General features: G+C 68.2%; 101 protein-coding genes, 2 tRNA genes and 1 pseudogene (1 of these 104 only partly in view). 54 read left to right on the forward strand and 50 right to left on the reverse strand.

Annotated elements, in window-relative coordinates:
* The 3 genes in view from ACWGIC_RS00715 to ACWGIC_RS00725 are tightly spaced (each overlapping or abutting the next) and all read left to right on the forward strand, a layout consistent with a single transcriptional unit that may run on beyond the window.
* On the forward strand, positions 1-973 hold the 3' portion of the coding sequence (locus tag ACWGIC_RS00715) for a CbiQ family ECF transporter T component (protein WP_452073773.1). Its footprint begins 107 nt before the window's first position; 973 of the gene's 1,080 nt are visible here — the last part of the coding sequence; its start codon lies beyond the left edge, outside the window; its stop codon occupies positions 971-973.
* Positions 970-2,682: an ABC transporter ATP-binding protein gene (locus tag ACWGIC_RS00720; protein WP_452073774.1), complete on the forward strand. Its 1,713-nt coding sequence runs from the start codon at positions 970-972 to the stop codon at positions 2,680-2,682. Before ACWGIC_RS00715 ends, ACWGIC_RS00720 begins: the two co-directional genes overlap by 4 nt.
* Positions 2,679-3,464: an ECF transporter S component gene (locus ACWGIC_RS00725; protein WP_452073775.1), complete on the forward strand. Its 786-nt coding sequence runs from the start codon at positions 2,679-2,681 to the stop codon at positions 3,462-3,464. The genes ACWGIC_RS00720 and ACWGIC_RS00725 overlap by 4 nt, the downstream gene beginning before the upstream one ends.
* Here ACWGIC_RS00725 and ACWGIC_RS00730 read toward each other — a convergent pair.
* The 3 genes from ACWGIC_RS00730 to ACWGIC_RS00740 form a co-directional block, all read right to left on the reverse strand.
* Positions 3,457-4,290: an alpha/beta fold hydrolase gene (locus ACWGIC_RS00730; RefSeq protein ID WP_452073776.1), complete on the reverse strand. Its 834-nt coding sequence runs from the start codon at positions 4,288-4,290 to the stop codon at positions 3,457-3,459. The two genes, ACWGIC_RS00725 and ACWGIC_RS00730, sit on opposite strands and share 8 nt — an antisense overlap.
* A gap of 68 nt (positions 4,291-4,358) precedes the next feature.
* Positions 4,359-5,219, reverse strand: coding sequence for a 3-hydroxybutyryl-CoA dehydrogenase (locus tag ACWGIC_RS00735; RefSeq protein ID WP_452073777.1), 861 nt, complete (start codon positions 5,217-5,219; stop codon positions 4,359-4,361).
* A gap of 112 nt (positions 5,220-5,331) precedes the next feature.
* Positions 5,332-5,514 (reverse strand): DUF3073 domain-containing protein, encoded by a 183-nt coding sequence (locus ACWGIC_RS00740; protein WP_037716129.1) that lies wholly within the window; start codon positions 5,512-5,514, stop codon positions 5,332-5,334.
* A gap of 207 nt (positions 5,515-5,721) precedes the next feature.
* Between ACWGIC_RS00740 and ACWGIC_RS00745 the strand changes: the two genes are divergently transcribed.
* Complete coding sequence (locus ACWGIC_RS00745; RefSeq protein WP_452073778.1) at positions 5,722-6,618, forward strand: hypothetical protein; 897 nt, start codon at positions 5,722-5,724, stop codon at positions 6,616-6,618.
* On the opposite strand, the gene ACWGIC_RS00750 is transcribed toward ACWGIC_RS00745, so the two are convergent.
* Genes ACWGIC_RS00750 through ygfZ form a run of 3 tightly spaced genes read right to left on the reverse strand, consistent with a single transcriptional unit; the run spans position 6,599 to position 9,274 of the window.
* On the reverse strand, positions 6,599-7,540 hold the full coding sequence (locus tag ACWGIC_RS00750) for an asparaginase (protein WP_452073779.1): 942 nt from the start codon (positions 7,538-7,540) through the stop codon (positions 6,599-6,601). The genes ACWGIC_RS00745 and ACWGIC_RS00750 overlap by 20 nt on opposite strands.
* On the reverse strand, positions 7,537-8,103 hold the full coding sequence (locus ACWGIC_RS00755) for an RsiG family protein (RefSeq protein ID WP_452073780.1): 567 nt from the start codon (positions 8,101-8,103) through the stop codon (positions 7,537-7,539). The genes ACWGIC_RS00750 and ACWGIC_RS00755 overlap by 4 nt, the downstream gene beginning before the upstream one ends.
* 49 nt (positions 8,104-8,152) lie before the next feature.
* A complete protein-coding gene (gene ygfZ / locus ACWGIC_RS00760) occupies positions 8,153-9,274 on the reverse strand; it encodes a CAF17-like 4Fe-4S cluster assembly/insertion protein YgfZ (RefSeq protein ID WP_452073781.1) in 1,122 nt (373 codons plus the stop codon).
* Between the two features lie 31 nt (positions 9,275-9,305).
* Here ygfZ and ACWGIC_RS00765 point away from each other — a divergent pair, with 31 nt between their 5' ends.
* Positions 9,306-10,151 carry an aminodeoxychorismate lyase gene (locus ACWGIC_RS00765; protein WP_452073782.1) on the forward strand — a complete coding sequence of 282 codons (846 nt, stop codon included), beginning with the start codon at positions 9,306-9,308 and terminating at the stop codon, positions 10,149-10,151.
* Here the strand turns inward: ACWGIC_RS00765 and ACWGIC_RS00770 are convergent.
* The 11 genes from ACWGIC_RS00770 to ACWGIC_RS00820 form a co-directional block, all read right to left on the reverse strand.
* Positions 10,039-10,899, reverse strand: a complete 861-nt coding sequence (locus ACWGIC_RS00770) for an aminoglycoside phosphotransferase family protein (RefSeq protein ID WP_452073783.1) — start codon at positions 10,897-10,899, stop codon at positions 10,039-10,041. The two genes, ACWGIC_RS00765 and ACWGIC_RS00770, sit on opposite strands and share 113 nt — an antisense overlap.
* An 11-nt stretch (positions 10,900-10,910) precedes the next feature.
* Positions 10,911-11,330: a hypothetical protein gene (locus ACWGIC_RS00775; RefSeq protein ID WP_452073784.1), complete on the reverse strand. Its 420-nt coding sequence runs from the start codon at positions 11,328-11,330 to the stop codon at positions 10,911-10,913.
* A gap of 2 nt (positions 11,331-11,332) precedes the next feature.
* On the reverse strand, positions 11,333-12,193 hold the full coding sequence (locus tag ACWGIC_RS00780; protein ID WP_452073785.1) for a 5-oxoprolinase subunit C family protein: 861 nt from the start codon (positions 12,191-12,193) through the stop codon (positions 11,333-11,335).
* Positions 12,193-12,801 carry a 5-oxoprolinase subunit B family protein gene (locus tag ACWGIC_RS00785; protein ID WP_452073786.1) on the reverse strand — a complete coding sequence of 203 codons (609 nt, stop codon included), beginning with the start codon at positions 12,799-12,801 and terminating at the stop codon, positions 12,193-12,195. Before ACWGIC_RS00785 ends, ACWGIC_RS00780 begins: the two co-directional genes overlap by 1 nt.
* Positions 12,802-12,817: 16 nt before the next feature.
* Positions 12,818-13,429 carry an FABP family protein gene (locus tag ACWGIC_RS00790; protein WP_452073787.1) on the reverse strand — a complete coding sequence of 204 codons (612 nt, stop codon included), beginning with the start codon at positions 13,427-13,429 and terminating at the stop codon, positions 12,818-12,820.
* Positions 13,430-13,558: 129 nt separating this feature from the next.
* The gene (locus ACWGIC_RS00795; protein WP_452073788.1) at positions 13,559-14,893 is read right to left on the reverse strand and encodes an MFS transporter; all 1,335 of its coding nucleotides are present in this window, start codon (positions 14,891-14,893) and stop codon (positions 13,559-13,561) included.
* A gap of 105 nt (positions 14,894-14,998) precedes the next feature.
* Complete coding sequence (locus ACWGIC_RS00800; protein ID WP_452073789.1) at positions 14,999-15,304, reverse strand: DUF1416 domain-containing protein; 306 nt, start codon at positions 15,302-15,304, stop codon at positions 14,999-15,001.
* Complete coding sequence (locus tag ACWGIC_RS00805) at positions 15,304-16,140, reverse strand: sulfurtransferase (RefSeq protein ID WP_452073790.1); 837 nt, start codon at positions 16,138-16,140, stop codon at positions 15,304-15,306. The genes ACWGIC_RS00800 and ACWGIC_RS00805 overlap by 1 nt, the downstream gene beginning before the upstream one ends.
* 30 nt (positions 16,141-16,170) lie before the next feature.
* On the reverse strand, positions 16,171-16,605 hold the full coding sequence (locus ACWGIC_RS00810) for a DUF4395 domain-containing protein (RefSeq protein WP_452073791.1): 435 nt from the start codon (positions 16,603-16,605) through the stop codon (positions 16,171-16,173).
* Between the two features lie 615 nt (positions 16,606-17,220).
* Complete coding sequence (locus ACWGIC_RS00815; RefSeq protein ID WP_452073792.1) at positions 17,221-17,655, reverse strand: TlpA family protein disulfide reductase; 435 nt, start codon at positions 17,653-17,655, stop codon at positions 17,221-17,223.
* Between the two features lie 6 nt (positions 17,656-17,661).
* Complete coding sequence (locus ACWGIC_RS00820; protein ID WP_452073793.1) at positions 17,662-18,564, reverse strand: LmeA family phospholipid-binding protein; 903 nt, start codon at positions 18,562-18,564, stop codon at positions 17,662-17,664.
* Positions 18,565-18,738: 174 nt separating this feature from the next.
* Between ACWGIC_RS00820 and ACWGIC_RS00825 the strand changes: the two genes are divergently transcribed.
* From ACWGIC_RS00825 to pstB, 6 genes are all read left to right on the forward strand, one after another.
* The gene (locus tag ACWGIC_RS00825; RefSeq protein ID WP_452073794.1) at positions 18,739-19,470 is read left to right on the forward strand and encodes a winged helix-turn-helix transcriptional regulator; all 732 of its coding nucleotides are present in this window, start codon (positions 18,739-18,741) and stop codon (positions 19,468-19,470) included.
* Positions 19,471-19,498: 28 nt separating this feature from the next.
* Positions 19,499-20,392 (forward strand): mycothiol synthase, encoded by an 894-nt coding sequence (gene mshD / locus ACWGIC_RS00830; RefSeq protein WP_452073919.1) that lies wholly within the window; start codon positions 19,499-19,501, stop codon positions 20,390-20,392.
* 241 nt (positions 20,393-20,633) lie between these two features.
* Positions 20,634-21,764 carry a phosphate ABC transporter substrate-binding protein PstS gene (pstS, locus tag ACWGIC_RS00835; RefSeq protein WP_452073795.1) on the forward strand — a complete coding sequence of 377 codons (1,131 nt, stop codon included), beginning with the start codon at positions 20,634-20,636 and terminating at the stop codon, positions 21,762-21,764.
* Positions 21,765-21,952: 188 nt separating this feature from the next.
* A complete protein-coding gene (pstC, locus tag ACWGIC_RS00840; RefSeq protein WP_452073920.1) occupies positions 21,953-22,873 on the forward strand; it encodes a phosphate ABC transporter permease subunit PstC in 921 nt (306 codons plus the stop codon).
* Between the two features lie 2 nt (positions 22,874-22,875).
* Complete coding sequence (gene pstA / locus ACWGIC_RS00845) at positions 22,876-23,790, forward strand: phosphate ABC transporter permease PstA (protein ID WP_452073921.1); 915 nt, start codon at positions 22,876-22,878, stop codon at positions 23,788-23,790.
* A 3-nt stretch (positions 23,791-23,793) separates the two neighbouring features.
* The gene (gene pstB, locus ACWGIC_RS00850) at positions 23,794-24,570 is read left to right on the forward strand and encodes a phosphate ABC transporter ATP-binding protein PstB (protein WP_452073796.1); all 777 of its coding nucleotides are present in this window, start codon (positions 23,794-23,796) and stop codon (positions 24,568-24,570) included.
* Between the two features lie 113 nt (positions 24,571-24,683).
* Here the strand turns inward: pstB and phoU are convergent, their stop codons facing one another.
* From phoU to ACWGIC_RS00880, 6 genes are all read right to left on the reverse strand, one after another.
* Positions 24,684-25,358, reverse strand: a complete 675-nt coding sequence (phoU, locus tag ACWGIC_RS00855; RefSeq protein WP_452073797.1) for a phosphate signaling complex protein PhoU — start codon at positions 25,356-25,358, stop codon at positions 24,684-24,686.
* 83 nt (positions 25,359-25,441) lie between these two features.
* A complete protein-coding gene (locus tag ACWGIC_RS00860) occupies positions 25,442-27,544 on the reverse strand; it encodes an LCP family glycopolymer transferase (RefSeq protein WP_452073798.1) in 2,103 nt (700 codons plus the stop codon).
* A 1,088-nt stretch (positions 27,545-28,632) separates the two neighbouring features.
* A complete protein-coding gene (locus tag ACWGIC_RS00865; protein WP_452073799.1) occupies positions 28,633-28,950 on the reverse strand; it encodes a hypothetical protein in 318 nt (105 codons plus the stop codon).
* A gap of 1,111 nt (positions 28,951-30,061) precedes the next feature.
* Positions 30,062-30,721: a GGDEF domain-containing protein gene (locus ACWGIC_RS00870; RefSeq protein WP_452073800.1), complete on the reverse strand. Its 660-nt coding sequence runs from the start codon at positions 30,719-30,721 to the stop codon at positions 30,062-30,064.
* A 114-nt stretch (positions 30,722-30,835) separates the two neighbouring features.
* Entirely contained in the window at positions 30,836-31,399 is a 564-nt protein-coding gene (idi, locus tag ACWGIC_RS00875; protein ID WP_452073801.1) for an isopentenyl-diphosphate Delta-isomerase, read from the reverse strand.
* A gap of 136 nt (positions 31,400-31,535) precedes the next feature.
* On the reverse strand, positions 31,536-32,369 hold the full coding sequence (locus tag ACWGIC_RS00880; protein WP_452073802.1) for an alpha/beta fold hydrolase: 834 nt from the start codon (positions 32,367-32,369) through the stop codon (positions 31,536-31,538).
* Between the two features lie 164 nt (positions 32,370-32,533).
* On the opposite strand from ACWGIC_RS00880, the gene ACWGIC_RS00885 reads away from it, so the two are divergent.
* A complete protein-coding gene (locus ACWGIC_RS00885) occupies positions 32,534-32,953 on the forward strand; it encodes an Hsp20/alpha crystallin family protein (protein ID WP_452073803.1) in 420 nt (139 codons plus the stop codon).
* A 186-nt stretch (positions 32,954-33,139) separates the two neighbouring features.
* Here the strand turns inward: ACWGIC_RS00885 and dusB are convergent, their stop codons facing one another.
* Positions 33,140-34,276, reverse strand: coding sequence for a tRNA dihydrouridine synthase DusB (gene dusB, locus ACWGIC_RS00890; RefSeq protein WP_452073804.1), 1,137 nt, complete (start codon positions 34,274-34,276; stop codon positions 33,140-33,142).
* A 61-nt stretch (positions 34,277-34,337) separates the two neighbouring features.
* A complete protein-coding gene (locus ACWGIC_RS00895; RefSeq protein WP_452073805.1) occupies positions 34,338-34,922 on the reverse strand; it encodes a hypothetical protein in 585 nt (194 codons plus the stop codon).
* A gap of 243 nt (positions 34,923-35,165) precedes the next feature.
* On the opposite strand from ACWGIC_RS00895, the gene ACWGIC_RS00900 reads away from it, so the two are divergent.
* The 24 genes from ACWGIC_RS00900 to ACWGIC_RS01015 all read left to right on the forward strand — a co-directional run bounded on the left by ACWGIC_RS00900 (position 35,166) and on the right by ACWGIC_RS01015 (position 68,125).
* On the forward strand, positions 35,166-35,762 hold the full coding sequence (locus tag ACWGIC_RS00900; RefSeq protein WP_452073806.1) for a DUF4255 domain-containing protein: 597 nt from the start codon (positions 35,166-35,168) through the stop codon (positions 35,760-35,762).
* On the forward strand, positions 35,759-36,616 hold the full coding sequence (locus tag ACWGIC_RS00905) for a hypothetical protein (RefSeq protein ID WP_452073807.1): 858 nt from the start codon (positions 35,759-35,761) through the stop codon (positions 36,614-36,616). Before ACWGIC_RS00900 ends, ACWGIC_RS00905 begins: the two co-directional genes overlap by 4 nt.
* Positions 36,609-38,549: a phage tail sheath family protein gene (locus tag ACWGIC_RS00910; protein ID WP_452073808.1), complete on the forward strand. Its 1,941-nt coding sequence runs from the start codon at positions 36,609-36,611 to the stop codon at positions 38,547-38,549. Before ACWGIC_RS00905 ends, ACWGIC_RS00910 begins: the two co-directional genes overlap by 8 nt.
* Before the next feature lie 29 nt (positions 38,550-38,578).
* Positions 38,579-39,037 carry a phage tail protein gene (locus tag ACWGIC_RS00915; protein WP_452073809.1) on the forward strand — a complete coding sequence of 153 codons (459 nt, stop codon included), beginning with the start codon at positions 38,579-38,581 and terminating at the stop codon, positions 39,035-39,037.
* 4 nt (positions 39,038-39,041) lie between these two features.
* Positions 39,042-41,678, forward strand: a complete 2,637-nt coding sequence (locus tag ACWGIC_RS00920) for a hypothetical protein (RefSeq protein ID WP_452073810.1) — start codon at positions 39,042-39,044, stop codon at positions 41,676-41,678.
* Position 41,679: 1 nt separating this feature from the next.
* Positions 41,680-42,147 carry a phage tail protein gene (locus ACWGIC_RS00925; protein WP_452073811.1) on the forward strand — a complete coding sequence of 156 codons (468 nt, stop codon included), beginning with the start codon at positions 41,680-41,682 and terminating at the stop codon, positions 42,145-42,147.
* On the forward strand, positions 42,140-42,856 hold the full coding sequence (locus ACWGIC_RS00930; protein WP_452073812.1) for a CIS tube protein: 717 nt from the start codon (positions 42,140-42,142) through the stop codon (positions 42,854-42,856). The genes ACWGIC_RS00925 and ACWGIC_RS00930 overlap by 8 nt, the downstream gene beginning before the upstream one ends.
* 18 nt (positions 42,857-42,874) lie before the next feature.
* The gene (locus ACWGIC_RS00935; protein WP_452073813.1) at positions 42,875-43,036 is read left to right on the forward strand and encodes a hypothetical protein; all 162 of its coding nucleotides are present in this window, start codon (positions 42,875-42,877) and stop codon (positions 43,034-43,036) included.
* Between the two features lies 1 nt (position 43,037).
* Positions 43,038-44,117, forward strand: a complete 1,080-nt coding sequence (locus ACWGIC_RS00940; RefSeq protein ID WP_452073814.1) for a phage late control D family protein — start codon at positions 43,038-43,040, stop codon at positions 44,115-44,117.
* Positions 44,114-44,824, forward strand: coding sequence for a phage baseplate assembly protein V (locus tag ACWGIC_RS00945; RefSeq protein ID WP_452073815.1), 711 nt, complete (start codon positions 44,114-44,116; stop codon positions 44,822-44,824). Before ACWGIC_RS00940 ends, ACWGIC_RS00945 begins: the two co-directional genes overlap by 4 nt.
* A gap of 10 nt (positions 44,825-44,834) precedes the next feature.
* Entirely contained in the window at positions 44,835-46,451 is a 1,617-nt protein-coding gene (locus tag ACWGIC_RS00950) for a hypothetical protein (protein WP_452073816.1), read from the forward strand.
* On the forward strand, positions 46,448-46,840 hold the full coding sequence (locus ACWGIC_RS00955; protein WP_452073817.1) for a GPW/gp25 family protein: 393 nt from the start codon (positions 46,448-46,450) through the stop codon (positions 46,838-46,840). The genes ACWGIC_RS00950 and ACWGIC_RS00955 overlap by 4 nt, the downstream gene beginning before the upstream one ends.
* An 8-nt stretch (positions 46,841-46,848) precedes the next feature.
* Positions 46,849-49,122 carry a hypothetical protein gene (locus ACWGIC_RS00960; RefSeq protein WP_452073818.1) on the forward strand — a complete coding sequence of 758 codons (2,274 nt, stop codon included), beginning with the start codon at positions 46,849-46,851 and terminating at the stop codon, positions 49,120-49,122.
* Positions 49,122-51,815, forward strand: a complete 2,694-nt coding sequence (locus tag ACWGIC_RS00965; RefSeq protein WP_452073819.1) for a phage tail protein — start codon at positions 49,122-49,124, stop codon at positions 51,813-51,815. Before ACWGIC_RS00960 ends, ACWGIC_RS00965 begins: the two co-directional genes overlap by 1 nt.
* Before the next feature lie 15 nt (positions 51,816-51,830).
* Complete coding sequence (locus tag ACWGIC_RS00970; RefSeq protein WP_452073820.1) at positions 51,831-53,207, forward strand: hypothetical protein; 1,377 nt, start codon at positions 51,831-51,833, stop codon at positions 53,205-53,207.
* Positions 53,204-54,496: a hypothetical protein gene (locus tag ACWGIC_RS00975; RefSeq protein ID WP_452073821.1), complete on the forward strand. Its 1,293-nt coding sequence runs from the start codon at positions 53,204-53,206 to the stop codon at positions 54,494-54,496. Before ACWGIC_RS00970 ends, ACWGIC_RS00975 begins: the two co-directional genes overlap by 4 nt.
* A gap of 16 nt (positions 54,497-54,512) precedes the next feature.
* Positions 54,513-55,646, forward strand: coding sequence for a hypothetical protein (locus ACWGIC_RS00980; RefSeq protein ID WP_452073822.1), 1,134 nt, complete (start codon positions 54,513-54,515; stop codon positions 55,644-55,646).
* Positions 55,647-55,697: 51 nt separating this feature from the next.
* Positions 55,698-57,572 (forward strand): hypothetical protein, encoded by a 1,875-nt coding sequence (locus ACWGIC_RS00985; RefSeq protein WP_452073823.1) that lies wholly within the window; start codon positions 55,698-55,700, stop codon positions 57,570-57,572.
* The gene (locus ACWGIC_RS00990) at positions 57,565-59,355 is read left to right on the forward strand and encodes a hypothetical protein (protein ID WP_452073824.1); all 1,791 of its coding nucleotides are present in this window, start codon (positions 57,565-57,567) and stop codon (positions 59,353-59,355) included. Before ACWGIC_RS00985 ends, ACWGIC_RS00990 begins: the two co-directional genes overlap by 8 nt.
* A gap of 12 nt (positions 59,356-59,367) precedes the next feature.
* A complete protein-coding gene (locus ACWGIC_RS00995) occupies positions 59,368-61,398 on the forward strand; it encodes an ATP-binding protein (RefSeq protein WP_452073825.1) in 2,031 nt (676 codons plus the stop codon).
* Between the two features lie 97 nt (positions 61,399-61,495).
* On the forward strand, positions 61,496-64,276 hold the full coding sequence (locus ACWGIC_RS01000; RefSeq protein ID WP_452073826.1) for an eCIS core domain-containing protein: 2,781 nt from the start codon (positions 61,496-61,498) through the stop codon (positions 64,274-64,276).
* Entirely contained in the window at positions 64,273-64,959 is a 687-nt protein-coding gene (locus ACWGIC_RS01005; protein WP_452073827.1) for a glycosyltransferase family 2 protein, read from the forward strand. Before ACWGIC_RS01000 ends, ACWGIC_RS01005 begins: the two co-directional genes overlap by 4 nt.
* Positions 64,960-65,234: 275 nt before the next feature.
* Positions 65,235-67,532: a DUF2339 domain-containing protein gene (locus ACWGIC_RS01010; RefSeq protein WP_452073828.1), complete on the forward strand. Its 2,298-nt coding sequence runs from the start codon at positions 65,235-65,237 to the stop codon at positions 67,530-67,532.
* A 191-nt stretch (positions 67,533-67,723) separates the two neighbouring features.
* Positions 67,724-68,125, forward strand: coding sequence for a TIGR03667 family PPOX class F420-dependent oxidoreductase (locus tag ACWGIC_RS01015; protein WP_452073829.1), 402 nt, complete (start codon positions 67,724-67,726; stop codon positions 68,123-68,125).
* Between the two features lie 14 nt (positions 68,126-68,139).
* On the opposite strand, the gene ACWGIC_RS01020 is transcribed toward ACWGIC_RS01015, so the two are convergent.
* On the reverse strand, positions 68,140-68,727 hold the full coding sequence (locus ACWGIC_RS01020; protein ID WP_452073830.1) for a superoxide dismutase: 588 nt from the start codon (positions 68,725-68,727) through the stop codon (positions 68,140-68,142).
* Positions 68,728-69,708: 981 nt separating this feature from the next.
* Between ACWGIC_RS01020 and ACWGIC_RS01025 the strand changes: the two genes are divergently transcribed.
* Both ACWGIC_RS01025 and ACWGIC_RS01030 read left to right on the forward strand, forming a co-directional pair.
* Positions 69,709-70,248 carry a DUF6328 family protein gene (locus tag ACWGIC_RS01025; protein WP_452073922.1) on the forward strand — a complete coding sequence of 180 codons (540 nt, stop codon included), beginning with the start codon at positions 69,709-69,711 and terminating at the stop codon, positions 70,246-70,248.
* Positions 70,249-70,364: 116 nt separating this feature from the next.
* Positions 70,365-72,194 carry a LamG-like jellyroll fold domain-containing protein gene (locus ACWGIC_RS01030; protein ID WP_452073831.1) on the forward strand — a complete coding sequence of 610 codons (1,830 nt, stop codon included), beginning with the start codon at positions 70,365-70,367 and terminating at the stop codon, positions 72,192-72,194.
* A gap of 1,532 nt (positions 72,195-73,726) precedes the next feature.
* Here the strand turns inward: ACWGIC_RS01030 and ACWGIC_RS01035 are convergent.
* Entirely contained in the window at positions 73,727-74,224 is a 498-nt protein-coding gene (locus ACWGIC_RS01035; RefSeq protein WP_009084674.1) for an Lrp/AsnC family transcriptional regulator, read from the reverse strand.
* A 190-nt stretch (positions 74,225-74,414) separates the two neighbouring features.
* Here ACWGIC_RS01035 and ACWGIC_RS01040 point away from each other — a divergent pair, with 190 nt between their 5' ends.
* Positions 74,415-75,941, forward strand: a complete 1,527-nt coding sequence (locus tag ACWGIC_RS01040) for an APC family permease (RefSeq protein WP_452073832.1) — start codon at positions 74,415-74,417, stop codon at positions 75,939-75,941.
* Here the strand turns inward: ACWGIC_RS01040 and lysA are convergent.
* Positions 75,938-77,272, reverse strand: coding sequence for a diaminopimelate decarboxylase (gene lysA, locus ACWGIC_RS01045; RefSeq protein WP_452073833.1), 1,335 nt, complete (start codon positions 77,270-77,272; stop codon positions 75,938-75,940). The two genes, ACWGIC_RS01040 and lysA, sit on opposite strands and share 4 nt — an antisense overlap.
* 210 nt (positions 77,273-77,482) lie before the next feature.
* Here lysA and ACWGIC_RS01050 point away from each other — a divergent pair, with 210 nt between their 5' ends.
* A complete protein-coding gene (locus ACWGIC_RS01050) occupies positions 77,483-78,448 on the forward strand; it encodes an RNA polymerase subunit sigma-70 (protein ID WP_452073834.1) in 966 nt (321 codons plus the stop codon).
* Positions 78,449-78,452: 4 nt separating this feature from the next.
* On the opposite strand, the gene ACWGIC_RS01055 is transcribed toward ACWGIC_RS01050, so the two are convergent.
* Together ACWGIC_RS01055 and ACWGIC_RS01060 are read right to left on the reverse strand one after the other, a co-directional pair.
* Positions 78,453-79,355 (reverse strand): dihydrodipicolinate synthase family protein, encoded by a 903-nt coding sequence (locus tag ACWGIC_RS01055; protein WP_452073835.1) that lies wholly within the window; start codon positions 79,353-79,355, stop codon positions 78,453-78,455.
* Between the two features lie 150 nt (positions 79,356-79,505).
* Positions 79,506-80,735, reverse strand: a complete 1,230-nt coding sequence (locus tag ACWGIC_RS01060) for a M20 metallopeptidase family protein (protein ID WP_452073836.1) — start codon at positions 80,733-80,735, stop codon at positions 79,506-79,508.
* A 76-nt stretch (positions 80,736-80,811) separates the two neighbouring features.
* On the opposite strand from ACWGIC_RS01060, the gene ACWGIC_RS01065 reads away from it, so the two are divergent.
* The 4 genes from ACWGIC_RS01065 to ACWGIC_RS01080 all read left to right on the forward strand — a co-directional run bounded on the left by ACWGIC_RS01065 (position 80,812) and on the right by ACWGIC_RS01080 (position 82,753).
* On the forward strand, positions 80,812-81,294 hold the full coding sequence (locus ACWGIC_RS01065) for a tRNA adenosine deaminase-associated protein (RefSeq protein WP_037354362.1): 483 nt from the start codon (positions 80,812-80,814) through the stop codon (positions 81,292-81,294).
* Positions 81,295-81,317: 23 nt separating this feature from the next.
* Positions 81,318-81,758, forward strand: a complete 441-nt coding sequence (locus ACWGIC_RS01070; RefSeq protein ID WP_452073837.1) for a nucleoside deaminase — start codon at positions 81,318-81,320, stop codon at positions 81,756-81,758.
* Between the two features lie 43 nt (positions 81,759-81,801).
* Positions 81,802-81,891, forward strand: a tRNA-Ser gene (locus ACWGIC_RS01075).
* Between the two features lie 322 nt (positions 81,892-82,213).
* Complete coding sequence (locus ACWGIC_RS01080; protein ID WP_452073838.1) at positions 82,214-82,753, forward strand: hypothetical protein; 540 nt, start codon at positions 82,214-82,216, stop codon at positions 82,751-82,753.
* A gap of 36 nt (positions 82,754-82,789) precedes the next feature.
* On the opposite strand, the gene ACWGIC_RS01085 is transcribed toward ACWGIC_RS01080, so the two are convergent.
* From ACWGIC_RS01085 to ACWGIC_RS01095, 3 genes and pseudogenes are all read right to left on the reverse strand, one after another.
* Entirely contained in the window at positions 82,790-83,662 is an 873-nt protein-coding gene (locus tag ACWGIC_RS01085; protein ID WP_452073923.1) for an NYN domain-containing protein, read from the reverse strand.
* Positions 83,659-83,922: a DUF6308 family protein gene (locus ACWGIC_RS01090; protein WP_452073924.1), complete on the reverse strand. Its 264-nt coding sequence runs from the start codon at positions 83,920-83,922 to the stop codon at positions 83,659-83,661. The genes ACWGIC_RS01085 and ACWGIC_RS01090 overlap by 4 nt, the downstream gene beginning before the upstream one ends.
* 46 nt (positions 83,923-83,968) lie before the next feature.
* Positions 83,969-84,373: pseudogene (locus tag ACWGIC_RS01095) on the reverse strand (DUF6308 family protein); the annotation flags it as partial.
* A gap of 628 nt (positions 84,374-85,001) precedes the next feature.
* On the opposite strand from ACWGIC_RS01095, the gene ACWGIC_RS01100 reads away from it, so the two are divergent.
* Entirely contained in the window at positions 85,002-85,991 is a 990-nt protein-coding gene (locus ACWGIC_RS01100) for a DNA-methyltransferase (RefSeq protein ID WP_452073839.1), read from the forward strand.
* A 1-nt stretch (position 85,992) separates the two neighbouring features.
* On the opposite strand, the gene ACWGIC_RS01105 is transcribed toward ACWGIC_RS01100, so the two are convergent.
* Both ACWGIC_RS01105 and ACWGIC_RS01110 read right to left on the reverse strand, forming a co-directional pair.
* Complete coding sequence (locus ACWGIC_RS01105) at positions 85,993-86,919, reverse strand: hypothetical protein (RefSeq protein ID WP_452073840.1); 927 nt, start codon at positions 86,917-86,919, stop codon at positions 85,993-85,995.
* Between the two features lie 722 nt (positions 86,920-87,641).
* Positions 87,642-88,478, reverse strand: a complete 837-nt coding sequence (locus ACWGIC_RS01110) for a hypothetical protein (RefSeq protein ID WP_452073841.1) — start codon at positions 88,476-88,478, stop codon at positions 87,642-87,644.
* A gap of 551 nt (positions 88,479-89,029) precedes the next feature.
* Between ACWGIC_RS01110 and ACWGIC_RS01115 the strand changes: the two genes are divergently transcribed.
* Entirely contained in the window at positions 89,030-89,824 is a 795-nt protein-coding gene (locus ACWGIC_RS01115) for an SAM-dependent methyltransferase (protein ID WP_452073842.1), read from the forward strand.
* On the opposite strand, the gene ACWGIC_RS01120 is transcribed toward ACWGIC_RS01115, so the two are convergent.
* Both ACWGIC_RS01120 and ACWGIC_RS01125 read right to left on the reverse strand, forming a co-directional pair.
* The gene (locus ACWGIC_RS01120; RefSeq protein ID WP_452073843.1) at positions 89,821-90,390 is read right to left on the reverse strand and encodes a hypothetical protein; all 570 of its coding nucleotides are present in this window, start codon (positions 90,388-90,390) and stop codon (positions 89,821-89,823) included. The two genes, ACWGIC_RS01115 and ACWGIC_RS01120, sit on opposite strands and share 4 nt — an antisense overlap.
* On the reverse strand, positions 90,390-90,683 hold the full coding sequence (locus ACWGIC_RS01125) for a hypothetical protein (protein ID WP_200862671.1): 294 nt from the start codon (positions 90,681-90,683) through the stop codon (positions 90,390-90,392). Before ACWGIC_RS01125 ends, ACWGIC_RS01120 begins: the two co-directional genes overlap by 1 nt.
* Before the next feature lie 326 nt (positions 90,684-91,009).
* Here ACWGIC_RS01125 and ACWGIC_RS01130 point away from each other — a divergent pair, with 326 nt between their 5' ends.
* Complete coding sequence (locus ACWGIC_RS01130; RefSeq protein ID WP_452073844.1) at positions 91,010-91,936, forward strand: TauD/TfdA dioxygenase family protein; 927 nt, start codon at positions 91,010-91,012, stop codon at positions 91,934-91,936.
* A 40-nt stretch (positions 91,937-91,976) separates the two neighbouring features.
* Here ACWGIC_RS01130 and ACWGIC_RS01135 read toward each other — a convergent pair whose 3' ends face one another.
* Positions 91,977-92,540: a TetR/AcrR family transcriptional regulator gene (locus tag ACWGIC_RS01135; RefSeq protein WP_452073845.1), complete on the reverse strand. Its 564-nt coding sequence runs from the start codon at positions 92,538-92,540 to the stop codon at positions 91,977-91,979.
* A 106-nt stretch (positions 92,541-92,646) separates the two neighbouring features.
* Here ACWGIC_RS01135 and ACWGIC_RS01140 point away from each other — a divergent pair, with 106 nt between their 5' ends.
* Positions 92,647-93,351 (forward strand): alpha/beta fold hydrolase, encoded by a 705-nt coding sequence (locus tag ACWGIC_RS01140; protein ID WP_452073846.1) that lies wholly within the window; start codon positions 92,647-92,649, stop codon positions 93,349-93,351.
* Between the two features lie 407 nt (positions 93,352-93,758).
* On the opposite strand, the gene ACWGIC_RS01145 is transcribed toward ACWGIC_RS01140, so the two are convergent.
* The gene (locus ACWGIC_RS01145; protein WP_452073847.1) at positions 93,759-94,775 is read right to left on the reverse strand and encodes a CapA family protein; all 1,017 of its coding nucleotides are present in this window, start codon (positions 94,773-94,775) and stop codon (positions 93,759-93,761) included.
* A gap of 215 nt (positions 94,776-94,990) precedes the next feature.
* Between ACWGIC_RS01145 and ACWGIC_RS01150 the strand changes: the two genes are divergently transcribed.
* Entirely contained in the window at positions 94,991-97,402 is a 2,412-nt protein-coding gene (locus tag ACWGIC_RS01150) for an endonuclease/exonuclease/phosphatase family protein (RefSeq protein ID WP_452073848.1), read from the forward strand.
* A 90-nt stretch (positions 97,403-97,492) separates the two neighbouring features.
* Here the strand turns inward: ACWGIC_RS01150 and ACWGIC_RS01155 are convergent, their stop codons facing one another.
* The 6 genes from ACWGIC_RS01155 to ACWGIC_RS01180 all read right to left on the reverse strand — a co-directional run bounded on the left by ACWGIC_RS01155 (position 97,493) and on the right by ACWGIC_RS01180 (position 102,683).
* Positions 97,493-97,864 carry a hypothetical protein gene (locus ACWGIC_RS01155; protein ID WP_452073849.1) on the reverse strand — a complete coding sequence of 124 codons (372 nt, stop codon included), beginning with the start codon at positions 97,862-97,864 and terminating at the stop codon, positions 97,493-97,495.
* Positions 97,861-100,611, reverse strand: a complete 2,751-nt coding sequence (locus ACWGIC_RS01160) for an FtsK/SpoIIIE domain-containing protein (RefSeq protein WP_452073850.1) — start codon at positions 100,609-100,611, stop codon at positions 97,861-97,863. Before ACWGIC_RS01160 ends, ACWGIC_RS01155 begins: the two co-directional genes overlap by 4 nt.
* Positions 100,612-100,618: 7 nt before the next feature.
* Entirely contained in the window at positions 100,619-100,867 is a 249-nt protein-coding gene (locus ACWGIC_RS01165; RefSeq protein ID WP_009084637.1) for a hypothetical protein, read from the reverse strand.
* Positions 100,868-100,872: 5 nt separating this feature from the next.
* Positions 100,873-101,133, reverse strand: coding sequence for a hypothetical protein (locus tag ACWGIC_RS01170; protein WP_009084635.1), 261 nt, complete (start codon positions 101,131-101,133; stop codon positions 100,873-100,875).
* A gap of 371 nt (positions 101,134-101,504) precedes the next feature.
* Positions 101,505-101,882, reverse strand: coding sequence for a YybH family protein (locus ACWGIC_RS01175; RefSeq protein ID WP_452073851.1), 378 nt, complete (start codon positions 101,880-101,882; stop codon positions 101,505-101,507).
* Positions 101,883-101,924: 42 nt separating this feature from the next.
* Entirely contained in the window at positions 101,925-102,683 is a 759-nt protein-coding gene (locus ACWGIC_RS01180; protein WP_452073852.1) for a TetR/AcrR family transcriptional regulator, read from the reverse strand.
* Between the two features lie 128 nt (positions 102,684-102,811).
* Here ACWGIC_RS01180 and ACWGIC_RS01185 point away from each other — a divergent pair, with 128 nt between their 5' ends.
* A complete protein-coding gene (locus ACWGIC_RS01185) occupies positions 102,812-104,302 on the forward strand; it encodes an MFS transporter (protein ID WP_452073853.1) in 1,491 nt (496 codons plus the stop codon).
* Here ACWGIC_RS01185 and ACWGIC_RS01190 read toward each other — a convergent pair.
* From ACWGIC_RS01190 to ACWGIC_RS01200, 3 genes are all read right to left on the reverse strand, one after another.
* Positions 104,271-104,741, reverse strand: a complete 471-nt coding sequence (locus tag ACWGIC_RS01190; RefSeq protein WP_452073854.1) for a hypothetical protein — start codon at positions 104,739-104,741, stop codon at positions 104,271-104,273. The genes ACWGIC_RS01185 and ACWGIC_RS01190 overlap by 32 nt on opposite strands.
* A gap of 222 nt (positions 104,742-104,963) precedes the next feature.
* Positions 104,964-105,048 (reverse strand) — tRNA-Ser (locus tag ACWGIC_RS01195).
* 63 nt (positions 105,049-105,111) lie between these two features.
* Complete coding sequence (locus ACWGIC_RS01200; RefSeq protein WP_452073855.1) at positions 105,112-105,861, reverse strand: PP2C family protein-serine/threonine phosphatase; 750 nt, start codon at positions 105,859-105,861, stop codon at positions 105,112-105,114.
* 77 nt (positions 105,862-105,938) lie between these two features.
* Here ACWGIC_RS01200 and ACWGIC_RS01205 point away from each other — a divergent pair, with 77 nt between their 5' ends.
* Both ACWGIC_RS01205 and ACWGIC_RS01210 read left to right on the forward strand, forming a co-directional pair.
* Positions 105,939-107,681 (forward strand): HsdM family class I SAM-dependent methyltransferase, encoded by a 1,743-nt coding sequence (locus tag ACWGIC_RS01205; protein ID WP_452073856.1) that lies wholly within the window; start codon positions 105,939-105,941, stop codon positions 107,679-107,681.
* A 17-nt stretch (positions 107,682-107,698) separates the two neighbouring features.
* Entirely contained in the window at positions 107,699-108,592 is an 894-nt protein-coding gene (locus ACWGIC_RS01210) for a serine/threonine-protein kinase (protein WP_452073857.1), read from the forward strand.
* Here the strand turns inward: ACWGIC_RS01210 and ACWGIC_RS01215 are convergent.
* Positions 108,576-109,094: a hypothetical protein gene (locus ACWGIC_RS01215; RefSeq protein WP_452073858.1), complete on the reverse strand. Its 519-nt coding sequence runs from the start codon at positions 109,092-109,094 to the stop codon at positions 108,576-108,578. The two genes, ACWGIC_RS01210 and ACWGIC_RS01215, sit on opposite strands and share 17 nt — an antisense overlap.
* 202 nt (positions 109,095-109,296) lie before the next feature.
* Positions 109,297-109,671, reverse strand: coding sequence for a hypothetical protein (locus ACWGIC_RS01220; protein ID WP_452073859.1), 375 nt, complete (start codon positions 109,669-109,671; stop codon positions 109,297-109,299).
* Between ACWGIC_RS01220 and ACWGIC_RS01225 the strand changes: the two genes are divergently transcribed.
* Entirely contained in the window at positions 109,664-109,981 is a 318-nt protein-coding gene (locus tag ACWGIC_RS01225; RefSeq protein WP_452073860.1) for a L,D-transpeptidase, read from the forward strand. The two genes, ACWGIC_RS01220 and ACWGIC_RS01225, sit on opposite strands and share 8 nt — an antisense overlap.
* 93 nt (positions 109,982-110,074) lie before the next feature.
* On the forward strand, positions 110,075-112,906 hold the full coding sequence (locus ACWGIC_RS01230; protein ID WP_452073861.1) for a PQQ-dependent sugar dehydrogenase: 2,832 nt from the start codon (positions 110,075-110,077) through the stop codon (positions 112,904-112,906).
* The last annotated feature ends 451 nt before the right edge of the window (positions 112,907-113,357 follow it).

Genomic DNA, 113,357 nt, shown 5'->3' on the forward strand with positions numbered 1-113,357 from the left:
GGTGATCGCGGTGGCCGGGTTCGTCGTGGTGCTCCGCCGCGGCGACGCGCCGTGGGCGCTGGCGTTCCGGATGTACGCCTGGGTCGCCGGGGTGATCCTGGCCTCGCGCGTGCTGTTCCGGATCCTGATCGGCGGCGAGGACGGCGGCCACATCCTGTTCACGCTGCCGACCATCCCGCTGCCGAGCGTCGCGGCCGGCATTCAGCTCCTCGGCCCCACTTCGGCCGAGGAGCTGCTCGGCGGCCTGTACGACGGACTCCGGCTGGCGACGATCGTGCTCTGCGTCGGTGCCGCGAACGCGCTGGCGAACCCGAAACGCCTGCTCAAGGCAGTGCCTGGGGCGCTGTACGAGGTGGGGACGGCGGTGACTGTCGCGTTGTCCGTGGCACCGCAGCTGGTTGAGAGCGTGCAACGGGTGCGTCGCGCGCGTCGGCTGCGGGCTGGCAAGACGCGCGGCCTGCGGTTCGTGAAGGGGATTTTCGTGCCGGTACTGGCCGACGCCATGGACCGGTCACTGCAGCTCGCGGCGGCCATGGACTCCCGCGGCTACGGACGGCGCGGCTACCTCTCGCCGCGCGTCCGGATGCTGATCGCGACCTGTGTGCTGGCCGGGCTGGTCGGCGTCGCGGTGGGGGTTTACGGCGTGCTCGACGGGTCCGCGTCGTGGCTCGGCGTGCCGATGCTCGTCGCCGGCCTGGTGCTGGCCGCCGCCGGATTCGTGCTGGGCGGACGGCAGATCCGGCGCACGACCTACCGGCCCGATCCGTGGCGGCTGCCGGAGACGCTGGTCGCGCTGTGCGGCGTCGCGACCGCGGTGCTCGTGCTGATCGCCGACCCGGTTTCGCTCACCACCCCGGCCAGCCCGCCGACCTGGCCGGAGCTGCCGCTGCTGCCTGCCGTCGCGGTGCTGATCAGCGTGCTGCCCGCTTGGTTCGCGCCGCGTCCGGCGCTGGTGTCGGAGGTCGTCCGATGATCGAGTTCTCGCAGGTCAGCGTCACTTACGACGGGGCGGACCGGCCGGTGCTCCGGGACGTCGACGTGACGATCGAGGAGGGCGAACTCTGCCTCGTCGCCGGACGCACCGGTGTCGGCAAGTCGACATTGCTCGGCGCGATCAACGGTCTCGTCCCGCATTTCACCGGCGGCACGCTGGCCGGACGCGTCGAGGTCGCCGGGCTCGACACCGCCACTCATCCGCCGCGTGAACTGGCGTCGGTGGTCGGTGTGGTCGGACAGGATCCGCTGGCCGGATTCGTCACCGACACCGTCGAGGAGGAACTGGCTTACGCGATGGAGCAGCTCGCCGTCGCGCCGGACGTGATGCGCAAACGCGTCGAGGAAACCCTCGACCTGCTGGGCATCGCCGAACTCCGCGACCGTCCACTTCGGACTCTCTCCGGCGGGCAGCAGCAACGCGTCGCGATCGGCGCGGTGCTCACGGCGCACCCGAGCGTGCTGGTGCTGGACGAACCGACGTCGGCGCTCGACCCGACCGCGGCCGAGGAGGTGCTGGCCGCGATCACCCGGCTGGTGCACGACCTGGGCACGACGGTCGTCGTCGCCGAGCACCGGATGGAACGCGTCGCGCAGTACGCCGACCGCCTGCTCTACCTGCCCGGCGACGGCACCGTGGTCTCCGGCCCGCCAGCGGAAGTCTTCGCCGAGACCGACGTCGCCCCGCCGATCGTCGAGCTAGGGCGGCTCGCGGGCTGGTCACCGCTGCCGCTTTCGGTCCGCGACGCCCGCCGTCTCGCCCGCCCACTGCGAGAACGCCTGGCCGAGCGCCGCCCCAATGTGGCATTGGGTGCTCCACCGATGCCCCCGCCGCCGCCCTCAACGGAGGCGCTGCGCGCCACTGGCCCATTCAACGCACCGAACGCCACATTGGGTGCGTCGCATGCACCCAATGCCACATTGGGGCGCTCTGGCGAAGCGGTGCTCAAGGCGAGGGGCGTGCGGGTCCGGTACGGCGGCGTGAACGCGGTACGCGGCGTTGACCTGCGGCTGAACCGCGGCGAGGTGGTCGCGCTGATGGGCCGGAACGGCTCGGGCAAGTCCTCGCTGCTGTGGGCGTTGCAGGGCAGCGGACCCCGGTCCGACGGCACGGTCGACGTCCTCGGCGCGGACCCGAAGTCGCTCCGGACGCGGGCTGCTCGCACGCGGGTCGGGCTGGTCCCGCAGACCCCGTCCGACCTGCTGTACCTCGATTCCGTCGCGGCGGAACTGCGGCAGGCGGACGTCGAATCGGACGTCACGCCAGGCACCGCGCGGAAGCTGCTCGACCGGCTCGTGCCCGGCGTCGCCGACGACACGAACCCGCGTGACCTCTCCGAAGGCCAGCGACTCGCCTTGGTGCTGGCCGTGCAGCTCGCCGCCGCCCCGCCGGTCGTCCTGCACGACGAGCCGACCCGTGGCCTGGACTACCCGGCGAAACGGCACTTCGCGACGATCCTCGCCGACCTGGCCGCCGAGGGACACGCGGTGCTGCTGGCAACCCACGACGTCGAGTTCGTCGCCTCCGCCGCACACCGCGTCGTGGTCCTCGCCGAGGGCGAAGTGGTCGCGGACGGCCCGACCGCGGACGTCGTCGTAGCCTCGCCCGCCTTCGCGCCGCAGGTCGCGAAGATCCTCGCGCCGGAGCCGTGGCTGACCGTGGACGCGGTAGCGAAGGCGCTGGCGTGACCGATTTCCTGGGCCCCGCCGTCCGCATCCGGCTCCGCACGGCGCTGGTGCTGACGGCGGCCGTCGTGGTCGGGCTGGCGATGTTCTGCTGGCCGCTGCTCGCCCGCGGCACCGTCGGCGCCTCCGCGCACGTGACCGACGCGCCGTTCGTTTTCCTCGTGACGCTGCCGGTGCTGATCCTGATCGTGCTGGCCGAGCTGTCCAGCGGCGGACTCGACGCGAAGGCGCTCGCGCTGCTCGGCGTGCTGTCCGCGGTGAACGCCGCGCTGCGCCCGCTCGGCGCGGGCACCGGCGGGATCGAGCTGGTGTTCTTTCTTCTCGTGCTGGCCGGGCGGGTGTTCGGGCCGGGTTTCGGGTTCGTCCTCGGCTCGACGTCCCTGTTCGCGTCCGCGCTGCTCACCGGCGGGGTCGGGCCGTGGCTGCCATTCCAGATGCTGGCGTCGTCGCTGGTCGGCCTTGGCGCCGGGCTGTTGCCGCGCCGGGTGAAGGGCCGGTGGGAGATCGCGATGCTGGCGGTCTACGGCGTGGTCGCCGCCTACTTCTACGGCCTCGCGATGAGCCTGTTCACCTGGCCGTTCCTGGCGAATCACACAGCGCTGGACTTCGTCCCGGGCGGCCCGCTCGGCGACAACCTGCACCGGTTCCTGGTCTTCACCGTGCTGACGTCCACTTTGGGCTGGGACACCGGCCGCGCGCTCACGAACCTGGTCGCGATCGTCGTGCTGGGCCCGGCGATCCTGACGGTGCTGCGCCGGGCGGCGCGGCGAGCGGCGTTCAGCTGACCGACTGGCCGACCTTGTCCAAGACCTCGACGAACTGAGCCATCCCGGCCGCGTTCGGGAAGTGCGACGTGTCGAGGTCGTACACCTCGAACTGCGTGCCGGGAGTGTGCGCGTCGGCCTCGGCGATCATCCGGTCCTGCAGAGCGAGCGGCACGAGGCGGTCTTGGAGATGCCGGACGTAGAACCGCGGGACGCGCCCCCACCGCTGCGGCGTGCCGCGCGAGTCGGTCGCGCTGCGGCCGATGATGTCGTCCGGGGCCATCGCGTTGAGCAGGGCGTAGAACTCGCCGTCGGTCGCGTCCGGGCAGAGCGCCGCTTTCGCCGCCGTCAACGCCTCCGCCGAGGAAGACCGCCAGTTGAAGCGCATCGCCCCGATCGCCGCCGGATCGGCCGCGATGAACCCGAGCATCGCGCCGACCAGCGACGTCGCGGCCTCCGGCGTGGCCAGATACTCCTCCGGCGTCGGCAGTTCGACGCAACAGAACGCGGCGTCGTAGACCAGCGCCGACACCAGCTCCGGGACCTCTTCGGCGACGAGGGTGACCAGCGCGCCGCCGATGCTCGACCCGACCAGCACGACCGGACCCAGCGCCGCGGCCCGGCGGACGACGTCCACAGTGGCCGCGACCTGGTCGGCCACGGTCACGCCGGCCAGCGCCGAGGGTTCGGTGGCGAACGCGCCGAGATCCTGCGGAGCCTGATAAGACAGCCGGAACTGCTGCTCCGGCTGCGGCACGCCCACCCCGCGATACCCGCGCAGCACGAGTTCAGGCGGGGCGGCGGACACGCCGTTGGCACCGGCGGCGAAGACGAACGTCGAGGTCATGCCGCACAGTCAAGCGACCCGCCCGGCCCCGCACAGCGGGGAAAGGTTGCGGGACGCCGCAACTAAAGTCAGGAGTACGAGTAGAACCCTCGACCGGTCTTCTTGCCGAGCAGTCCGGCGTCGACCATGCGCAGCAGCAGCGGCGGCGACGAGTACAACGGCTCCTTGAACTCGGCGTACATCGAGTCCGCGATCGCCTTGATGGTGTCGAGGCCGATCAGGTCGGACAGCCGCAGCGGACCCATCGGATGCGCCGTGCCCAGCTCCATGCCGCGGTCGATGTCCTCGGCCGAGGCGAAGCCCGATTCGATCATCCGGATCGCCGACAGCAGATACGGCACCAGCAGCGAGTTCACGATGAACCCGGCACGGTCCTGCGACCGGATCACCGTCTTGCCCAGCGCGCCGGTGGCGTGCTCCTCGGCCCGGCGGGCGGTCTCCTCGCTGGTCAGCAGCGACGGGACCAGTTCGACCAGCGGCAGCACCGGCACCGGGTTGAAGAAGTGGATGCCGACGACCTGCTGCGGACGGCCGGTGGCCATGCCGAGCTTCATGATCGGGATCGACGAGGTGTTGGACGCGAACACCGCGTCCTCGCGCTCGACGATCTTGTCCAGCGTCCGGAACACGTCGACCTTGGCCTGCTCCTGTTCCAGGATGGCCTCGACGACGAGATCGCGGTCGGCGAACTCGGCGATGTCCGTGGTGAAGCGCAGCCGCCCGAGAGCCGCTTCGGCGTCCTCTTCGGCCAGCTTGCCGTTGCGGACGCCGCGTTGCAGCGACTTCTCGATGCGCGCCTTGCCCGCGTCGAGGGCGGGCTGGTTCACCTCGGTGACCAGCACGTCCAACCCGGACCTGGCGTGCACCTCGGCGATGCCGGAGCCCATCAGCCCGGCTCCGACCACACCTACTCGTGCGATGTCGCTCACCCGTTCAACTCCTTCGTCACCTCACCGGCGTGCAAGAAAACGGGCAGCACACGACGCGCGAGGGCGTCTCGGACCTACGTCCGATTCCGCCCTCGCGTGTCGTGTGCCTGCGTCAACGGCGGTACTCGTCGTACCCGTCGTCGTACGGGTCCTCGTACCGCTTGTCGTCCTCGTGGTTGTCCGAGGAACTACTCGACAGCTCGCGCTGCAAAGCATCGAAGTCGGTTTCGTGGGAGCTGTATTTGAGCTCGCGCGCCACCTTCGTCTGCTTGGCCTTAGCCCGGCCGCGCCCCATGGCTCGACCCCCTCGCACAGGGGCGGGGCGGCCGGGGGAATCGGCGGCCCCGCATCGTCTCGACAGTTCTTTCCTGCTGACACCGTACCGTGTCCCGGGGGGTGGATGCGACGTGGCACGGTGTGCTCGTCGCGACAGTGTCCGCCGGACGCCGGTTACCGGCACGTCGATGCGGATCGGCGCTGGTCGGCGTGCCACGATGCTCGGGTGCTCCGACCCTTCGTGGCCTATCTGCGGGTGTACGAACCTCTGCGCGCGCTGGGCGATCCTCCTGCGCAACAGCTGGTCGAGGCCGTTTCCGCGGGCGGGCTCAGCCGGGTCGGGATCGGCGAACGCGAACAGTGGATGTGGCTCAAGTCACAGGCGGCCGCACCGGCGCGGCTGCTGCCCGCGCAGCTGCGCGACGGACGGCCCTCGCCGAGCCTCGTCACCGACGTGCTCGTGCTCGACCCGGCCGACGTCCCCGCCGGCCACTCGGCCGAAGGCCCGTTCGCGTGCCCGCTCGAACTGCGTGCCCGCTCGGCCGCGGCGCTGAGCACCTTCCTCGCCGACTCCGAGCCGGCGTTGCGGATCGCGATCCTCGACGCGGGCGGTGTCACGGCGGATCGGGCCCGCGCTGAGACCAAGGCCGCGATGACCGACCTCACGGCCGCCGCCGCGCACACCCTGACCACCACGTGGACCGTCCCGCTGCCCTGGTTCTCGCTGGTCGACCCGGACGAACGCAAGCTCGTGCTCGGCAGCGGCCCGGACGATCCGGCGCGGGAGGCGTCCTGGCGGACGCCGATGTCGGCCGCGCTCCGCCGGGCCACCGAGGCGAGCGAGCTGATCGAGACGACCTTCGGCGACTCCGGCCCCGGCCGGGTGCTCTCGCAGACCCGGCAGTGGCTGGAGAGCTTCGACCCGGACTCGGTGGTCGAACTGGACTACGGCGGCCTCGTGCAGCTGTTCGCCGACTCGCTGCTGGACGCCGACTCCACCGCGGAGGAGGTCCACGACATTCTCGACGCGCTGCGCACCGGGAACGTCGAGGAGCTGGCCGAGCTGTTTTCGCAGCTGCGCGAGTTCTGGGGCGACCTCGCGGCTAAAGAGCACTCCAACTGACCCGAAGCTCGCCTTGCCGCTCTCCGCCGCCGAGCACGGCGGGGTTGACCAGGTCGGACAGCTCCGGGGCCTCGATGCCCAGGCGCGCGAGGACGGCCATGGCCAGCGGGGGCAACGCTCGCTTGTTGCCGTCCGAGATCTTGATCGCGCACGCGGTGCCGTCGCCTAGCGCGAACGCCAGGACGCCCTCGGCGCCGCTCTTCGACAGCAGCCCGGGCACAGCCTGCATCAGCCGGGTGTCCTCCCGCCCGGAGCCCGCGACCAGCCATGGGTGCGCGCGCATCGCGTCGGCCACCCGGCGTTCGTCGGTGCCCGGGTCAGCTTGGACGAGCCGGCCGAACGACCGGGCGAGACCAGTCGGCGAGAACGCGAAGAGCGGCGCGCTGCAACCGTCGACGCCGACCGCGGCGATGGCTTCGCCGGTCAGCTCCTCGACTGTCTTCGCGAGCTGGACCTGCAGCGGATGGTCCGGCTTCTGGTAGCCGTCGGTGTCCCAGCCGTTCGCGACGCAGGTGGCGAGCATCGCGGCGTGTTTGCCGGAGCAGTTCATCGTGATCTTCCGCGGCTCGTCGGCCGCGCGCCGGGCGTCCTCGCCGATCGGCAGCTCAGCCGGGCAGGCCAGCGCCGAGGGATCGAGCCCGGCGCCGGACAGCATCGCGGCGACACGTTCGACATGTCCGGTTTCGCCGGAATGCGAGGCGCACCCCAGCGCCAGGTCCGCGCCGTCGTAGCCGAGCCCGGCGCGGAGCATCCCTACGCCCTGCAGCGGCTTGTTCGCCGAGCGGGGGAAGAACGGGCTCGTCACGTCGCCTGCGGAGAACTGGACGGAGCCGTCCGGAGCGGTGACGACGAGACACCCGTGGTGCACGCTCTCGACGAACCCGTTCCGGACGACCTCGACGAGGATCGGTTGGCCGGTCATTCCTCGGCGCGCCCCAGTTCGCTGTCCAGCAGCTGGTCCACAGTGGCCGCTCCGCTGCTGTAGCGCGCGGCGATCTCGGCGTTGAGCGTGTCCATCACGCCTTGGACCTGGCGGCGAAAGGAGGACACGGACGCTTCCTCGGCCGCGTACGTGTCCAGCGCGGCGGCGAGCTTGTCGTCCGACAGGGAGCCGACGTCGGTGAGCCCGGTGTCGCCGATCAGCGCCTCCGCGTGTCTGCGGTGCTCGCCCGCGCGGGACGGTTCGAGCTGCTGATGACGGCCGGAACCGGCGGCCGGGCCGAGCGCGTTGTCGGCGAGGATCGACGCCAGCCGGTCGACGATGCTGCTTTCCCCGCCGGACGAACGGCGTTCCTGTTCGGCGCGCACGATGTCGATGCGGGCGTGCAGGAGCCGGCGCAGGTAGGACAGGTCTGTCTCCTCCTGCGCGGCCTCGTCGCGCCGCTCGCGCAGCACCGGGAGCGGCAAGTCGCCTAGTCCGGTGAGATATCCCGGGCCGAGGACGCGGTCGATCCGTCGTCGCCCGCCGGGACGCACTTCGATCACGGGCACATCCTGCTCCACATTCGGCGACGACGCTACCGTCGAGTTCACTTCAGCCCCGCAGTCTCTGCGCCGCTTCCCGCCCGGGCGCCGCGTGCTCGCCCGGCACCGAGTCCGGATCGACAGTGGCCTGGACCACTCGGTCCTCGTCGCCTGCCAGCAGTTCCGCCCCGCCCGGCACCGAGCGCTTGACCAGCGCCAGCGCGATCGGCCCGAGTTCGTGGTGCTGCGCGACCGTGCCGATCCGGCCGACCACGCGCTCGCCGAGTTTCACCGGGTCGCCGGTCTCCGGCGTGATCTCCGGCGAACCGTCGAGGTGCAGCAGCGCGAGATACCGCGGCGGACGGCCGACGTTGTGCACCTTCGAGACGGTCTCCTGGCCGCGGTAGCAGCCCTTCGAGACGTGCGCGGCCGAGCCGATCCAGCCGACCTCGTGCGGGATCGTCCGCTCGTCGGTGTCGACGCCGAGCCGCGGATGCCGTGCTTCCACGCGCAGCGCGTCGAAGGTCCACGAGCCGGCCGGACGCGCGCCGGCGTCGGTGAGCCGTTGCCACCATTGAGTGAGCTGGGCGCGCGGCACCACGAGATCCGCTCCGGCTCGCGACGGCCACGGCATCCGGCGGGCGAAACCGCCTTCGGGCAGCGCTGTCACCGAATACGGCTCGGCCCCGAGTTCGACGCCGAGCACGCTGTCAGTCTCCGGGCCGAGCACCGAAAGGACGGCCAGTTCCTCGGTCGCGTCGCGGATCTCGACCTTGGACCAGAACTTCATCGCTTCGAGGTAGTCGCGCAGAGTTTGCTTGCCGCCCTTGGGCAACGCGCTCGTGGCGACCGGGCCGGGGTCGCTGTCGAGGTACACCGTCCCGCCGGTGTGCGCGAGCACGACGTGGGTGTCGACGTGGCCTTGGCTGTCGAGGACGAGCGCTTCGGTGCCAGTGTTTTCGGCGAGTTCGGTGACGTGTTGCGAGATCACCAAATGCAGCCAGGACAAGCGTTCCTCACCGGTGACAGCGAGGATTTCTCGGTGCGAGCGGTCGATGACGACCACTCCTCGGGCGGCGGTGCGCTGCTCGGCGAACGGATCGCCCCAGTGCCACGGAACTCCGGCTTCCGGATGGCCCTCGGGCGCGGCGACCGCGCGGGGGATTGCGAGCAGCGGCGAGCTGTACGGCATAGCCCTAAGGGTAAGTGAGTACCTTGAGGGGATGCGCGTTCTCGCCTTCCTCGACGGTTCACTGGCCGACCCCGAAGCCGCTCACCTCCGGGTGGACGACCTCGGCCTGCTGCGCGGAGACGGGGTGTTCGAAACGATCCTCGTGGCAGTGAAAAAGCCGCGGGAAATGCGTCCGCACCTCGACCGGCTCGCCCGTTCCGCGGCGATGCTGGACCTCCCGGCCCCGGACTTGGACGGCTTCGCCCGAGCCGCGCAGGCGGTCGTCGACGCGTGGAAGGGCGGCCCGGAGATCGCACTGAAACTCGTGTACACGCGGGGTGTGGACGGCGATCCGGACGGCAAGCCGACGGCGTTCGCGATGGGCCTGGAGGTCGACGAGAAGGTGCTGCGGGCGCGCACCGAAGGGGTTTCCGTGGTGACCCTGGAGCGCGGTTTCGGCCCCGAACTCGCCGAACGCGCACCGTGGCTTTTGCTCGGTGCGAAAACGGTTTCGTACGCGATGAACATGGCCGCGTTGCGCGAGGCGGCCCGTCGCGGAGCCCAAGATGTGATCTTCACCGCTACCGACGATTCGGTGCTCGAAGGACCGACGTCGACGGTCGTGCTGGCGAAGGAGCGGACCCTCTACACGCCGCCGTCCACTGTTGGCATCCTGCCAGGAACGACGCAGTACGCGTTGTTCCGCGGCGCGGAGAAGGCAGGCTGGTCGGTCAAGGTGGAGCCGCTTTCGGTGGCCGACCTGCTGCGCGGGGACGGGGTTTTCCTCACGTCGTCGGTGCGGAAGGTGACTCGGGTGCACACGCTGAACGGGACGGTGCTGCCGGATTCGACGGCGCTGCACGGGGAACTGGTGGCGGCTTACGAGAGCGAGTACTGAGTGTCTCGGCGTTGGCTTCGATATACGCGACGTCCCGCAGATAGAGCCGATCGTGTCCGGCCGCGACGTGGCTCGCGAAGCCCTCGTGGCCGGACGCGGCTTGGGTGCGCATGAGGTGCACCAGGTCGCGCAGCCGGTCGGCGGCCGCTTCAACCACGGCTGTGCGGTCGGCTAATCCGTAGGCGTCGCAGAACAGTTTCGCGCGGGCTGCTTGGTCTTCGACCGAGCCGAAACCGTCCTCATTGGCCGGATCGGTCAGCGGCGCGAACCGGTAGACGGCGTAGCCGAGGTCGTGCAGGCGCGGTCCGGGGTGCGCGGTGTCGAAATCGATCAGGCCCACGACTTCTTCGCCGCGCAGCACGCAGTTGTACGGCGCGAAATCTCCATGACAGATGACCTCGGCGGGTTCCTGATCCGGCAACATCCACCCGCCCGGCATCGCGGTGGCGAGATCGGCAGTCGCATCGTGGTACGCGCGCAGCAGCTTCGCGGCGGAGAGCAACGCGGTGGTGCTGCGGGCCGGCGAGGTCAGCGGGTAGTTGCTGACCTCGCCGGGCAGGAACTCCAGCACGTCCGTGTCGCCCTCCGCGCGGAAGTACCGCGGAGCCTGCCGGAACCCGGCGGTTTCGAGGTGACGCAGCAACGCGGCGACCCGGTCGCTCCACGGCCGTCGCTCGCGCCGAACCGTCTCGCCGACCCGGACGACCGTGTTCAGCCCGCCGGCGAACACCTGCCGATCTTCGGTCATACCCCCGGAAGCTAGCCCGGATTCTCCGCCCGAGCAGCCGAAATAAGCACCACCGACGGCGTGACCCCTTCCGCCCGGTACGCGCTGATCTTGTGGTGCCCGTCGAGCAGAAACGGCCGCTGGCCAGACAAAACCACCGCTACCGGCCGGTGCCCGGAACGGATCGCCGCGCGGTAGTACGCGACCCGGGCGTCGTCGCCGTCCGGCCAAGGGTTCGCCGGGACGAGATCACGGTCCTCGAACCGCTCCGGGCCGCTGACGCGGTACTGGCCGTCGACGAGCAAGGCCAGCAGTTCGCGGAGGGTTTCCGCCAGCGGGAGGCGTACCTGACCGGTCGCGAGCGCGATGCGCAGCGACTGCGGCAGCTCCGCCCGTCCTCCGGTGTTCAGCTCCAGGAAACCCGTGCCGCCGGTGATCGTTACCCGTTCCACGCTCAGAAGGACGCGTGGAACCGCACCAAGGTTCCGGGGCGTGCTTGAGCGAGTGCTCCGAGTGACTCCCGTCTCACGACCGCGACCACGGGGTAACCGCCCGTGGTCGGATGATCGGCCAGGAACACCAGCGGCAATCCGTTCGGGGGAACCTGAATCGCGCCGGTGAGCACGCCCTCGCTGGGCAACTCCGAATTGGCCACAGTGGACACCCGGCGCAGCGGCGGCCCGTCAAGGCGGACTCCCACCCGGTTGGATTCCGCGGTGACTGTCCACTGTGCGTTGAGCGCGTTCACGGCATCGGCGAACCAGTCGTCGCGAGGGCCGAGCAGGACGGGCACTGCCAACTGCGCCGGTACCGGCGCAGCGGCGACCACGTCGGCACCGGACGGAACACCGGTCGCGGGGCCGAGCGGGACAACTGCGCCAGCGCTCAACGGAGACGGGCCGAGTCCGGATAGGACATCGGTCGACCGGCTGCCCAGCACCGGCGGTACGGCGATGCCGCCGGACACCGTCAGGTAGCAGCGCAGTCCGGAATCGGGTCGGCCGATCGTCAGTTTTTGGCCTGGCCGCAACGGAATCGGCGTGTGCGAGCCGGTCTCTTGTCCGTCGACCGACACTGCGACCGGCGGTCCGGTCACTGCGGCGGTGCACGAAGCGGCGGCCTGGACGGTCAGTCCGCCCAGCACGGTTTCGATCCCGGCGGCGTCCTCGGCATTGCCGACCAGCCGGTTGCCGAGCCGCAGCGCGGCGGTATCAAGTGCACCCGACGGTGGGACGCCCAGATGCGCGTAACCGGGGCGGCCGAGGTCCTGCACCAGAGCCAGCGAACCGGTCGAGACGATCTCCAGCGCGCGCATCAGACGCTCCGGAACCGCACGCGGAGACCGGGCGCGAACAACGCGGGCTGCGCGGCCTCGGGATCGAAGAGCGTCGCCTCGGTGTGCCCGATCAACCGCCAGCCGCCGGGGGATTCCCGCGGGTAGACGCCGGTGTACTCGTCCGCGATGGCCACCGAGCCAGCGGGGACGCGGGTGCGCGGGGAGGTCAGCCGCGGCTGCCGCAGTTCGGCGGGAAGCCCGGCGAGATAACCGAAACCGGGTGCGAACCCAGTGAACGCGACCGTGTAGACCGCGCTGGTGTGGAGGGTGACGACCTCGTCGACGCTGAGCCCCGCGTCCTCAGCGACCAGGGAGAGGTCTTCGCCGGAGTAATGCACGTCCAAAACGACTTCACGGACGTCCGCGACCCGCGGGTGCGCCAGATCGGCCGAGGCCAGCAACGACCGCGCGGCCTCCAGCGCACCTGAACCGGGCGTCGCGACTACCAGCAGGCTGCGGGCACCGGGAACGATCTCTTCGACGCCGTCGAGCGCGGCTTCGGTGAGCGTCGCCCGGGCCGCGCTCATCTCCTCGAGTGAGGCGCAGTCGAGCAGGGCGGCGTGTTCGCCGTACCGCCGCCAGCGCACGGCGTCTCCCGGAGCCTCAGCCCACCACGCGGCGCAGCAGCGCGGAAGCGTGCGGCTGCATTTCCTGACCGACCATCGCGCGCTCCTCGACGTACCCGAGGTCGCCGTTCACCAGGCCGTACAGCCGCTGCGCACCGGTGACCTCCTTGGCCGTCGCGGTGCGGATGACCGCGTCGGTGCCGAGCTCCCAGGACGTCTGGCTGCGCGGTTTCCCGTAGTACAGCTCGACGATGCCGGAGCTGTGCGTGAGCAGCAGCTCGATGGTGTCGTCCTCCTGCGGCCGCCAGAACCCGGTTTCGCGGGCGGCCGGCCGCAGCACGCTGCCGTCCTCGTTCAGCAGCCACGAGCGCGCCTCGTGGAACAGGAACGGGCGGCCGTCGTGGGAGACGGTCAGCTGCTGCGCGAACTTGATCGGCCCGTCGATCGTCGGGTAGTCGATCTCGCCCTCGCCGCGCCAGACGCCGACGAGGGGCAGCAGTGCCAGGCACGCGTCGTTCAGGTTCGGGCCCTCGCGCAGGTTCGCCGTGTCGTTCGGGATCGGCAGGTCGTCCCACAACGGCAGATTGCGGTCGCGCGTGCTGGCGGCCCGCTCGTCGGCTGCTGCGATGGCTTCGTCGCCACTCGTCATGCTGATCAGCGCTGGTCGGCGTACAGCCGGTAGACGACGTAGACCGCGAACCACACGGTGGCGATGCCCGCGATGATCAACAGGGTCGTAAACAAGGTCTCCACAGCGAGGACAATAGTCCGCCCCGGCTCATCCGGCCCTGCGCAGGGTCGCGGCGGTGAGGACGGTCACCGCCAGCAGCACCGCACCGGCCACCGCCATCGCGGTCCACAGGCCGGTCGTGAGCGTGCTGCCGTGATCGAGAAGCGCCCCGAGCGCGGCCACGCCGAGTGCCATTCCGACCTGCCGCGCGGCGTTCACCGTGCCCGCTGCGGTACCCGTGCGCCGCACCGGAAGCCCGGCGAGCCCGACGACGTTGACCGGGGTGATGCTCAGGCCGAGCCCGACGCCCGACAGCGTCAGCGGGACGCTGAGCAGCCAATACGGGCTCGCGGTGTCGATCAGCAGGAAGGCGAAACTGCCCGCCGCGGCGAGGGCGAGGCCCACCGGAAGCACGCGTCCCGCGGTGAAGCGGGCGGCGAACCGTCCGGAAAGGAACGCGAGAACAGCGTTGGCGACGACGTACGGCAGCATCTGCACCCCAGCCGTCGAGGCGGTGCTGCGCCACGCCTGCTGCAGGTACACCGCGATCAGCACCGGCAGCGGATAGCACGCGAAGCCGATGGCGAACGAGGTGAAGATCGAGGTGGAGAAGCGGAACTTGCCGAACAACCGGATCGGCAGCATCGGATGCGCGGCCCGCAGCTCCACGACGATGAACGCGATCAGCCCGAGCGCGCCGAGCACCGCGACCACGGGGTCGGAAGCGATCACGGCGTAGGTGAACGATCCGATCCACAACGCGCCGAGCAGCTGGCCCGGCAGGTCCAGCGCGCCGTGTGCCGGATCCGACGACTCGGCGAGACCACGGCGGCCGGCGAGTACGGCGAAAATCCCGATCGGCAGGTTGATCAAGAAGATCGTGGGCCAGCCGAGCGCGTCAGTGATCGGTCCTCCGATGAGCGGGCCGATGACCAGCGCGCATCCGGCCACCCCGCCCCACGCCCCCAGCATCCGGGCTCGTTCCCGGGGCTCTGGATACGCGTGCGCGAGGAGCGCGATGCCACCCGGGATCACCGCCGCGGCCGCGATGCCTTGCCCGGCACGCGCGACGATGAGCAGCTCGAGCGTCGGAGCGAGACCGCACACCAGCGAGGCGAGCGTGAACAGGGCGAGCCCGGCGAGGTAGATCCGCTTGCGGCCGTACCGGTCGCCGAGCGTGCCGCCGGTGAGGATCAGGGCAGCGAGCGCGACGGTGTAGCCGTCGACGATCCATTGCAGGTCAGTGAATTCGGCGTGCAGGTCGCGCTGGATGGTCGGCAGCGCGACACTCACCACGCTCGCGTCGAGCAACGCCATGAAGCTTCCGAGGAACACGGCGGCCGCCAGCAACGGATGCCGGACAACGGTTTTCGTCTGGGACACGCTCGTGAGCTTGGGTTCTCAAGTCGGCTTGAGGTCAAGTTTTCGTGCCCGGACACGAGGAAGGGCCCCTCGGAAACCGAGGGGCCCTTCCGTCGAAAAGTGTTGTCAGGCAACCGAAATGGCCAGCTGGTGCAGGCCCGGTCCCGCTGCGGTGACGTTGGCCTCGCCGTTGCCGGTGCGGTGCAGCGCGCGCACCGTCCAGGACCCTTCGGCGGCGTAGAAACGGAAGTCGCCGTCCGCCGAGGAGACGACCTCGCCGGCGAAGTCGCCGCCGCCGTCGAGCAGCCGGACGAACGCGCCGCCGACCGGTCCCTCGGTGCCGGTGACCTTGCCCGCCAACACGACCTGGCCGTTGGTGTCGAAGTCCGCCGGCGTCGCTTCCTGCGCCGGTGCGCTGCAGCCGTCTGCCATTACTTAGCTCCCAACTCGACCGGAACGCCGACCAGCGAACCGTATTCCGTCCACGAACCGTCGTAGTTCTTCACGTCCGCCTGGCCGAGCAGCTCGTGCAGGGCGAACCAGGCGATCGACGAACGCTCGCCGATACGGCAGTAGGCGATGGTCGGCTTGCTCTCGTCGTAGCCTGCCTCGGCGTAGAGGTCCTTGATCTCCTGCTCGGACTTGAAGGTGCCGTCCTCGTTGGCGACCTTCGCCCACGGCACGTTCAGCGCGCCCGGGATGTGGCCGGGCACCTGCGACTGCTCCTGCGGCAGGTGCGCCGGGGCGAGCAGCTTGCCGGAGAACTCGTCCGGCGAACGCACGTCGATGTAGTTCTTCGCGCCGATCGACTGGACGACCTCGTCGCGGAACGCACGCAGCGACAGGTCCTGTTCCTTGGCCTTGTAGGTGGTCGGCTCGCGCTTGACCTCGTCGGAGTTCAGCTCGCGGCCGTCGAGCTCCCACTTCTTGCGGCCGCCGTCGAGCAGCTGCACGTTCTCGTGGCCGTAGAGCTTGAAGTACCAGTACGCGTACGCGGCGAACCAGTTGTTGTTGCCGCCGTAGAGAATCACGCGGTCGTCGTTCGAGATGCCCTTCTCCGACAGGAGCTTCTCGAAGCCCTCCTTGTTGACGAAGTCGCGGCGGACGCCGTCCTGGAGGTCCTTGCGCCAGTCGAGCTTCACCGCGCCGCGGATGTGCCCGTTGTCGTAGGCGGTCGTGTCCTCGTCGACCTCGGCGAACACCACGCCCGGGGTGTCCAGGTTTTCCTCGGCCCACTGAGTGGTGACCAGGACGTCTTCTCGGCTCATGGAGGAGAACTCTCTTTCTGGGTTTGGGTTTTACGAGGACGCCCGCGCGGGGCTGAAACGCTTGATCAGCAGGTACACCTGGCACCCGAGGCAGTAGTTGAACGCCGCGTTGAGGAACGCGGCGAAAAGCGCGAACGCGGTCGCGACGACGCCGAGCGGCGTCACGCCGGTCGCGAAGCCGATGGTGCCGACGAGCGCGAACACGAACCCGACCGCCTGCGCGAACCGCAGCGGGGCGGCGTCCTCGCGTTCGGTCGGCGGCCCGAGCCGCGGCGCGACCACGAGCCGGTACAGCACCGAGTACGGCGCGGGCTTGAGCCCGATGAACGCACCGATCGCGAAGACCACGGTCTGCAGTGCGAGCAACGGCCACCACTGCGTGACGAGCACGACGGCGAGCACCACCGTGGTCACGATCGCGGCGAACCTGGGACCTCGCGGGTCTACGGCCGGTCCGGCGGACATGGATTCCTCCTGCTGAGTGCGAGGGGAAGGCGTGCGGACAGCACGCGGCGAAGACGAGTGCGGCTGCGGAACGGCGCGAGACGTGCTTCAGCGCCGACCGGACACAGGCAGACACAAGCTGCTGCGCACGCGGCAGAAATCGACCGCGCGGCGCTGCGTCAGGAGGGTGATGGGCAGCTCGTCCACAGGGGGGAGGGTACCCAGGCTCGCTCGCTCCCGGAACCATGTTCATTCCTTGGGACGAAGTCCGGATCCTGAGAATCAACCGCCGTGCTCAGCCCGGCGCGGCGCTGCCCCAATGCCACATTGGGTGCATCTGACGCACCGAACGCCACATTGGGTGCGTGGGGCGCACCGAACGCCACATTGGGTGCGTGGGGCGCACCGAACGCCACATTGGGTGCGTGGGGCGCACCGAACGCCACATTGGGTGCGTGGGAAGCCGCGAACGCCAGGTTGGAACGCGCCCCAATGCCACATTGGGTGCGTCAGATGCACCGAATGCCACATTGGGTGCGTGGGATGCACCCAATGTGGCATTGGGGCGGTTCGTCGAGGCTGAGCGCGGAGCCAGCGGAGCCAGCGGAGCCAGTGGAGCCAGCGGAGTCGGCGCAGTCAGCGCGACGCGGCGGCGAGATGCGGGCGGAGCGCTTCCAGCAGCTCCGGGCCCTTGGGCACGCCGCCCACGCGCAGCAGTTCCCGGCCTTCCGGGTCCAGCGCGAGCGTGGTCGGCGTGCTGAGCACCGACAATGCCTGCGCGACCTCGGGACGTTCGGTGACGTCGAGGTCGACGTGGTGCAGGCCGTCGGTCTTCTCCGCGAGCGACGACAGAATCGCCCGCGTGTGCCGGCACGGGGTGCAGAACGTGGTGGAGATCTGCACCAGGGTGACGGCGGAGTGCGGATCAAGGGCTTCGCTGACCGGAGCGGGGAGCGGGCGGGTCTGAGCAGCCGGTTTGGCCGCGCGGATCCGGCCGTTGCGGGCGCGCAGGAGCAGGCCCGCGGCCGTCGCCACGACCAGCGTCGCCAGCAGCACCCACACTCCGGTCACCGGGGATCAGCCTCCGTGGTTGGTGGACAGGTCGGCGAAGTTCACGTCGTGCGCCTCGCCCTTGATGGTCACCGAACCGCTGTCCACGCGGACCGCGGTCGGGGTGACCGACAGCGGCAGCCGGGTCGTCGAGATGCTCGCCCGGAAGTTCGGCAGCAGAGCTTTCTGCACAGCTTCCGGAACGATCGTGGTGCTCTGGTCATTCCCGAACTGCAGCCGGTAAGGCACGATCGAGATCGTCTTCTCCTTGAGCTGGATCAGCGCGAAGCAGAAGATCTCCACCTTCTGCCCGGCGACCTGGACCTCGCCGGAGATCCGCAAGCCCGCGCTCGTGCCGTCGGCCGGTTCGCCGTCGGCGTTGGTCGGCGTCGGGTCCGGCTGCTTGCCCTGTTCGGTGTCGCCGTACTTCACGTACGCCTGGGTCGACTGCTCGATCTTCAGGTTCTGGATCTTGTTCAGCGGCGAGACCCGGGCGAGGTCGGACGCCTTGATCGTCACCGCGCCGGTGAGCTTGCCGATCTTCACCGCCTTGGTGTTGCCGGACGTCAGGTCCGACAGCGGCGCGATGACGTCCTCCAGTTCGGCGCTCACGCGGAGGTCGCGAAGTTCGTTGCCGACCGGGACGCCGTCCGCGGAAACCGTGATGTGACTGTAGTCACCGGAGAGCGCCTGCACGGTGAACGGGAAGCCGTGGATGTTGACCGACGGGTCGTCGCTCAGCCCGAGCTGTGCGCGGGCTTTCTGCGAGATCGTGTGCTCGGCGAAGGCCGCCGCTCCGAAATCCGCACCGACCAGCAGGAGAACCAGTACTCCCAGCACGATGAGCCACCGGCGCACGCGCCTGCCGCGGCGTCCTCCGCCGGGGTTCGGGGCCGGTCGGTCGTCCCGGGTCACGGGCCTGCTCGCCATCGCCTCGGTTCTCCTGTTCGGGTGGATTTCGTCGTGGTGCGGGTCACGCCCGGACCGTTGGACCAGGTGTGATCGATCCAGCACGCGCTAGGTGCCGGGGTGTTCACCCGCTATTCTCACTTAGCACCGACCGACGCCACGTTCGAGGCGACGAATCTGAAGGCGGTGCGGATCATGAGCTTGGACCTGCTGGTGCTGACGGGGGAACTCGACGCTACCTCCGTACTACCTGCGCTGGACCTGCTGCCGCACACCGTACGCGTACGCGAGCCGGAAGTGACGGCCTTGCTCGACGCGGGCCACCGGGACGTCATCCTCCTCGACGCGCGCAGCGACCTCGCGTCCGCGAAGAGCCTGTGCCGCCTGCTCAAGGGCGCGGAGGACGAATCGGGCACACCGGTCATCGCGGTCGTCGGCGAAGGCGGTCTGGTCGCGGTCAACTCCGAATGGCGCACTGACGACATCCTGCTGCCCACTGCTGGTCCCGCTGAGGTTGACGCGCGGCTGCGGCTGGCCACCACTCGCGACGGCATCGGTCTGCAGGCGGACGCTGAACTGCGCGTCGGCGACCTTGTCATTGACGAAGCGACGTACACGGCGAAGCTGCGCCGTCGCACGCTAGAGCTGACGTACAAGGAGTTCGAGCTCCTTAAGTACCTCGCCCAGCACGCTGGCCGGGTGTTCACCCGCGCGCAGCTGCTGCAGGAAGTGTGGGGTTACGACTTCTTCGGCGGCACGCGCACGGTCGACGTCCACGTACGGCGGCTGCGCGCGAAGCTCGGTCCAGAGCACGAGCAGATGATCGGCACTGTGCGGAATGTCGGCTACAAGTTCGAGCGGCCGGCGAAGGGCGCGAAGCCGGTGGTCTCCGTTCCGTCCGACGCTTCGGAGCTGACCTCGCGCTGACTTTCGCCGGTAAGGTCGGTTTGTGGCTATCGACCTTGGCGACTGGACGACCGAACCCGACGACGCGGTGCGCGAAGTGCTGCTCGCGGCCAAAGCGACTGACGGGCGTCCCGAGGTCGACGCCACCGGGGCGTTGCCGCGCGAATTCGAGGGCGGACTGCATCTCCTCGCCCGCTTCGACGGCGCGCCCGCGGGATACGTTCACCTTGATACCGAAGGCGATTCCCACGGCCATCAGGTCGCGGAGCTCTTCGTGCACCCGGAGTTCCGGCGTCGTGGTGTCGGCACCGCACTCGCGCAGGCGCTGGTCGAGCGCGCCGACGCGGGTTTCCGGGCGTGGGCGCACGGCGATCACCCTGGTGCGGCGGCGATCGCCGCGAAACTCGGCCTCGGCCGACGACGCGAACTGCTGATCCTGCATGTCGACGTCGCGGGCGCGGACTGGCCGGAACCGGTGCTGCGCAACGGTTTCCGGCTGCGCACCTTCGTGCCCGGCCAGGATGAGGACGCGCTGGTCGCGGTCAACGCGCGCGCGTTCGACTGGCATCCGGAACAGGGCGCGCTGACCGCCGCCGAGGTCCGGGCCGAGGAACTGCAGGCCTGGTTCGACCCCGCGGGCTTCTTCCTCGCGGAGAACGAGAACGGCGACGTCGTCGGCTTCCACTGGACGAAGGTGCACGATCCGGTGCCTGGCCGGTTCGACGGCGACCCGGTCGGGGAGGTCTACGTGGTCGGCGTCGATCCTGCTACTCAGGGTAGTGGCCTCGGCAAGGCGCTGACGCTCGCCGGACTCCGCTACCTGCGTTCCCGGGGGCTACCGAGGGTGATCCTCTACGTCGAGGGGGACAACGCGTCAGCATTGGCCGTGTACAACAAGCTGGGGTTCCAGCGTTTCGAGACCGACGTCCAGTACGGTGAGTGATCACGACCGACGCTGCCGGTGACCCGGGTTACTTTCTGCGTACTAGCAGGTCACGACCAGGCCACGGCACCCATTCGGGGTAGTAGTCCTGCTCACAAACGGTGACTTGTTCACCTCCCGTTCATGCAACCAAGGACGACCGTCCACCGAGGCTGCCTAGTGTCCGGTTCCGGTGCGGCTCAACCCGCCCGCCGATCCCGACCGGATTCAAAAAGGCACATCTCCGAGTGGAGGAAATGCAGTGAAGATCATGCGGCCCCTGGGTGCCGTTGGCATCGTGGCGAGCGCCGCGCTCGCGCTCACCGCTTGTGGCTCCGACCCTTCGGCGTCGAACAGCGGCTCGGGCTCGAACTCCGCCGCTCCCGCCGCCACCGGAACCGCCCAGGTCGACTGCGGCGGCAAGAGCCCGCTGTCCGCTGAGGGCTCGAGCGCGCAGAAGAACGCCATCGAGGTGTTCAACCAGGCCTACGCCAAGAAGTGCTCCGGCCAGAAGGTGAACTACAACGGCACCGGTTCCGGCGCCGGCGTCAAGCAGTTCAACGCCAACCAGGTCGACTTCGGCGGTTCGGACTCGCCGGTCAAGGACGCAGACCTCGAGGCCGCCACCAAGCGCTGCGGTTCGCCCGCGCTGAACATCCCGCTGGTCGTCGGCCCGATCGCGGTCGGCTACCACCTGTCCGGCGTGGACAAGCTGACGCTGACCCCGCAGGTCATCGCCAAGATCTTCAACGGCGGCATCAAGAACTGGAACGACCCGGCCATCAAGGCGGTCAAGGGCAACGAGAGCCTGAACCTGCCGGACAAGCCGATCCAGGTCGTCTCCCGCTCCGAGGAGTCGGGCACCACCGACAACTTCCAGAAGTACCTCGGCGCGGCCGCGAAGGACGTCTGGACCCAGGGCGCCGGCAAGAAGTTCGCCGGCGGCGTCGGCAACGGTGCGCAGGGCTCGAACGGTGTCGCGAGCACCGTCAAGGGCGCCGACGGCTCGATCACCTACGTGGAGAGCGCGTTCGCCAAGGACGGCGTCACCCCGGCCCTGATCGACAGCGGCTCCGGCGGCGTCGAGCTGAACGCGCAGAACGTGGCCAAGTCGCTGGACGCCGCCAAGTTCTTCCACCCGGGCACCAACGACCTGGCGATGGACCTCAACGGCATCTACTCCAGCAACGTGCCGGGCGCCTACCCGCTGCTGCTGACCACGTACGAGATCGTGTGCACGAAGTACTCGAACCCGGACGTCGCGAAGGCCGTCAAGGCGTTCCTGACGGTGTCGGCCACCGACGGCCAGCAGCCGCTGTCGGCCAAGGGTTACGTGCCGATCCCGCAGAGCCTGCAGGACAAGGTGCTGAAGGCCGTCAAGGAAATTTCCTGAGCGACTACCTAGCTGGTACGAAAGCTGACTAGAGACTGTCGATGAGCGACCAATCCTCGACGCGAACGCCCACCGGCGACCCCGGTGGGCGTTCGTCGTCCGCCCGAGCGTTCCCGGAGGATCCGATTTCGGACAAGCCACCCGCGCCGGCGCCGGAGACGCCGCCCGCGCGGAAGAAGCCGACGAAGGTGCGCGCCGGTGACCGCATCTTCCAGAACTTGACCACCGGGGCCGGGATCTTCGTCGTCGCCCTGATCGCCTTGATCGGGATTTTCCTGGTCGTACAGGCGATTCCGGCGCTGAAGGCGGACAAGGTCAACTTCCTGTTCAACCACGGGTGGTCGACGAACGACCCGGCGAACATGGCGTTCGGCATCGCCGACCTCGCCGAGGTCACCGTGGCGACCTCGCTGGTGGCGCTGATCATCGCGATGCCGATCTCGCTGGGCATCGCGCTTTTTCTCACCCAGTACGCGCCGCCGAAACTGGCCCGGCCGTTCGCCTACATCGTGGATCTGCTCGCCGCGGTGCCGTCGATCATTTTCGGCCTGTGGGGCATTCTCGTGTTCGCGCCGACGATCGAACCGTTTTCCGCGTGGGTCAACAGCACCTTTTCGTGGATTCCGATCTTCGCGCCGGGCAATATCGCGCCGAACGTGCGCGGCACCATTTTCACCGCCGGGATCGTGCTGGCGGTGATGATCCTGCCGATCATCACGTCGCTCACCCGCGAGGTTTTCGAACGCACCCCGACCGCGCAGATCGAGGGCGCGCTCGCGCTCGGCGCCACGCGCTGGGAAGTCATCCGCACCACGGTGCTGCCGTTCGGCAAAGCCGGTTTCGTCGGCGCGTCGATGCTCGGCCTCGGCCGCGCGCTCGGTGAAACCATCGCGCTGGCGGTGATCCTGCTGATCCCGCAGGGCCGCAACTTCGACTGGAGCCTCTTCGACGGCGGCGCGACGTTCGCCTCGAAGATCGCCCAGAACTACAGCGAGTTCAACAACCCGACCTCGGCCGGCGCCTACATCGCGGCCGGTCTGGTGCTGTTCGTGCTGACGTTCCTGGTCAACTTCGCCGCCCGCTCGTTCGTCGGCAAGAAGGGGGAGTGACCGTGTCGACCACCCTCGAACGGCCCGCGACGACACCGGCTTTCCAGCAGGTGAGCGCGGCCCGCAAGGTCAAAAACGGCGTGGCCACCGTGCTGGTGTGGCTGTCCTTCCTAATCGCCGTGATCCCGCTGGTGTGGGTGCTCTACACGGTGATCGCCAACGGGGTCAAGCGGATCCCGTACAGCAACTGGTGGGGCCAGGACTTCGGTTCGGTGCTCGGCGACGAGGTCGGCGGCGGCGTGCTGCACGCGATCATCGGCACCCTGCTGCAGGGTCTGGTGTGCGCGGTCATCTCAGTGCCGATCGGCCTGCTGGTCGCGATTTACCTCGTCGAGTACGGCCGCGGCAAGCTCGCCAGGGCGACCACGTTCATGGTGGACATTCTTTCCGGTGTTCCGTCCATTGTGGCCGCTCTGTTCATTTACGCGCTGTGGGTCACCACGCTCGGCCTGCCGCGCAGCGGGTTCGCGGTGTCGCTCGCGCTGGTGCTGCTGATGATTCCGGTGGTCGTCCGCTCGGCGGAGGAAATGCTGCGGATCGTGCCGGACGACCTGCGCGAGGCTTCGTACGCGCTGGGCGTGCCGAAGTGGAAGACGATCATGAAGATCGTGCTTCCCACGGCGCTGTCGGGCATTCTCGGCGGCATCATGATGGCGCTCGCCCGCGTGATGGGCGAGACCGCGCCGCTGCTGGTGCTCGTCGGTTACACGTCTTACGTCAACTGGAACATCTTCAGCGGGGAGCAGGCGTCGCTGCCGTTGGTGATGAACAACGAACGCGCCACCAACTCGATGGACCCCGGCAGCGTCGGCTTCGACCGGATCTGGGGAGCCGCGCTCACCCTGGTTCTCATCATCGCCGTGATCAACCTGCTCGCCACGGTCCTTTCCCGCATCGTCGCCCCGAAGAAGAAGTGAGTCATGGCCAAGCGAATCGACGTCAAAGACCTGGACATCTACTACGGCAAGTTCCACGCCGTGGACAGCGTCACGCTGAACGTCCCGCCGCGGAACGTGACCGCGTTCATCGGACCGTCGGGTTGTGGCAAATCGACCGTGCTGCGCACGCTGAACCGGATGCACGAGGTCATTCCCGGCGCCCGCGTCGACGGTCAGGTGCTGCTCGACGGCGAGGACATCTACGCCTCGGCGGTGGACCCGGTGCAGGTGCGGCGCACCATCGGCATGGTGTTCCAGCGGCCGAACCCGTTCCCCACGATGTCCATTAAGGACAATGTGGTGGCCGGGCTCCGGCTCGGCGGGATGAAAAGCCGCAAGCAGCTCGACGAGATCGCCGAGCGCGCGCTGCGCGGTGCGAACCTGTGGAACGAGGTCAAGGACCGGCTGAACAAGCCGGGCGGCGGCCTTTCCGGCGGGCAGCAGCAGCGGCTCTGCATCGCGCGGGCGATCGCGGTGCAGCCGGACGTGCTGCTGATGGACGAGCCGTGTTCGGCGCTGGACCCGATCTCGACGCTCGCGATCGAGGATCTGATCGGCGAGCTGAAGAAGGAATACACGATCGTCATCGTGACGCACAACATGCAGCAGGCGGCGCGGGTTTCGGACCAGACCGCGTTCTTCAACCTGGCCGGCGTCGGCCAGCCCGGTCGGCTGATCGAGCTGAATGACACGGAGAAGATCTTCTCCAACCCGGACGAGAAGGCCACCGAGGACTACATCTCGGGCCGCTTCGGCTGATTCCACTGTGGACAGCCGCCCTGGTTTTCCTTGCCAGGGCGGCTGTTTTCTTTCCGGGCACTAAAAAACCGCCACCCGCGCTCGGCACGGGTGGCGGTTTCGGTTGCGGTCGCTCAGATGGTCAGGTCCTCGTCGTCGGTGCCGTAGCCGGGCATCCGGCCGGTGACCACGAAAATCATCCGCTTGGCGACGGACACCGCGTGGTCGGCGTAGCGCTCGTAGAAGCGGCCGAGCAGGGTGACGTCGACGGCGGACGCGACGCCGTGCGGCCATTCGCGGTCCATCAGCACGGTGAACAGGTGCCGGTGCAGGTCGTCGACCTGGTCGTCCTCGGCCTCGAGATCCTTGGCGGCGGACACGTCCTTGGTCTTGATGATCGCCTCGACCTGGCGGGCGAGCCCGACCGCGGCGCGGCCCATCTCGGAGAAGTACGGCTTGACCGCGTCCGGCAGCACCGGGTCGGGGTGGCGGCGTCGGGCGGCCTTGGCGACGTGCAGGGCGAGATCTCCCATGCGCTCCAGGCTTTCCGCCGCGTGGATGGCGGCGAGCACGGTGCGCAGATCGGTCGCGACCGGGGCCTGCAGCGCCAGCAGGGCGTACGCCTGCTCCTCGCATTCGGCGCGCGCGTCGTCGACCTTCGCGTCGTCGCTGATCACCTGCTCGGCGAGGCCGAGGTCGACCTCCAGCAGTGCCTTGGTGGCCCGCTCCATGGCGTCGGCAACCTGGACCGACATCGCGGCCAGGTTTTCGGCGAGCTGATCGAGTTCGACATGGTAGGCCTCACGCATGACCACACCCTACGACGTGGACTGACCGAATACCGCATCGCTGGGTGAACCGCGTATGAACCCCGCCTAACGAATCCGCGTGCTCAGCCGGGGTTGGTGTTCCCGGGGTCGGTGTTCTTGGGGGAATCGGCGTTGGCGGACGGCGCGTTGGCCGCGGTCCCGGCGGGCTGGTTGCCGGGCAGCGGAGTGTTGTCGCGCAACGCGTCGAAGAGGCTCTTGGTCTTTTCCAGGACCAGTACTTCGTTGCCGCGCTTGTTCGGCAGGCCGACGGTGGGCACGGTCAGGAAGTTGATGTTGGCCGGGTCGAGCCCGCGCATCGATTGCGCGAGCGTCATCATCTGCTGCACGCCGAGGTTGTCACCGAACGTAGCGTGCGCGAACGCGGTGATGAAACCGGACAGTTTCCCTGGATCCAGTACGACATCCGAAGACATGACCTTCTTGAGCAGTGCTCCGATGAACGCCTGCTGCCGCTTGATCCGGCCGTAGTCGGAGGTCTTGTCCCCGATGACGTGCCGGGCGCGCACGTAACTCAGCGCCTGGTCGCCGGAAATGGTCACGTCGCCGGTTTCGAGCAGCACTTTGCCGAGCGTGGTGTCGATGATCGGTTTCTCGTTGTGCACGGTCACCCCGTGCACAGAGTCGACCATTTCCTTGAACCCGTTGAAGTCGATGCCGACGAAGTGGTTGATCCGCAGGCCGGTGATTTTCTGGATCACCTTCGTCATGCATTGCGGCCCGCCGACCGCGTAGGCGGTGTTGAGCTTCGCGATCTTCTGCTCGCGCACGACCTCGTCGGTGGTCTGGGATTTGGCCGGATCCCACCGGTTGCAGTCCGGCCGGTCGATTTCGAGGTCGCGCGGGAACGAAACGACCACGACCCGTTTCCGGTCCGCGGGAATGTGCGCCACCATCACCGTGTCCGACCGCGCGCCGGGGATATTGGACGCGTCCCCGACATTCTCCTCGGCCGCAGCCCCGTCCCGGGAATCGGAGCCGACCATGAGGAAGTTCTCGTCGTTGGCCTGCGCGTCAGCGTTCTGAATGTCCGAGGAGTTCTCGTCCAGCGCGGAAACCTGAGCGAATTTGGCGTCGAACCACGTGACCGCGCCCCACGCGACCCCGGTGCCGATAAAGATGAGCACTACCACCACGATCAACGCGATCCGGCCGATCCGGACATTGCGCGCGGTATGCCGCTGCTTCTTTTCCTGCAGCCGGGTTTGCTCAGGTTTTTCGGCGGGCTGTTCCTCTTCTTCGTCTTCTTTGTCGAGCAGAACGACCCGCTGCAACGCGGTCCGGGTCTGCTCGAACAACGCCATCGACCGGGTGGTCAGCCGCTCCCGACGTTCCCGGCGCTTGGCCTCTTCAGCCGCCGCGTCGTCGTGCGCGGCCGAGAACCGGGCGAGACTGTGATCGATCTTGCGACGGTACTGAGTCGCCTCGTCGATCGCCTCCATCTCGTCGGTCATGGTGAGCGGATCCATGTCCGCACGAACCGCCGCGGCCGGCCGGGCCGGAGGACGCCGAGGACGCTTGCCGTTCGGCCCCTCGACAGCCGGGCTCAGCTGAGTGCGCTCGGGATCGGGTTCCGCCGCCGGACTGAGCTGAGTCTGCTCGGGGTCGGCGGCCGGGCTGAGCTGGGTGCGCTCCGGATCCGGCGCAGGGCTGAGCTTGCCCCGCTCCGGGCTCTTCGCACCGAGACCGATCCCCTTGACCGGCGTGAATTGCGTCCGGTCCGCGGCGGCACCGATCTGCTTGCCATCCAGGACCGGCCCGAGCTGGGTCTTCTCGGCTTCTGCCTCCGGCCGTGCGCCGTTCGGTGCGGGCCTGCGCCGCGGCCGCTCCAACGCCGGGCTGAGCTGAGTCCGTTCCGGATCCGGCGCGGGACCGCGCCGCGGACGTTTCCCGGCACCGCTCTCCGGGTCACCGTCGAGCGCCGGGCTGAGCTGGGTCTGCTCGAGCCCCGGAGCCGCGGCCAGGCCACGCACCGCGCCCGGCCCGTCCGGCGGGCTCACCCGGCCACGCCCCGGCCCTCTGGGCCCTCTCGGCCCCGGAGCCTGCCCGTTGCGCTGATCCGGGCGCGCGGCTCCTCGCTTGCCCCGCAACAGATCCGGCTCGAGCGCCGGGCTCAGCTGCGTCCGTTCAAGTTCGTCCTCGGGCTCCGCGCCGGGGACTCCGTCCATGCCACCAGCGGGACGTCCGGCCGGGCGAGGGCCTGCCACTCGGCGGCCAGGCGCGTTCGGGGGCACTCGGTGTCCGCCGGAGTCCTGCCCCGGCGCTCGCAGCCCGTCGGGGTCGAGGATCGGCCGGGCTGCTGGCTCGGGGGCAGGTGCGGGGGGCTCGGTGCGGTCGGGGATCGGTCGCGCTGCCGAGTCGGGAACTGCTGTCCGGTGTTCGTTGCGGTCGGGTCCGGCCGGCATCGGTCGTGCCGCCGAGCCGGGAACAGCTGTCCGGTGTTCGTTGCGGTCGGGTCCGCCCGGCATCGGGCGTGCTGCCGAATCGGGAGCTGCTGGCCGGGTTTCGGTGCCGCCAGGTCCGGCTGGCATCCGTGGGGCTGCCATGTCGGGGCCGACCGCGCGGTGTTCGTCGCGGCTGGGTCCGCCCGGCATCGGTCGTGCCGCCGAATCGGGAGTAGCAGGCCGGTTTTCGGTGCGGTCGACTCCGCCCGGCATCCGTGGCGCAGCCGAGCCGGGAGCGGCCATCGGCTGTCCGTCGGGACCGAGTCCACCCGGCATCGCCAGTGCGGCCGAGTCCGGACCGGGCATCGGCTGTCCCGAAGATTCCGGACCAGCCGCCCGTCGCCTAGCCGGGCCGGGCAGCCGATGCCCGCCCGATTCCGGCCCAGGCACGCGGTGTCCGCCGGAGTCCTGCTCCGGAGCGTTCTCGGCACCGTGCGGCCGCCGAGGCCCGGGCGGCTCCGGCGAAACCGGAACCCCGCCCTGCCGAGGCCGGGGCGGAAGCCCGTCGGCCCGCCGACGCCGAGGTCGCATCCCCGGTTCCGGAGAGCCCAAATCCTGCCCGGGGCTGCCCGGCAGCCCACCGTCGTCCGCAGCCAATCCCTGGTCAGCCCCGGACTCGCCGCTCCACTGGCGACGTCCCCGGGCTCCTCCCGGCCGCCCACCAGTCTCACCAGTCCCCGGCCGAACCCGACCGCCCGGTTCCGCCGCCGGAGCGTCGAGTCCGCCAGCGTCGACGGGCCCCATCGGAACCCCACGACGGCCACCGACCTCGCCAGGCCCCTCGGACAGCTCGGCCTCACCAGGTGCCCCGACTACGTCGCCAGCCCGGCCAACCCCAGCGGGCCGCTCGCCCAAGGCCCTCCGACGCCCACCAGATACGCCTGCTTCACCCGGCTCCACTGGATGCTCGTCGTCAAGCCCGGAATCCGGCGCGGCGTGCCGGGTCTGCCCGCGAACGTCGCCCGGCTGAGCCCGCCGGCCGTTCGGCGGGGCTGGGTAGCCGTCAGTCTCGCGACGCCGCGTGCCCTCGCCTGGTTCGGCGAGCTGAGCCTCTGGGTCAGGTACGACACCACCAAGAAGCGCACGCCCACCGACCCGCGCAGGCCCCGCGCCATCGATTTCCGAGGCACTACGCCGGTTCCCGTTCGCCCGCCGCCCGGCGGAAAGACCAGCGTCGTCTGCAGAACCGCTGTGCCGGTTGCCAGTGACCGCCTGAGTGTCAAACGCGGGGACGTCGTCCGCGGGCCCGCTGGCTCCGTTCCGGTGCTCGGAACCTTCGGCGACCTCTCGGCTGTGCCGATTGCCGACGCCATTGACCCGGCCATTTCCGCGGGGCTCGGCCGAGGCGGTACCCGTCCTGCCTGGGTTGCCGAGCCCGTTCGCCCGTCTGCCGGTCGAGTCGGCGTCGTCTAGGACTGGCTCGCCGTGTCGGCCGCTGACGTGCCCGTTCGCCTGAGCGGCGTTGTCTTCGGGCTCGCTGTGGCGACGGCCGACGCCGTTGGCCCGTCTGCCGGTCGAGCCGGTGTCGTCTCCGTCCGGTTCGCCGTGCCGACCGCCGACCCCGTTGACCTGTCCGTTCGCCCGGACACCGCCCAGAGCTGAGTCATCTCCCGGCTCAGCGTGGCGGCTTCCGACGCCGTTGGCATGCCCGTTCGCTCGCCGTCGGCCCGGTTCGGCGGGCGAACCGGCGTGACCGTTCGCCCCCAGATAGCCAGCGTCCGGCTCCGCCCGCCGTCGTCCCGGTTCGGGCTGTTCGGCGTCGGCCCGGCGTCGGCCCGGTTCTGCCCGGCGCGCACCGGGTTCCGCGAGCCGGCTCACCGGCTCCGAATGCCGTGTCCCGGGATCTTCGGTGAAGGCTGGCCGTTCTCCGGTATGCCGCGCGACCACGTCGGACACGCTGATGCCGCCGTGAGTGTCCATCGAACGGCGACGTCCGCCGCGGGGGCGTGCCGTGGTGTCGGAATGGCGACCGGTGCCGGGGGTGTTGCGCTCGTCGGGCACTCGGTCTCCTCTCGCACGTCAGGCGCCAGGCTGGGGCGGCTTACCTTTGAACACCCGGCGGCTTCGCCGGGTCTCCCAGGACTCGTCGTACCGGGGGAGCTTTTCGTTATCGTACGGATACCCGCCGTTCGTGACGACACCCTCCCGCGAATTTCTTCACCATGCGTCGCCCTAAGGCGCACTGAAGCGGACGAACAGGTGAAGATCGGGTTCAGTGAATGGAGTAATCGCAGAGCTGCGTTACTCAGAGTGCGTAATTACCTGCGCGGTCTCGCGGTCGTGGAAAGCGACCTTGTTGCGGCCGGCCCGCTTCGCGGCGTAAAGGAGATTGTCGGCCCGGTGGAGCTGGCGCGGTCCGGATCCGGTGCCGTGCGCGAGGCCGACGCTGATCGTGACGCGCAGGCCCGGCTGGAGTTCTGACCAGGGATGACGGGCGACCCGAAGGCGGGCGGCGTCGGCGATCCGGACGGCGCCCCGGTGATCGATTCCCGGCAGGACGAGAGCGAATTCCTCGCCGCCGTACCGTGCGCAGAACGCATCGGCGGGCAGCCCCTCCTGCAGGAGATCGGCGACCCGGCAGAGGACGCGGTCGCCGAGAAGGTGACCGTACGTATCGTTCACGGACTTGAACCGGTCCAGGTCGACCAGGGCGACGGCGACCGCGGCCGGCAGTTCGGGCAGCCGCTGATCGAGGTAGCGGCGGTTGTAGCTGGAGGTGAGCGGATCGCGCAGGCTGCCCGCTCGCGCGATGTCAAGCGCGGAGCGCAGATGCCGGTAGGCCCGCCGCCAATCGCCGCGCGTCGCGAACAGGTCCGCGATGGACTCGTGCAACGTGAGCAGGTCTGGCGTGGTCTCCCCCGTTCCGAGCTCGTCGTCCGCCGACACTCTGACCTCCGCCACTCCATCGTTTTCGTCGTAAAGGAGCGGTGGCTTGAGTGATCGGTACGTACGAAGGTGAATTTCGCTCAAGTGGACGACGGAGTTCCGCTGATGTCACGCAGCGGAGTTCTCCGCTCAGAGCGCGGAGAAGGGCTTTTTGTCCTTGAGCTGCGCGAATTGATCACGAGCCCAGTAACTCGCGTCAGTACCCGGATCTGTGATCCACTGTGTGTAATCGGCCCAGGAAATCCATCGCCAGCCGCCCACTTCTTCGGGATTCGGCCGCGGATCGACGTCCGTCCACGCGGCGAACACCGGACAGAACTCGTTCTCCACGATCCCCTGAAAGGGCGGCGTGCGGTAGCGGTACGTGGGCAGCACGCACTCGAGGTCGTCGAGCCCGGGCAGTCCGAGTTCGTACGAAGCCCGCCGGCGCACGGCGTTCTCCAGCGGCTCGGCGGGAGCCGGGTGACCGCACACGCTGTTGGTCCACACCCCCGGCCACACCTTCTTGTGCGGCGCGCGCTGGGTGATCAGCAGGGCGTTGTCCGAACGGCGCAGGACGTAGCAGGAGAACGCGAGGTGCAGCCGCGTCTCCGCGTGATGACTGGCGAGCTTCGGCCCGGTCTCCCCGGTGGGCACGCCGTCCTCGGTCACGAAGACGACGCGTTCGGTTTCGGCTTCAATGCTGGTGTCCACTCCGGATACTGAACACCACGCACCTGACGGCCGATACCGCGAGCCGGGTGGCCGGTTCGCCCGATTCGAGTGTCGGGTCTTCACTCAACGCTCGAAGCCCCAGCCCGTCGAACGCGCGGCCGAACGAGCTGGGGTGTCACCGGCTTCCGAGATGCTCGACGATCAGCGAGGTCAATGCCTCCGGCGCTTCCTCCGGGACCCAGTGCGACACCTCCTCCAGCATCTCGAACCGATACGGCCCGGTGCACCAGTTCGCCGTGTCGAGCGCGGCGGTGGAACCGAACGCGACGTCCTCTGTGGACCACACGTACATCGCCGGCACCGAGATCTTGCCGATCTTTCCGCCCGGACGTCCGGCTCGGTACCAGTTCAGCGCGGCGGTGAGCGCACCCGGTTCGGACAGCCGTTGCACGTACTCGTCGATCTTGCTCGGCGGGACGCGCCGGTCGAAGATGTCACGCAGCGCTTTGGCGTTGTCGGCCAGCATGCGCCGCTCCGTCACGGGGGTCTGCCGCCACTCCGTCATGTAGGCCGACCGCAGGTGCTGGTCCTCGTCCGTCCGCATCGCCTCGGCGAGCGCGCCGGGGTGCGGCGTGGACACCACGGTGAGGCTGCGCAGCCGCTCCGGATGCTCGTCGGCCGCCCACCACGCGACCGCGCCGCCCCAGTCGTGGCCGACCAGGTCGAACTTGCTCCAGCCGAGCGCGTCGGCCATGGCCACGACGTCCGCCACCAGCGTCGCGATGCCGTATTCGGCCGGGCGCTCGGGCCGCACGTCCGGCGAATAGCCGCGCTGGTCCGGCGCGACCGCGCGGTAGCCGAGCACGCCGAGCGTCGCCACCTGGTGTTCCCACTCCACGGCGGCCTGGGGAAAGCCGTGCAGCAGCAGTACCGGGCGGCCGTCTTCGGGGCCGGCGGCGATGGCGTCGAAGACGGCCGCGTCGGTCGGGATGGTCAGCTGGTCGATCACGAGACGCACTCTACGGACCGGCACCGACAGTTCTGGCCGGTCTCGCGCCGCCGCTGTGATCTGAGCGACACGGGAACAAATAAGTTGAGTCGCGCGTTGGCAACTTTGCAAGGCTTGGTCAGCGCCCCGAGGCTGGCCGCAGTTGTCCGAAAGGGGATTCGACAATGCTGATCCGCACCGACCCGTTCACCCAGTTCGACCGCCTGACCCAGCAGTTCTTCGGCGGTCAGGGCACCGCGCAGCGCTCCGTTCCGATGGACGCCTACCGCGCCGGCGACGAGTACGTCGTCCAGTTCGACCTCCCGGGAATCGCCCGCGACTCCATTGACGTGAGCGTCGAGCGCAACGTGCTGACCGTCCGCGCCGAGCGCACGCCGGTCGCGGTCGAGGACGCACAGGTCCAGGTCTCCGAGCGGCCGCGCGGCAAGTTCTCGCGCCAGCTCTTCCTCGGAGACACGCTCGACACCACGCGCATCGCCGCGGACTACGTCGACGGCGTGCTGACGCTGCGCATTCCGGTCGCCGAGAAGGCCCAGCCGCGCAAGATCACCGTCGGCGGCGCGCCGCAGGAGATCGACGCCTGAGGCCGTGCACCCCAAGTTGTCCCCAGGTTGTCCACAGTGGGTTGTGGATAACCTGGGGGCAAATGCTATCTGGGCAGGTCAGCTGTGGTTCATGGTCGGCTGCCGGGTGCGCTGGCCACGTAGCTCCGGCCAAGCACGCTAGGCAGTCATCGAGCGCGGGAACCTGACCTTGAGCCGCAGCCGCGGTCAGCCGCCGGAGTGCATGTCTTCGGCCTCGGGGACGCAGTCGTCGTCCGGGTCGTCCAGCCAGCCGTGCGGGAGCGTCACCTTGCCCGGCGAGCCCTGCCGTCCGCGCGGACCGGTCGCGGCGGTCGGGAACGGGGCGTCGTGGTCGAGCTGGGCGATCAGGTCGTCCAGCTGGTTTAGGCTCGTCACCATCGCGAAGCCGCGTCGGAGTTCGGAGCCGACCGGGAAGCCCATCAGGTACCAGGCCATGTGCTTGCGGATGTCACGCATGGCCTTGTCCGGACCGTCGTGCTCGATCAGCAGTTCCGTGTGCCGCCGCAGGACCCGCGCGACCTCGCCGAGGTTCGGTCCCACTGGTATCTCACGACCTTGGAATGCGGCTTCCAGCTCACCGAACAGCCACGGCCGCCCGAGGCAGCCGCGTCCGACGACCACGCCGTCGCAGCCGGTCTCGGCGACCATGCGGAGCGCGTCGTCCGCGCTGAAGATGTCGCCGTTGCCCAGCACCGGGATGCTGGTGACGGCCTCTTTCAGCGCCGCGATCTTCGTCCAGTCGGCCTGACCCGAGTAGCGCTGCGCGGCCGTGCGCGCGTGCAAGCTGACGGCCGCCGCGCCCTCGGCTTCGGCGATGCGTCCGGCGTCAAGGAACGTCTGGTGGTCGTCGTCGATCCCGACACGGAACTTCACAGTGAACGGAACGCCGCCCTCAGCCGCGGCTTTCGCCGACTCGCGCACGATGTCCGCGAACAGCCGCCGCTTGAACGGCAGCGCCGCACCGCCGCCCTTGCGCGTCACTTTCGCGACAGGACAACCGAAGTTGCTGTCCACGTGGTCGGCGAGGCCTTCGCCGACGATGATCCGCACGGCCTCGGCCATGGTCTTCGGGTCGACGCCGTAGAGCTGCATGGACCTGGGCTTTTCGTTCTCGCCGAAGGTCATCATGTGCATGGTGCCGGGGTGGCGTTCGACGACCGCGCGGGCGGTGATCATTTCGCAGACGTAGATGCCCGCGCCGTACTCCTGGCAGAGCTGCCGGAACGCCACGTTGGTGATGCCCGCCATCGGAGCGAGCACGACGGGGGGATCGACCTGGTAGGGGCCGATCTTCAACGTGGGCGCGGTCAAGGTGGCAGTCACGCTTCCATTGTCGCTCGTGGTGTCAGTCACGCCGAACCGGCCCGCTGGTGCCTTTAGCGGGTCATTTCTTCCAGACGGTTACTTGTGTGCGAAGCGTGTTACCCATCGACATCACGTTCAGGAGGAAGATGCGTCCTTCCGCACTGCGCCCGCACACTTGGTTGTCCTTCATGACACGGGTCTGGTTGGAGCCGTCGGCGTCGACAGCCGACGCGCACTCTTTCTTGCCGGGCTGTCCGCTCCGCTTCCAGGAGGTCAACTTGGTGTTGCCGTTGACGTAGAGGAGGCCATCGCCGAGGTACTGGATGTATTCACCGTCGGTGTAGTTCGGAGGGCTGATGTCAAAGTTGAACTTGCCCCATTCAAGTTCACCTGACCAGTAAGTCTCGTCGTCGAGCTTCGCCGACCCCGGGTTCGACGTGGGGGCGTCTGACGATCGAGCCGCGGGGGCCGCTGTCACGGTCACTGTCGCTGGCGTTGCCGTCGTTGTCACCGGAGATGACGGTTTCGCCTCTGGTGCGCTGCTCCGGCCAATGAAGAAGCCAGCACTGGCCAATGCTGTGACGAGTGCCGCGATGGCGGTGATCCACTTGTGCCCAAGTTCTCCCCAGCCGGTTTTCTTCGGCGTTTCACTACCCTCACTCATCGTGCCCCCCTCGGCCTGACGTGATCGGCCCAGCACTCTACGACGTCAGCTCTGGCGGTACGGGGGTGCACCGCCGTATTGCTCATTCTCCGGCAGGCCCACGGCTCTGAAGTCGGCAGATGCGGTCGCCACCGGCAGACCAGACCCCCCACCCAGCTTTTTGTGACGCCGGAGCCGACGCGCCGGTGACGCCTCCTCGGGACAGTCATCCCATCGCACGGATCGGGACCGGAGGTCAGGAAGATGGCGACTTTCGCTGGCATCGCCGCTGCGAGCAAGGCCGTGCTCGGCCTGCTTGAAAGCGCGGCCGCGACCGAGCCTGAATTCGCCACGGCGGCGTTCTCGCTGTATGGCTCCGGCGATCTGCAACGGCCGATCAGCGATCGGCTCACCGTGTCGCTCTACCTCTACCACGTGGGCGTCAACGGTTCGCGCCGCGCGGCGCCCGGCAGGGTGGACGCGAGCGGGATCCGGCACGGGCCGCCGCTCCCGCTCGACCTGCATTACCTGCTGACCGCCTGGTCGAAGGACGCCACTACCCAGCAGCGGCTCCTCGGCTGGTGCGTCCGGGTCCTGCACGACACCCCGACGCTCCCCGCCGGGGTGCTGAACTCGCACGCCCCCGCCGAAGCGTTTCGCACCGGCGAGACGGTCGACCTGGTCTGGGAGAACCTTTCCCAGCAGGACATCTTCGACATCTGGGACGTGGCACGGGCGAACCAGCAACCCTCGGCCGCCTACCTGGTCCGGATCGTCGAGATCGAGTCCGTCCGAGACCTCGCTGAGGGCCAGCTGGTCCAGACCACTGACCTCCGGTACGAGACGGCGGTGCCGTCGTGACGCCTCCCGCGATCGGCGAGCCGATCACCAGGGTCGCTCCGCTCGGGATCCGGTTTTCCGACGCCGCCACCGGGAATTCCGCCGGTTCCGGCTTGCGCGTCGCGCATCGCGGGGGCGTCGCGGGAGAGTCGCCGTCGGGGGTTTACGTCCTGCGCGGACTGCCCGGTCTCGGCGCGACCGAACGCGGCGACGGCACGGCCGCGTTCTGGGCGCACCCGCCGGTGACCGGCGAGTACCGCGTCGAGGTGACGGATCCGGCCGGGCGGTTCCTGCCCACTGGGTTCACCGTCACCGCGCCTACTCGCGGCCTGTTCGCCCCCGCTTGCGTGTTCTCCGCGCCGGAAACCTGGCGCCCGCCACCGCTGACGGTGCCCCTGTTTTCCACCGCCGCCCGTCCGGTGCCCGCCGGGATGGCGGTCGTGCGGGCCCAGCTCGAACAGAGCGGGGTTCCCCGCCCCTGGGCGGTCCTGGAGGTGGTGGCTCCGGACGGCAAAACCCGGCTGGGCGTGGCCGATGGAAACGGCCTGGTCACCGTGCTGCTGCCGTATCCAGAGCCGCCGCGGCTGAATCTTTCCGCGGCCGCGCCCGCCACCGTTCCACTGTCCGAACAGGACTGGACGCTTGGGGTTCGTGCCTACACAGGCCCGGTTCCGGTCGCCGCGCCCGGTGGGATTCCCGATCTCTGCGCAGTTCTCGGTCAGCCGCTGGCCCGCCTGCTGGCCGACGAGGCAGGCACCCCGCTCACCTCGGTCCTGCTCCGGTACGGGCGAGAGCTGGTCGTGCGCACGGCGGGCCGCTCCAGCCTCCTGATCGCCTCCATTCCACCTGTTGCCCAAGGGAGTCCGCATGCCTGAATACCTCGCGCCCGGCGTCTACGTGGAGGAAGTCTCTTTCCGCAGCAAGTCCATCGAAGGCGTCAGCACCACGACCACCGCGTTCGTCGGCCCCGCCCGCTACGGGCCGGTGGCGGGCGATCCGCCGTTGCTGACCAGCTTGCTCGACTTCGAGCGCACCTACGGGGACCGCGGGCGGCTCGTCTTCTCCGACGCCGGGACGACACACAACTATCTGTGGCATTCGGTGCGCGCGTTCTTCGAGAACGGCGGCGCGCGGCTGTATGTCCAGCGTGTCTTCAAAGCGGGTGCCACTACCGGGACGGCCGAGGCCTACCTTCTGGCACCGTCGACCGCCACCCCGCCCGTTCCGCCGACCGATGCCCAGAAGGCCGCCACCCTTCAGGTAAGCGCGCGTTTCCCTGGTGTGGCAGGAGAACGGCTCGTCCGGTTCACCTTGCAGCGCGGGCAGAACATCCTCGCGGCCGGCGACGTGCTCAACGGGCTGCAAAACCTCGATGTGGTGTGGATCGGCCCGCTCGGCACCGACACCACCGGCCCGGCCCGGGGCTTTTACCTGGCCAAAGCTCCGGTCGGCGGCGGTTCGTGGACCTTTGAGTCCATTGTGGCCAGTCCGCCGCCGACTCCCGGCGCGGCAGGTGCCGGGCGCGGTGCCAACGCCGACGCGGCCGCGGCGGCGCCGGTTCCGAAGGCCGGCCGCGACCAGGTGGCGATCGTGACCGTGAAGGTGTCGGACTTCCCGGCCGATCCGAACACGAGCCCCGGCAGCTGGTCCGGTCTGCCGCTGGATCCTGGCCACCAGCGCGCCGGCCAGCCCGACTCGCTGTCCGCGTACTTCGCCGAGCGCCCGGCCAATCGCGGCCTTGCCCTCACCCTGCCGATCGTGATCAAGGCAGGAGCCACGGTGCTGAACGGCGGCGACGCGCTGAAGGCGTTCTTCGCCGCCAAAGCCGGACTCCTCGACAAGCTCGACAAGGCTGACAGCACCGACGCGGATCGGTCCGTCGACCTCCATCTCACCGGCGGAAACGACGGCATACGACCGACGCCTTCGGAGTACGAAGGCGGTGCCGGTCTCGACGACAAGACTGGTCTGAAAGCCTTTGAGGACATCGACGACATCTCGATCGTCGCCGCGCCCGGCTCGACTTTTGGCTTCGAAAACAACTACAAGTCCAGTGCCGCGACGATCGCCAGCCTGCTGGTGGGCCACTGCGAACGGATGCGCTATCGCATCGCCGTCCTCGACTCCGGCGACGGCCAGTCCATCGCACAGGTGCGTGCGATGCGGGCGGCGATCGACTCGACGCACGCCGCGTTCTACTACCCCTGGGTGACCGCGCTCGACCCGGTGACCCAACAGGAGATCCAACTTCCGCCCAGCGGGTTCGTCAGCGGGATCTACGCACGCAACGACATTCAGCGCGCGGTGTACAAGGCGCCTGCCAACGAGGTCGTCACGCTCGCGCTCGGCTTCGAGAAGACGTTGAACAAGGCGCAGCAGGATGTGCTGAACCCCGAGGGCATCAACTGCTTCCGGTTCTTCGCCGACCGCGGGAACCGGCTGTGGGGCGCGCGAACCGCGACCTCGGACCCGGAATGGAAGTACGTCAACCTCCGGCGCTACTTCGCCTACTTGGAGCATTCGATCGACCGGGGCACCCAGTGGGCGGTGTTCGAGCCCAACGGCGAACGGCTCTGGGCCAACGTGCGGCACACCGTCGAAGACTTCCTGCTCAACGAATTCCTCAACGGCGCCCTGCTCGGAACCAAGCCGGAGCAGGCCTACTTCGTCAAATGCGACCGCAGCACGATGAGCCAGAACGACCTGGACAACGGACGGCTGGTCTGCCTGGTCGGGGTCGCCCCGCTGCGCCCGGCCGAGTTCGTGGTCTTCCGCATCGGGCAGATGACCGCCGACGCCAAGAATTGACCCGACAGTCCACAAAGGAGTCACCCGTCATGGCTGTTACCCGAGCAGACCGGCCCTATGTCCAGTTCAACTTCCAAGTCGACCTCGGCGACGGCACGGCCGTCGATTCCCCGCTGGCCGGTTTCCAGGAGATGAGCAACGTCGGCATGGAGGTCACCGTCGCGGAGTACCGCAACGGAAACGACGGCCGCAACAGCGTCCGGAAGATCACCGGGCTGAACAAGACCACCGACGTCACCATGAAACGCGGCGTCATCGGCGCGGTCGACCTGTACCGCTGGCTGAACCAGATCCGCAACGGCGAACAGCAGGCCCGCCGGACCGTCCGGATCCATCTGCTCAACGAGGAACGTTCCCAGGTCGTACTGACCTGGACGCTGTACGAAGCGCGGATCATCAAACACGTCAGCGGTCCGTTCAACGCGAAGGGCACCGACGTCGCGATCGAGGAACTCACCCTCAGCTCCGAGTTCATGGAAGTCGCGTGACCAGATGACTCTTGCTCAGCGCCGGCTGCCTGGCGTTTCGTTCCAGGCGCGGCCTTCGCAGTCCGCGGAGGCCCTGCCTCGCATGGACATCGCGGGGTTCACCGGGTTCGCTCGCACCGGTCCGCTCGGCGTCCCTGTCGTGGTCGAGGACAGCACGCGGTTCACCGAGATCTTCGGCGGGCGGGCGGAGCTGTTCCGTGACGCGGTCTCGGGCAAGCCGGTGACCGGGTACCTGGAGCCCGCCGTGCGCGCGTTCTTCGCCAACGGAGGTAAACGGTGCTGGGTGGTCAGGGTGGCGGCGCGCAGTGCTGTGCGTTCGGCCTTCCCAGTGCCGGGAGTGGCGGTTCTCGATGCTGACGGATTCCCAGTGCAGGCCGAGTTCTTCGCGCGGTCGGCCGGTGGCTGGGCCGACGACTTGACGGTGTCGGCGGGGCTGCTGGCCCGGCGGGTGCGCGCGGAGGACGTTGTCTTCGGCGCGTCCGTGAGCTGTGTCGTGCGCGGCCACGACGCGGTGCGGGCCGGTGATCTGATCCGGGTCGCCTATCCGGCGAAACGGCTGACCGGGATGTTCGTCGTCCGCTCGGCCGAAGCGCGGCCCGGTGTCACGGTCGTGACCGGCGAGCTTCCGTTGTTGTTCCAGGAAACGGTTTTGGGCGCTCCGGCGCAAGGTTCCGCGCGCTGGGGTACGAACACCGTTTCGGTGACTGTCGCCGACGATCCCGCTCGCGACCCTGGGGACGTCGTCGCGACGCTGTCTGTGCCGCTCACTGATCCGCCTGCCGCCGGGACGTTCGTGCGGCTGGACCTCGGCAGCCGGGGACGCGCCCAGTTGCTCGTGCGTGAGGCGAAGGCCGCGGCCGGGCCGTCGGGGCGCGCGCTGGTGTCCGGGCGGCTGATCCGGCCGGTGCCCCCGCCGCCTGCCGCTGAACTCGCGACACCGGCCACGACAGCTGTCTTGACCATGGAACTGCGGGCCAGGAACGGTACCGAGACGGCTGCTGTGCTCGGTGACCTCGGGCTCGCGCCCGCGCATCCTCGGTACGCCGGGGCGTTGCCGACCGATGAGCAACTCTACGCCGGATTGTCCACACTGGACGAACGGAGACGGGAACCCGTGCCACCGTTGTGGGCAGCCGTTACGACTCCGCGATACCCGCTTGCCGGGCCAGTCGGGACGCCGGTGCTCTACCCGATCGGCCTGTCAGTAAGTGACGGCCGGACCTACGTCGGTGCCGTGGCGAGCCCCGGACGGCGACTGGAACGGGACGGGCTGGCGAAGTTCGACCCGAGCCTGTTCCTCGACCCGGCGCTCGCCGACGCCGGGACCGCCACGGTGTTGCCCACCGCGGAGTTCCTGCGCGACCAGAGCGAGCACCCCCGGCCGCTGGTCGGAATCCACGCGTTGCTCGGCGTCGACGAGGTCACCGTGGTCGCAGTGCCCGACGCGGTGCACGCAGGCTGGGATCCTGTCGCCCCACCCCCGGCGCCCACGCCGCCCGCGCACGAGCCGTACGTCCGGCCGGATCCGTGTAGTCACCAAGGCCAGGATTTCGAGGCACAGCAGAGCCGGGCGTTGCCTTCGCCGGTGCTGAATCTGATTTCCGCCGGTGCTCCTGGCGACATCCACCTCAGCTGGCAGGCACCTGCCGGTGCGACCTCAGTGCTTGAAGAGACTGTGGACCCGTTGTCCTGGAAGACGGCGAGGGAGGTCTATCGAGGTGGCGCCACCACGGTCGACCTCTACGGCCGCAGCCCGGGGACGTACTGCTACCGAGTGCGGGTCGAGACCGTGGAGAGCGCCAGCGACTGGTCGAACGGTGTCGCTGTCGCGATTGTGAGCGGCGAGCCGTGGGCAGAGAAGTCCGAAGTGGATGGTGCGGGTCTGGTGTCGATACAGCGGGCGATGACGAGGATGTGCGCCGCCCGCGGCGACCAGTTCGCCTTGCTCACCTTGCCAAACCGCTACCGAGCAGCCGAGGCCATCGCTCATACCAGCCAGCTCCGCGCCGCCGTGGCGGAGGAGCGCACGCTCGGCTTCGCCGGGGTTTACCATCCTTGGCTGTCCATTTCGGACGATACTGGCACCGTTCGCGACCTGCCTCCGGACGGGGCCACCGCGGGGGTCTTCGCGACCAGGGCGCTCGGCCGAGGGGTGTGGGTCGCCCCGGCCAACGTCGCGCTGACCGGAGTGGTCGCGTTGACCCCGCGGTTCCGGCAGGCCGAGTACCAGGGACTGCAGGACGCCGGGGTGAACCTGGTGCGTCAGGAACCGCGAGGATTTCTGACGCTGTCGGCCGACACTCTGTCGCAGGATCCCGACCTCCGCCCGATCCCGGTGCGGCTGCTGCTTTCTCTGCTGCGGCGCGTCGCCGTCCGGGAGGCTCCGGCGTTCGTGTTCGAGCCCAATGGCGACGCTGTCGGACGGCACCTGCGGCTCAAGCTCGAAGCGATCCTGTCCGGGTTGCTGGCGCGCGGCGCGTTCGCCGGAGCCACCCGGGCGCAGTCCTTTCAGGTGCGCACATCCGCGAACGAGGAGCGACTGGTGGTCGAACTGCGCGCCGCACCTTCCGTCCCGCTGCGGTTCCTGCTGGTGCGCCTGGTGCACGCCGGTGACGGCGAGCTGACCGTGGACGGGGTGTGAAATGACCGGCTATCCGTTTTCCGGCTTTAACTTCACCGTCTCCATCGTCCCCGACGGTGCTTCCGCGCCGCTGTGCGAAGCCTCGTTCGCCGAATGCGACGGGCTGGAGATGAACCTGGACGTGAAGACCATCCGCGAGGGCGGCAACAACGGCGTCCAGATCAAGCTGGCCGGGCCGGTGACCTACGGCCAGCTCACGCTCAAACGCGGGATGACCGACGGCTTCGATCTGTGGCACTGGTTCGAGCGGGTGGCCTTCGACCCGAAGGTGCGGGCGACCGGCGAGGTCGTCCTGCTCGCCGAGGACCGGCGGACCGTGCGGGCCGGATTCACGCTCGGCCGGTGTATTCCGTTGAAGCTCAAGGCTCCCGCGTTCAACGCCAAGGACGGGATCGTCGCCGTCGAGGAGATGCAACTGGGGTACGAGTCGCTGACCCTGCGCCCGCCGGAAGGAGGAACCGATGGCTGAACCGGCCACGTTGAGCAAGGCCAAGCTCGTCGAACTGGACGCGAAGTTCACGAACCCGCTCCCCGGCGGCAAACAGGTCGAGGTGCAGTTCAACCCGGAATCGCTCAAGGTCAGCTACACCACCAAGACCGAACAGCCCGCCAGCGCGGGCGACCAGAACGGCAACCCGCCCCGGCAAGTGATCGGTGCCGGGCTGACGAAGCTCGCGCTGCAGCTGTGGTTCGACGTCAACGCGCCGGGAGCCCGCGGGGTCCAGGACGTCCGCGAACTTACCGGCGGGGTCTCCTACTTCATGATTCCCCGTAGGTCCACAGTGGACCCGAAGGCGCAACCGGTACCGCCTGGCCTGAGTTTCGTCTGGGGCACCTTCACGTTCGCCGGGGTGATGGATTCGCTGGAAGAATCCCTCGACTTCTTCTCCCCGGACGGCCGCCCCCTGCGAGCTTCCCTTTCGCTGACCCTGTCCGGGCAAATGGAAATCGCCAAACTGGCGGGCAGTCCCTCAGGGACGGCCGCGGCCGGACCGACAGCGGGTACGAAGCCGTTGACCAAGGCACCCGCGGGTGTCTCACTGCAGAACCTGGCCGCGAGTGCCGGAGCCGCCGTCAGCTGGCAGGCGATCGCGACGGCCAACGGGATCGAAAACCCGCGGCTGCTCGCCCCAGGCCAGCTGCTCGACCTGAACGCCGGCCTGGCCGCGCGGTTCTGAACGCCGAGGAGAACAAAGATGACCGTGCTGATCAACGAAGTCGACATGGTGGCGGCCGAACCACACCCGCCGGTGGAAACGTCGCAGGGCAAGGAGTTCACCCCGGAACAGGCCGAGCTGCTGGTGGTGCGCGCCGCCGTCGTCCGCGCCGAGCGCGCAGAACGGCTGAGGGCGTACTGAAATGACTGCGACGACGGAAATCCGGCCGAGGCTCGCGTCCTCGCGCCCGACGGTGGCGATCGGCGGCCGAGCCAGTGCCGAACTCGCCGAAGCCCTGCTGCGGTTGCGGATCCACGAGAACACCGAAGGTCTGTTTTCCGGTGAGGCGACCTTCGGCAACTGGGGGACCAAGGAAAACCGGCTGACCTTCCTCTACTTCGGACGCGACGTGCTCGAGTTCGGCAAGGAGCTGGTGATCGGACTCGGTGCCGACGTGCTCTTCCGCGGCCGGATCTCCGGCATCGAGGGCGACTACCCGGCCGGTGGCGGCGCGCGGATCACCGTGCTGGCCGAGGACCGTGCCCAGGACCTGCGGATGACCCGCCGCACCAGAACGTTCACCGACGTCACCGATGCCGACGTGGTGACCCGCGTCGCCGCTGAACACGGGCTGGCCGCGGACGTCCGGCTCACCGGGCCGAAACACCGCGTCCTGGCTCAGCTCAACCAGAGCGACCTGGCGTTCCTTCGCGATCGGGCCCGTGCCGTGGACGCCGAACTGTGGACCGACGGCGCCAAGCTGGTCGCCAGGGCTCGTGCGGATCGGCACAGCCCGCCGTTGAAACTGGGCTACGGCAACGAATTGCGCGAGTTCACCGTGCTCGCCGACCTTTCCGGTCAGCGCGCGAGCGTGACGGTGGGCGGCTGGGACCGCGCGGGAGGGCGGGCGATCGCCGAGACCGCGGGTCCCTCCGTGCTCGGTGGTGAGCTTGCCGGGGGCACCGGGGGTTCGCGGCTGCTCGCGGACACCTTGGGGGAGCGCAAGGAGTCCGTGGTGCAGAGTGCGCCCGTCAGCACCGGAGAGGCGCGGAGCACCGCGGAAACCCTGTACCGGCGGATCGCGCGCCGCTTTGTGACCGCGCGAGGCGTGGCCGAGACGTCGAGCCGGTTGCGAACCGGTGCCACGGTGAGCCTTGGCGCGCTGGGCGGATTGTTCTCGGGCGAGTACTACGTCACCGAGGTCACCCATCTGTTCGACGGTGAGATCGGCCTGCGCAGCGAGTTCCGTGCCGAACGCGCGTGGCTGGGGGCCGCGTCGTGACCGGGGTGTTCGACGAGACGCTGCGGGCGGCGTTCGTCGCCGAGCGACTGGACCGGTGGTTCGGCGTGTACCCGGCGCTGGTCACCGACGTCAAGGATCCGGAAGGCCAAGGCGGCGTTGAGGTTTCCCTGCCGTGGGCTCCCGACAACGGCGGGTCGTCCTACCGCGCCTGGGCACGGCTCGCGACGCTGATGGCGGGCGGCGGGCGGGGCACTTGGTTCGTGCCGGAGGCCGGGGACGAGGTGCTGATCGCTTTCGAGGCAGGCGATCCACGGAGGCCGTACGTCGTCGGCTCGCTGTGGAACGGCGCGGCCCACCCGCCGGTCGCGATGGACGGTGCCGGGCGCAACGACAAACGGGTGATCCGCTCGCGCAGCGGGCACAAGATCACCTTCGACGACACCGGCGGCGGCGAAACGCTGACCGTGGAAACGCCTGGCGGGCAGAAGGTCGTGCTGGCGGACGTACCCGCGTCGGTCACGGTCTCCGACGCGGGCGGCAACTCCGTGAAGCTCGAAGCCGCCGGGATCACGATCTCCAGCTCCGCCAAGGTCACCGTCTCCGCCGCGACGATGGAGATCTCCGCCGCGACGCTGACCGTCAACGCGGGGATGTCGACGTTCAACGGAGTTACCAAGGCCGACACCGCCCTCGCGAGCACCGTCGTCGGCACCGCCTATACCCCCGGCGCAGGGAACATCTGGTGAGGGGGCGGAGATGAGCAGTTCGGTGCACTGGGTAACCGGCTCCCCATTGTGGGCGTCGGCCACCGCGACGGTCGCGGCCGGGGACTCCGACGGCATGCGCCGTCCCGCGCTGCTGCGGTTCGCCTCCGATTCCTTTATGGACGATCTGGCCGCTATCCTGCGGGACCGGTCCGCCGAACTCGCGGAGCGGGTCGCGAAGCCGGTCAGCTTCCGCAACCGTCCGCCGGGTGCGCCTGCACAGGGCTGGCCCCCGCCGCTCGACGTGCTGAAGCTGTATCAGCCATTGCACGGTGACTTCAACCTCGTGGTGGCGTCCCTGGTCTGCGGGCACACCGGCCTGCCGGACCACACGGTGCGGCTCGCCGACGGAGAACGGGCCGGGTTCGTGTTCCGGCGCCTTGACACCGCGGGCGGCGAACTGGCGTGGGCGACCGAACCCGCGGACCCGGCGGCCCGCAGCTGGCTGCCCGTCCCCGCCGGGCAAGAGTCCACTGTGGTCGACGGCGAGGAATTGTTCCCGCTTTTTCCCGTGGTGTATCCGGATCAGGACCGGAAGCGGCGGCTGTTCGCCGGTTTGGTGCCGGTGTCGAGCCGGGAGACCTTCCGCGCCGCGGGCAGGCTCGAGCCGTTCCCGCCGCGCGGACTACCCGGCGGCACGGCCGATGCGGACCCGCGCCGGACCGAGTTCGACTCGGCGGTGCTCGGACCGTTGACCGAACTCAGGCGTCCCGATCCCGCGCACACCATCCCTGGACCGCTCCGGCTCGAAGGCTCCGCGTTCCTGTTGCTCGACTTCTCGGACCTGTTGCGGCGTCACCTTCCGCTGCTGTGGCAAGCGTTGAGTTCGGCGACCCGTCCGACGTCTGCTGCGCTTGGTCCGCTCTACGACGATCTAGCGTCCACTGTGGACCCAGTCGCTGGACTGACGTGGCGTGCCGCGCTGCTTGACGCCGCCGCGCAATGGGCGGCTATCACCGGCGAGCCCGGCAGTGGTGCCCCCAGGCTTCGCTGTGACGTGTCGAATTCGACGCTGGTCGTACCGGCCACTTCGGACAATGACCCGCTCGCGGTGCGGCTGCGGGAACACCTCTACGCAGCGCTTTCCTCGGGTGCCGCGCCTCCCGCCGGGACCCCGGGTGACCTGCCGGTGCCCAAAATCGAGTCGACCGGCGAAGCGCGGTACGTGATCCGCTGCGTCTACCGTCGGCCCCGCTGCGCGCCGCGGCCGGTCGACATCGTCAGCAGGCCGACGTCCCCGTTCGCCATCGCCCAGGTCTTCGACCCCGACGCGCCCGCCCGCACCATCCGCATCCCGCTGCCGGTCGACACCGGCGTCAAAGACCTCCGGAAGTTCCGCAAAGGCGTCGGTTTCCTGTTGTCCAACCAGCTGCGCGGCCAGCTCGACCGGATCACGGACCTGAAGAAGGCGATGAACGGCAATGTCGCGAACGAAGAGTCCTGGGATCTCGGGGTGGTCTGCCAGTTTTCCATCCCGGTCATCACGATCTGCGCGCTGATGGTGCTGATCGTGTTCGTCTTCCTGCTCAACATCGTTTTCTTCTGGAGTTCGTTCTTCCGGCTCTGCTTTCCGGTCCCGCTGCGATCGAAGTCGAGGTCGAAGCCGTGACCGGGCAAGGGTTTCTGGGTCGCGGCATCGCCTTCCCGCCGCGGGTCGGCGCGGACGGGAGGCTGGCGTGGTCGGCCGGGGAGGACAACATCCGCGAGTGCGTCCGGATCGTGGTCGGCACCAGCCCCGGAGAGCGGCTGCGGCTGCCCGAATTCGGCGGCGGGGCGGCCGAGTACCTGTTCGAACCCAACTCGACCGGGACCCGCCATCAGCTCGCGGACCGGATCCGGCGCGCGATCGGCGAATGGGAGCCCCGGATCCTGGTGCGTTCGGTCGCGGTGGAGCCGGATCCCGAAGACCAGGAAGCCGCCGTGGCCACCGTGACCTACCAGCTGGTCGCGACGCAGGCCGTGGCGAAAGTATCCGTCTCCATCGCGGTGAAGGGGTGAGGGCCGGCATGCCCATCGAGGTTCCCGTTATCGACGGAAGGTCCTATGAGGACCTGCTGAACGAGGCCATCGCCCGTATCCCGGTGCACAATCCGGAGTGGACGAACTTCAACCGCAGCGACCCGGGGATCACCCTGGTCGAGCTGTTCGCGTTCATGACCGACAGCCTGCTGTACCGGGTGAACCAGATCCCGGAGCGCAACCGCCGCAAGTTCCTTTCCCTGCTGGGTGTTTCGCTCCAGCCGGGCACCCCGGCCAGCGGGATCGTGACCTTCGCGAACGAACGCGGCCCGTTGAAGACGGTCACCCTCAACGCCGACCTGGAGGTGCACGCCGGACAGGTGCCGTTCCGGACCGATCTCGGGCTGGACGTGCTGCCGCTGGAAAGCCGCGTCTACTACAAGCAGCCCGTCCCGCTCACCGACGAGATGAGCGAGCTCTACCGGCAGCTGTACGCCTCCTTCCTTGTGGACGGCCGCACCGGTGCCCCGCCCGCGGATCTCAGTCCGTACCAATCGGTTCTGCTCGACGGTTCGCGGCCCGAGGGCGTCGACCTCGTCTCCGGCACCGCCGACGGCTCTCTGTGGATGGCCCTGCTCGCCCGGCCGGGCGAACAGGGCGACCTCGAGAAGATCCGGACCGAACTGGCCGGCCGGACCCTCAACGTCGGCGTCGTCCCGGTGGTCACTGAGGTCAGCCGCACCTTGCCGCCAGCAGGCACCGGCGGGGACGAGGGCCAGGCGCATCTGGAGTTCCTGCTGCCCGCCACCGACGGCCTGCTGCCCGAGGACCCGCGCCTGCGGACCGCTGGCTACGCCGTGTGCGACGCGCGGGCGACCGGCAACGTCCTGCTGCGGCCTGGTGTCGCGCAGGTGAGCCTGCCCGGCGCCGACGGCCTCCGGCTGTGGACCAATCTGGAGCCGACCGAGGAAGGCGTCGACGAGTTCCCGCCCGCGGTCGAGGACCCTCGCCTCGCCGAGCGGATCGTGACCTGGCTGCGGATCCGGGCGCGTTCGGCCAATCAGGCGCGGGTGCTCCAGGTCGTGCTCAACGCGAGCCCGGTCACCCAGCGGGCCCACGTCGCCAACGAGGTTCTGCCCAACGGCACCGGCCTGCCCGACCAGAGCGTGCGGCTCGCGCACGCCCCGGTGGTCCCGGGCTCCGTGCTCGTGACGGCGACCGTGACCGCGACCCCACCCGCCGAAGCTGCCGTGTCGACTTGGACCCAGATCGACGACCTGCTCGCCGCGGGTCCCGAAGTCCGCGTCCCCGATCTGCGACTCCCTCCTGGCGCCCCGCAGCCGAAGCCCGCGCCCACCGACGTCTTCGAGTTGGACGCTGAGGCCGGGACACTCCGCTTCGGTGACGGTCTCCACGGCAGGCGACCGCAGCCGGACGCGGTTCTGCGCGCCGATTACAGCTACTCCGCCGGGGGCGCGGGAAACGTCGGCGCGGGTTCGATCACCGGTGGCCCGGCGCTGCCCGCCGGATTCTCCGCGACGAACCCGATCCGCACCTGGGGCGGTGCCGACGCCGAGTCCGTGGCCGAGGGAGAGAAACAGATCGGACGCTATCTCGCGCACCGCGACCGGCTTGTCACCGCGGAAGACTTCGACACCCTCGCCCGGCGCACGCCCGGTGTCGACCTCGGCCGGGTCGAGGTGCTGCCCGCGTACGACCCGCAGCTCACCCCCGATCTTCCCGGCGGCGCGCCCGGCGCGGTCACCCTTCTGCTGGTGCCCCGGTTCGACCAGGCTCAGCCGGAAGCCCCGCGACCCGACCGGTTCTTCCTCGACTCGGTCTGCGCCTACCTCGACCCGAGGCGGCTGGTCACCACCGAGCTGTTCCTGCGCGGTCCCGACTACGTGCCGATCTGGGTGTCGGCCGGGATCGACGTCGTGCCGGGGGCAAGCGTCGCCGAGGTCCGCGAGCGCGTCCGGGCTGAGCTGGTGCGGGTGCTTTCGCCGCTGCCGAGCGAGCCGGGGGACTTCCCGCACGCGGCGACCGGCTGGCCGTTGCGCACCGCAGTGTCCAAAGTGGAGCTGGCCGCGTTCGCCACCAGGGTCGACGGCGTCCGCGTGGTCGGCTCCATCCTCCTCGCGGCAGGCGGCGGTCCGGACGCCGACCGGGTCGAGCTGACCGGTCTTCAGCTCCCGCGGCTGGCCGGGATCTCGGTGGTTCCCGGCGAGCCGATCCCGCTGGACCAGCTTCAGGGGGCCGCGCCCGCGACCGGTCCGCAGCCGCGCCGGATCCCGGTCCCGGTCGTCGCGGAGGGGTGCTGATGGACGTCAACGGGACGAAACTGCACCTGCTGCTCGGCGAGGCGGATTGGGGCCGGTGCACGGCGAAGGACACCTTCTACGACAAGACTCGTGACGAGCTGACGTTGCGTCCGCTGCCGTTCCGGTTCCCGGCCTCGAAGGCCGTGCCGCTGAGCTTGGACGACCGGCGCGGCGCGGCGAGCGACCATTACGGCAACTGGTACTGGATCGACCGCACCCGGCAGACCGTGCTGGTCAATTCGGCGGGAACCGGTGCCACCACGACCTTCTGGCCGATCGCGGAGAACATCAGTTCCGGTCCCGAGAACGCATTCGAAGCCGTTAATCCGTCCAAACAGGACACTCCGCTGTCGATGGCGGGCACCGCGGTCACCGAGGACCACTACCTGGTCGTCGGGCTCACCGCACCCGCTGGGTTGCTGATCTTCGACCTGCAGGCGGGCGGACCGCCGGATCGCCTGCAATGGCCGGAAACCGTCGCGTTCTCGCCGTTCGACCTCGCCGCGCGTCCGGGCGGCGGCGTCTTCGTGCTCGACCGCGAGCACCACCGCTACTGGGAACTCGACCGGGGATTCCAGGTTGTGCGGCACCAGCCGGTCCCGCCGCCGGTTTCGGGAGGCGGGTTCGAACCGCTCGCCGGGCCGAGTTCCGAAGCGCCGTGCCTGCCGCCGGAACCGCCGCGCGAAGCAGACGCGATCGCCCTCGACGCCGACCCGATCGCCGTCGAGGCGGCCAAGGGAACCGTGCTGATCCTGTTCCGCGCTCCGGTGAACGGTCCGTCCACCCTGCGTGCTTACCGAGCTGGCGTCGCGGTCGGACCGGCGGTGCCGATTGTCGACGCGGAAAGCCAATTGGTCGTCGCCGCGCACGACTTCGCCCTGGTCCCGGCCACCGAGGACCTGCTGGGGCAGCTGTTCGTCGTCGACCAGCGCGGCGACCAGGCTTTCGCCTTCTCACTGGCCGTTACGGCGGGCGGACCACAGCTGACGCTGGTGCGCGGGTACTTCCCGATGCGCCTGTTCGGGGGCAAGGCCTTGGTGGCCGCGGGCGGGAAGGCGTACTACGACTTCGACGACCGCTGGCTTCCGCTGGTCCCGCAGCCGCGCCACAAGTTCGTGGGAACGGGAACGATCGTCACCGGGATCCTCGACGGCGGCGAACCCGGGTGTGTCTGGCATCGGCTCCTGCTCGACGCGTGCCTCGCCTCCGAGACCGGGGTGCGCGTCTGGAGTGCGGTCGCCGACGACCCGGCATTGCTGGAGCTTTCGCCGGACTGGGTCGGCGACCCGGCCCTGCTGGACGTGTCGCTTGACTGGTTCGCGGAACCGGCCCTGTACGCCAGGGGCGACGGCTCAGAGTTGCCCTACTCCGGGGACGCCGGGGACTATCGCACCTGGGAGTTGGCGTTCCAGCGGGCTCGCGGCCGCTACCTGCGCCTGCGGCTCGAACTGGACGGGAACGAGCGGAGCACTCCGCGCTTGCGGGCGTTGCGCGCCTACTTCCCGCGGTTTTCCTACCTGGAACGGTACTTGCCCGCTGTCTATCGGGAAGATCCCGAGTCAGCGTCCTTTATGGACCGATTCCTGGCCAACTTCGAAGGCATTTACACCACCATCGAAGACCGGATCGCGGCCGCGCAGGTCTTGTTCGACCCGCGCACCACGCCCGCCGGCGCGCTCGATTGGCTGGGCCGCTGGTTCGAACTCACTCTGGATCCCGCTTGGGACGAGGCCAAGCGACGGCTGCTGCTTTCGCACACCATGGAGTTATTCCAGTGGCGTGGCACGGTTCGCGGGTTGCGGGCCGCGCTCGCGCTGGCGATCGAGGACCGGGCCGACCCTTCCTTGTTCTTTGATACGCCGGGTGCCTGCGTCCTGCGTACCCGGATTGTCGAGCGCTACCAAACGAAGCTGACCCCAGGGGTGGCGCTCGGAGATCCGACCCAGACCGCCTTGCCCGCCCCGCCGGGGAACCGCTGGCGGCCGTCCGACGGCGCGGCCGCGCTGCACCGGCGTTACCGCGACGCCCTGCCCGCCGCGCCAGCGGACACCCGTTTCCCGCTCGTGCCACCGGCCGACGCGGCGTCCGCCGCCATCTGGCGCGCCGTCGCGCTCGACGCACTGGGGTTCGTCCCGGTGCCAGGGCAGGTCGCGGCCTGGCGGGACTTTCTGCGCCGCCGCTACCCGCGGCTCGCCGACCTGGCCGCCGCCTACCAGCTCGCCGGGTCGTCGGCGGTCACGTCCTACGACCAGGTCCCGCCGCCCGTCGACCTGCCGGAGCGGGAACCCGCGCTCACCGACTGGTTCCAGTTCCAGGCGGTGTGCGTGCGATCGGCACAGGCGGCGCACCGGTTCCGGGTGCTGCTCCCGGTCCCCGCGGGCACCGCCGGGGACACCGATCTCCGCGGAGCGGCAGCGGATCGGGCGAGCACGCTCGACCTGGTGCGCCGGGTGGTCGAACTGGAGAAGCCCGCGCACACGGTGTTCGACGTGAAGTTCTACTGGGAGGCTTTCCGGCTCGGCGAGGCGCGCCTTGGCCTGGACACCCTGGTGGATCTGGGCGGCCGTTCCCCGAACCTGCTGGCCGATGCCGTCCTCGGCCGGTCGTACGTCGGCGAGAGCGTGCTCGCCAGCCCCGTGGCCGCCGTCCGGCGGTCACTCCCGACCGGAGGTGCCCGTGAATCGACGTCGTGACAGGAGGGCGGCCCGATGACGACCTTCATGGCCAGTACGCCTGCCCGAGCAGGCCAGAATCCGGCCAAGCATGTGAACTACACCTACGGGATGGTCCTCGGGGTGGACGACTTCACCCAGGAGTTCGGCTATCTCTCCGCGAAGGACCGCCTGCTCGCCAGGTCGATGGCAGGCTACGGAACGGTGTCCGGGCTGCGGGTCGGCTACGAGCCGACGTACGAGGGCACGGATCGCGGGCCCCGGCTGTCGGTGACGCCGGGAGCGGCGCTGTGTCCGTCCGGGCAGTTCGTCTGCGTGTCTCCCGCACAGTGCGCGTATCTGGTGGAATGGCTGGCCGCACACCGCGCCGACGTCGTCCGGACGCTCGGCGGCAACACCGGCAGTCTCACGCTGTACGTGCTCCTGCGGTACGCCGAATGCCTCACCGACCAAGTGCCGATCCCCGGCGAGCCGTGTCGCAGCGAGGACGAGCTGACTGCACCGTCGCGGGTGCGGGACGACTTCAAGCTGGACCTGAGTTTCACCGCGCCGGACCAGCGCGAGGAAGACGCGGTGGCACTGTTCACCCGGTGGCTGCGGAAAGTCCCGGTCACGGGTGCCGCCACCACGACCCTGGCGCAGTTCCTCGCCGCTTTGCGCACAGCGTCCGGGGTCGGCGCTCCGCCGCCCGCCCCGCCGTGCCCGCCTTTGACGGGCTTCTTCGCCGCCGCGCCGCCGGCCGGGATTTCCATCCCGAGCGCTTCGTATGCCGATTTCGTGCGCGCGGCGTGGCGGGTCTGGGTCACTGAGTTCCTGCCGTGCTGGCGGGCGGCGGGCGCCGGATGCGGCTGTGGATGCGCCGGTGACAAGACAGTGTCCGATGTGGACACCAACGCGGTGTTGCTGGCGAAACTGACTGTCGCGGTGATCTATGACGCGGTGCGGGACCGGTTGCTGGTCGGACCCGGGGGCGCGACCGTCGACGAGACCCGGCGGCCGTATCTGGTGAATTCGCGGCTCCTGCAGGAATTCACGGTCACCGGGAGCGGATCGGGAGTGACTCCGGCGCTGGCCGCCGAACCGGCTTCCGCGCCGGAGCCGAAGGAACCCGGCATCGTCGCATGTGGACAGTTTGACGCCGAGGGCGTCGCGCGGTCCTCGTTCGGCACGCTCGCCGCCGCGCCGCGAGTGGACGTGCCAGGAGTGTTCGACCTGACCTTCGACGGCTACGACCCGGCAGCGCAGTACGTGGTCACCGGAACGGCGGTGGTCGCGCCCGCCGCCGGGACCCACGTGGTCGAGGCGGTCGCGGACGGGCCGGGGCTCGCGGTGCGGGTTCTGCGGGCAGGCGGCGGGAAAACCGAGATCGAGGGCTTCCAGCTCCAGGTGATCCGGTTCGGAGGCGACGCATGAGCGGCAACGGCGGCCCGTATGCGGTGGACGAACCGATCGCGAATGACGTGCGCACGGTCAACTTCTTCAACGGCAGGCTGCTGGCCGCCGAGGACCTGCGCCGGGAACAGGACGCGAATCTGCGGCTGCGCGACCGGCTGGGGCTCGCCGTCGGCGACGGGGTAGTCCGCGGCCTGGAGGTGAGCGTGCCGTCCGGGGGGAACCCGGCCGACCCGGTGGTCGCGGTGTCGGCAGGCGTCGCGGTGAATCGCCGGGGCCGGGCGCTGGAACTCCAGCGCGACACCCGCGTCACCCTTGCCCGCCGGGCCGATCCGGGCACCGCCGCCCGGACGTCGATGCCTTGTGACAACGGCGATTTCGCGTCGTGCTCGGGACTCGGCCCCGGTGCGCCGCTGATCGTGTCCGGGGTCTACCTGCTCACGATCGCCCCGGCGTGGTCCGCGGTCGGCCGTGCGCGGGTGAGCGGTCTCGGCAACGAAACCGCCGCGTGCAACACCGACGCCAGCGCGGACGGCGTCGAGTTCCGCGCCATCAACCTCAACCTCGACCCCGCGCTGCTCGCCGATGTCCAACATCTGCGCAACCGCTTAGCACACCTGCTTTTCGGCACCGCCGATCCCCGCCGGAACCGGCTCGAACTCGACCCGTTCGGCTCCCCGGCGGCCGGGTACGGACTGCTCGACGACCTGCGGAGGACGGAGCTGCGAGACAGCGAAGTCCCGCTGGGCTGTGTGTTCTGGACCCCGGGGCCGGGCATCCGGTTCATCGACCTGTGGTCGGCCCGCCGCCGCGTCACGCATCGGAGCCCGTCCGCGTGGCCGGAGGCGACCGGTGACCGGCGCCCGGCCGAAGGCGAGGCCGTGTTCCTGCAGTTCCAGGACCACCTGGATCAGCTGCGCGGGCAGGTCGCGCCGGAAACCACCGTGGCGACCGACCACTTCCGCTACCTCCCGCCGGCCGGTCTCCTCCCGTTGGCCAGCGGAGGCAAGCGCGGATACGACTTCCGCACGTTCTTCGGCACCCAGCCGGTGCGCGGCCCCGCCGTCCTCGAGGCCGCGCACGTCAGCGAACTGTTCCGGCAGTCCTACGCCTTCCCGCCGATCGAACTGGCCCGTGCGGAGACGATCTGGCTCTACGAAGTACGCGACAACCTTCTCCCCCCGACGACGCCGACGGCGGCCGCCCCGCAGGCGTACCTCATTTTCACCAGCGGCCACATCCCGTATCGCGCCGACGCCCGGTACGAGCTCGCCTACTGGAACTACGCGAACTACGCGCGAGTGGGCTGATGGGAAGGAGACCACGATGACCGACAGCGTCGCCCGCGTCCGGCCCGGCGACCTCATCCGGGCCGAGGACATCAACCTCATGCTCGACCTGCTGGCCAACCTCAACGAAAGGGTGATCGCGCTTGAGGACGGGAAGGATCCCAACGCGCCGCGCATCACCGCCATCACCCCGGAGCTGCCCCGGGTGGGCGACGAAATGCGGATCCGGGGCACCAACCTCGGATTCTCCACCGGGCTCAGTCCCGTTCGCTTCGACACCACGGCGGTCAGTGCCTACAAACCGGGAACCAGCGACACCGAACTGATCTTCACGGTGCCGGAGATCCCGGGCCTGCCGGTCGGCGGCCGGGCGGTGCTGCTGCAGGTCAGCAACGCCAAGGCCACCACCACCCGCACGATCACCGTGCTGCCGAAACCGCCGATCCTGCAAGGCGACATCGACCTGCTCTACGACGGCCCGCAACCGGCGACCCCGGTGGCCGGGCAGGATTTCGTGCTGAACTACCGGCTCAACTCGAGGGCGAACCTGCCCGCGACCCTCACCGTGATCCCGACGCTGTCGGTGCCGACCTGGTCGATGCAGGTCGCGGACGCGACGGGGCAGCCGAATCCGTCGCGTCAGTTCACCGTGCTGGCAGGCAAGCAGCTCGCGTTCTCGATCCGGATGCAGATCCCCGCGGGCACCGCGGCGGGCACGGCGTTCTCGGTGGCGGCCCGTGCCGAGGGGGCGGGCATCGTCGCGGACGGAGGGTCGCAGTCGTTCACGATCGGCCAGACGGCTCCGGTCCCCGACCCCGACATCGAGCTGGCGGTCGACGGCGCGACCCCGCCGTCGGCTCTCTCCGGAACCACGGTCACCGCCGCCTCGGGCGATTTCGTCGAGCTGGCTATCAGCGCGGCGTTCCGCAAGGTAGGCACCTACCACGTTTCACCGTCCAGTGTGGACGGATGGCAGGCGTCCACCAACCTCAGCGGGAACAAGATCGTCATTTCGGCGTCCGACATCGGCGGGGACCAGAAGGCGCACAGCGTGTTCTCCGTGTTCGTGGGCCGGACCGGGGCGGCGGTCGCCGGCGATCTGACCATCGTGGTGCAGCGAGAAGGCGCCACCCAGGACCGCAGGCTGGTGTTCCACCTCAAACCGGCGTGACGGTCGCGAACTTGTCCTTTCAGCCCGCGAATACCGACAAGGAGTCCATCAATGACGACATTCATTCCGTGGGCGCAGGGCGTGCCCTTCGAGTCCGGCCCACCTGTCTGGTGGACCGGCGCGCCCACCCCGCCGCCGACACCGGGGGAGACGCCGCGCGTCGACACCTCGCTCAGTGATCCTCGATGGCAGGGGTCGGTGGGCTTGACCTATCCCGACATCGTCGGGGGCGCGGGCGAGCAGGCGGTGTTCCGCGGCGTTTACCACATTCAGAACCGGGACACTTCGCCTTACGCGCCGCAGACCTTCCTGTACCTGTCCTGGTGGGTCAAGGTCGACCCGCAGCTCAACCCTGGTCTGGACGAGTTGTTCGTCGGGTTCACCAAGCCCGGTCAGGGTGCGGTGGTCTTCCAGATCAGACCGTTCGACGCCGCGCCGCCGACGGGCCAGCCGGTGGTCGCGGGGCGGTTCGGAACCGCGCCGCAGGTGTATTTCCCGACCGGAACCACGGCAGGCGGAGCGACGGACGCCCCCGGCTGGCTCGGCACCGTGAGCGGCGACACCGGCGGCGCCGGCCGCGTCTGGGTCGACTCCGACCAGCACCAGTGGGCGATCAGCCTGAGGCTTCCGCTGGTGGAAACCGGGAATCTCGACCAAGCGGGGATAGCCTCCGGGCTCAACCTCGGCACCGAATTCTCGATGTGGTACGACGCCCGCGTCCGGATGCTGGACAGCGGCGGCAAGCCCAAGGACGCCGACCACCTCTGGCCGCGGACCTCATCGGCGGCGAAGCCCGGCCCCGCCGGCTTGACCTTCCCCGACCAGTCCACCTGGGGGAGTTTCAAACTCGGCGCCCCCGACGCCGCGGCACAGGGCGTCGCCTTGCGGTTCGACGAGATCGGTATCCGGCCGCCAGGCGACACCCCTGGTTCGACGGCACCGCTGGGGAACGAGATCAAGTTCAACGACTTCAACAACTTCGCGGCGAACCCGGACAACCGGACGACCGCGGAAATCCCCGCGGGAGCTATCTCGGCGACCTTCCGGCTCGCGAACTGGGGTTCGAACAAAACCGACCCCTCGCTGGGTTCCTGGGATCCGCTCAAGGATCAAGACGGCAAAACGGAATGGTCGAGTGTGCTGCCCATTCCGGCGGGCACGAAGGCTCCCAACGGCGCCATCACCGGCACGACCGCGACCAACGGGACCATCACCTTCCCCTGGAAGACGACCGATCCGAACTACCAGGCCCATCCACACCAGTGCATGCTCGTCGAACTGTCCAGCCCAGGCACCGTCGACTTCATCAACAGCAGTGTGTACCGGAACATGCAGTTCGTCGGCCTGAACGCGGCAGGCCCGCCGCCAGGAGGTTTGCTGGCCGCCGCTTCGAGCCGGAGCGACGACCGGGAGTCGGCCTTCTCCCGGTTCAGCCAGTCAGCCGAGATCAACATCAAGGGCCTGCCACCCCTCGGCCGTCCGAAGCGGAACGTCTATCTCTACGTCCAGACGGTGAACATGCCGAAGGACGAGACACCGCCGTCCAACGGCGGCAGCGAAAGGGCCGCGGCTTCGGCGGACTACCAGCCGACCTACCGGGTCCATGTCTTCCACGAGACCGGGGAAACCCACCAGGAGAACGGGAAAACCATCGGACAGCTGGCACCGCAGGGTTCCTTTGGCTATGTCTTCCACAAGGACGGCGATTCCTTCGGCTGGGACCACCAGTTGCGCGGTGAGGGCCTGGTCCGGATCAGCCCGAACTTCTACCGGCTTTCGGTTCCGGACGGCGGCAAGGCGACGGTGTCGACAAAGGTCGTCTCCTGGAGCGAGCCACGGCCGTGGTGGTGGGAGCTGTGGGAGTTCCTGATGGACCTGTGGGACAACATCACCGGCTCGCTCCGGAACCCGCACCACGGTGCGTGATCCGGGAACCGTGGTCGGCAGGCTGCGGATCAGAGCGCCGAGGCGGCCGGGTTCCCCGTTCGCCTCGGCGCCCGCCGGGCTGGACCGGGTGCGGTGGCGGCCCGCCGGGCTCGGGCCGTCCGCGGTGCTGGTGGTCCGCCGCCTCGCCGATCCGCGGCCGGGCACGGTGCGGCTCGGCGAACCGGACGGGGTGCCGCCCGGCTGGCAGCGGGCGGTCATCGCGGAGCTGGACGACGAGCTGAGCCACGCCGCGCGGCCTTGGCGGGAAGCGGTTCCGGCCGCTGCCAACGCGGTGCTCTTCGCCGACCACGCCGAACTGCTCGCCGCGATGGCGGCGGACTGGCTGTCCGGTGCGCTCGGGAACCATTGGTGGTGGCGGTTGATGGAAAGGACTTCGTCCACTGTGGACTTAGTTGAGGCTTGCTGGTGCGATTCTCCTCGTGCGGTGCCGCCTGCTCTCGGGACGCTCGCCGCGCGCGGCCAGGCGGTCGCCTTTGCCAGGTCGCTGCCGGAGGCTGTCGCGGTACGGGTGGCCGACTCGCTCTTCGCCGAGTATGGGGTTCCGCAGGACACCGCCGTCGATAGTGGTCGGACTGCGACCGAATTTCCTCAGGTGAGCCGGTTTCCTGAGGTCGTCGCACCTGGACTCACTGTGGGGCAACGACTCTTGCTGTGCGCCGGTCTCGCTCTGGCCAGAGTTCCGGCCACGGCGGTCCGTCCGGGATTCCTCTCGGCTGTCCGGGCTTGGCATGTCCGAGCACGAGCTGCCGAAATTCCCTTGCCTGAGACCTCTGTCGTCTCGGTGCGTGGAGAGTCTATCGTGGACAGTGGGTACGCGGGGAAACATCGAAACAGCGAGTCGTTGGCCCTGCCTGCCGAATTGGCTGTCGAGCACATTGTCGAGGAGTTGCGGCAAGATCTTCCCGCGCCGATTGACGCTCCGACCGAACCGGAAAGGCCGTCCGTACGCGAAGCTTTCGCTCCGGTGGAAGCGGCAGCTGGACAAGTGTCGCCCGATTATGTCCACATGCGACAGGAATCCGTCGCCTCCGAGCGGCTGACGGAGTCCTGCTCGCCGTTGCCTGACCAGCCCGTTGACACGGAGCTTGGCGGCCTGTTCTTCCTGCTGAATCTCGCGCTGCATCTAGGGCTCTACGGCGACTTCACGACTCCGACGAAGAGCGGCATCACTCTGCATCCGTTCGAGCTGGTCGCGCGTCTCGGCAGGGAACTGCTCTCCGAGCCATACCCGGAGGACCCAGGGTGGGCGCTGCTGGACGCGCTCGCCGGTGACGAGCCATCCGACTTCACTCCGCCGACCGAGTGGCGGGTACCCCCGGAATGGCTCGACCCCTTCCCTCCCGGCGAACCGTGGCTGTGGTCGTCCGCGCGGGGACGGTTGCGCGTCCGGCACCCGGCCGGATTCGACGTACTAGACACGACCTCCCCGGCGCTGCCCGCCGACCGGATCCGCCAGGAGTTTCCGTCAGTCGAGTTGCGGCAGCACCCGCTGCCAGCACCGCCCACGGAACCACTGCGACGGTGGGTGGCCGCGCTCGCCGATTACGCACGGGCGCGCTTGGCACTCGCCCTCGACTGTCCACAAGAGACTTCTGGGGATCTGCTGCTGCGGCTGCCCGCGAGAATCGTCGTCGGCCCGGCTCACGTGGACGTGCGGTTCGCGCTCGCCGCATTGCCGATCGAGGTGCGACTCGCGGGACTGGACCGCGATCCCGGCTGGCTCCCGGCGGCGGCCCGCACGGTGACCTTTCAGTTCGACTGAGCGGAGGCGACAGTGACGGTACGACGCGGGCTGGACCCGTTCGCCGATCGGCCCTACGAGGCGCGGGAACACTTCCGGCTGTACTTCTACGCGGCCGTACTCCTGTTGCGGGACCGGATGTTCGGTACGGCCGACATTCCGCGGGACCACTTCCTATCTGGCTACCTCGACGAACTGGGCAAGACGGAACTGGAGGGGCTCGGCTCTTCCGCCGCCCTCGCCGAGTGGAACGCGCGGCTGGCCGCGTGGGAAGCGGCCGCGCCGGTCCGACTGCCGCTCGTCGCCGTGCGGGAGGCCGCCGGACTCGACCAGCTCGCTCTCACCCAGCTGTTCGTGCTCGGCCTGCCCGATGAAGATCCGCGGTTCGGGGCGCTGTTCGAGGCGGTCAGCGGCCGCGATCGTCCGACGACCGGCCTGCTCATCGGCTGGTGCGCGGACGCCGACGCGCGGCTGAGGGTGCGTCGCGGGCTGGCCGCGATGCTCAGTGCCGGTCTTGCCGAGGGCGAAGACCCGGTCTTCCGGCCGCATCCGCTGGTGTGGGAGGTCGTCCGTGGATACCTGCCAGCTCAGCTCGCGCCATGGGCGAAGTACGAGCCACCGGATCAGCTGCCGGACGCGGGGTCGCTGATCCTCACTCCCGCACTGCGCGAGCGCCTGGCCCCCCTGCCTCGGCTGCTCGAGACCGGCGGCGCTCGGCTGGCGCTGGTGCGCGGGCCCCGGTCGAGCGGGCGACGCACGATCCTGCGGGCGGTCGCCGGGGAACTCGGCCGCGGGGTACTCGACCTGTCCGCGCTCACCGACCCGGACGATCCGAGCTGGACCACCGCCGGCGCGTTGGCCGTTCTGCTGCACGCGATGCCGGTGCTCACGATGGAGCCTTCGGCCGGGGAAACCGCCCGCCTGCCAAGGCTTCCGCTCTACCAGGGGCCGATCGGCGTCCGCCTGCCCGCGCACGGCGGCATTGACACCCTCGCCGGCGACCACGGCGTCACCCTGGTCTCCGAGATGCCGGACCCGGACGACCGGTCGCGGCACTGGTCGGCCGCGTTGAAAGGGCAGCCCGCAGCCGACGTTTCGGTGCTGGCGCAGCGGTACCGGATGACCGGGGGCACCATCCGGCGGGTCGCCAGGCTGGCGATCGCCGAGGCAGCGGCCGGGGGTCGCGAGACGGTCACTGCGGCCGATGTCGCGGCTGCGGACCGTGCCGTCCACGCCGAACTGCTCGAGACCCTCGCGGACCGCCTTCCGACGGGCGGCGGTTGGGACGACCTGGTGGTCGGGACGAGGACCGGTGACGAGCTCCGGCTGCTCGAACGCCGGTGCCGCCACCGTGAACGGCTCCCAGGCTCGCTGCCTGAGGCATTCGGGGCCGGGTCGGGCGTCGGCGTGCGGGCGCTGTTCACCGGGCCGAGCGGCACCGGCAAGTCGCTCGCCGCGCGGCTGCTGGCTTCGGCACTGGGCAAGGAAATCTACCGGCTCGATCTGTCCACAGTGGTCAACAAATACCTCGGCGAGACCGAGAAGAACCTCGACCGGGTGCTGAGCCGGGCCGAGGAACTGGACGTCGTTCTGCTGCTCGACGAAGGCGACGCCCTGTTGACGCAACGCACCGACGTGCACAGTTCCAACGACCGGTACGCCAACCTGGAGACCAATTACCTGTTGCAGCGCCTGGAATCCTTCGACGGGATCCTGGTCGTCACCACGAACGCCGAGCAGAGCATCGACGACGCTTTCGAACGCCGCCTCGACGTCGTGATCGACTTCAGCGCTCCTGGGCCCGCCGAACGCTGGGGGATCTGGAACCTGCACCTGCCGCGCGAGCACCAGGTCAGCCCGGATTTCCTGCACGAGGTGGCCGCGCGATGCGTGCTCACCGGCGGTCAGATCCGCAACGCCGTGCTGCATGCCTCGCTGCTGGCGATGGACGAGATCGAAGACGGCGTTGTTTGCACGGAGGTGGTGGAGGCCGCCGTGCGCCGGGAGTACCAGAAGTCCGGCGGCCTATGCCCGCTGCGAACCAAGGCGGTGCTCCGTGCCTAGCCCCGCGCCCCGCGAACCGGAACGCCCGAGCCTAGCCAAGTTGTCCTCGCCGAGCACTGCGGTGCCGAGCCACGTGGCACCACCGGTTCGTGCCGCGGTGAGTTCGCCTGGACCGGGCAGCCCGCTGGGGCTAGGCGTGGCCGGTCCGCTGACGCGCGGGTTCGGCGTCGACGTGAGCCCGGTCCGCGTGCACACCGACACGCGCGCGGCGACAGCGGCCGCCGCGCTCGGCGTACGGGCGTTTACCTGGGGGACCGACGTCTTCCTCGGCGCGGGGCAGCGACCGAACGACCTCGGGTTGCTCGCGCATGAGGTCAGCCACAGCATCCAGCAGTCGGGCGGACCCGCCGTACAGCTGTTCGACGGGCCGCACGGGCACCTCGAAACCGAGGCACACCAAGCGTCCGCGGCGATCGTGCGCGGCGAGACGGTCACCGTCACCGGCCGCACCGGTTCGGCGTCGGTCCAGCGTGAGGAACGCCCGTGGTACTCCCGCGCGATCGACGCGGCCGCCAGTCTCGGCACGGGAGCGCTGGACACCGCGCTCAACTTCGTGAAGGAACGGGCGCACTCGATCCCTGGCTACGACCTGCTCGGAGTCATTCTCGGGCGCGATCCGATCACCCGGGTGCCGGTCGCGCGCACCGCTGCCAACCTGATCCGCGGTGTGCTCGGGTTCGTGCCCGGCGGCACGACGATGTTCGACAACCTTCAGCAGTCGGGTGCCGTCCAGCGCGCGTACGAATGGTTCAGCGCCGAGATCGACAAGCTCGGACTGACCTGGGAGTACATCCGCGGCCTGTTCCAGCGCGCGTGGGACGCCCTGTCGGTGACCGATCTGGTCAATCCCGGCTCAGCGTGGGAGAAGCTGCGCGGGGTGTTCTCCGCGCCGCTGGCCAGGATCCGCGATTTCGCCGTGGCGGCAGGCAAGAAGGTGCTGGAGTTCGTCTTCGAGGGCGCACTGGCGCTGGCCGGTAGCGCGGGCCGGCAGGTGCTGGCGATCTTCCGGCGGATCGGCGGCGCGTTCGACCTGATCGTCGCGGATCCGGTGCGGTTCCTCGGAAACCTGCTGCGCGCGGTGCTGGGCGGCTTCCGTCAATTCGGTGCGAACATACTGGCGCACCTGCGGACCGGCATTTTCGAATGGCTGGTCGGCGCGCTGCGCGGGGCGGTGACGCTGCCCGCCAAGTGGGATTTCGCCGGGATTCTCGACGTGATCACGCAGGTGCTCGGCCTCACCTATTCGGCATTGCGGTCGGTGCTGGTCCGGCTCATCGGCGAGCCGGCGGTACGGTACGTCGAAGGGGCGTTCGACTTCCTGCGCACGGTGGTGACCCGAGGGCTTTCGGCGGCGTGGGAAAAGATCAGAGAGTTCGCTGGCGGCCTGGCCGACACTGTCATACAAGGCATTCGAGACTGGGTCGCCCGCTCAGTCGTCGGCGCCGCGATCACCAAGCTGGTCACGATGTTCAACCCGGTCGGCGCGATCATCCAGGCAGTCATCACCACGTACAACACGGTGATGTTCTTCGTCGAACGCGCGCAGCAGATCGGCAGGCTGCTCGGCTCGGTCGTCGACTCGATCGAGTCGATCGCCCGCGGCAACGTCGCCACCGCGTCCGACTACGTCGAGCGCACGATGGCCAACGCACTGCCGGTGATCCTCGGTTTCCTGGCCAGGTTCGCGGGACTGGGCAACATCGCCGAACCGGTGCGCACCGTGATCCAGCGGATCCGGGCGACCATCACGAACGCCGTCGAGCGCGTCGGCATGTGGATCGCGGACCGGGTGCGCGGCCTGCTCGGACGCCGCTCCGCCGAAACCGGCGCGGCGACCGCCCCCGGCGCGCCGGTTCGCGATGTCGATCGCCCGATTCGAATGTGGGGCGAGCCGCACACGCTGCGGGCACACGTCGAAGGCGGACGAGTTCGTTTTCTGATGGCCAGCGGCCCGTTCGAGGGACTCGACGAGAAGCTGCGAGAAGTACGCGATCTCGACGTCTACAATCTGAAACATTCCCCTCGCCCTGAAGACCGGGCTAAATCGCCTCTTCTAGAACAGGCACTGAACAAGATCGAAGCGGACCGGAAGCGCTATATCGATGACTTCCTCGCCGCAGCCGCACGCGGCGACCGGAATGCGCAGGACCTTGTCCTCGTCAACGGTTTGGTCGCTCTTCGGGACGCGCTCAACAAGCTTTCCGAGGATTACAATCTGCATCATCGCGGCCTCCGCACGACGGGATATCAGCACGTCTTCGCGGCTGATCCGACCGGACTGTACCTGCGGGCCACAAGCGCACAGGGAAACCCGCTCAGCCGGGATTCCGCAGGCCGCGGTTCGCGGTCTTCGGGCATCTACATTCCCGGCATCGACCTGCTAAACGGTCTGCAGAGAGGCCACCTGGTCGCGAATATCCTAGGCGGACCCGGTGACGACCCCCGCAACCTCGCCCCCATCGTGCCCGCCGCGAACACAGCCATGCGGACCGGCCCGGAGAAGCGGACCAAGGATTTCATCTACACCGGTGCCGAGGACAACGCGGTCAGGTATCACGTGGCACCCAGGTACGGGCATTCGATCACTGAGTTCCAGTCGTGGCTGAGCGTCAACTTCGGCCTTGTGCCGCCAACCGCGGCCGCGAGGTTGTACGGAATACTCGCCACCCGCAACCCGACGCACGCGGATATTCGCGCAAGTCTCGCCTCACCCTCCCTTTCCGCCGCCCAATGCCAGCGAGTACTGGCCGGTTTGGCCTTCCACTTCCTGGCTACTTCGATTGTCATCTCGATTTTCGTAGCCAACACTGGCCAGGGCAATACAGTGCCATTGCCCACCGCCGGTCCGCCGATCACGAACCCGGTGCCGTCACCGTGAACCTCCCCAAGGTCTCCTGCATAACGCCGACCTACAACCGGCGGCGTTTCCTCCCCCAAGCCATCCGTCACTTCCAACGCCAGGACTACCCAGACCGAGAACTGCTCGTCCTAGACGACGGCACGGATCCGGTCGCGGACCTCATCCCGGACGATCCGCACATCCGGTACTTCCGCTTGCCGGAGCGCCGCACCATCGGAGCCAAGCGCAATCTCGGCTGCGCACTGGCGCGGGGCGAGATCATCGCGCACTGGGACGACGACGACTGGATGTCCGCGGATCGGCTGACGAGACAGATCACCGAGTTCGTGCGAAGCGACGTCGATGTCGTCGGCCTACGGGCACTGAACTACGTCGAACTGCCGTCCGCCCGATGCTGGCGCTACGAATACTCGGCGGAACTGCGACCGTGGGTGCTCGAGAGCACCTTCGTCTACCGGCGCGAGTTCGCGGTGACTCACCCGTTCCCCGACCTGATGGTCGCTGAAGGCACGCACTGGCTCTGGCAGACCCCGAACCTCCGCGTCCGCGCACACGCCGATTCGTCCTTCTACGTCGGAGTGATCCACCCGGAGAACGTGTCGCCCAAGAACACGGCAAGCCACTGGTGGCGATCCGTGCCGCCGCGGGAGGTGGCCGACGTCCTCGGCGACGACTGGGCCCTGCTCACCCAACCCCAGTGACGAAGACCTCCGCCCGGCGTTTGAGGTGTGCAGCCCACGTCGGCAGAGCCGCCGGAACGCCACGTTGGTCCTGCCCTCGGAGCGAGCACGACGGGGCTCGACCTGGCGGCTGTTCTTCAGGCGTTTTGCTAAACACGGCAGTCACGCTCCCCTTACCACCCGTCACGCACGGCACGCGAATCCGACAGATCGGGCACCCGCGAGACCATCTCGTGTCCAGCCTTGAGTAGTGCTACGGATCCGATCACCGTGTCTTTTGGCCGACGCTGTCCGGTATGACCACGGAAGCTGCAACGCTCCACCGCCTGGCCGGCGAACTGGACGACCTCGGCCGCCGCCTGACCCACGTAGGCGCCGAACTCCGCACGGTGCGCCTCCAGCCCGAACCGGCCACTGCCCAGCCCGACGAGACATCCGCTCCCGACGCAGCGGCAGACTCCCAGCCGACGCCGGGCCCTGCGGGCAGCCCCGCCGAGTCGGCAGCGTCGACAGCGTCGACCGGGGAGACGTCGCAGGCAGGCCAGGCACCGGGTGTCACCCAGCCCGTCGGCTCCGACTACTCGGCCGCGCAGGGCTCCGCCGACGTGGCAGGCTCTTCCGCTGCTCCGGGCCAAGCTGCCGCGCCTGACCAGGCCGCCGAACCTGGCCACCCTGCTCAGGGCTACCCGTCCGCTCCGGGCCACGCGCCCGCTCCGGGCCACGCGCCCGCCCCGGGCTACTCAGCCGCACAGGGTCCGTACCTGCACCCCGCCTACTCGGCCGCGCACGGGACAGCGTTCCACCCCCACCCGGGCTACTACCCGTACAACCCTTACGCAGCCCCGTATTCCGCCCACCCCATGGCCAGCACGACCCATTCAGCGCCGGATCCCGGCACCGGGCAGCTCTCAGCTGACGATGTCGCAGCCGGACAGTCCGCCGCAGCCCAGCCGGGCCACGGACAACCCGCCGACCAGTTCGCCCCCGGACCGTCAGCCCACGAACACCCGCAGGCAACTGCCCGGAGCTGGCCATACGACCAGTCGTCCTTCGCTCAGCCGCCATACGGCCAGCTGCCCTACGCGCCACTGCCCTACACCCCGTCTCCGACGCTCCGGGAGCGACTCGGTCGCGAAGGCGCCGGTTCGCGAGTGCTGGCGTGGGTCGGCGGCGCGGTGACGCTGCTCGGGGTCGTCCTGCTGCTGATTCTGGCCATCCAACGCGGCTGGCTCGGACCGTTGCCGCGAGTGGCGGTCGGCGCTGCGATCGGCGGGATCCTTGTCGGCGCGGGTGCTTGGCTGCACCGCAAACCGGCTGCGCGCACCGGAGCGTTCGCCCTTGCCGCGACTGGGATCGCGACGCTCTACCTCGACACCGTTGCTGCCACCTCCTTGTACGATTTCCTGCCGGTTCCCGCCGGGCTCGCGGTCGGCTTGGCGATCGCGGTGGGCGGCCTTTTGCTTGCGGTCAAATGGGATTCCTCTCTCTTGGCTCATGCCGTGGTGGGAGGATGCGGAGTGTGCGCGCCCCTGATCACTGGGGGCTTCACCTATGAACTCGTGACGTTCCTTCTCATGATCCAGATCGCGACCCTCCCTGTCCAGCTTCGGCGGTCATGGTGGCCACTTTCGTTTACTGCAGCCATTCCGCCCTTGACAACAGCTCTGATCGGTATCGGACTGCGCACCTTGCCGGTGTGGGCAGCGATTGCTGCTAGCGTGGTAAGCGCGGCGGCAGCCTTGATCATGTTGCGGCGCAACGGTAATGAGCCCTACTCGCTGTCCGTTCTCGCTGTTTCCCCGCTGCCGGTTCTGGCGGCTGCGCTGGTGCTGCACAAGCCGGAATCCGTGCTTCTGGCAGGCGGCGCATCGGTTGTGCTCATCGCGACCTGGATCATCGTGCGGGGGAATTCCGGTACTGTCGCGGGAATCGCTGGTCTCGTCGCTGGGATGCAGGCGACCGTCACGCAGTTCGACGGCGGAGCTGTCCTGCTCGGCGAAGCGGTAGTGCTCGCGTTCGCGGCGAAGTTCGCTCGAAACCGGTTCGCACTCGGCGGTTCTCTCGCCTTCGCGGTGATCGGCGGACTGTTCGCGCTCGGCTTGGACGTGACCCCGGCACTGCTGATCCTGCCGCATTGGCATCCGCGCGACCTTCTCCTTACCGCGCTGGCTTCCGCCGCGTTGCTCCTCGCTGCGTCGATCACGTTGCCGTGGGCGGCAATTCGGCTCAACGTCGTGAAATCAGCGAGCCTCGCCCCATGGCTGCCCGCGGGATTGTGCGCGCTCTACGGCGCTGCTGGACTGGTGCTCGCCGCGTCCATGCTCATTGCCCCTGGCCGCGTCGGCTTCCTGGTTGGCCACACGCTAGTCACGGTTTCCTGGACGGTGGCGGCGTTCGTCCTTCTCCTGCGGGGGATCGAGGTGGTCGCGTTGCGGATCACCGGGCTGGTGCTGGTCGCCGCCGCGGTGGCGAAGCTCGTGTTGTTCGACCTTGCCGCACTGGACGGTTTGGCGCGCGTGGGCGCGTTCCTCGGCGCTGGCGTGATCCTGCTTGTGGCGGGGGCGCGGTACGCGCGAGTCGTCGCGTCACGCTGAACTTGGCGAAGTCCCCCGATCCGGGGAATCGAGAATTATCCCGGTTCGGGGTTTTTCCTTTTGCGGCAACGAAAATTTGTTTCGCTGGCAGGGGTTCGAGAGGGCTTCCGGGGGCTGTGGCGCGGACCGGCGGAGCAGAACTGTCGGTGGTTCGTGGTTACCTGGGAAACCTACCGAGGAGGTATCCGATCATGACCTACACCCACGACCCGAAACTCATTGAACGCGCAGGAGAGTCCGTCGCATGGCTCACCACCGTGACGTCGAGCGGACGCCCCGCGCCGCGGCCGGTCTGGTTCGTGCTTGACGGCGAAGACATCGTCGTCTTCAGCCGGCCCGGCACAGCCAAACTTCGGCACCTCGCCGCCAACCCGGAGGTGAGTTTCCACCTGAACAGCGACGAACACGGCGGGAGCATCCTCGTCGTCAACGGACGTGCGCACGTCGACGAGGCCAAAGCCTCTGAAGCGCCTGGTTACCTGGCGAAGTATCAACGGCATTACGCAGGCATCGGGTTCGCCGATCCGGCTGCCTTCGATGCCGACTACTCCGTTCGGATCCGGATCGTGCCGGAGAAATCCTGGGGATTCTGAGAGCCGGATCCGGGTTAGAAGCCGACGTCCAGGCAGGCCAGCCGTCCACCCGCGGTTCCGGCGTGCCCGGGGTTGGTGTGGGTGTGGGTTTCGTGGATCACCACGGACTTCGCCCGCCGTCCCTCGAACGTCCAGTCCACAACGGAGGTTGCATGACCGATGCCTGAGCGGTTGGTGGTGAAGTCGAGCCAGATCTCGTTGCTCGGGTTGGCGTAGGCCGGATCCACTGACGGCTTCACCGGGTCCGGCACGTGCTGGAAGTGCCCGCCCGCGGCGTCACCGGTGGCGCCGCAGGAGTTCACATGCGCGTGTGCACCGTATTCGTGCTGCGGCGGGAGGCCGCTGATTACCAGCACGGTGGTGGTGCCGACGCGACTGGCGGACAGGGCGGAGACGTGCGCCCTGGCACCGACCGGCACGAGATCCGGGCGATAGGTGACGGCTTGACCGCCTGGCGCGTACGCCGCGAATGTGCCGTGGGCGGCGGTGACGTGCAGTGGTGAGGCCGTAATCGGTGCCGCTGCGGCGGAGGTAGCCGGGAGGCTCGTGACGGAGAGACCGGCGGCGAGGGCCGCGGAAAGGACCTTAGGGAGGAAACGCATGAAACTTCTCTAACCAGTCGGCGCGTGCGGTGCCATGTTCTCCACTCGAACGTGTGGAGGTCGCCCGGATCTCGGGACGGTCTTCTGCGCGGCCGTGAGGTGCGTTGGCGGCCGGATGGTGACGGCTTCGGGATCAGCCAGATTCCGACGTGCGCCAGGCGAGCCGAGGGCCGAGGTGGGCTCGGGTTGGGTCCGGGTGCGGGCCACGGGAGGCCGTGGCTTGGGACCGGGCGGCGGGCTGAGACGGGCCGTAGGTTCAGGTCTGAGGCGAGTCGAGGTGGGCTCGGCTTAGGTCTGGGCGTGAGTCGAGTGGCACGGGTCAGGTTTAGGCGCGGGCCGCGGGGGTTCGGGCCAGGTCTGGGATGCGGGCCGAGGTGGGCTCGGGTCAGGTCTGGGTGCGTGCCGCAGCGAGCTGTGCGTTGGGCTTGCGCGGGCCGAAGTCGAGCTGCGGGTGCGAGGCCCGTCCGGATACAGCGCGTGAGCAGTGTTTGCTGCTGGTGCCGGACGTGGAGCGGGTTGCGGAGTGCTGATGCGTTCCGGGGCACGCTCGGCGTACAAGCGCGAGCGGGCTGGATGCGGCTTGGGCGGCGGTGGCGGCGGACGTGCAGGTCGCCCGACCGGCCCGGGTGAGTTTTCGGGCGCTGACGTGGTGGGTACTTGGCAGCGTGGCAGCGTCGGACTTGCCCGGCGATGCTTCGGCGAGCACCGGTGGAGCCTGACATGCCTGATGACCCGAACAGCGCCATGGGGTTTGACGGCCGTCGCGAGGAAGCCCACGGATCGGCAGGTGTCAGCGGGCCGGTCGGGGCTGGCGGGCCGCCGGAGAGCGGTGGACTGGCGGACGTCGGCGGGCAGGCCGACGGTGACGGATCGACTGCGGATGGATCGTCTGGTGGCAGGTCGGAACAGGCCAGCGATTCGCCGCGAGGCAGCAGGCCAGCGCGAGCCAGCAGCTCGGCACAGCCAACCGGCTCGCCTGACGTGACCCAGGCCGAAGTCAACAGCCCAGTCGAGGTCAACGGCTCAGCGGAGGTTACCGACGACGTCGAGCACACGGGCGAGACGCGGAACCAGATGCTGCAGCGGAACGTCGGCGAGCTGTTGCAGGAGTTGCGGGTAGCGCAGGCGGGTGTGCAGATCCTCTTCGGCTTCCTGCTGTCGGTGGTCTTCACGGGCCGGTTCCACGACGCCAGCGGGTTCGAGAAGACGCTGCACCTGGTCGCGGTCCTGCTCACCGTCGCGGCGACGGCGTTGCTGATCGCTCCTGCGGCGTGGCATCGCATTCTGTTCCGGGCTGGGCGGCGGGAGGAGATCCTGCGGGTCGGCAACCGGGTCGTGCTCGTTGGCTTTGGGTGTCTGGCCGCGGCGATCACGGTGACCGTCGCGCTGATCGCGAAGGTCTCTTTCGGACCGGTTGCGATGGGGCTCGTCGGTGGGATGGCCGTGTTGGTGTTCGGGCTGATGTGGTTCGCGGTGCCGGGCATGCTGGTTGGCGACCGAAGGCGACGCGGCGGTCACTGAGCGATGTCGGCACCGCTGTCCTGTTCAAGACAGAAACGCCGGGGACGCGGAGCTGTTCATCGAGCCGTCGGCAATTGTTGCCGCCGCGGTCGGGGGCGGCCCGTAGCTTCCTGCTCGTGACTGACTCTTCACGGCGGAACTTCCTGCGCGGTGCCGGGATCCTCGGCGCCGGTGCGGCGGTGTCCGCGCTTCCTGGTCTGAACGGGATCGCCGCGGCTGATCCCAGTGTCGCTCGGCGGCCGGACGGTGACAGCCCGCGGTTCACGATCGCGGTCATGCCGGACACCCAGTACCTGTTCGACGAGGACCGGGGCGATTCGACGCCGGTGGACGCGTCGTTGTCGTACGTGCTGCGCCACGCACACGACGACAACGTTGTCTTCCTGGCGCACCTCGGCGACCTCACGCAAAACGGCCAGGCGCGGGAGTTCGCTGGCATCAGCCGGTCGTTCCAGATGCTCGACCGGTTCCGGTTCCCGTACAGCACGCTCGCGGGCAACCACGACATCGACGGTTCCACCGACGACCAGCGCGGCCGGACGCCGTACCTCGACGCGTTCGGGCCGCAGCGGCAGCGGAACTCCCCGACGTTCCGCGGCTCCTCAAAGGACGGCTACAACACCTACCACGTATTCCGCGCCGCCGGCCGGGAATGGCTGGTGCTCGCGATGGACTGGCGTCCGTCGGCGGGCGGGTTCGCGTGGGCGAAGCAGGTTCTCGCCCAGCACCCGCAGATGCCCGCCATCCTCACGATCCACGAGCTGGTCAACTCCGACGAGCAGGGCAAGGCGTTCCTGTCGGACTTCGGCAACCACGTCTGGGACGAGTTCGTCAACGAAAACGACCAGATCTTCCTGACCCTCAACGGTCACTACTGGCCGCCGAGCCGCCTGGTGAAGCGCAACGCCGCTGGCCACGACGTGCACCTGCACCTCACGAACTACCAGGACCGCTACTACGGCGGCAGCGGCATGATCCGGCTGTACCAGTTCGACGTCGCCCGCGGCGTGATCGACGTTCGCACCTTCTCGCCGTGGCTCGACGGCCGCCGCGACCTCACCGAACTTGAGCGCATCGAAGCCGAGCGCAGCACCGACGTCGACTACTTCAGCATCGACATCGACTTCGACCAGCGGTTCGCCGGTTTCGCGCCCGTTCCGGTGCCGCCGGCCCGCCCGGTGAAGCCGCAACTCGTGCCGGGCACCGTCGCGTACTGGCGGTTCGAGGGCGGGCGCGCGGGCGCTCCCGTTCCGGACAACGCGCTGATCAAAGATCTCTCTGGCCGCGGCAACGATCTGCGCCGCATGACCGTGCCAGGCAGCGGGCCCGCCGCGTTGACATATTCGGCGGACTTCTCGCCGCGTCAGCCGTCGCGGGCGAGCCTTCGATTCGATGGCGCGCGCAATCCTGGTCGCGGCGCGTACCTCCAGACCGTCGACAGCGCACCGATGAACGGCCTGACCTTCCAGCGCGGCTACACCGTCGAAGCGTTCGTCCGCCTGCCCGAAGACTTCCGCGACGGCACCCACGGCTGGTGCGGCATCTTCGCGCGCCTCGGCAACGGCGGCGCGGCCGGGAAGTCCGGCGACGACCCCAACGAATCGGCGGCGACGTTCAGCGTCTCGGACGGCGCGGAACTGCAGTGGGCGGTGTTCCCGTTGAACCAGAACGGGATCTCGACCAACTGGGGGCACGAGCTGCCGTTGGCGAAGTGGTGGCACGTCGCGGTCGTCAACGACGGACGGCGCAGCACGCTGTACGTCGACGGCTGCCCGCTGCTGCGCAATCCCAAGACTCCCGCGATCGGCCTGGCCAATCCGGGCGGCAGCTGGCTGGTCGGCGCCTCGTCGTACCGGGGCAAGGTGGAACGCAGCTTCTACGGCGAGATCGGCGAGGCCCGCGTGGTCGACCGGGCGCTGGCTCCGAGGGAATTTCTGCTGGGCTGATAAGCGGCGCCGATTGGCTGCTCGGCAATTGCGGTTGGTGATCGCGGTTCGCGTAAGGCGGGGGTGCTAGGGCTGTGGATCGGGGCCGGGTTGTTGGCGGAAGGCCGACGCGGAATCCGGGGTGCGCTATTCCGATTGCGCGGTGGGCAAATTCGACTAGTACGGCCGTTCGGGCGTATTAGCGAAACTGATGGCTTCGGCCAGTCGGGCTAATCGGGGAAGGGCGGTAATAGTCATCCGGGAGCAGCATCGGGGTCGCTGGCGGCGAATTCGATCAGGGGGCGCGAGTGCTGGAGCCGATCATTTTTTCCTGGCTGGCACTGTGCCGGTGAGCGAGACTCAGGCTTGCTTGCCGGGGCCGCGGCGGAATCGGTGAGCGTTCCCGTGCCGGGGACTGGGGCAAAGGAACGTCGGTGGGCGACCGGAAGCGGGCCAGCGGTGACGCTGGACCGTCGCCTGGGCCGGAGTGCCGTCCCGGCGTCGTTGCCGGGGCCGGTGGACGGTGGGGATCCCGTGCTGGCCAGCGCCGTTGCTGGACCAGCAGTGGGGATTGCGTCAGTGCCGGAACTGGTGGTGCGGCCGGAGTCTGGTGCCAGAGCGGCCGGCTGGGTCGGAACCCTGCCGTCGGAACCCTGCCGTCGGAACCCTGCCGTCGGAACCCTGCCGTCGGAACCCTGCAGTCGGAACCCTGCCGTCGGAACCAGCGCGAGCGTCGGAGCCAGTGTGGACGCTGGAGCCAGCGTGGGCACCGGAGCCAGCGTGGGCACCGGAACAAGCACTGGCAGCGGAGCCAGTGCCGGTGCCGGGTCCGGCGTCGTTGCCGGACTTCCGAAACCGGGACCTGCGGTGATGCTGGAACCGGAGCGCCGGAACCGGTCCGCGAAGCCTGACCGAACTCCGCCCGGTCTGGCCCCGAACCCGCCCGGTTCAGCCCCGAATCCGGTCGACCTGACCCGGGCGCACCAGCTGGGAACGGCAGCCCGAGGGCCGCGCCCGCGTGATCCGGTCCGAGAACCAGCTGACCCAGCCCGAGGACACCACCCCGGGACGACAACCCGAGAGTCATGCCCGCGGAGCCAGCTTGCTCCGGCCGTCGACCAGCCAACCCAGACCGGGAACGCCAGCCTGAGAACACCGGCCCGAGGGCTGCAGTCCCAGGACCGTGCCCGCCCAGGACCGTGCCCGCCCAGGACCGTGCCCGCGAACCAGGTGGTCCAGACCGGTTGCCAGCCGAGTCAGCCCGCGAGCCAGCCCGATCCAGCCCGCGAACGCCAGCCGACCGGGTGCCGGTCCGGGCGCACAGTCAGGACCCGAAACCGAACAGCCCAGCTCAAGAACCCAGCCAGGCAACCGCCCTGGCCGCGTCGCGCCGAAACCCAGCCGCGTTCCTCAGACCGAGAACCCCACCGAGAACCCAGCCTGAGCACGCCAGCCCATGAACCCCCGGCCCGTGAACTCCAGCCCACGAACCCAGCCCGTGAATCCGGCCCACGAACCCGATCGTGAACCCAGCCGCGAACCCGACCCGCGGATCAGGCGGTGAGCCTGCCCCACGAGTAATCCTGTTTCGCGAGCTTCAGGTACACGAACAGCTCCGTCGAGACGACCCCCGCGATTGGCCGTACCTCGTCGCCGAGGACGGACAGGAGGTGATCGTCGTCGCGGCACAGCAGCTCTGCCAGCAGGTCGAAGCGGCCTGAGCAGAGTGCTACCTGGTGGACGTCGGCGACCTTGGCCAGTTGCTGGGCCACTTCGCGGGCGTCTCCGTCCACCGTGATGCCGACCATGGCCCTTCGGGTCAGGTCGACGTGTTCCGGCGAGGTCACGGCGACTATCTGCACCATTTCCTCTCGCAGCAGCCGTTGTACTCGCTGCCGCACCGCGCCCTCCGAAAGACCGACCGCCTTGGCCAAAGCCGTGAACGACGCCCTGCCGTCTTCCTGTAACAGCGTGATGAGCGTCCGGTCGGTGCCGTCTAGCGCTCTCGGAGCACGGGGTTCCTCGATTTTCGTACGGTTTTCGTCACCCATGCCGTCCCTCCCTGTGTTTCGGCATGTGATTCGTCAGACGCGCAGCGTATCGGCAGGAGCCGGAGAGCAGGAGACCCTTTCCCGTTTTCTTCTCCAGATGGCGGACATGCGCACCCCGTACGCCGCTGTTCTGGCTCGGGCAAACACCGGGTACGGTCGCGGACCGCCGAACTTAAGGAGGAATATTCCAATGACCGAAGCCGTCGCCGCGCCTGTGGTGCCTGCGAAGGGGCTCCGCTCGAACGCGCTGGGGATGGTGTCCTCGACCGTGATCGGGATGTCGTCGACCGCCCCGGCCTATTCGATCGCCGCGACGCTCGGGTTCATCGTGCTCGCCGGCACGGGGTTCAAGGCCGCCGCGTTTGTGCTGCTGTCGTTCGTGCCGGTTTTGTTCGTCGCTTGTGCCTTCCGGGAACTCAACGCGGTCGAGCCCGATTGCGGCACGAACTTCGCCTGGGCCACCCGCGCGTTCGGCAGCCGTGTCGGCTGGATGACCGGCTGGGTCGTCCTGGTGGCGCAGCTGCTGGTGATGAGCAGCCAGTCCGCGGTGACCGGCCGGTACACGCTGCTGCTGTTTGGTCTAGACGACCTGGCCGGCAACCGCGCGGTGACGACTGCGATCGGGTGCGCGTGGCTGCTCGCGCTCTGCTGGCTGTGCTACCGCGGCATCGAGGTGTCCGCGCGGGCGCAGTGGATCCTCCTCGGCATCGAACTCGCCGTCCTGGTGATCTTTTCCGTCGTAGCGCTCACCCGCGTCTACAGCGGCACTGCGGGCCCGCAGGCGACCACGCCGCGGTGGGACTGGCTGTGGCCGAGCGGGGTCAGCGTCGGGACGGCGGTGTCGGCGGTGCTGCTCGCGGTCTTCATCTACTGGGGCTGGGAGAGTTCGCTTTCGGTGAACGAGGAATCGGCTGATCCGCGGCACGCGCCGGGACGGGCGGCGATCCTGTCCACTGTGCTGCTGGTGCTCAACTACCTGCTGGTGACCGTGGCTTCGCTGGCTTTCGCGGGCGTCGGCGAGCACGGGATCGGGCTGGCCAACGAGGCGAACGCCGAGGACGTGCTCGCCGGGTTGGCCGGTGCGGTGTTCGGGACGTCCGGGTTCGGCAAGGTCATGGGCGTGCTGCTGATCGTGTCGGTGCTGACCAGCGGTGCGGCCACGAGCCAGGCGACGATCATGCCGGCCGCGCGCACGACGTTGTCGATGGCCACCCACGGCGCGCTGCCCAAGGTGTTCGGCCGGGTGCATCCGAAGTACCAGACGCCGTCGGTGACCACCTGGGCGTTTGGGTTGGTGTCGCTGGCCTTGTACGTCCTGTTGGCGTTGTGGAGCCGCAATGTGCTCGCGGATTCGGTTGACGCGGTCGGGCTCACGATCGCGATCGAGTTCACGGTGACGGCGCTGGCTTGCGTGTGGGTGTTTCGCCGGACGCTGTTGTCGAGCGCGCGTAACTTCTTGCTTCGCGGCTTATTGCCGTTCGTCGGCGGCGTGTTCTTCTTGGCGGTACTGGTGCTCGCGGCGATCGCGTACGCGAAGCCTGACGCCGGAGAGACCACTGTGTTCGGTATCGGCGGCGTCGCCGTGATCGGTGTCGTGGCGATCCTCGTGGGCTTCCCGTTGATGTTCGCCGTGCAACGCGCCTGCCGTGACTTCTTCGCCGGACGACGTCTGACGCGCGGCACCGTTGCCCGCGGCGGCCAGACCATCGAAAGCTAGCAGCGGCGAAGCAAGTCCTCTTCGGTCTCGCGGCGTACGAGGAGCGTCGCGTGTCCGTCGCGGACGCCGACGAGCGGTGGGCGGCCGACGAGATTGTAGTTCGACGCCAGCGAGTGGTGGTACGCGCCGGTGCACGGTACGGCCAGCAGATCGCCGACGTGGATGTCGTCGGGCAGGCAGACGTCCGCCAGTATGTCGCCCGACTCGCAGTGTCGTCCGACCACCGTCATCGGCGTACGCGCGGCCTTCGTGCGACGGCCGACGAGACGCGCGGTGTAGCGCGCGCCGTACAGCGCAGGGCGCGGGTTGTCGCTCATGCCGCCGTCGACAGCGACGAAGGTGCGCGCGCCGCGTTTCACCGCGCACACGCGGTACACGGTGATCCCTGCCGGTCCGACGATCGCGCGGCCGGGCTCAATAGTCAGGCGCGGCAAGGGGAAGTCGTGTGACGAGCACTCGTAGCCCAGTGCTACGCGAAGGCGTCGTGCGTACCCATTGAGGTCGAACGACGCTTCACGGTCTGCGTAGGGCACTGCGTGGCCGCCGCCGAGATCCAAGTCGCGCAAAGTGATTCCATATTGGTCGCGGATACGGACAAGCACTTCGACCATCCGTCGCGCGGCTTCCTCGTAACGGTCCACACGGGACACTTGCGAGCCGATGTGGCAGTGCAGTCCGGTCAATTGCAGACTCGGCTGTGAAAGCACTGCTGCGACAGCGCGGTCGACGTTGTCGCGTACGTCGGGACGAAGCGAGAAGCCGAACTTCTGTCCTTCGGTGCCTGTCGTGATCGCAGCGTGCGTGTCGCCGCTGACGTCGGGCGTGACGCGGATGAGGACGCGTTGTGCACCGTGTGCGAGGGCGCCGAGTTGCTCTACTTCGTCGAGAGAATCGAGGACAATGCGGCCGACGCCGTACTGCAGCGCGGCTTTCAGGTCTTCAGGGGTCTTCGCGTTGCCGTGCAACAGGATGCGCTCCCCGGGAAAACCGACAGCACGCGCGACGGCGATCTCTCCAGCGGAGCACGTGTCGAGCGACAGTCCTTCTTCAGCGACCCAACGCAACACTGCCCGCGTACAGAGCGCCTTGCTCGCGAAGGCAACGTCGGCCTCCGGCAGTGCACGGCGGTACGCGCGCGCCGTTTCGCGCACCTGTTCCTCGTCGAGGAGGTAGGCGGGCGTACCGAAGCGTGCGGCCAGGTGGCTGACCGGTGCGCCGGCGAAGAGCAGCTCGCCGCCTTCGCCGAGCTTCGTGCCTTGCGGCCACAGTCCCGGTTCTAGGTGGTCGGCGGCCTCACAGCCGAGACTCGGGAGCAGCTCGCTGAGCGTCACGGTTACCTCCGGTCGATGTCGATCGCGGCGTACCCCGTCAGCACACTGCGCCGACATCGGATCGGAACGTCCCGGAAACGGGCCTCTGACGGTCCGCGCGGCCGTGCTGATGCGTTCTTAACGCGCGAGTAACGTCCGCCACACCCCGGTTGAGCTGGGCTTTGCTGAGTTTTCCGGTGTCCGGTCGTCTTATCGGACATGGTGGAACAGATGACAGACTTCGCGAGCGAGACCGAGGCGTACCGGCACGAGCTGCGGGTGCACTGCTACCGGATGCTGGGCTCGTTCGACGAGGCGGAAGACCTGGTCCAGGAGACTCTGCTGCGCGCGTGGCGCGGCCGTTCGACGTACGCGGGCCGCGCGAGCCTGCGCGCGTGGCTGTACCGGATCGCGACCAACGCGTGTCTGGACTACCTCGATGCACACCCGCGCGAGGTTTCGACGCTCGATCTGCCGGTTGCGCACGACTCCGACCTCGCGCCGCGTCCCGATGTCGCGGTGCCGTGGTTGCAGCCCGCGCCCGACAGCGCGCTTCAGCCGGACGCTGTCGTCGTCGCGCTGGAGACGGTGGAGTTGGCGTTCCTCGCAGCCATTCAGCATCTTTCGCCGCGACAGCGTGCCGCGTTGGTGCTTCGCGACGTACTCGGATGGTCTGCGAAGGAAACAGCTTCAGCACTCGGTACGACGCCTGCATCGACGAACAGCAATGTGTTGCGTGCGCGTGCCGAACTTCGGAAGCACTTGCCTACGCGACGTACGGAGTGGGCGTCGGCGTCCGTGAGCGACGAGGAGCGCGCTGTCGTCGCGAAGTACGTGAAGGCGCTCGTTGAGCATGACGAAGCGGCCTTCGCTGAACTGTTGCGCGAAGACGTGCGTTGCAGCCACGCTCCCGGAGCTGGTGGGCACATGGGATCGGAGCCGACGTGGTACGCGGGACGGGCCGCCGTGCTCGAAGGCTGGGCGCCGGCGTTGCGTGGTGGCAACGCCGCCGAGTTCCGCGTCGTCGAGACACGTGCGAACGGTCTTCCGGCGCTCGCCACGTACGTCCGCACAGCTGGAGAGCTCCGAGCCTTCGGGTTGGTGACTCTGCGCTTGGACGGCAGCCGTGTCGCGGAGGTGACGACCTTCGGCCCGGAAGTGTTCTCGGCTTTCGACCTCCCGCCGGCGCTCGCCTGACGCGCTAGGAAAGCCCCCAGGAGGACAGGATTTCGAACAGCCGGTCCCGTTCGGCGGTGGTCAGCAGCCTGCTCGGCGGCCGCACGTCGGGGCGGCACAGGCCGAGCTGGGAGAGCGCGTCCTTGACCACGCTGACGTTGTTGGCGTTGCCGTCCGCGGCGCGCATCTGCTCGAACGGGCGGATGCGGTCCCAGATCTCCATCGCGCCAGCGAAATCGTGGTTGCGCAGGCGGCGGAACAGGTCCAGCGAGATCTGCGGGGCGACGTTCACCAAGCCGGAGGTGAAGCCCGTCGCGCCGACTGCGAAGTACCCGGGGGCGGACAGCTCGGCGAGACCGGCGATCCACACGAAGCGCTCGTACCCCGCGTCGCGCGCGACGGTGCGGAAGCGCACCGGGTCCGGCACCGCGTACTTCACGCCGATCACGTTCGGCGCGGCGTCGGCGAGCTGCGCGAGGTCCGAACCCTCGATGGCGGGGTTGCGGACGTACAGGACAACCCCAAGGTCGGGCACTTCGTTCGCGATGGCGCGGTGGTAGTCGATCCAGCCCGCGCGCGATACGTACGGGTGCACGGGCTGATGGATCATCACCATGTCCGCGCCGGAAGCGCTCGCGTGCTTCGCCGCCTTCACGGCTGTACGCACGTCATGGCCGACGCCCGCGAGGACGCTCGCCTCCCGCGCGGCCTTCGCGGTCACTTCGAGACACTGTCGCGTTTCTTGCTCGTCGAGCGCGTAGAACTCGCCGGTGTTGCCGTTCGGCGTGACGACCTCGACGCCGCTCATCACGAGCCGTTCGACTAGCCGCTCGTACGTCTCGGCGTCCACTTCTCCGGCCGCGGTGAACGGGGTCACCGGGATCGCCACCACGCCGGCGAGCCGCTGTCGCTGTTTCTCGAACGCCACGAGCAGATCCGATCTGATATATGATGTCTCGTCGGACGGAGCGTAACACGAGGCTAGGCAGGACAAACGTCCTGATCTTTGGGATAAGCGTCCTAGATTGAGGCCGAAGTGAGTCGGCACGCCCTGGTGAGAGGCGTGCCGACCCGAAATTCAGCGCAGAGCGTCCAACGCGAACGCCGCGTACATGGCCACCCCGGCGGCCATCGCCGGTTCGTGGAACCTCACCCGGTTCGAGTGGTTGTCCTCGGTGGTCGCCGGGTCGGCTCCCGGCTCCCGGGCGCCGATGAACGCGAACGCGCCAGGAACGCGTTGCAGCACATACGAGAAGTCCTCCGCGCCCATGATCGGCGTGGCCAGCTCCTCGACGTTGTCCGCACCCAGCACCTCAGCACCCAGCGACAACACCTCGGCGGCCACCGACGAATCGTTGACCGTCGTCGGGTAGCCCGGGTCCACTCCGGCCGATACGCGACAGCCATGGGCGGCTCCGACCGCCTCGCACACCTTCGGCAGTTCCTCGCGGACGAAGGAGCGCGTCGACTCCGACAGGGTGCGAATGGTCCCCTCGAGCACCGCCCGCTCGGGGATGATGTTCGTCGTCGTTCCGGCTTCGATGCGGGTCACCGAGACCACCGCCGGGTCGAAGACGCTGATGCGGCGCGTGACCATCGTCTGCAGCGCGCCGACCATCGCGGCCGCGGCCGGGACCGGGTCGATGGCGTCCTGCGGGGCCGAGCCGTGCCCGCCGCGGCCGGTGACCTCGACGCTGAAGGTGTCGGCCGACGCCATCATCGGCCCGCCACGTACCTGCAGGACGCCGCTCGGGCTGTTGGCGATCGTGTGCAGGCCGAAGGCTCGCGTGACGCGCGTTCCGGCCGCGTCCAGCACTCCCTCGTGAATCATGTGCCGAGCGCCGTGGAGACCCTCCTCGCCCGGCTGGAACATGAACACCACCGAGCCCGCCAGGTCGTCGACGCGCGCCGACAGCAGCCGCGCGGCGGAGGCGAGCATCGCGACGTGCGTGTCGTGTCCGCAGGCGTGCATCGAACCGTCGATCTCGGACGAGAATTCCAAGCCGGTGTCCTCGGTGAGCGGCAACGCGTCCATGTCCGCCCGCAGCAGCACGGCCGGTCCGGGACGGGCTCCGCGCAGTACGCCGGTGAGCGACGTCGTGGAGCGGCCGTCGGTGAGTTCGATCGGCAGATCGGCCAGCGCGGCGCGGATCGCCGCCTGGGTGCGCGGCAGCTGCAAGCCCTGTTCAGGGTGCCGGTGCACAGCGCGGCGAAGCTCGACAGTGCGGTCTTGCAGCTGCCGTGCGGCCTCGAGCAGCCCGGCGTGCCGATTGCCGGGCAGGGTGGGGAGGTCGGTGGGTCCGGTCATGGCTCGATAGTGGCACCTCGCACGCTTCGGGCGCACCGTGCGTGCGCTCGCCAGCTAGGCGGAATACGGTGTGCGCATGGCGGTGCAAGAGCCGGTCACGGGCTTCGCGATAGCTGTGGTCCGTGAAGACGGTCGGTGGCGGTGCAGTGCGCTCGATTCCTCGGCGCTCACAGAACTGGATGCGGCGATCACCGAGCTGGGCAAGCTCCGGTCGACCGGAGCGGCGTTCGGCCTGCTGGCCGTCGACGACGAGTTCTTCGTGATCGTCCGGCCGAGCCCGAGGGGACCGTCGCTGCTGCTGTCGGACGCCGCGGCGGCGCTCGACTACGACATCGCGGCCGACGTCCTCGACGTGCTGCGCGTCGACCCTCCCGACGAGGACGACGACGCGGTCTGGCCCGAGGGCGATCTCGAAATACTGGCCGACCTCGGCCTGCCCGGCGGCGAGCTGGAGGTGATCGTCGGCGAGGTCGACCTCTACCCGGACGAACAGCTCCAGATGATCGCCCAGCGGTGCGGCTTCGAGGCCGAGTTCTCGAAACTGCTGGACCAGCTCTGAGACGGCCGGACGACACCGAGGCCGTGCGGGCCGCGCTGGACGCGGCCCGCGCCCCTGGTGCCGACGTGCCCATCGGCGCGGTCGTCTTCGACCCCGACGGGCGACCGCTGGCCGCGGCCCGCAACGCACGCGTCGAGCTGGCCGACCCCACCGCACACGCTGAAGTCCTCGCACTGCGAGCGGCGGCACGCGAGTTCGGCGACGGCTGGCGGCTCGAAGGCTGCACGCTCGCGGTCACGCTGGAGCCATGCACTATGTGCGCGGGCGCGCTCGTGCTCGCCCGCGTCGCCCGGCTGGTGTTCGGGGCCTGGGAGCCCAAGACGGGCGCGGTGTCGTCGCTGTGGGACGTCGTACGCGACCGCCGCCTCAACCACCGGCCGGAAGTCCACGGCGGCGTGCTCGAAAGAGACTGCGCCGCGCTGCTCGAGGCGTACTTCGCCGACCGTCGGCCCGGGGGCGAGTAACCCCCGCCGCAAGCCGCGGAGGGGGTCCGGTATTGTTCTCGGCGGTGGCGTGTCCGAGCGGCCGAAGGAGCACGACTCGAAATCGTGTGACGGTTAATCCCGTCCGTGGGTTCAAATCCCACCGCCACCGCCATAGGGGCAACGTTCAAACCCCCGGTTGAAATCACTCGGCCGGGGGTTTGGTCGTCTGTCGGGTCGTTTGACCGGCCCAGGGCACCCGCCGACAAGAACACGGTGACATCGTTCGATTCGTCCTCGCGATCATCCGTCTCGGCGGAACCCGCCTTGGATGTCTCAAGGCTGACCGCAAGCGAGAGCACGCGCAGGCTGGCGAACGGCTCGCTGACCTCGGCTCGCGCGACGGAGGCGTTCTCGTCGACGTAGAGCTTCTCGAAGAAGCCCTGATTCAGCTGCCGACGGAGCGCGGGCTTCGCTGCGGCGTAAAGCTTTGTGCAGTGGCTGGCGACGTAGAGAGCGCGGTCGAGTTGATCGTTCAGGTCTTCGAGGCTGGTCTCGTTCTCGGCCAGCTGTGCGTGGGCGTTGCCGAGCTCGATCGTCAGGCGCTGCATCTCCCGCTTGAGCAGAATCTTCGGGGATGGCATCGCGGTACAGCGCCGACAGGAGTTTTGACGCTGCTCTTCGGCGTCCTGGATGCGGCGACGAGCGCGCCGTTTCTCGATGTCGGCCACCGCCTGGAGCCGGACGAACTCAGCGCTCACACCGGCTCGAATCCATTCCGTCTGCTCTGCTTTGAGCTGGAAGCGCCGGTAGACGTCCTCGACACCCACTTCGACAGCAGCGACCGGTACAGCCTTGCGCTTGCAGTCGTTACGCTTGCGGTACCACCCGAGGCACATGAAGTAGTCGTAGGTGCCGCTGCGGCCGTGGTTGCGGCTGAAGAGCAGCCGGGAGCTGTAGCTGCTGCTGTAGATCGAGCTCTTGAGGTAGTGGGGCATGCACCGTGGACTTCTCCCCGGCGAAGTTATGAGCCTTGAGCATGTCCTTGACGCGGAGCCACGTCTGCAGGTCGGTCAGCGGCTCGTGCGTTCCTTCGTAGTAAGCGCCCTGGAACGGCACGATGCCGGTGTAGTACGGGTGGTCAGGATCGTGTAGAGCCCGTTATTGCTCAGCAGCCGTCCGTTGCTGTTCGTCATGCCCTTCGCGTCCAGGGCATCGAGCAACCTGATGACTGACCACTCGCCACCGGCGTACTCCTCGAACGCCCAGCTCACGAGCGGTCCGCGGACCGGGTCGACTTCGACCCAGCGTATATCAGCAACGCCCTCGAACCGGCGCTTGTTGAGGTAGCCGACCGGCGCCCGGTATGGCGTTCCGCCAGCTCGAGTTTTCTCGCTGAAGCCCTTGATGACCTCCTGGGCCAGGTTGTCTGAATAGAGCTGGGCCAGGCCAGCCTGGATGGTGTAGTTGAACCGCCCCTGCGGGGAGTCGTCGATGAGATCGACTACCGAAATGAGCCGGCCAACACCGACAACGTGCTTGCCGAACTCACGTAGTCGTTGCACGAGTGGGGAGTAGTCGCTGCCGCCGGCGACGAGCAGGTAGGTCCCGATGTCCGGATGGGTAATCAGAGTTTCCATGGCGTCGACGGCGAGTCGGATGTCGGCAGCGTTCTTCTGCTGGATGCCGAAGCGGTGCAGTTGGATGAGGTCGACGCCGTTCATAGCCAGGTCTTGCTGGTACTTCCCGAATTGTGGTTTCGCCCAGTCAGCGTAGGCGCGGCGGATGGAGGCGTTGCCGTAGTCCCGGCAGACCAGCTCAAGGGCAGCGTAGGGGACAGGGTTGTCCTGGTCGGGCAGGCTGTTCGCAGCACCGATCGCCAGGTTTTCGAAGTCGATGAAGACGGCTGCCTGGTCGGTGTTGCCAGGTATGGTCACTGTGGTCATGCGGGAGCTCCTTCGTCGACGGTTTCTGTGCCGGTATTGCCCGTGGCTCGCATCCACAAGATCACGTCGAGGCAGCGCAGCAGACTGATGTCCTTGATGCCGCCGGCCTGGTCGCGCAGCTTGGCGACGGCGTCGGCTCGTCGTGAGTCGGCCTGGAACCAGGTCCACAGGCAGGCCCAGACGCTCCCAGGAGCCTCGAGTACGGCTTTGACCTGGCTGTCGTAGACCGGCAGCAGATGGGGGCGCTTCCGAGTCAGCAGCTTGTTGGCCGTGACCCACCGGGTCCTTGCCGCCGCAGCGCTTGAACAGCCACCACAACCTGCTGGCCGGCGAACCGGGTGCGTACGTCGTCCATGGTGCCTCGTGCATCGCGAGGTTGGCCGGAATCTGCTCGAGCAATTCGGTGATCTCGGCCGTGTAGGTGATCGTCGTGTCGATGGCGACGTTCGCTAGGCCCGTGATGCTCAGGAAGTTGAGCGCCAGTACGTCGGCTTCGGTGACCGTGTCGGCGATGCCCGGCCGGTCGCCGCCGCCGGCGAACCGTTCGAACCAGCGGCCCGTGTAGCGAGGCCGGGCGGTGCCCTCATTGAAGTACCGCGTGAGCGCGTCGACCGCGGCTGTCCGGCCGTTGCCAAGGAAATGGAGGTCCAGCAGCTCGTGCTGGGACGCGTAGTCGCTGGAAAGGGGTAGTCCGCTGGCATTGACCCGCACGGCACCCCTTCCCGCAGCCTCAGTGCCTGGACCTGAGGTCGCTTCGGAAGTCGACCGTGTTACGCGTTTCGCCCGCCGCAACGATCGCCGGAGACGCAATTTGAGGGAGCCCTACATCGGCTGGAAGGTGGCGATATCGCCACACCGCGAAGCCGGAGCCAACCGTAGCGAGCGTGAGGACGGCTCCCAGCATCCAGGCCCAGACGGCCGTCATCGAGATGGCCAAGTAGACCTGCATGCCAGCGACGACGGCATACGTGACGGCGAGCGCCCCGCCATGTGACCTGACGTTGCATCATGCACCTCCCCAGTTGCGGCGATACAGGTAAGTCGCTCCGAACGGCAGGTCGGTTACGCGAGCTTTCTGTCTCAGATTCGCGGTTAGCTGTCTTTGGTCTTCCCCTTGCGTGGTACATGCTGCGGGCTGCTTTCTCGACGAGCTCTGGCTCCACAGCGGATCTAGGATGACTTGTTACTACTCTGCGTAACGAAGGCCTCGCTAGGATGTTGTTTCTGCAAGTCGGAGGGGGTGAGATGAGCGGCGCGGCGTGTCGCGCAAAGGAAGGGGAGGCCGTGGGATACACTCATACTTGTTCTCTGTCGGGATTTCGCGCGTAAAGGGTGAGTCATGGGTGAAAATGAGAAGATAAGCCCACCCCTGCGTGAGAGAGTCGCAGAGGTCCATGAAGGCGACGCTTACGATCTTATGGGAAAGCTTCCGCCGGAGTCAGTTGATCTGATGATTACCTCTCCACCCTATTGGGGACTCCGCACGTATGGGTTAGAGCATAACGAGGAGATTCTCCAGGAGTGGGTCGCGGAAGGGGAGAGCAAAGAGACTCCGCCGCCGTATGACTGGTACCGTTTGCACGGTGGCTGTCTTGGCATGGAGCCGCTTCCCGAATGGTACGTCAGTAATTTAACCGAGATATTTCAGCGAGGTGCGCCTGCGCTAAAGCCTGGCGGTAGCGTCTGGGTCAATATCGGTGACACCTATTTCGCCAGGTGGTCAAGTATTCGCTTCAATGGTCGGCAGGGTTTGGGCGGCAACCCGCGGGGTCGGCGAAAGACACCGATGGGGGGCTTCCGGCAAGAGAAGCAGTTGTTGCTTATTCCGGCACGATTTGCTATTTCTATGCAGGAGCATCGTTGGATTCTTCGCAACGACGTCATTTGGGAGAAGCGCAATGTGCCTCCGCGTCCGGAAAAGGATCGACTTCGGCTAGCACACGAGCACTTCTTCCACTTCGTAAAAAGGCCGAAAGAGGGGCGAGCAAAGTACTATTACAATATTGACGCCGTGGAGCCAGGTGCCCGCGATGTTGTTCGAGTTAATGTAAAATCCGGGTCAGACGGCCATTCGGCTACGTTTCCGATCGACCTTATCGAGCCGCGGATCTTGAGCTCATGTCCGCCTGGAGGGCTGGTGCTAGATCCTTTCTGTGGCACTGGCCGCTCACTCGCTGTTGCCGTAAACACTGGAAGGCGAGCAGTTGGCTTCGAGATAACAGCTAATTTCTCAAAGTCTGCTCGTGCAAATGTCAGAGACCCTCGACGAGCTTTTGCTTCGCAGGATGACGACATCCTAGATGATACGGTCTCGTCATACTTATTTTGATCTATATCTCGGGAAAGAGTTGGACCTGTTCTGGGTCAACTCTAACCTTTTTCTTGACGCGCTGAATGAAATCGTCTCGAAGTACGGTACTAGTGTTGCTGGTAAACATAGCCTCAATGTACGACTCATAGGAAGTGCGTACGACGGTCGACAAGTCGAGGCGATGTTGGCCTTCTGGTGTTATTGTGCCGTCGTAGTCGAAGCCGGCGAACGTGATATCCCACGGGTCGCCTGTTGTAGGTTCGAATTTCACTCGATTTCGCAGCTGGTTCAAAATAGTGCCCTGCATGACGACATACAATGGAACATTGACCTGCCGAAGGTATGCACCCTTTTCGGCTACTTGTGTCGCGAGTCGCTTATACACATTTCCTGTGTTGACGCCATAGTCGACAGTGTCTCGTCGATTCTTGCTCTGGGCTTCAGCTGTGAAATATTGGCGCCAATTATCGGTGTCGTTATTTTCCCAGGCGTCCCACGCTGGCCCAACGCCGCCTCCGCGCAAATCAATCGCCTGAGTCTCGATGGCGATGAGATCTACACCATTTTCGGCATCGGCGTCTTCGCTGAACGCGACGTAGTCAATGTTGAGTTTCGGTTGTGCTGTCACTGTCACTTCTGGGACAAGTATAGCTTCTCGCGTCCCAAAATGATCCTGAACCGCCCAGTTCACAGGTTCCCCGTCGAGGCGGTGGTCACAGACGGCGTAGGTACGCTGATTGCCTTCGTCCCAGCTAGCCGCGTAGGTAACAGAGCAGTACCCGTACCCGTACTGGCGCTTCTTTTCGCACGCAGTGCCCGAAAAGGGGCAGGCCTCGGCTGCCCATGCGAGCTGCGCGGCTCGAGTATTGCTGTCATAGGGGAAGCCGTAGGCTTCGACGATGGGAAAAACAGTGCCGCGCTGTCCTCGACCTCTACCGTTCGTCACGCGTCCGAGTATAGCAAGTTGTGGCAACGCTGTAGTCTAGTTTATAGGCTGGATCTACGTTGGTCGGTGAGGTTGGGCGTCGGTCGGCCTCGTGGATGCCGGATTCTCATGTCGTTCCGCTCGCCGCTGTTCTTCGAGTATTGCCTTAACCGGTTCGAAGATCGATTCGATATGTGCTCATCGGCGATCGAAACCGCGATCAATGTCGGTATTTACCCAGTATCGTCGTAGTGTTATGTAGTTCCAAAACGGCAGCGAGGAGGATCGATTTCTAGCTGCCGTAGAACGGACCGAAACGCTCGCAGAACGAGCGATATGTCGTCGTCTGACGAGTATATAAAGTGCCCGATCTGGCGTATGCTAAAAAGTTGCTCTGCGGAAGATGCAGTAGATCAAAGGCGTCGTCGAGTGCATCTCTGTTCTCAACTGGACCACGCCGCAGGCTCTCGACTAGCGCTGCGTTAAGAGCTCTGCGTTGCTCTCCCCAATAATTATCCGGCATCCCTGATCATCTTGAAGAAGTCGCGCTCGCTCTCAGGTTACATCTTAATATGCTACACTGACGTGGTCCATACCCAATCGGTCGATAGTTATCGGTTCAGCCGTATCGCCTTCGTGAATGACGTTGATAACACTGCATGAGTTCATCGGCTAGACTGGCTGACGACGGACGTTGACTACGAGTTGTTCTCAGCGTAGGTTCCTTACCGTGGGCGATGGCATTATTTCAAGATTGGTTCATTCGAAATTATCTTGAGCCCGATGATCGTGAGCAGGTGGTTGCAGCAGTCATTAAGCTTGCGTTGCCAATTTAGTGGCTCGTACATTCCAGGAGGCCCGTCTGCCGCCATCAGTGCTTGATCTTGCTCGTAGTGTTGACTGGCAATGAGGTGTTGCTGGCGAGCTTCAAGAAACTGTTCGTCTGTGACTCGGCCAGCGGCGGTTGCTTCGATCGTGGAGAGCCTGGCGTTGATCAGTGTGACAACCGAGTCAGTACGAAGCGGTGCCGTTGGGTGGCCCGCCTCCCTCCGTCGGGGGCCGGTCGGCTCGAAGACGGCCCGCACCGCGAGATCGAGCCCCTCTAGGTCGCCGCCGCCTGTGTAGGCGATGTCAGCGAGCGTGGCAAGCAGGTTGTCTCGGGCTGTCCGCGTTGCCCCCGGGTGGTCGAGCTGAATCAAGACGGCTCGGGCGCTTGCCCTTGCTCGTTGCATGCTCATCCTGGGATCGCCAAGCCAGGTGGTGAATGCCCGGCGAGCCTGGCATAGCGGCACGTACTCTTCGCCCCAGTGCATCCAGACGAAGACTGGAAGGCGCGCCAGGCTGGCGATCGTCTTCGCTTCGGCTCGCTTGCCTAGAAGTGTTAAGAACAGGTCGCGCTGGTTAGCGGCGTACAGAGCTGGCCTTGAACCGTGGCCCTTGCCGGCGGGGCGCCGCTTCGGACTGTCCAGTAGACCGCGCTCCGTCCAGTCTCGGACCAGGCGTTTTGCTGCTGGGTGGCCCGCTGCCCAGGCTGCTTCGACCAGGCCAGTGATCGTTACACCTTCTGTGGTGTCGGCCATCTCTGGAGATTACACCAGTTCGGCCCGCCTGAGCTCCTGGACAGCCCTGGGAGCTAGGCAGACGATGATACATAGCACGTCGAAAGTGCCTGGTTGATTTGATGAGGGGGGTCCGAGATGCATTTCTCAGGTGGCGAGTGGCGCAAGTGGTTCACTTTGGCTATAGCGCTCGGCTCGCTCGGTCTGTTGCCACAAGGCTGGCAGAAGGGTGTTGCGGTGGCTGGTGCTGTCGTCCTGTTGATCGAGGCGGTCTCGGGGTAGGCCTGCGCGACGATCGGATGCGACGGCGTGTGAACCGTGTCACTCACCGGGTAGTGAGATTAGATTCAGTAGTCGCTGAATTTCTGGCCTTGGGTTTGAAAGACATCCCCGCAGGCCCGCTCGCAGGTGGGCGGGCCATGTCGACGGAAAGCGTCGACGCAGCCCGCTCGCTTTGTTTCTAGGGGTGCAACCCCCAGACCCCGCCCGGAGGGGCTTCGCCCCCCGGACCCCCCGAGGGGGTGGGTTGCGTTGGGCCGTGATGGCGGCGGGTTGCGAAGTAGCGTGGGTTTATGAATGGAGAGTTGCCGCCGGTTGGCAAGACCGCGGTGGGGGTTGCTGGGCTTCGCGCGTTGGAGAGCGGGCGGCCGGATCGGCTGTTCGAGGATCCGTATGCGGGCGCGTTCTTCCATGCTGGGCGGGCGATCTTCGAGGGGCAGGAGCGGGACCGCCGGCTCGGGATGGTGTTCGCGCAGCAGGTCGCCGTTCGTACCCGGTTCTTCGATGACTTCGTTGCTGGTGGGACGCAGACGGTGCTTCTGGCGGCGGGGCTTGATGCTCGCGCCTACCGGCTCGACTGGCCGGACGGGGCGCGAGTGTTCGAGGTCGACCTGCCGGATGTGCTCGCGTTCAAGGAATCCGTGCTGTCCGAGCAAGGGGCGCGGCCTCGGTGTGAGCGCACGGCGGTCCCGGTGGATTTGCGTGAGGACTGGGCTGCTGCGGTGAAAAAGGCGGGCTTCGAACCGGGACGGCCGACTGTCTGGCTTGCCGAGGGACTGCTCGTCTACCTCAGCCGGGACGAGGCGGAGCGGCTGCTCACGGACGTCACCGGGTTGTCCGCGCCGGGCAGCCGGATTTCGTTCGAGCATCGGCCCGACGGCGAGCAGGACGGGTTGCTGGAGCTGGCGCGCAAGTCGGGTGCCGAAGTCACCGCCCTTTGGCGCGGCGGGCTCGGCGGGGACGCCCCGGAGTGGCTCGCGGCGCACGGCTGGCGGCCGGAAACCGTTACGGTCGCGGAACTTTCCGTCCGGTACGGCCGCGAGCCGCTGGACAACACGCGCGGCGGATTCGTCACCGCGACGCGTTAGTTCTCGTCCTGCAGCACCGGGGTTCCGAAAGCGTCGAGGAAAGTCGTTGCCTCTCCTATGGTCGCGACGCCGTGCGCGACCGCGTCCGCGATGGTCCGGCACGCCTCCCGCACCGCTGGCTCCGCGGACCGGTCGCCCGCCAGCAGCGCGACGGCCGCCGGGGACACTCCTTCGGCGATCTGCATGACCCGAGCCGCGGTCTGATCTGCCAGCCGGTCAAGCAAATCCGCGAGATCCAAGCCGACCGACGCGGTGCGCGCGGCGGCTTCGGCGGCCTGCCGGTAGTGCGCGTCCAGTTCGTCGGCGCTGCCCCGGAACCGCGCGGCCGGTTCGCCGCCCCATTTGCGTTCCGCGCTGTGCGCCCCGCGTTCGAACTCCAGCCGCGCCATCACCAACACGTCACGGCCGCTGGAGAGCGTGCGTGCCGATTCGCGGATCGTCTGCGGGGAACAGTCGATCTGACGCAGTGCGGTGACCGGGTCCGGGGCGCCGATCGCGGCGGCCGCGGCACTCAGCGAAGCCAGCCCGGCGGCCGCGTTTTCCAGCGCCGGGTGGAGGAACGGCATCAACTCAGCAGCGCCGTCGCGATCGTCGGGCGCTGGTGGTGGCCGCGGGCGGCCATCCGCAACTGACCGGCGAGATCGGACGTCGCGTCGCCGAGCATGCGCGCGTCGACGTCCCGCGCGGCGAGCGCGGCCTCCCACCGGGCGGCGATTTCCCGTGCTGGCGCGGAAATACCCCACGGCGTCGACTCGAGACGGGCTTCGGAGAACCGGCCAGCCGCACGGTCCGCGTCGGCAGCCGCTCGATCGAGCGCGTCCGCGGCGGCGTTGAGCCGCTCGCTCGTCGAACCTGCCATCGGGACCTCCGCTTCCGGGAGGGCGCGAACCGCGGCCCGCCACCCTCTGGGGGAGATCTAACCCCATCGAGGTCGCCCGGGTCACTCGGCCGGGCGTGCGACGATTCCACATCGTGGGGATCCTTGACTGGCCGCTCCATACCCCGCCAGAATTGGACTCATGCCAGAGAACCGGGAAGTGCCGCTAGCCGGCCGTGCCCCGGCGCGGTCGGACGGCGAGGGCGTCGCCGCCCTCCTGAGGCGTCGCGGTCGTCTCGGCTCTCCTCCCGCATAGGCGATTTTCCGCTGTCGCAGCCGAATTCACCTATTCTTCCGGGAGCACCGCTATGTCTGTAGACCTGCCTGCCCGCCTGCGCTCGTCCGTCACGCCGGACGACGGGATCCTCGAAGGCCCGCGCGTGCTGCGCAGCCTTCCGGACGGCGTTGAAGAACGCCCCTACGAACTTTTCACCCTTCGCCCGCTCGGACGGGTGATCGGGGCGGAAATCTCCCGAGTGGACCTCGGCGCGCCGGTGTCGCCGCGACTGCGCGCCGAGCTGAACCGCGCGCTGCTGGAGTGGAAGGTGCTGTTCTTCCGGGACCAGCACATCACCTCGCAGCAGCAGCGCGCGTTCGCCGCGAACTGGGGCGAGCTGGAAACCAACCCGTTCATCCCGCAGGGCGATTCCGATCAGGTCGTGCGATTCACCCGCACCGCCGGGATGCCCGGATACGAAAACATCTGGCACACCGACGTCACCTGGCGGCCGAATCCGGCGCTCGGCTCGGTGCTGCGGCTGGTCGAGGTCCCGCCGATCGGCGGCGACACGATGTGGGCGGACATGGCCGCCGCCTACGACAACCTGCCCGCCGAGGTCCGCGAGCGGATCGACGGCCTCACCGCGGTGCACGACTTCGTCCCCGGTTTCGACCGGTTCACCGACCCGGACCTGCTGGCCCAGTGGCAGGACGCGTATCCGCCGGTCGAACACCCGGTGGTGCGGACCCATCCGGAGACCGGACGGCGGACGTTGTTCGTGAACCAGGCGTTCACCACGCACCTCGTCGGCCTCGACCGCGCCGAAAGCGACCGGCTGCTGCGGTATTTGTTCCTGCAGGCGCACACGCCGGAATTCCAGGTGCGCTTCCGCTGGGAGCCGGATTCGGTGGCGTTCTGGGACAACCGGGCGACCCAGCACTACGCGGTGAACGACTACCACCCGCACGTCCGGATCGCCGAGCGCGTCGCGATCGTCGGGGACCGGCCGTACTGACCTCGTGAGTGTTTATGCCGGTTAGAACCGGCATCGCCACTCACGACACCCCGGTGAGGACGGTGTCGACAAGTCGTTCGAGATAGGCGTCGTCGGCGGATTTCGCTCGGATGAGGGCGTGAAACCAAAGGTTCCCGCCGAGCAGATCCATGACCAGCTCTGAATCCGCGGTGTCGGCGAGTTCGCCTCGGTCGTGGGCACGGTCGAAGACGGCCTGTTCACGGCTGAGGCGATCGGCGAAAAACCGTCCGGCGGCTTCGGCGGTGGCGGGGCGGTCCGGCAGCGCGGAGACGACGGCTGTGATGACGCGCCGGGTCGAAGGATCGGACAGCAGGCGGTAGATCTGCTTCGCCAGTTCGAGGAGATCGCCGCGCAGGGAACCGGTGTCGGGGATCGCGAAGGACAGCTCCGGGGCTTGCACGAGGGCGTCGGCGAGGACCTCGTCCTTGGTCGCCCACGTGCGGTAGATGGTCGTTTTGTGCACCCCTGCCTGCGCCGCGACCGCTTCGATCGTCAGTGCGTCGTAACCGCGTTCGGCCAGCAGCGCGAGGGTCGCGGAGAAGATGGCGTCCGCCTTGCGCGGGCGGGAGGCGGTGCGGTCCATGGCCCGATCCTAGCCAGGTTTGCAGCGGTGCGTTGCATTTGCTGTCGATGTCGTGGTACACCTGCGGAATGCAACGGTCCGTTGCATTTGGGGTGAAGGTGGGGACATGAGCGACGTACTGCCGGTGGTTTTCGTCCACGGCATCCGGTTGTCCGGGGCGTGCTGGCAGCAGCAGAAACGCCTGGCGCGCGGCCGGGTCGCCGCGCCGGACCTGCCTGGACACGGGACGCGGCGCGGGGAAAGGTTCACTCTCGACAGTGCGGTCGACGCGGTCACCGAGGCCATCGACGAGGTCGGCGGCCGTGCGGTTCTGGTCGGGCATTCGCTCGGCGGCTACGTCTCGATCGCGACAGCTGCCCGCTATCCGGATCGGGTCGCTTCCCTGGTGGCGGCCGGATGTTCGCTCGTGCCCGGCGCGGTGCTGCGCGGCGGATTCCGGTTCGCGCGTCGCGGGCTGGCGACTGCTGCTGACGACGGTGCTTCCTTCAGTGCGTGGCTGCTCCGCCGGGTTCTTCCGGCGGAGGTCGCCGAGCCGGTCGTCGCTGCGGGAATCGCTTCCGAGGTCATCCCCGCAGTAATGGAAGCGGCTGCCGGGATGGATCCGCTCTCTGAGCTTACCCGGTACCCCGGGAGGGTAATACTGCTCAACGGCCGCCGCGATCACTTCCGCCTTGGCGAGCGTCGGTTTTTGGCTGCCTGCCAGGACGGAGAGCTGCGGGTCGTGCCGGGGGCTGGCCACTATCTGCCGCTCACCCGCGGAGAGATCTGCGCGCGGGTGGTGGCGGGCCTCGTGAGTGGCAATGCCGGTTAGAACCGGCATCGCCACTCACGACACGCTAGTGCTCACGAGTGGCGAGGCAGGCCGCCTTCCTCCCCTTTCCGCGCTCCCCCGCGCGGTTAAAGGCGGCGCCTCGCCACTCGCGAGGCTTCCCCGGGGCAAATCCGTGGAGCCGCGGTCGCGGGCGAAGCGGAAATTCCCGCGCCCGCGGCTGTTTTCCCGGGTGGTGGCACCCGCGCACTCGACGACGGTCAACCCCCACGTGACCGTGTCGCCTCCCCCGCGGGGTGCTACCCGTGAGCGCCGGTGCAGCCCGAAAGTGTTCTGGGCCACAGTTTCCGTGCTCATCGGTAAGGTACTCCCGCCCAGTACCTGTCGACCCCGGGCTTGAGCTGCATTTAAGGCAGATGCGCCGTCCGGGTGAAGGCCGGATCGGCGGGTCAGCCGCGAAGTCCTTCGACGGTCGCGAAGCCATCACTGACCGTCACGTTGGTGCCGCGGCGCGCGGACAGCTCGACGAACCGCCGCAGCGCTTCGTCGGCTTCGGCTCCCGTCAACGGTACGCATTCGTTGTCTTCGTCGCGGCGGATCGGCACCAATTCGACCCGCATCTGCTCGCCGACGACGCAGCCGGCGAGCAGGCCGTCGCGGTGCCGGTCGCGCATGGCCGGCCAGTCGAAGACGAGGTTGCCCAGGCTGTAGAGGATCGGGCGGCCGCGATACACCTCGACTGGCTGCACGGTGTGCGATCCGTGGCCGACGACCAGGTCGGCACCGGCGTCGATGATGGCGTGCGCGTAGGTCACCTGGTACTCGGCCAGTTCCTCGCCGGGAACGCCCCAGTGCATCGACACCACGACGTGGTCGGCCTCGGCGCGGGCGCGGCGGATGTCGGCGAGCAGCAGCTCCAGATCGCGGCGCACCGGCGTGGTGTGCACGATCGGCGGGCGGCCGGGGACGTCCAGGACGCGCGGATCAGGTTGGTACGACGTGTAAGCGCCCGCCGTGGCGACGCCAGGCGAATCGTCCGTCGCTTCCTGGCCCACCGGCCAGCACAGCGAGGTGTAGGCGAGGAAGGCGATCCGGCCGCCGGGTCGTTCGAGGATCGCCGGGGCGTGCGCTTCGGCGAGGTTCGCGCCCGCGCCGCAATGCGCGATTCCGGCGCGGTCCAGCACGGACAGGCCCGCCATCGCCGCAGCGGGCGGGTAGGTGACGTCGTTGGCCACCGACACCACGTCGATCTCGGCGGCGGTCAGCGTGGCGACCATCTCCGGCGGGGAGTGCCGCCAGTTCGGCTTGTGCGGGATGTCCATGCCGGTCGAGCCGGACAGCGGTCCTTCGAGATTCACGAACCGCACGTCGGCGCCGTTGAGCAGCGAGGCCAGCGGGTGGAACGCCGTTTCCGGGTTCGCGCGGCCCTGCAGGTTGACGTCTCCGCCGAGTACGAGCGTGATCATTGCGTCAACCCGTCCAAAGGAGGAAATCCCTCCAGCTCGTTACGAATCGTTGCCCTTTCGTCTTCCTCCGCTTCGCTTGTTCGGGGGACGATGCCTCGACCGTTGACATGCAGAGGGGACTCAGGGTGACCATATCCCGTCGTCCCGCCGGGGGCCGCAGCGCCGGTGGGGCAAGACTGACCAGAGGCGCGGTTTCCGTCTCCGCCGCTGCTCTCGTGCTTGGCGGACTGGCCGCGCCCGCTTCGGCGGCACCGAGTGCGAACGCCCTGATCGCCGAGGTCTACGGCGGTGGCGGCAATTCCGGCGCCACGCTGACTAACGACTTCATCGAACTGGCCAACCACGGCGGCGCGCCGGTCGCGCTCGACGGTTACAGCGTCCAGTACCTGCCCGCTTCGGCGAGCGCGTCGAGCAAGTGGCAGGTCACGCCGCTTACTGGGTCCGTTGCGCCGAATGGCCGTTACCTCGTCGCGGAAGGGAAGGGCAACGGCGGCACGGTCGCGCTGCCGACGCCCGACGCGACCGGGGCCATCGCGATGTCCGCGACCGCTGGCACCGTCGCGCTGGTGTCCGACAGTGCGCCGCTGACCTGCAAGACCGCCACTGATTGCGCGGCCGACAGCCGGGTGAAGGATCTCGTCGGCTTCGGCGATGCCGTTGTCCGTGAAGGAGATCCGGCCGCCGCGCCGTCCAACACGACCTCGGTCGCACGCGCGGCGACCCTCGCCGACACCGACAACAACAGCACGGACTTCTCCGTCGGCGACCCGACGCCCACCAACACCAAGGGCGAGACCACCGGCACTCAGCCCGGTGAGCCGGGGGTTCCGGCGAAGATCCACGACATCCAGGGCACCACGCGGATTTCGCCGTTCAAGGACAAGCAGGTCGAAGACGTCACCGGCATCGTCACGGCGGTGCGCGGCTTCGGCTCGGCGCGTGGGTTCTGGATCACCGACCCGCATCCGGACAGCGACCCGCGCACCAGCGAGGGCCTGTTCGTGTTCACCGGATCGACCACCCCGGCGGTGGCCGTCGGCGACGCGGTCACCGCGCAGGGCAAAGTCAAGGAGTACTACCCGGACGCGCCCGCGACCTCGAACTACCAGTCGCTGACCGAGCTGACCAGTGCACAGTGGACAGTCGGCTCCTCGGGCAATCCGTTGCCTGCTCCCACCGTGCTGACGGCCGACCAGGTGCCGGACGTGCTGGCCCCGAACGCGGGCGGCAGCATCGAATCGTTGCCGCTTGAGCCGTCGAAGTACTCGCTGGACTTCTGGGAATCGCACGAAAGCGAGATCGTCCAGGTTTCTGACGCGCGCGTCGTCGGCCCGAGCAACAAGTACGGCGAGCTTTACGTGACCACGAAGCCGCAGCAGAACCCGACGCCGCGAGGCGGGACGGTGTACCTCGGCTACGACAAGATCAACACTGGCGTGTTGAAGGTTCAGTCGATCATTCCGTCTTCGCAGCAGGAGACTCCGAAGGTCAACACCGGCGACGTGCTCACTGGTGTCACCTCCGGACCGGTGGAGTACAGCAACTTCGGCGGGTACACGTTGCTCGCGTCGAAGCTGGGTGCCGCCAAGGACAACAAGCTGCAGAAGGAAACCACGCGCAAGCAGCGTCCGGGCGAACTTTCGGTGGCGACGTACAACGTCGAGAACCTCGCACCGTCCGATTCGGACACCAAGTACGCGCAGCTCGCGCACGGCATCGTCGACAACCTCGCGACGCCGGATATCGTTACCCTGGAAGAAATTCAGGACAACACTGGCAAGACCGACGACGGCACGGTCGATGCCGACGAGACGCTGAAGAAATTCACCGACGCGATCGTCGCCGCGGGCGGCCCGCGATATGAGTCGCGGCAGATCAACCCGGTGAACGACGAGGACGGCGGACAGCCCGGCGGAAACATCCGGGTCGGCTTCCTGTTCAACCCGTCGCGGGTGTCCTTTGTGGATCGACCAGGCGGCAGTCCGACTTCTTCGGTGGGCGTGGTTTCCGACCACGGCAAGGCGCACCTGACGCAGTCGCCGGGCCGGGTCGACCCAGGCAACGCCGCGTGGGAGGACAGCCGGAAGCCGCTCGCCGGCGAGTTCGTCTTCCGCGGCCGCACGGTATTCGTGCTCGCCAACCACTTCAACTCGAAGGGCGGCGACCAGCCGACACATGGCCGCTACCAGCCGCCGACGCGCAGTTCCGAGGTGCAGCGGCAGAAGCAGGCGACTGTGTTGCAGGGGTTTGTGGCGCAGCTGCTTAACGCGGACCCGCGGGCGAACGTCGTGGTGGCCGGTGACCTGAACGATTACCAGTTCTCGCCTGCGCTGGCGAAGCTGACCTCGGGTGGGTTGTTGAAGGACCTGATCTCGACGCTGCCGCCGGCTGAGCGGTACAGCTACGTGTACGAGGGGCAGTCGCAGGTGCTTGACCACATCCTGACGTCGGCTGCTCCGCGTGGCGTGGATTACGACGTGGTGCATGTCAATGCGGAGTTCGCTGACCAGGCGAGCGACCACGATCCGCAGGTGGTGCGGTTCCGGCCTTCGGCGGGGAATCCGTTCGCGGACTTCGCGAATGATCTGCTGGACGGGTTTGATCGGGTGTTGCATCGGACGGCGTAGTTAGTTGTCCGTGAGGGGAACCCTGAGGGAATCTGATTCCTTCGGGGTTCCCCTCACGGCTTTTGCCGACGGAGTAGCTCCCGGCTTTGCTCAGCGTTTCGCCCGCCAGCCAAGCCCCAGCACAGCCTGGACCAGCTCCTGATAACTAGGCTTGACCTCCTCCAAATACCGGTCCAAATACTGCGGCCGAGCCGTAGTCACCGGCTGCGGATCGTCCAGCACCTCAACAAAACTCAGCCGCGACACATTGTGCAGCGCCATCTTCCACCACCGGTTCGCGCGCTCGCGAGTTTTCTCCTCGCGATCCTGCGCGGCGGCCACCGCGGCGTGCGCGTCCGCCAGCTGGCGTTCGATTTCGTCCGCTCGCGCCAGTTCCCACGCGCGCAGGCTGTCCGCCGAACCTCGGGCCAGGCCGACGATTTCCTTGTACCGCATAGCGGGGCTGGTGGTTCCCTCGGTCATGGCGTACCTCCCGCGGTCGGCTCGGTTTCGGGGCGCTGGAACGGGATGATGACTTCCGGCGCGCCGTGTGTGGTGCGGTCGAAGAACAACGCGCGGCCTGGGCGCGGCGACCAGTGCACGACCTGGCCCGCGGCGAACGGTGACAGGTCGTTGCCCTGGACGTCCAGTGCGGCCCAGGTGCCGATGTCATCCGTGCCGCCGAAGCCGAGCGTGTCCTTGAGCCGGGCGACGCTTCGCCACCAGCCGATGGTGTGCACGCCGTGCGAGGGGCCGTTTTTGAGCAGGGTGCGCAGATGGTCGAGGCCGCTCTTCAGCTGGCCGACGGCTTTCGCTTCCAGTGACGGCAGCGCGGCGTCCACTCCGTACAGCAGCAGGATGCGTGGTGTGGTGGTGGAAAGCGATTCGGCGATCGAGGCCAACTCGGCTGAAAGGTCTTCGGTGAGCGTCGCGAGATGGCCCTCGGCTTCCAAGCGGCTCTTCAAGTCCAGCACGGCCGGAGAACTGGCCACGATGGGGCAATGCAGCAGGAACTCGACCTGTCCGATTTCCAGTTGCCGGGAAAGCGAACGGGCTGCGGAGTCCATAATGGACAACGCCTCCGCGGTCGCCCCGCCGAGCACCGCGACGTTTCGGCCGGGCACCCGAGGCAGTTCGACACCGCAAGCAGCCTCGGTGACGTCGATCGACTGGCCGAGGATCGCCCGCGGCTGCTGACTCGGCTTGAGTTCCACATACGCCGGGAACTGTTCCAGCACCGGCGAATGCGCACCGTCGAACAGGCGCGGCCGGGTGAACCGGCCGGCATAGAGTTCCCACAGTTTCTGCTGCAGGTTCACGAAAACGTTGCGGGTGCTCGCGTCCGGGACGTGCGCGAGCTGATTGCCGTGTGCGACACCGGAATCGTGGTTGATCACGGCGTGCCACTTGGGTGCGGACACCGCCGCGTTGTTCGTCTCCGCGAGGACCCGGCGGGCTTTCGGCATCGCGATGCGCAGCGTGCACTGTTCGAACACCGCCGGTTTGCCCCAGAAGGCTTCGATGCCCGCGACGTCCTGGCTTGCCAGCACGAGGTGAATACCCTGCGAACGTCCCCGTCGGGCGATGTCTTCGAGCAGTTGCGTGGCCTGCGCGGTCACCTGGTCGCGCCCGGCGAAGAGGTACTGGAACTCGTCGATCACCGCGACGATCCGCGGCCAGTGTCCGCCCGGGTCCTGTTCACGCAGGTCGGCCAGGTTCGTGACCTCGTGCTCCTTCGCCGCGGCGGAGCGGCGGCGCAGTTCGTCGGCGAGGAAACGCAGCAGTGCCAACCCGAATTCGCGGTCGGTGTTGACGTTGACGCCGACCAGTTTCGCGTGCGGCAGCCAGCTGGAGTCCTTGCGGCCGGGCGCGAGACCGGCGAACGAGACGCCTTCCTTGAAGTCCAGCAGGTACAACGCCAGCTCGTCCGGGGTGTAGCGCGCGGCGAGGCTGCCCAGCAACGCGTACAGGAAGTTCGTTTTCCCGGAACCGCTCGGGCCGCCGATGAGCGCGTGCGGGCTCGCGTCGCCGATCACCACTTCGACGGCTTCGCCCTCGTGGAACCCGATCGGTGCGCGCAATTCCCGCGCGGAACTCTCCTGCCCGATCTCGGCGGGCAGCAGATCGGCGAACGACCGCGGGCCGCCCTGGCGAGCGATCAGCGCTTCGGCGATGCGGTTCGCCGCGCGGATCACCTGGCCGGACGGCAGAGGCGGATCCAGATCCACGACCAGGTCGGTGCCGGTCATGCTGCTGACCGCGCGGCGTTCGTCCAGGAGACTGAGGGTTTCGATCGACGCGCTCACCGCGGTGGGCACGTCCACCAGGATCAGGCAGATCCCAGCCGCGAGCGCACCGCTGGCCACGCGTTTGAGGTCGCGCGCGCGTTCCGCGTCGAGGGTTTCGCCGTTGCCGTACAGCACCGCGATCCGGTACGGCTCCAGCCGCTGGTTGGTGGCTTTTCGCAGTTCCCGCAACGAGGTATGGCCCGCTTGCATGCCGGTGGCGTGGATCCGGCGGATGTGCCCGGCGAGTTCGTCGAGCAGATCCTCCAGCCGCGTCGGGTCGTACAGCGACAGCGCGCTCGTGCGGCTGAGCGGGTACAGGTCCGGCAGGATCGCGGTGAGCTGCCCGACGTCCCACAGGTGGATTTTCACCGCGCCGGGCTCGAACGCCGACAGCACGCGCATCAGCAGGCCCTGCACGATCCCGTCCACCACCGGCCGCGTTTTCGGCGCGGACGTGATGGCCAGGTGCGATTCGTCCAGCAGCGGCACGGCGACGTCGAACGTGCGCGAGATGTCGCGGCCTGCCGTGGTGGCCGAACCGACCCGCCACAGCCCGGGCGCGGTGACGCCGGGATTCGTGCCGACCCGGCCGAGCCATTCGCTCGGCGGCCGTCCGGCCGGGCCCGGCGCGTGCGCGGCGACGAGGTCGCGCAACTCGCCGGGACCGGCGCTCCAGTCGGTGTAGAAGGCGGTGCGGGTCCCGCCCAGCGCGGCGAACACCTCGTGCGCCGCCGGATGCCGGGCCCATTCCGTCTGCTGCGCCGGGCTGGCGTGGTCCATGCCGACCCGGACGATTTCCTGTTCCAGCGTCAGCCGCGCCACCTCGGCCTCGGCCATTTCGCGCGCGCCGGTCGCGGCCCCGAGCACGAGCCCGATCTGGTGCCGGACCCGGTCGAGGGCGGTTTGCACACGGTTGCGTTGCTCGGCTGCCTTGCTGGCCATCTCATCCCTACAGGCGTGACTGGTATCCGCCCACTAAATCGTCGGCGGCGGCTAAACGGGTGAGGAGATGCTCGAGCGCCTCGTCGGCCTGCGCCAATTGCCCAGGCAGCCACGGATCTGCCTTGGCCTGTGCGTCGACGAGTGCGCGCCGGGCGTCGCCGAGCAGGGTCCTCGCCCGCTCGGCGTGCGCCCGTCCGTCGCCGACCCCCGCTCGCGCGGCGGTGAGCAACTGGTGGATTTCGGCGAGCCCCGACATCGGCGTTAAAGCCGCGCCGAGTAGGAATCGGCCGACGAGATGCCGGCCTGGATGGTGCTCTGCATGCCGGTGATCCCTTGCAGTGCCTCGGCGAGCAGGCCGTGCGCCTGGTTCACCTCGTGCTGGCTGCTGCCCTGGGTGGCTTGGGACAGCGACAGCTGTGCTTCTTCGAGTGCCTGCGCTGCCTGCTGCAGCGCGGCGATGCTCGCGGACGCTTTCTCGTTCGCGAGCGCGATACCAGCGCGGATCTCTTCCACTCCGGCCATGGGGGCGGGCTCCTCGGTGCGTCATGGGCTGAAACGACCACATACAAACTTAGCGTGATCAGGTGTCTTCGGTAAGTAAGTGAGAACGGGAGAATCGACAAAGCCCCGGACGCGGTCGGCAGTCCGGGGCCTGTCTTGCGTTGGCTTCCGTGGTGCGCACGCGGGGCCTCGAACCCGTGTTTCAGCCTTCTGACCTGCGGGTTCTCGGTGCGCGCGCGACGGCCAACGCCTCGGTCAAAACGGTATTCGTGACACCGGGGAACCTCTCCGGACGGGTACGAACAAGTCTGCGGCGAAGCCTAGCGGGTAGGACCGTTCGGCCGATCCCAGCCCCTGTCGCGGTTGCGGACAGCGACAGTCCGCCCCCCGGTTCAGCGAGCCCCGGCCGGATTCGGGTCGTCGCCGAGGTAGGTGCCGTACCCCTCGACGACGAGCGGGCCGTCGAAGACCAGGACCTCGTTGACCAGCCCGCCCTTCTGGTTGCGGTAGTTGATGACCAGCGCGCCGAGTCCGACGTAGACGCCGAGGACCTCGAAGCGGAGGTCGGGAATGCGGCGCAGGCCTTCGGCCCAGTACGCGCGCAGCGCCTCCTTGCCGCGGATCACGCCGTCGCCGCCGATCACCTGGACCGCGACCGGGGACCGGAAGGTCACGTCGTCGGCGAAGTGGGTCATCAGGGCGTCGAGGTCGTGGGCGTTCCAAGCCTTTGCCCAGTGGTCGGCGAACTCTTGAGCTGCGCTGTGGTCCATGAACGAATTCTGCCAGCGTCCGAGGGGTGGGACGGCCCGCCGTCAGAGCACTCCCCGGCGCGCCAGATCGGCCGCGATCCCGTCCAGGACACCGGAAAGCCCGGACGCGAACAGTTCGTCTAGATCCCACGGGTCGGCCATGGCCCGCATCGCCTTGCCGAGCCGAGGGTACGCGTCAAAGCTCGGGCGGTGCTTCGGTGCGCCGCGGCGTTCCGCCTCCACGTCGCTGACGTAGGTGAGCGCCACGCCTTGCACGTACGAGGCGAACAGGAACATGTACCGGAACGCGTCCGCCGGGTCGAGGTCGAGACCGTCGAAGGCGGCGAAGGCGTGCTCGCTGTCCGCGGAGAGGGCCGGGCTGTCGTGAGTTCGGGTTGTCACCAGGACTTTCGCCAGAATCCACGGGTGCCGGTGGTAGAGGTCCCAGTCGCGGTAGGCGGCGCGCTCCAGTCCTTCGCGCCAGTCGCGCGGCGGGGTTTCCGGCGGCGGGATTTCGGTGAGCGCCGCTTCGACCATCAGCGCCACCAAGTCGTCTTTGGACGCGACATGCCGGTAAAGCGCCATGGTCCCCGCACCGAGTTCGGCCGCCACGCGGCGCATCGACAACGCTTCGAGCCCTTCGGCGTCCGCGACCGCGATCCCCGCCTGCACAACGCGCTCGACGGTCAGCTGGCTGCGGTCCTCTTCGGACTCCGCCTTGCGCGCCCGGTACGCCTTCGCTTGGCAGGCGCGGGAGCAGTATTGCCGCGGCCGGCCCCGCTCCGGAGCGGCGAACGGCTTCCCGCAGGACGCGCAGTTCACGCGAGACACCTCTTTTCGTCACACCTCATCGGGCCGTGCGGAAAGTCTAGCCCGTCGAGAAACGACGCGACAAAGGTGCTGGCTAAAAGGCTTTGAGTATCGGCGGCGAGCATGCGTACTTTGTACGCATGCTCGAAGAAACCACCCCCGCTAAAGCCGGGCTACGGGAATGGGCCGGGTTGGCCGTCCTGCTGCTTCCGTGCGTGCTGGCCTCGATGGACATGTCGGTGATGTTCGTTGCCATGCCGTCGTTGACCGCCGATCTGGAGCCGAGCGGTTCGCAGCTGCTGTGGATCATGGACTCGTACGGCTTCCTGCTGGCCGGCCTGCTCATCACCATGGGCACGCTCGGCGACCGGATCGGCCGCAGGCGGCTGCTGCTCGCAGGCGCAGCGGCGTTCGGCGGCGCGTCCGTCCTAGCCGCCTTCGCCTCCACTCCGGCCATGCTCATCGTCGCCCGGATGCTGCTCGGCATCGCCGGTGCGACGCTCGCACCGTCCACCCTCGCGTTGATCCGCACGATGTTCCACGACGCCCGGCAGCGCGCGACCGCGGTCGGCCTGTGGACGGCGGGGTTCGCGGGCGGCGCCGTGCTGGGCCCGATCATCGGCGGCCTGTTGCTCCAGCACTTCCGCTGGGGCTCGGTGTTCCTGATCAACGTGCCGGTGATGGTTCTCCTGCTCGCACTCGGCCCGCTGGTGCTGCCGGAACACCGGACGCCCGCGGCCGGGCGGTTCGACCTGCTCGGCGCGGTGCTGTCGATCGGGTCCGTGCTCGGAATCGTCTACGGCGTCAAGCAGATCGCCGCGCACGGGTTCGGCTGGCTGCCAGTCGCGAGCTGCGTCGCGGGCCTCGCGATCGGCGTGGCCTTCGTACGCCGCCAGCGCACCGTCGCGCACCCGCTGATCGACCTGGCGCTGGTGCGGTCGCGCGCGTTCGCGGTGCCGTTGCTGATCGACCTGCTGGCGACGTTCGCGCTGGTCGGGTTCAACCTGTTCACCTGGCAGTACCTCCAGGTCGTGCTGGGAATGAGCCCGCTGGAGTCGGCGCTGTGGTCGCTGCCGACGTTCGCCGTGATGCCCGTCGGGATCGCGATCGCCGCCACGCTGGCCGCCCGGATCGGCAAACCGCGGGTAATGGCGATCGGCCTGCTGGTCGCCGCGGCGGGATTCGGTCTGCTGACGCTGCCACCGCCCGGAGTCGGGTACTTCATCGCGGCGCTCACTGTGGTGTCGCTCGGCATCGCCGGAGTCGCGGCGGTGGTGACAGACGTGATCCTGTCCGCCGCGCCCCCGCAGCGTGCCGGAATGGCTTCGGCGATGGCGGAGACGTCAGCGGAGTTCGGTGGTGCGATGGGAATCGCGCTGCTGGGAAGCATCGGCGCGGCGGTGTATCGCGCGGCGATGTCGTCCGAGCCGTCCGATTCCGGGAAAACCCTGGAGTCCGCGGCGAAGCTCCCGCCCGGCGACGCGTTGCGCGAGGCGGCGTTCGCGGCCTTCGGAACGGAGACCCGAGTGGCAGCGGGGGTGTGTGCGGCGCTGACTCTCGGCGCGGCCTTGCTGATCGCGCGCGTGACGGCAGGGAGCATCAGTGCGCGATCAGGTCGTACAGGTAGTTGACGCCGACCCCGAGCGGAATCGAGAACGCCAGACCCGCACCGAAGAACCACCACTGCTGCTTGGAGCCTTTGCGCGCGGCCTGCTGCTGCGCGGCGTGGACAGCTTTCGCCATCACTTCTCGAACAGCGTCAGCCTGAGCTTTGTTCAGTTCGACGAGCCGCTGGTTTTCTTCCGCCTCGGCGCGGACGCGTTCGAGGGCAGTGGTTTGGAGCTTCAGCTCTGCGTTGATCTCGTCGATGAGCGAAGCCGACGACGCCAGGTTGTCGCGGAGCTGGTTGATCCGGTCGGTCAACGTGGGACGAGGCGGGAGGGCTAGTTGTTCTTCATCGGGACGTTCGGTGCGCCGACGTCCGATGTAGGTCAGCAGGTAGCTGATGACAGCGCCAAATCCGGCAATGGGTATCGCTGAGTCGCTGAGCATGGCCAGCAAGACGCTCAACACAGGACGCGACCCCTTTCGCCTTGGCTGCTACGAGAGGTCGCGAACGTTCTGCCTGCCGTTGCACGCGAGGGAGCTGCGTTATCGCACTGTGTTCTGTGGTCTCGGGAGGCTGCCCAGGACCGCATCCGCCGCGGCCTGACCGGCGTCGACTGAGACGTGAAACGGGAAACGCCGGGTGTCCCCAAGTGGGGCACCCGGCGTTTCGCCTGGTTACTGCGGCGGAGGATACAGGATTCGAACCTGCGAGGGCGTGAACCCAACACGCTTTCCAAGCGTGCGCCTTAGGCCGCTCGGCCAATCCTCCGTGGGGAAGAATACCGGATGCCCCCATCGCCCTCCGCAGGTGGTCCGACCTGCGGGGATGGACTCAGGCCGGGACGACGTCGGCGACCACGATGGTGATGTTGTCCGGGCCGCCGCCCTCGTTGGCCAGTGCGATGAGGCGGGGGACGACTTCCTCGGGGGTGCCGTCGGCGAGGACGTTCTGGATGGCCGGTTCGCTGGCGCCCGCGGTGAGGCCGTCGGAGCAGAGCAGGTAGCGGTCGCCGGCTTGCGGGGTGAATTCCCAGACGTCCGGTTCGGCCGAGCCGGTGCTCAGGAGTGCCTTCATCAGCATCGAGCCGCGCGGGTGGTGGTCGGCGTCGGCGGCGCTGATGGTGCCGTCTTCGACCAGGGCCTGTGCCAGGGTGTGGTCGCGCGTGATGCGCTGCAGTTCGCCGTCGCGCAGGAGGTAGCCGCGGGAGTCGCCGACGTGGGCCGCGGCGAAGTGGGTGCCGTCGAACAGCAGGGTGGTGAGCGTGGTGCCCATGCCTTGCGTGGCGGGGGTTTCCTCGGCCACTTGGGCGAGCTGTTCGCCGATCCGGCGGACGCCGTCGGAGAGCAGGTTCGACAGGTTGTGCGCGGTGAGGTCGAGGGTGCGCAGTTCCGCGTCCAGCGACGCCAGCACGCTGACCGCGGTCGAGCTGGCCACTTCGCCGTGCGGCTGGCCACCGATGCCGTCGGCCACCACGAGCAGCCGCCCGCTGGCGTACACGGAGTCCTCGTTGTTGGTGCGTCGTAGCCCTTGGTCTGAGCCCGCGGAGTAGCGCAGGGCGAACCGGGTCTGCTCGGTGGCCATGTCCCCATGAAACCATTGGTTGACTGAGTTAACAAGCAAAACGATGGAAACCGCTGTCGTCGGCTATCGTGCTCTGCATGGCAGACGACGCGGCGGTGAGTGCGGCCGACATCGCGCGCCTGGCGGGCGTGCGCCGGGCGGCGGTGAGCAACTGGCGGCGCCGCTATGACGATTTTCCCAAACCGGTGGGCGGCACGGCGTCCAGCCCGTTGTTTTCCCTCCCCGAGGTGCAGGCCTGGCTGCGCGGGCGCGGTCGTCCGTTCGAGCTGGCACCGATCGACGAAGCGTGGCAACGGCTGCGCGCGCTCGGCGACGATCTCGACCTCGGCTCGCGGCTCGCGACGGTCGGCGAGTACCTCGCGGACGCCGCTGAAGGGCCGGACGATCCGGAACTGCGGGCGTTGATCTCCCAGCTCGCCTTGGACGAAGGCGCGGCGGAGACGTTCGAACAGCTCTGCGATCGCTTCTTCGAGGCGCACGCCCGTCGGCTCTCCACGACGCCGACCGCGTACGCCGACCTGATGGTGCGGCTGACCGGCGCGAAGGGGGCCACGGTGCTCGACCCCGCGTGCGGGTTCGGGTCGCTGCTGCTGGCCGCCGCAGCGACCCGGGCGCGGGGACAGGACGTCGACCCGGCCACCGCGCGGATCGCTGGCATCCGGCTGCGGCTGCACGGCGCGGACACTGAGGTACACGCCTCGGATGCGTTGCGCGCGGACGCTTTCGCCGGCCGGCTGGCTGACGTCGTGCTGTGCGATCCGCCGTTCAACGAGCGCGGCTGGGGACACGAAGAACTCGTCGGCGACGCGCGGTGGGAGTACGGCTTGCCGCCGCGTGGCGAGTCGGAGCTGGCGTGGGTGCAGCACTGCCTGGCGCACGTGAAACCCGGCGGCGCGGTGGCGGTTCTGATGCCGGGGGCCGCGGCCGGACGGCGGAGCGGGAAGCGCATCCGGGCCAACCTGCTTCGAGCGGGCGCGTTGCGCGCGGTGTGCACGCTCGCGGCCGGCACTGATCTTTGGCTGCTCACGCGACCGGAGCCGGAGCAGCGCGCGCCGGTGACCGTCCTGATCGCCGACACCACCGCGGACACCGTCGAACAGGTGTGGCAGGACTTCTTGGCCGACCCGGACACTGGCGAGCGCATCATCGACGTGCTCGACGACGACGTCGATCTCACTCCGTCCGGCCGCCGCGGGGGCAGCGACCCGGGCGAGGCTTTCCTTGCCGCACAGCAGCTTTTCGGCCAGATCGGGATCGAACTGCCCAAGCTGGAACCGGCTTCCGGCGAACCGGCGCACACGACCGTCGGCGAGCTGGTGAAGGCGGGCGCGCTGCGGATAACGCACGCGCCGCCGCGCACCGCCGACGGTGACGAACCCGTGCTGACCACCGACGACGTGCTTCTCGGCGGCCCGCCGACCGGGCACGCCGCGCCCGATCCGGCGGCGGTTTTCGCGCAGGAGGGCGATGTGGTCGCTTCGGTCACCGGCGCGGTGATTGTCCACAGTGGAGCGCCGGTGCGGCTCGGGTCGGCACTTTCCCGTTATCGCGTGGATCCGGAGCTGCTCGACGCGCAGTTCCTCGCCGGATGCCTGCGCGCCGCGGACTTCCCGGTGCACAGCGCGTCGACCCGGATCGACGCGCGCCGGCTCAAGGTGCCGCGGCATCCGCTCGAAACGCAGCGTGCGTACGGCGTCGCGTTCCGCGCGCTCGCGGACTTCGACCGGGCGCTGCGGCAAACCGCGGAAATCGGCCGCGACCTGGTGCGGCTAGGCTTTGCCGCACTCGCCGAAGGACGGCTGAAGCCCGGTGGCGGGTGAGCGCTGTGAGGGGGCCCATGCTCATCGCGGACCGCTACGAGGTCGACGACCTGCCGCTGGGGCGCGGCGGCATGGGTGCGGTGCACCGCGGGCTCGACCGGCGGCTCGGCCGGCACGTCGCGATCAAGCTGCTGCGGCTCCCCGGCGGCGACGAAGAGCTGGAAGAACGCTTCGCCCGCGAAGCACGGATCCTCGCCACGCTCGACCATCCCGGTGCGCCCACGCTGTACGACTTCGGTACCCATGACGACCGGTTGTTCCAGGTCATGCAGTTCGTTGAAGGCGTGACGCTCGACGATCTGCTCGCCGAACACGGTCCGCTGCCGGTGCCGTGGGCGGCGGCGATCACGGCGCAAGCGGCCGCGGTCCTGTCGGCTGCGCACGCTCGCGCGGTCTGTCACCGTGACCTCAAGCCTGCCAACTTGATGCTCTGTCCGGACGGCAGCGTGAAGGTGATGGACTTCGGGCTCGCTGTGTTGCGCGAAGCCGACACTGCTCGCTTCACGCGCGCGGGACAGCTGCTGGGTACGCCGTCGTACATGGCCCCGGAGCAGATCCAGCGGGGACACGCGGAGCCGCGAAGCGATCTGTACGCGCTCGGTTGCGTGCTGCACGAGATGCTCACTGGCCGTCCGGTCTTCACCGGGCCGACGGCGTACGCCGTGTTCGACAAGCAGGTGAAAGAACCAGCGCCAGTCGTTCCCGGCGTACCTCGGGAGCTGAACGCGCTTCTCGCTGCGACGCTCGCGAAGGATCCTTCGATGCGACCGTCTGGCGCGGAAGTGCTGTACGCGTATCTCGTGCCTTTCGCGCGGGACTTGCCGCCGTTGCCGGGATTCCTGCACCCGGCGACGGTGCTGAGCCCTTCGCGGATGTACGCGCGCATGGTCGGGCTTAGCGGCCAGCGCTGATGCTCGTCGGCGTCTGCTCCGAGAGCGGCAGGCCGAGCTTCTGGATGCGGTGGTAGGTGTAGGCGTTCTGTACGCCGATGCTGACGCCGATCGTGAGCATGATCGTCGAAGACGTCACGGTGTCGCTGACGCCGAGCGCGGCTCCGAGGAAAGAGAAGCCGACGCGTACGCCGATGGTCGCGAACCACAGCACCAACGTGAGCGGAGTGCCCTTCACGAACGTCGTGCCTTCGCGAGCGCTGAGGATCGAAGTGGAGCTGCGCACGACGCCCAGCAGGCCGAGAACCACGACGTCGCCAGCTAGCAGCGCGTACTCGGTCGTGGTCGCGCTTTCCAACGCGGTGGCGGCGGAGAACACGCCGATCGCCGTCAGGATGAACGGCAGCGTCAGCAACCGCTTGCGGCTGAGGAGCGTGCCGCGCCACTGCCGGTAGACGACCCGGTAGAGGACGAGCGCCGCGATGGCGACGTAGAGAACGATGGTGAGCGGGCCGAGGTTCACAGTGCTCCTTCGTGGAGATGGTCGGCTTCGCCCGGCCGGCGGCGGGTGCCGGGAGGCTGCCCGGCGTGCTTCCAGCCTCGCCCGGACCGGTGCGGTTTTCGTCGGCGTACGGGCTGGTGCCGGGTGGATTCGCGGTTCAACCCAGGGGTGGAGACGCCAGATCGTGACCATTGCCGAGCAACCACGGAGGGGTGACGGTCGTCTATTCGGGTGATACGGGTCCTGCCGAGTGACCCGACCGAACGCGGGGGTACCGGATCGTGAAAAGGGTTCTGGTGGGGATGGCGGCGCTGGCCGCGGCTTTCGGGCTCGTGGCGTGCTCCGGCGGCACGGCCGGGTCGGCTTCCGGCGGCGCGGCGGTGCCTGCGGCGGTGAGCGTGCCCGCCTCGTCCTCCAGCGCGCCGGCCAGTTCTGCCCCGGCGACCAGCAGCAGCCCGGAGAGCACCAGCGCGAAGCCGACGCCGAAGCCGGCTCCCTCGCCCAAGCCGAAGCCGAAGGCTGACCCGGAGCCGAGCACCGCCGACGTCCCGTGCGCGGCGGCCGCTGCCGCTTCGGGCACCAGCGCCTGTGTGGACATTTCCGGGCACCGCGCCTGGCTGCTGCAGGACGGCAAGGTGATCTACGGCCCGGTCTCGATGCTGCCCGGGCGCAAGGGGCACGCGACCCCGACCGGCACGTTCCACGTGCTGTCCAAGGAAAAGCTGCACCTGAGCAAGCAGTTCGACAACGCGCCGATGCCGAACTCGGTCTTCTTCTACCCGGGCGACGCGTTCCACACCGGCAGCCTGAAGGTGTACTCGCACGGCTGCATCCACCTGTCGGCGGCCTCGTCGCTGCGGTTCTTCAACACCTTGCACATCGGCGACGTGGTCCAGGTCGTAGCCTGACCCACAGTGTCACGGTCGAATAAATATCACCCGATTGAGGCAACTCCCTCCCCCTTCTGAGCGATTACCGAACGCTCAGAGAGGGGGCCTGGAATGGCCTGGCGCAAACTCCGTTCCCTGCTCGTGGCCGCTCTCGCGGCTCTCGCCGTCCCTGCCGCGGTCACTGCGGTTCCCGCCGTCGCCCCGGCGGCAGCAGCCGACACCCCGGCGCTGCCGCCGGGGTTCGTCGTGCGGGACCTGCCCACCGGGCTCGGCCAGTACGAGTTCACCGACTTCGCCTGGCTGCCCGACGACAGCGTGCTGGCGCTCGGCAAGTCCGGCGTCGTCAACTGGGTCCCGGCCGCGGGCGGCGGTGCGCCGAAGCGGATCGCGACCTTCCCGGTCGAGACTCAGGGCGACATGGGGCTCACGAGCATCGCGCTCGCGCCGGATTACGCCACCTCGCACCAGATCTATCTCAACCGCTCGGTGTCGCTCGGCAACGGCCAGTACACGATGCGCGCCGCCAAGTTCACCGTGCAGCTCGACGGCGACGGGCATCCGTCCGGGCTGACCGGCGAGCGGGTGATTTTCGACCTGCCCGGCAGCCCGTACTACATCCACGGCCTCGACACGGTCTATCCCGCGCCGGACGGAACCCTTTGGTACTCCGTCGGCGACAACGGCGACGCGGGCAAGACCAATCCGGTCGCTTTCGCCGCACAGGATCTCGATGCGCCGTTCGGCAAGATCCTGCACCTCACCGCGGACGGCAAGGGCGTTCCGAGCAACCCGTATTACACCGCTGCCTCGCCGGATTCCGTTCGCAGCAAGGTGTTCGCGAGTGGATTCCGCAACCCGTTCCGGTTCAGTCTTGACCCGAAGAGTGGTCTGCCGGTGGTCGGCGATGTCGGCTGGTACACCTGGGAAGAGCTGGATGTCGTGCAGCCTGGCGCGAATCTCGCCTGGCCGTGTTACGAGGGAAACCATCTCACTCCGGGCTATTCGACTGACGCGCGTTGTGCGGTGGCGGTGAACACTCCGCCGCTGTGGGACTATCAGCATGGGACCGGTCCTGCGCAGGGCAACAGCGTTACCGGCGGGATTGTGTATGGGGGCACTACTTATCCCGCTGCCTACCAGGGCGCGTACTTCTTCGGGGACTACGCCGGGCAGAAGATCTGGACGCTGCGGTACGACGCGCAGGGCAAGCTCGCGCAGGCACCTGCGAGTCCCGCGCCGTTCCAGAATGTTGGCGGGGTTACTCGGATTTCCGCTGCGCCCAATGGGGATATTGTCTTCACTGACCTCAACTCCGGGGTCCTGCGGCGGTTGAGTTACTCGACGAACAACGCTGCGCCGGTGGCTAAGGCGACGTCTGCTACGGATCCGGATACTCGTACGGTTTCCTTTGATGCCAGCGGTTCTGTTGATGCTGATGGTGATCGGCTCAGTTATTCCTGGGACTTCGGCGACGGCAGCACCGGTGCTGGTGTTCAGGCCAGCCATCAGTATGGGGCCGGTGCTTCGTTCACTGCGACGTTGACTGTCTCGGATCCGCTCGGTGGTGTCGGGACTGCGAAGGTTGCTGTCGCGCCAGGGAATCACTCGCCGGTGCTGACGTTATCCGCGCCGGGCAAGGACTTCGCGGTCGGTGAGCCGGTTTCGTTGTCTGCTTCGGCGACTGATGTGGAGGATGGCGGGCTTCCTGTTACCTGGACGTCGATGATTCGGCACTGTCCGGATCTTGGGGCGTGCCATGTGCATCCTGGGGATGGGGCGGTTGGGCCGACGTTGACGGTGCCGTTTACCGAGCACACTGACTCTCGGATGGAGTTCACCGCGACTGTCACCGATGGTGCGGGAGTGCAGGCTAGTAAGACGTATGTGGCTTATCCGCGCCAGCATCGGTTGACGTTGGTGGGGACGCAGCCGGCGGCGTTGAGCATTCCGAGCGAGGGTGGTGTCAGCAGTGCGATGGTTACTGAGGGTGCGACGTTTGATGTGACCGCGGCGTTGGTTGGCAGTGATGGGGTGTCGAAGTTCGCTGGTTGGCAGGGGGGTCCGGTCACCTCCTCGTGGTCGATCACCGTTGGGGTCAGGGATATGACGCTCACCGCCAACTATGTGACCGCGATTGACCAGCGGTATGCGGCTGAGCCTGGGTTGCGGAGTTTGCTCGGAGCGGCGACGGGACCTGAGGTGGTGGACGGGCCAGTGCGGTACCGGGCTTATGCGAATGGGCGGTTGTACTGGTCCGCGGCTACTGGGGTGCGGGAGATCGGCGGGCAGATTCTGGCCCGGTATCTCGCTATCGGCGGGCATCAGGTTTACGGGCCGCCGGTTACTGACGAGACCGGGACGCCGGACGGGGTGGGGCGGTACAACCATTTGCTGGGTACGCCTGGTAGTCAGGCTGCGTCGGTCTATTGGACGGCTGCTACTGGGGCGCATTCTGTGCAGGGGCAGATTCGGGTGAAGTGGGCTGCGCTTGGGTGGGAGCGGGGGCTTGGGTATCCGACTACCGATGAGTCTGGGACTCCGGATGGGGTGGGTCGGTATAACCACTTCACGGGTGGTAGTTCGGTTTATTGGACGCCGACTGGTGGGGCGCATCAGATTGGTGGGGCTATTCGGGATAAGTGGGCTGCGCTGGGTTGGGAGCGGGGGCTTGGGTATCCGACTACCGATGAGTCTGGGACTCCGGATGGAGTAGGGCGGTATAACCACTTTAATGGGGGTGGGTCGATTTACTGGAGTGCTGGTACTGGGGCGCATATGGTGCAGGGGGAGATTCGCAAGCGGTGGGCTGCGCTGGGGTGGGAGAGAGGGTATTTGGGGTTGCCAGTCTCGGATGAGTTTGCGATTAGTGGCGGTGCGCGTAGTAATTTCCGGGGTGGGTACGTGGTTTACCGGAACGGTGTGACGGTGGATTATCGGTGGTGAAGTTGTGTGTGTGGTTGGCGGCTCGTCGCCTGGCGGCGACATTGCGCCTCGTTTGCGAGACGGCACCCCGAAGCCAATTGTGCTGACGGTTCGGGGGTGCTTGTCAAGGCGGAAAAGATGCCTTGACAAGCACCCCCGAACCGCAGGGAAGGCTTCGTATCGGGGTGCAGGGCGGGGGCTGGCTGCCTGGGTGTTTTGGGGTTTGTCGGCGGGGGTTTAGGGAGTGGGGCTAGCGCCCCAATGTGGCATTGGGTGCGTCCCACGCACCGAATGTGGCGTTGGGTGCGTGGGACGCAACCAATGTGGCGTTGGGTGCGATTCGATGCGGGGGTTGGGTGTGGCTGCGAAGCGCTCCTTGAGGGAATCTGGGGCTGTAAGAGGCATCTTCGCGGACTGCGGTGGTGGTGAGGGCAGTCCTGAAGGAATCTGAGCCCGTGAAGGTTCCCCGCGT

The sequence above is a fragment of the Amycolatopsis sp. NPDC054798 genome (assembly GCF_053611505.1).

What these genes read in the sequence shown, in the direction of transcription:
- ACWGIC_RS00825 (WP_452073794.1), top strand. Translation starts at nt 18,739, where the DNA reads ATGAGCTTGGACCTGCTGGTGCTGACGGGGGAACTCGACGCTACCTCC.
- ACWGIC_RS00780 (WP_452073785.1), bottom strand. Translation starts at nt 12,193, where the DNA reads ATGCGCGCGCTGGAGATCGTCTCGACCGGTTCGCTGGCTCTGGTGCAG.
- ACWGIC_RS01035 (WP_009084674.1), bottom strand. Translation starts at nt 74,224, where the DNA reads ATGGGTGACGAAAACCGTACGAAAATCGAGGAACCCCGTGCTCCGAGA.
- ACWGIC_RS01205 (WP_452073856.1), top strand. Translation starts at nt 105,939, where the DNA reads ATGGCAGACGACGCGGCGGTGAGTGCGGCCGACATCGCGCGCCTGGCG.
- ACWGIC_RS01165 (WP_009084637.1), bottom strand. Translation starts at nt 100,867, where the DNA reads ATGTCGGGGCTCGCCGAAATCCACCAGTTGCTCACCGCCGCGCGAGCG.
- ACWGIC_RS00895 (WP_452073805.1), bottom strand. Translation starts at nt 34,922, where the DNA reads ATGAGTGAGGGTAGTGAAACGCCGAAGAAAACCGGCTGGGGAGAACTT.
- ACWGIC_RS01020 (WP_452073830.1), bottom strand. Translation starts at nt 68,727, where the DNA reads ATGCGTTTCCTCCCTAAGGTCCTTTCCGCGGCCCTCGCCGCCGGTCTC.
- ACWGIC_RS00910 (WP_452073808.1), top strand. Translation starts at nt 36,609, where the DNA reads ATGCCTGAATACCTCGCGCCCGGCGTCTACGTGGAGGAAGTCTCTTTC.
- ACWGIC_RS00915 (WP_452073809.1), top strand. Translation starts at nt 38,579, where the DNA reads ATGGCTGTTACCCGAGCAGACCGGCCCTATGTCCAGTTCAACTTCCAA.
- ACWGIC_RS00950 (WP_452073816.1), top strand. Translation starts at nt 44,835, where the DNA reads ATGAGCAGTTCGGTGCACTGGGTAACCGGCTCCCCATTGTGGGCGTCG.
- ACWGIC_RS01065 (WP_037354362.1), top strand. Translation starts at nt 80,812, where the DNA reads ATGGCGGTGCAAGAGCCGGTCACGGGCTTCGCGATAGCTGTGGTCCGT.
- ACWGIC_RS01050 (WP_452073834.1), top strand. Translation starts at nt 77,483, where the DNA reads ATGACAGACTTCGCGAGCGAGACCGAGGCGTACCGGCACGAGCTGCGG.
- ACWGIC_RS00925 (WP_452073811.1), top strand. Translation starts at nt 41,680, where the DNA reads ATGACCGGCTATCCGTTTTCCGGCTTTAACTTCACCGTCTCCATCGTC.
- ACWGIC_RS01230 (WP_452073861.1), top strand. Translation starts at nt 110,075, where the DNA reads ATGGCCTGGCGCAAACTCCGTTCCCTGCTCGTGGCCGCTCTCGCGGCT.
- ACWGIC_RS01185 (WP_452073853.1), top strand. Translation starts at nt 102,812, where the DNA reads ATGCTCGAAGAAACCACCCCCGCTAAAGCCGGGCTACGGGAATGGGCC.
- ACWGIC_RS01220 (WP_452073859.1), bottom strand. Translation starts at nt 109,671, where the DNA reads ATGTCCACACAGGCGCTGGTGCCCGAAGCGGCAGCGGCCGCCGCGCAC.
- ACWGIC_RS01010 (WP_452073828.1), top strand. Translation starts at nt 65,235, where the DNA reads ATGACCACGGAAGCTGCAACGCTCCACCGCCTGGCCGGCGAACTGGAC.
- ACWGIC_RS01210 (WP_452073857.1), top strand. Translation starts at nt 107,699, where the DNA reads ATGCTCATCGCGGACCGCTACGAGGTCGACGACCTGCCGCTGGGGCGC.
- ACWGIC_RS00975 (WP_452073821.1), top strand. Translation starts at nt 53,204, where the DNA reads ATGAGCGGCAACGGCGGCCCGTATGCGGTGGACGAACCGATCGCGAAT.
- ACWGIC_RS01110 (WP_452073841.1), bottom strand. Translation starts at nt 88,478, where the DNA reads ATGGCCGACACCACAGAAGGTGTAACGATCACTGGCCTGGTCGAAGCA.
- pstB (WP_452073796.1), top strand. Translation starts at nt 23,794, where the DNA reads ATGGCCAAGCGAATCGACGTCAAAGACCTGGACATCTACTACGGCAAG.
- ACWGIC_RS00750 (WP_452073779.1), bottom strand. Translation starts at nt 7,540, where the DNA reads ATGACCGGCCAACCGATCCTCGTCGAGGTCGTCCGGAACGGGTTCGTC.
- ACWGIC_RS01115 (WP_452073842.1), top strand. Translation starts at nt 89,030, where the DNA reads ATGAATGGAGAGTTGCCGCCGGTTGGCAAGACCGCGGTGGGGGTTGCT.
- ACWGIC_RS01140 (WP_452073846.1), top strand. Translation starts at nt 92,647, where the DNA reads ATGAGCGACGTACTGCCGGTGGTTTTCGTCCACGGCATCCGGTTGTCC.
- ACWGIC_RS01100 (WP_452073839.1), top strand. Translation starts at nt 85,002, where the DNA reads ATGGGTGAAAATGAGAAGATAAGCCCACCCCTGCGTGAGAGAGTCGCA.
- ACWGIC_RS00980 (WP_452073822.1), top strand. Translation starts at nt 54,513, where the DNA reads ATGACCGACAGCGTCGCCCGCGTCCGGCCCGGCGACCTCATCCGGGCC.
- ACWGIC_RS00805 (WP_452073790.1), bottom strand. Translation starts at nt 16,140, where the DNA reads ATGAGCCGAGAAGACGTCCTGGTCACCACTCAGTGGGCCGAGGAAAAC.
- ACWGIC_RS01200 (WP_452073855.1), bottom strand. Translation starts at nt 105,861, where the DNA reads ATGGCCACCGAGCAGACCCGGTTCGCCCTGCGCTACTCCGCGGGCTCA.
- ACWGIC_RS01125 (WP_200862671.1), bottom strand. Translation starts at nt 90,683, where the DNA reads ATGGCAGGTTCGACGAGCGAGCGGCTCAACGCCGCCGCGGACGCGCTC.
- ACWGIC_RS00800 (WP_452073789.1), bottom strand. Translation starts at nt 15,304, where the DNA reads ATGGCAGACGGCTGCAGCGCACCGGCGCAGGAAGCGACGCCGGCGGAC.
- ACWGIC_RS01160 (WP_452073850.1), bottom strand. Translation starts at nt 100,611, where the DNA reads ATGGCCAGCAAGGCAGCCGAGCAACGCAACCGTGTGCAAACCGCCCTC.
- ACWGIC_RS00970 (WP_452073820.1), top strand. Translation starts at nt 51,831, where the DNA reads ATGACGACCTTCATGGCCAGTACGCCTGCCCGAGCAGGCCAGAATCCG.
- ACWGIC_RS00860 (WP_452073798.1), bottom strand. Translation starts at nt 27,544, where the DNA reads ATGGACGGAGTCCCCGGCGCGGAGCCCGAGGACGAACTTGAACGGACG.
- ACWGIC_RS00810 (WP_452073791.1), bottom strand. Translation starts at nt 16,605, where the DNA reads ATGTCCGCCGGACCGGCCGTAGACCCGCGAGGTCCCAGGTTCGCCGCG.
- phoU (WP_452073797.1), bottom strand. Translation starts at nt 25,358, where the DNA reads ATGCGTGAGGCCTACCATGTCGAACTCGATCAGCTCGCCGAAAACCTG.
- ACWGIC_RS01060 (WP_452073836.1), bottom strand. Translation starts at nt 80,735, where the DNA reads ATGACCGGACCCACCGACCTCCCCACCCTGCCCGGCAATCGGCACGCC.
- ACWGIC_RS01175 (WP_452073851.1), bottom strand. Translation starts at nt 101,882, where the DNA reads ATGGACCACAGCGCAGCTCAAGAGTTCGCCGACCACTGGGCAAAGGCT.
- ACWGIC_RS01040 (WP_452073832.1), top strand. Translation starts at nt 74,415, where the DNA reads ATGACCGAAGCCGTCGCCGCGCCTGTGGTGCCTGCGAAGGGGCTCCGC.
- ACWGIC_RS01120 (WP_452073843.1), bottom strand. Translation starts at nt 90,390, where the DNA reads ATGCCGTTCCTCCACCCGGCGCTGGAAAACGCGGCCGCCGGGCTGGCT.
- ACWGIC_RS01155 (WP_452073849.1), bottom strand. Translation starts at nt 97,864, where the DNA reads ATGACCGAGGGAACCACCAGCCCCGCTATGCGGTACAAGGAAATCGTC.
- ACWGIC_RS00790 (WP_452073787.1), bottom strand. Translation starts at nt 13,429, where the DNA reads ATGACGAGTGGCGACGAAGCCATCGCAGCAGCCGACGAGCGGGCCGCC.
- ACWGIC_RS00930 (WP_452073812.1), top strand. Translation starts at nt 42,140, where the DNA reads ATGGCTGAACCGGCCACGTTGAGCAAGGCCAAGCTCGTCGAACTGGAC.
- ACWGIC_RS00965 (WP_452073819.1), top strand. Translation starts at nt 49,122, where the DNA reads ATGGACGTCAACGGGACGAAACTGCACCTGCTGCTCGGCGAGGCGGAT.
- ACWGIC_RS00960 (WP_452073818.1), top strand. Translation starts at nt 46,849, where the DNA reads ATGCCCATCGAGGTTCCCGTTATCGACGGAAGGTCCTATGAGGACCTG.
- ACWGIC_RS01015 (WP_452073829.1), top strand. Translation starts at nt 67,724, where the DNA reads ATGACCTACACCCACGACCCGAAACTCATTGAACGCGCAGGAGAGTCC.
- ACWGIC_RS00720 (WP_452073774.1), top strand. Translation starts at nt 970, where the DNA reads ATGATCGAGTTCTCGCAGGTCAGCGTCACTTACGACGGGGCGGACCGG.
- ACWGIC_RS00730 (WP_452073776.1), bottom strand. Translation starts at nt 4,290, where the DNA reads ATGACCTCGACGTTCGTCTTCGCCGCCGGTGCCAACGGCGTGTCCGCC.
- ACWGIC_RS01145 (WP_452073847.1), bottom strand. Translation starts at nt 94,775, where the DNA reads ATGATCACGCTCGTACTCGGCGGAGACGTCAACCTGCAGGGCCGCGCG.
- ACWGIC_RS01135 (WP_452073845.1), bottom strand. Translation starts at nt 92,540, where the DNA reads ATGGACCGCACCGCCTCCCGCCCGCGCAAGGCGGACGCCATCTTCTCC.
- ACWGIC_RS01130 (WP_452073844.1), top strand. Translation starts at nt 91,010, where the DNA reads ATGTCTGTAGACCTGCCTGCCCGCCTGCGCTCGTCCGTCACGCCGGAC.
- ACWGIC_RS01085 (WP_452073923.1), bottom strand. Translation starts at nt 83,662, where the DNA reads ATGACCACAGTGACCATACCTGGCAACACCGACCAGGCAGCCGTCTTC.
- ACWGIC_RS00885 (WP_452073803.1), top strand. Translation starts at nt 32,534, where the DNA reads ATGCTGATCCGCACCGACCCGTTCACCCAGTTCGACCGCCTGACCCAG.
- ACWGIC_RS00820 (WP_452073793.1), bottom strand. Translation starts at nt 18,564, where the DNA reads ATGGCGAGCAGGCCCGTGACCCGGGACGACCGACCGGCCCCGAACCCC.
- ACWGIC_RS00985 (WP_452073823.1), top strand. Translation starts at nt 55,698, where the DNA reads ATGACGACATTCATTCCGTGGGCGCAGGGCGTGCCCTTCGAGTCCGGC.
- ACWGIC_RS00900 (WP_452073806.1), top strand. Translation starts at nt 35,166, where the DNA reads ATGGCGACTTTCGCTGGCATCGCCGCTGCGAGCAAGGCCGTGCTCGGC.
- ACWGIC_RS00935 (WP_452073813.1), top strand. Translation starts at nt 42,875, where the DNA reads ATGACCGTGCTGATCAACGAAGTCGACATGGTGGCGGCCGAACCACAC.
- ACWGIC_RS00770 (WP_452073783.1), bottom strand. Translation starts at nt 10,899, where the DNA reads ATGACCGAAGATCGGCAGGTGTTCGCCGGCGGGCTGAACACGGTCGTC.
- ACWGIC_RS00765 (WP_452073782.1), top strand. Translation starts at nt 9,306, where the DNA reads ATGCGCGTTCTCGCCTTCCTCGACGGTTCACTGGCCGACCCCGAAGCC.
- ACWGIC_RS01170 (WP_009084635.1), bottom strand. Translation starts at nt 101,133, where the DNA reads ATGGCCGGAGTGGAAGAGATCCGCGCTGGTATCGCGCTCGCGAACGAG.
- ACWGIC_RS00740 (WP_037716129.1), bottom strand. Translation starts at nt 5,514, where the DNA reads ATGGGGCGCGGCCGGGCTAAGGCCAAGCAGACGAAGGTGGCGCGCGAG.
- ygfZ (WP_452073781.1), bottom strand. Translation starts at nt 9,274, where the DNA reads ATGCCGTACAGCTCGCCGCTGCTCGCAATCCCCCGCGCGGTCGCCGCG.
- ACWGIC_RS00940 (WP_452073814.1), top strand. Translation starts at nt 43,038, where the DNA reads ATGACTGCGACGACGGAAATCCGGCCGAGGCTCGCGTCCTCGCGCCCG.
- ACWGIC_RS00920 (WP_452073810.1), top strand. Translation starts at nt 39,042, where the DNA reads ATGACTCTTGCTCAGCGCCGGCTGCCTGGCGTTTCGTTCCAGGCGCGG.